The 115,343-nt window shown below is 62.2% G+C and carries 103 protein-coding genes (2 of these 103 cut by a window edge); 63 read left to right on the forward strand and 40 right to left on the reverse strand.

What is annotated here, in order from left to right; genetic code table 11:
* From modA to AQS8620_RS03290, 8 genes are all read left to right on the forward strand, one after another.
* Positions 1–64: the final stretch of a molybdate ABC transporter substrate-binding protein gene (gene modA, locus AQS8620_RS03255; RefSeq protein WP_085835424.1), read on the forward strand. It extends 704 nt beyond the left edge of the window; only the last 64 of its 768 coding nucleotides appear in the window; the start codon falls outside the window, past its left edge; its stop codon occupies positions 62–64.
* 2 nt (positions 65–66) lie between these two features.
* Positions 67–759, forward strand: coding sequence for a molybdate ABC transporter permease subunit (modB, locus tag AQS8620_RS03260; RefSeq protein WP_085835623.1), 693 nt, complete (start codon positions 67–69; stop codon positions 757–759).
* Positions 756–1,880: a molybdenum ABC transporter ATP-binding protein gene (gene modC, locus AQS8620_RS03265; RefSeq protein ID WP_085835624.1), complete on the forward strand. Its 1,125-nt coding sequence runs from the start codon at positions 756–758 to the stop codon at positions 1,878–1,880. Before modB ends, modC begins: the two co-directional genes overlap by 4 nt.
* Complete coding sequence (pxpB, locus tag AQS8620_RS03270) at positions 1,877–2,608, forward strand: 5-oxoprolinase subunit PxpB (protein WP_085835425.1); 732 nt, start codon at positions 1,877–1,879, stop codon at positions 2,606–2,608. The genes modC and pxpB overlap by 4 nt, the downstream gene beginning before the upstream one ends.
* The gene (locus AQS8620_RS03275) at positions 2,605–3,645 is read left to right on the forward strand and encodes a 5-oxoprolinase subunit C family protein (RefSeq protein ID WP_085835426.1); all 1,041 of its coding nucleotides are present in this window, start codon (positions 2,605–2,607) and stop codon (positions 3,643–3,645) included. The genes pxpB and AQS8620_RS03275 overlap by 4 nt, the downstream gene beginning before the upstream one ends.
* A gap of 112 nt (positions 3,646–3,757) precedes the next feature.
* On the forward strand, positions 3,758–6,226 hold the full coding sequence (locus AQS8620_RS03280; protein WP_085835427.1) for a beta-glucosidase: 2,469 nt from the start codon (positions 3,758–3,760) through the stop codon (positions 6,224–6,226).
* Positions 6,227–6,324: 98 nt separating this feature from the next.
* Entirely contained in the window at positions 6,325–7,074 is a 750-nt protein-coding gene (locus tag AQS8620_RS03285; protein ID WP_234990362.1) for a FadR/GntR family transcriptional regulator, read from the forward strand.
* A gap of 58 nt (positions 7,075–7,132) precedes the next feature.
* Positions 7,133–7,465 (forward strand): cupin domain-containing protein, encoded by a 333-nt coding sequence (locus AQS8620_RS03290; RefSeq protein ID WP_085835429.1) that lies wholly within the window; start codon positions 7,133–7,135, stop codon positions 7,463–7,465.
* A gap of 41 nt (positions 7,466–7,506) precedes the next feature.
* Here AQS8620_RS03290 and AQS8620_RS03295 read toward each other — a convergent pair whose 3' ends face one another.
* Positions 7,507–8,427: an AraC family transcriptional regulator gene (locus tag AQS8620_RS03295; RefSeq protein WP_085835625.1), complete on the reverse strand. Its 921-nt coding sequence runs from the start codon at positions 8,425–8,427 to the stop codon at positions 7,507–7,509.
* 235 nt (positions 8,428–8,662) lie between these two features.
* Between AQS8620_RS03295 and AQS8620_RS03300 the strand changes: the two genes are divergently transcribed.
* The 6 genes from AQS8620_RS03300 (at position 8,663) to AQS8620_RS03325 (ending at position 15,565) form a co-directional block, all read left to right on the forward strand.
* The gene (locus tag AQS8620_RS03300) at positions 8,663–9,541 is read left to right on the forward strand and encodes a carbohydrate ABC transporter permease (RefSeq protein ID WP_200809586.1); all 879 of its coding nucleotides are present in this window, start codon (positions 8,663–8,665) and stop codon (positions 9,539–9,541) included.
* 3 nt (positions 9,542–9,544) lie between these two features.
* A complete protein-coding gene (locus AQS8620_RS03305; RefSeq protein ID WP_085835431.1) occupies positions 9,545–10,441 on the forward strand; it encodes a carbohydrate ABC transporter permease in 897 nt (298 codons plus the stop codon).
* Position 10,442: 1 nt separating this feature from the next.
* Complete coding sequence (locus AQS8620_RS03310; RefSeq protein ID WP_085835432.1) at positions 10,443–11,552, forward strand: ABC transporter ATP-binding protein; 1,110 nt, start codon at positions 10,443–10,445, stop codon at positions 11,550–11,552.
* A gap of 27 nt (positions 11,553–11,579) precedes the next feature.
* Entirely contained in the window at positions 11,580–12,851 is a 1,272-nt protein-coding gene (locus tag AQS8620_RS03315) for an ABC transporter substrate-binding protein (protein WP_085835433.1), read from the forward strand.
* Between the two features lie 87 nt (positions 12,852–12,938).
* Entirely contained in the window at positions 12,939–14,510 is a 1,572-nt protein-coding gene (pglA, locus tag AQS8620_RS03320; RefSeq protein ID WP_085835434.1) for a polygalacturonase PglA, read from the forward strand.
* Entirely contained in the window at positions 14,507–15,565 is a 1,059-nt protein-coding gene (locus tag AQS8620_RS03325) for a glycoside hydrolase family 88/105 protein (protein ID WP_085835435.1), read from the forward strand. Before pglA ends, AQS8620_RS03325 begins: the two co-directional genes overlap by 4 nt.
* Here AQS8620_RS03325 and AQS8620_RS03330 read toward each other — a convergent pair.
* From AQS8620_RS03330 to AQS8620_RS03385, 12 genes are all read right to left on the reverse strand, one after another.
* On the reverse strand, positions 15,562–16,944 hold the full coding sequence (locus AQS8620_RS03330; RefSeq protein WP_085835436.1) for a pectinesterase family protein: 1,383 nt from the start codon (positions 16,942–16,944) through the stop codon (positions 15,562–15,564). The two genes, AQS8620_RS03325 and AQS8620_RS03330, sit on opposite strands and share 4 nt — an antisense overlap.
* Before the next feature lie 15 nt (positions 16,945–16,959).
* Entirely contained in the window at positions 16,960–17,595 is a 636-nt protein-coding gene (locus AQS8620_RS03335) for an SGNH/GDSL hydrolase family protein (RefSeq protein ID WP_085835437.1), read from the reverse strand.
* 14 nt (positions 17,596–17,609) lie between these two features.
* The gene (locus tag AQS8620_RS03340) at positions 17,610–18,476 is read right to left on the reverse strand and encodes an amidohydrolase family protein (RefSeq protein WP_085835438.1); all 867 of its coding nucleotides are present in this window, start codon (positions 18,474–18,476) and stop codon (positions 17,610–17,612) included.
* Entirely contained in the window at positions 18,473–19,612 is a 1,140-nt protein-coding gene (locus AQS8620_RS03345; RefSeq protein WP_085835439.1) for a mandelate racemase/muconate lactonizing enzyme family protein, read from the reverse strand. Before AQS8620_RS03345 ends, AQS8620_RS03340 begins: the two co-directional genes overlap by 4 nt.
* Before the next feature lie 11 nt (positions 19,613–19,623).
* On the reverse strand, positions 19,624–20,526 hold the full coding sequence (kdgD, locus tag AQS8620_RS03350; protein WP_085835440.1) for a 5-dehydro-4-deoxyglucarate dehydratase: 903 nt from the start codon (positions 20,524–20,526) through the stop codon (positions 19,624–19,626).
* Positions 20,527–20,635: 109 nt separating this feature from the next.
* Complete coding sequence (locus AQS8620_RS03355) at positions 20,636–22,150, reverse strand: aldehyde dehydrogenase (NADP(+)) (protein WP_085835441.1); 1,515 nt, start codon at positions 22,148–22,150, stop codon at positions 20,636–20,638.
* 41 nt (positions 22,151–22,191) lie between these two features.
* Positions 22,192–22,980, reverse strand: coding sequence for an NAD-dependent epimerase/dehydratase family protein (locus AQS8620_RS03360; protein WP_085835442.1), 789 nt, complete (start codon positions 22,978–22,980; stop codon positions 22,192–22,194).
* Positions 22,981–22,985: 5 nt separating this feature from the next.
* Entirely contained in the window at positions 22,986–24,263 is a 1,278-nt protein-coding gene (locus AQS8620_RS03365; protein WP_085835443.1) for a TRAP transporter large permease, read from the reverse strand.
* Position 24,264: 1 nt separating this feature from the next.
* Entirely contained in the window at positions 24,265–24,831 is a 567-nt protein-coding gene (locus AQS8620_RS03370) for a TRAP transporter small permease (protein WP_234990363.1), read from the reverse strand.
* A gap of 13 nt (positions 24,832–24,844) precedes the next feature.
* Positions 24,845–25,834: a TRAP transporter substrate-binding protein gene (locus AQS8620_RS03375; RefSeq protein WP_085835445.1), complete on the reverse strand. Its 990-nt coding sequence runs from the start codon at positions 25,832–25,834 to the stop codon at positions 24,845–24,847.
* A 215-nt stretch (positions 25,835–26,049) separates the two neighbouring features.
* Positions 26,050–27,291 carry a peptidase T gene (pepT, locus tag AQS8620_RS03380; protein ID WP_085835446.1) on the reverse strand — a complete coding sequence of 414 codons (1,242 nt, stop codon included), beginning with the start codon at positions 27,289–27,291 and terminating at the stop codon, positions 26,050–26,052.
* A 47-nt stretch (positions 27,292–27,338) separates the two neighbouring features.
* Positions 27,339–28,139 (reverse strand): IclR family transcriptional regulator domain-containing protein, encoded by an 801-nt coding sequence (locus AQS8620_RS03385; protein ID WP_085835447.1) that lies wholly within the window; start codon positions 28,137–28,139, stop codon positions 27,339–27,341.
* A 210-nt stretch (positions 28,140–28,349) separates the two neighbouring features.
* On the opposite strand from AQS8620_RS03385, the gene kduI reads away from it, so the two are divergent.
* From kduI to AQS8620_RS03400, 3 genes are read left to right on the forward strand one after another with little or no spacing between them, the layout of a single operon-like run.
* Positions 28,350–29,174: a 5-dehydro-4-deoxy-D-glucuronate isomerase gene (kduI, locus tag AQS8620_RS03390; protein WP_085835626.1), complete on the forward strand. Its 825-nt coding sequence runs from the start codon at positions 28,350–28,352 to the stop codon at positions 29,172–29,174.
* On the forward strand, positions 29,175–29,918 hold the full coding sequence (gene kduD, locus AQS8620_RS03395) for a 2-dehydro-3-deoxy-D-gluconate 5-dehydrogenase KduD (protein WP_085835448.1): 744 nt from the start codon (positions 29,175–29,177) through the stop codon (positions 29,916–29,918).
* An 11-nt stretch (positions 29,919–29,929) separates the two neighbouring features.
* The gene (locus tag AQS8620_RS03400; RefSeq protein WP_085835449.1) at positions 29,930–30,826 is read left to right on the forward strand and encodes a sugar kinase; all 897 of its coding nucleotides are present in this window, start codon (positions 29,930–29,932) and stop codon (positions 30,824–30,826) included.
* A gap of 6 nt (positions 30,827–30,832) precedes the next feature.
* Here AQS8620_RS03400 and AQS8620_RS03405 read toward each other — a convergent pair whose 3' ends face one another.
* The 8 genes from AQS8620_RS03405 to AQS8620_RS03440 all read right to left on the reverse strand — a co-directional run bounded on the left by AQS8620_RS03405 (position 30,833) and on the right by AQS8620_RS03440 (position 39,098).
* Positions 30,833–31,978 carry an alpha-hydroxy acid oxidase gene (locus tag AQS8620_RS03405; protein WP_085835450.1) on the reverse strand — a complete coding sequence of 382 codons (1,146 nt, stop codon included), beginning with the start codon at positions 31,976–31,978 and terminating at the stop codon, positions 30,833–30,835.
* On the reverse strand, positions 31,969–33,348 hold the full coding sequence (locus AQS8620_RS03410) for an FGGY-family carbohydrate kinase (protein ID WP_085835451.1): 1,380 nt from the start codon (positions 33,346–33,348) through the stop codon (positions 31,969–31,971). The genes AQS8620_RS03405 and AQS8620_RS03410 overlap by 10 nt, the downstream gene beginning before the upstream one ends.
* Positions 33,345–33,659, reverse strand: a complete 315-nt coding sequence (gene rhaM, locus AQS8620_RS03415; RefSeq protein WP_085835452.1) for an L-rhamnose mutarotase — start codon at positions 33,657–33,659, stop codon at positions 33,345–33,347. The genes AQS8620_RS03410 and rhaM overlap by 4 nt, the downstream gene beginning before the upstream one ends.
* Positions 33,659–34,654 carry an ABC transporter permease gene (locus AQS8620_RS03420; protein WP_143267401.1) on the reverse strand — a complete coding sequence of 332 codons (996 nt, stop codon included), beginning with the start codon at positions 34,652–34,654 and terminating at the stop codon, positions 33,659–33,661. Before AQS8620_RS03420 ends, rhaM begins: the two co-directional genes overlap by 1 nt.
* Complete coding sequence (locus tag AQS8620_RS03425; RefSeq protein WP_085835454.1) at positions 34,651–35,628, reverse strand: ABC transporter permease; 978 nt, start codon at positions 35,626–35,628, stop codon at positions 34,651–34,653. The genes AQS8620_RS03420 and AQS8620_RS03425 overlap by 4 nt, the downstream gene beginning before the upstream one ends.
* Positions 35,625–37,154, reverse strand: coding sequence for a sugar ABC transporter ATP-binding protein (locus tag AQS8620_RS03430; RefSeq protein ID WP_085835627.1), 1,530 nt, complete (start codon positions 37,152–37,154; stop codon positions 35,625–35,627). The genes AQS8620_RS03425 and AQS8620_RS03430 overlap by 4 nt, the downstream gene beginning before the upstream one ends.
* Before the next feature lie 96 nt (positions 37,155–37,250).
* On the reverse strand, positions 37,251–38,240 hold the full coding sequence (gene rhaS, locus AQS8620_RS03435; RefSeq protein ID WP_085835455.1) for a rhamnose ABC transporter substrate-binding protein: 990 nt from the start codon (positions 38,238–38,240) through the stop codon (positions 37,251–37,253).
* 54 nt (positions 38,241–38,294) lie between these two features.
* Positions 38,295–39,098: a DeoR/GlpR family DNA-binding transcription regulator gene (locus AQS8620_RS03440; RefSeq protein WP_085835456.1), complete on the reverse strand. Its 804-nt coding sequence runs from the start codon at positions 39,096–39,098 to the stop codon at positions 38,295–38,297.
* A 188-nt stretch (positions 39,099–39,286) separates the two neighbouring features.
* Between AQS8620_RS03440 and AQS8620_RS03445 the strand changes: the two genes are divergently transcribed.
* Together AQS8620_RS03445 and rhaI are read left to right on the forward strand one after the other, a co-directional pair.
* Positions 39,287–41,383, forward strand: a complete 2,097-nt coding sequence (locus AQS8620_RS03445) for a bifunctional rhamnulose-1-phosphate aldolase/short-chain dehydrogenase (protein ID WP_085835457.1) — start codon at positions 39,287–39,289, stop codon at positions 41,381–41,383.
* Positions 41,384–41,393: 10 nt separating this feature from the next.
* Positions 41,394–42,668: an L-rhamnose catabolism isomerase gene (gene rhaI, locus AQS8620_RS03450; protein WP_085835628.1), complete on the forward strand. Its 1,275-nt coding sequence runs from the start codon at positions 41,394–41,396 to the stop codon at positions 42,666–42,668.
* Between the two features lie 61 nt (positions 42,669–42,729).
* On the opposite strand, the gene AQS8620_RS03455 is transcribed toward rhaI, so the two are convergent.
* The 7 genes from AQS8620_RS03455 to AQS8620_RS03485 all read right to left on the reverse strand — a co-directional run bounded on the left by AQS8620_RS03455 (position 42,730) and on the right by AQS8620_RS03485 (position 49,436).
* A complete protein-coding gene (locus AQS8620_RS03455) occupies positions 42,730–43,740 on the reverse strand; it encodes a YeiH family protein (protein ID WP_085835458.1) in 1,011 nt (336 codons plus the stop codon).
* A 96-nt stretch (positions 43,741–43,836) separates the two neighbouring features.
* Positions 43,837–44,904, reverse strand: coding sequence for a TRAP transporter substrate-binding protein (locus tag AQS8620_RS03460; protein ID WP_085835459.1), 1,068 nt, complete (start codon positions 44,902–44,904; stop codon positions 43,837–43,839).
* Positions 44,905–44,944: 40 nt separating this feature from the next.
* Complete coding sequence (locus tag AQS8620_RS03465; RefSeq protein WP_085835629.1) at positions 44,945–46,234, reverse strand: TRAP transporter large permease; 1,290 nt, start codon at positions 46,232–46,234, stop codon at positions 44,945–44,947.
* Positions 46,234–46,824: a TRAP transporter small permease gene (locus tag AQS8620_RS03470; protein ID WP_085835460.1), complete on the reverse strand. Its 591-nt coding sequence runs from the start codon at positions 46,822–46,824 to the stop codon at positions 46,234–46,236. The genes AQS8620_RS03465 and AQS8620_RS03470 overlap by 1 nt, the downstream gene beginning before the upstream one ends.
* 58 nt (positions 46,825–46,882) lie before the next feature.
* On the reverse strand, positions 46,883–47,392 hold the full coding sequence (locus tag AQS8620_RS03475) for a flavin reductase family protein (RefSeq protein WP_085835461.1): 510 nt from the start codon (positions 47,390–47,392) through the stop codon (positions 46,883–46,885).
* The gene (locus AQS8620_RS03480) at positions 47,392–48,282 is read right to left on the reverse strand and encodes an aldo/keto reductase (RefSeq protein WP_085835462.1); all 891 of its coding nucleotides are present in this window, start codon (positions 48,280–48,282) and stop codon (positions 47,392–47,394) included. The genes AQS8620_RS03475 and AQS8620_RS03480 overlap by 1 nt, the downstream gene beginning before the upstream one ends.
* Positions 48,282–49,436: an LLM class flavin-dependent oxidoreductase gene (locus tag AQS8620_RS03485; RefSeq protein ID WP_085835463.1), complete on the reverse strand. Its 1,155-nt coding sequence runs from the start codon at positions 49,434–49,436 to the stop codon at positions 48,282–48,284. Before AQS8620_RS03485 ends, AQS8620_RS03480 begins: the two co-directional genes overlap by 1 nt.
* Positions 49,437–49,560: 124 nt before the next feature.
* Between AQS8620_RS03485 and AQS8620_RS03490 the strand changes: the two genes are divergently transcribed.
* Positions 49,561–50,271, forward strand: a complete 711-nt coding sequence (locus AQS8620_RS03490; protein WP_085835464.1) for a GntR family transcriptional regulator — start codon at positions 49,561–49,563, stop codon at positions 50,269–50,271.
* Positions 50,272–50,283: 12 nt separating this feature from the next.
* Positions 50,284–51,402, forward strand: coding sequence for a Gfo/Idh/MocA family protein (locus tag AQS8620_RS03495; protein WP_085835465.1), 1,119 nt, complete (start codon positions 50,284–50,286; stop codon positions 51,400–51,402).
* A gap of 47 nt (positions 51,403–51,449) precedes the next feature.
* On the opposite strand, the gene AQS8620_RS03500 is transcribed toward AQS8620_RS03495, so the two are convergent.
* Complete coding sequence (locus AQS8620_RS03500; protein ID WP_085835466.1) at positions 51,450–53,783, reverse strand: Tex family protein; 2,334 nt, start codon at positions 53,781–53,783, stop codon at positions 51,450–51,452.
* A gap of 275 nt (positions 53,784–54,058) precedes the next feature.
* On the opposite strand from AQS8620_RS03500, the gene mbhE reads away from it, so the two are divergent.
* The 12 genes from mbhE to AQS8620_RS03560 all read left to right on the forward strand — a co-directional run bounded on the left by mbhE (position 54,059) and on the right by AQS8620_RS03560 (position 64,435).
* Positions 54,059–56,308 carry a hydrogen gas-evolving membrane-bound hydrogenase subunit E gene (mbhE, locus tag AQS8620_RS03505; RefSeq protein ID WP_085835630.1) on the forward strand — a complete coding sequence of 750 codons (2,250 nt, stop codon included), beginning with the start codon at positions 54,059–54,061 and terminating at the stop codon, positions 56,306–56,308.
* Positions 56,305–56,706 carry a Na+/H+ antiporter subunit B gene (locus AQS8620_RS03510; protein ID WP_085835467.1) on the forward strand — a complete coding sequence of 134 codons (402 nt, stop codon included), beginning with the start codon at positions 56,305–56,307 and terminating at the stop codon, positions 56,704–56,706. The genes mbhE and AQS8620_RS03510 overlap by 4 nt, the downstream gene beginning before the upstream one ends.
* Positions 56,706–57,080, forward strand: a complete 375-nt coding sequence (locus AQS8620_RS03515; protein WP_085835468.1) for a Na+/H+ antiporter subunit C — start codon at positions 56,706–56,708, stop codon at positions 57,078–57,080. The genes AQS8620_RS03510 and AQS8620_RS03515 overlap by 1 nt, the downstream gene beginning before the upstream one ends.
* Complete coding sequence (locus AQS8620_RS03520; protein ID WP_085835469.1) at positions 57,077–58,579, forward strand: Na+/H+ antiporter subunit D; 1,503 nt, start codon at positions 57,077–57,079, stop codon at positions 58,577–58,579. The genes AQS8620_RS03515 and AQS8620_RS03520 overlap by 4 nt, the downstream gene beginning before the upstream one ends.
* Positions 58,576–59,052, forward strand: coding sequence for a Na+/H+ antiporter subunit E (locus tag AQS8620_RS03525; RefSeq protein WP_085835470.1), 477 nt, complete (start codon positions 58,576–58,578; stop codon positions 59,050–59,052). The genes AQS8620_RS03520 and AQS8620_RS03525 overlap by 4 nt, the downstream gene beginning before the upstream one ends.
* Positions 59,049–59,366: an MrpF/PhaF family protein gene (locus tag AQS8620_RS03530; RefSeq protein ID WP_085835471.1), complete on the forward strand. Its 318-nt coding sequence runs from the start codon at positions 59,049–59,051 to the stop codon at positions 59,364–59,366. Before AQS8620_RS03525 ends, AQS8620_RS03530 begins: the two co-directional genes overlap by 4 nt.
* Positions 59,363–59,761 carry a monovalent cation/H(+) antiporter subunit G gene (gene mnhG / locus AQS8620_RS03535; RefSeq protein ID WP_085835472.1) on the forward strand — a complete coding sequence of 133 codons (399 nt, stop codon included), beginning with the start codon at positions 59,363–59,365 and terminating at the stop codon, positions 59,759–59,761. Before AQS8620_RS03530 ends, mnhG begins: the two co-directional genes overlap by 4 nt.
* Positions 59,762–59,857: 96 nt before the next feature.
* Positions 59,858–60,493, forward strand: a complete 636-nt coding sequence (locus AQS8620_RS03540) for a paraquat-inducible protein A (RefSeq protein WP_085835473.1) — start codon at positions 59,858–59,860, stop codon at positions 60,491–60,493.
* Positions 60,490–61,152 carry a paraquat-inducible protein A gene (locus tag AQS8620_RS03545; protein ID WP_085835631.1) on the forward strand — a complete coding sequence of 221 codons (663 nt, stop codon included), beginning with the start codon at positions 60,490–60,492 and terminating at the stop codon, positions 61,150–61,152. The genes AQS8620_RS03540 and AQS8620_RS03545 overlap by 4 nt, the downstream gene beginning before the upstream one ends.
* Positions 61,149–63,248, forward strand: a complete 2,100-nt coding sequence (locus AQS8620_RS03550) for a PqiB family protein (RefSeq protein WP_159453190.1) — start codon at positions 61,149–61,151, stop codon at positions 63,246–63,248. The genes AQS8620_RS03545 and AQS8620_RS03550 overlap by 4 nt, the downstream gene beginning before the upstream one ends.
* 3 nt (positions 63,249–63,251) lie before the next feature.
* On the forward strand, positions 63,252–63,818 hold the full coding sequence (locus tag AQS8620_RS03555) for a PqiC family protein (protein WP_085835475.1): 567 nt from the start codon (positions 63,252–63,254) through the stop codon (positions 63,816–63,818).
* Between the two features lie 224 nt (positions 63,819–64,042).
* Positions 64,043–64,435 carry a response regulator gene (locus AQS8620_RS03560; protein ID WP_143267402.1) on the forward strand — a complete coding sequence of 131 codons (393 nt, stop codon included), beginning with the start codon at positions 64,043–64,045 and terminating at the stop codon, positions 64,433–64,435.
* Positions 64,436–64,508: 73 nt separating this feature from the next.
* Here the strand turns inward: AQS8620_RS03560 and AQS8620_RS03565 are convergent, their stop codons facing one another.
* Positions 64,509–65,516 carry a TIGR03842 family LLM class F420-dependent oxidoreductase gene (locus tag AQS8620_RS03565; protein ID WP_085835476.1) on the reverse strand — a complete coding sequence of 336 codons (1,008 nt, stop codon included), beginning with the start codon at positions 65,514–65,516 and terminating at the stop codon, positions 64,509–64,511.
* Between the two features lie 317 nt (positions 65,517–65,833).
* Between AQS8620_RS03565 and cofD the strand changes: the two genes are divergently transcribed.
* From cofD to cofE, 5 genes are read left to right on the forward strand one after another with little or no spacing between them, the layout of a single operon-like run.
* Positions 65,834–66,796 carry a 2-phospho-L-lactate transferase gene (gene cofD / locus AQS8620_RS03570; protein ID WP_085835477.1) on the forward strand — a complete coding sequence of 321 codons (963 nt, stop codon included), beginning with the start codon at positions 65,834–65,836 and terminating at the stop codon, positions 66,794–66,796.
* The gene (gene cofC, locus AQS8620_RS03575) at positions 66,793–67,443 is read left to right on the forward strand and encodes a 2-phospho-L-lactate guanylyltransferase (RefSeq protein WP_085835478.1); all 651 of its coding nucleotides are present in this window, start codon (positions 66,793–66,795) and stop codon (positions 67,441–67,443) included. Before cofD ends, cofC begins: the two co-directional genes overlap by 4 nt.
* A complete protein-coding gene (gene cofH, locus AQS8620_RS03580; RefSeq protein WP_085835479.1) occupies positions 67,440–69,770 on the forward strand; it encodes a 5-amino-6-(D-ribitylamino)uracil--L-tyrosine 4-hydroxyphenyl transferase CofH in 2,331 nt (776 codons plus the stop codon). Before cofC ends, cofH begins: the two co-directional genes overlap by 4 nt.
* 11 nt (positions 69,771–69,781) lie before the next feature.
* On the forward strand, positions 69,782–70,786 hold the full coding sequence (fgd, locus tag AQS8620_RS03585) for a glucose-6-phosphate dehydrogenase (coenzyme-F420) (protein WP_085835480.1): 1,005 nt from the start codon (positions 69,782–69,784) through the stop codon (positions 70,784–70,786).
* A complete protein-coding gene (gene cofE / locus AQS8620_RS03590) occupies positions 70,783–71,535 on the forward strand; it encodes a coenzyme F420-0:L-glutamate ligase (protein ID WP_085835481.1) in 753 nt (250 codons plus the stop codon). The genes fgd and cofE overlap by 4 nt, the downstream gene beginning before the upstream one ends.
* Here the strand turns inward: cofE and AQS8620_RS03595 are convergent.
* Positions 71,532–72,284 carry an ABC transporter permease gene (locus AQS8620_RS03595; RefSeq protein ID WP_085835482.1) on the reverse strand — a complete coding sequence of 251 codons (753 nt, stop codon included), beginning with the start codon at positions 72,282–72,284 and terminating at the stop codon, positions 71,532–71,534. The two genes, cofE and AQS8620_RS03595, sit on opposite strands and share 4 nt — an antisense overlap.
* 154 nt (positions 72,285–72,438) lie before the next feature.
* On the opposite strand from AQS8620_RS03595, the gene AQS8620_RS03600 reads away from it, so the two are divergent.
* Positions 72,439–74,442, forward strand: coding sequence for a 4Fe-4S binding protein (locus AQS8620_RS03600; RefSeq protein ID WP_370737874.1), 2,004 nt, complete (start codon positions 72,439–72,441; stop codon positions 74,440–74,442).
* Positions 74,439–75,308 carry an FAD:protein FMN transferase gene (locus tag AQS8620_RS03605; protein ID WP_085835484.1) on the forward strand — a complete coding sequence of 290 codons (870 nt, stop codon included), beginning with the start codon at positions 74,439–74,441 and terminating at the stop codon, positions 75,306–75,308. Before AQS8620_RS03600 ends, AQS8620_RS03605 begins: the two co-directional genes overlap by 4 nt.
* Here the strand turns inward: AQS8620_RS03605 and AQS8620_RS03610 are convergent.
* Together AQS8620_RS03610 and pedF are read right to left on the reverse strand one after the other, a co-directional pair.
* Positions 75,305–76,201, reverse strand: coding sequence for a substrate-binding periplasmic protein (locus tag AQS8620_RS03610; RefSeq protein WP_085835485.1), 897 nt, complete (start codon positions 76,199–76,201; stop codon positions 75,305–75,307). The genes AQS8620_RS03605 and AQS8620_RS03610 overlap by 4 nt on opposite strands.
* 5 nt (positions 76,202–76,206) lie before the next feature.
* Positions 76,207–76,881: a cytochrome c-550 PedF gene (gene pedF, locus AQS8620_RS03615; RefSeq protein WP_085835486.1), complete on the reverse strand. Its 675-nt coding sequence runs from the start codon at positions 76,879–76,881 to the stop codon at positions 76,207–76,209.
* 169 nt (positions 76,882–77,050) lie between these two features.
* Here pedF and AQS8620_RS03620 point away from each other — a divergent pair, with 169 nt between their 5' ends.
* The 4 genes from AQS8620_RS03620 to AQS8620_RS03635 are packed head-to-tail and all read left to right on the forward strand — an operon-like array spanning position 77,051 to position 80,683.
* Complete coding sequence (locus AQS8620_RS03620; protein WP_085835487.1) at positions 77,051–78,220, forward strand: lanthanide ABC transporter ABC transporter substrate-binding protein PedA1; 1,170 nt, start codon at positions 77,051–77,053, stop codon at positions 78,218–78,220.
* A 3-nt stretch (positions 78,221–78,223) separates the two neighbouring features.
* Positions 78,224–79,180 (forward strand): YVTN family beta-propeller repeat protein, encoded by a 957-nt coding sequence (locus tag AQS8620_RS03625; protein ID WP_085835488.1) that lies wholly within the window; start codon positions 78,224–78,226, stop codon positions 79,178–79,180.
* A gap of 1 nt (position 79,181) precedes the next feature.
* Complete coding sequence (locus tag AQS8620_RS03630) at positions 79,182–79,895, forward strand: lanthanide ABC transporter ATP-binding protein PedB/LutE (RefSeq protein ID WP_085835489.1); 714 nt, start codon at positions 79,182–79,184, stop codon at positions 79,893–79,895.
* The gene (locus AQS8620_RS03635; RefSeq protein ID WP_085835490.1) at positions 79,892–80,683 is read left to right on the forward strand and encodes a lanthanide ABC transporter permease protein PedC; all 792 of its coding nucleotides are present in this window, start codon (positions 79,892–79,894) and stop codon (positions 80,681–80,683) included. Before AQS8620_RS03630 ends, AQS8620_RS03635 begins: the two co-directional genes overlap by 4 nt.
* On the opposite strand, the gene AQS8620_RS03640 is transcribed toward AQS8620_RS03635, so the two are convergent.
* Both AQS8620_RS03640 and AQS8620_RS03645 read right to left on the reverse strand, forming a co-directional pair.
* Positions 80,680–81,291, reverse strand: coding sequence for an ABC transporter ATP-binding protein (locus tag AQS8620_RS03640; protein ID WP_085835491.1), 612 nt, complete (start codon positions 81,289–81,291; stop codon positions 80,680–80,682). The genes AQS8620_RS03635 and AQS8620_RS03640 overlap by 4 nt on opposite strands.
* 24 nt (positions 81,292–81,315) lie before the next feature.
* Positions 81,316–82,296 (reverse strand): ABC transporter substrate-binding protein, encoded by a 981-nt coding sequence (locus tag AQS8620_RS03645; protein ID WP_085835492.1) that lies wholly within the window; start codon positions 82,294–82,296, stop codon positions 81,316–81,318.
* Positions 82,297–82,544: 248 nt separating this feature from the next.
* Between AQS8620_RS03645 and AQS8620_RS03650 the strand changes: the two genes are divergently transcribed.
* The 4 genes from AQS8620_RS03650 (at position 82,545) to AQS8620_RS03665 (ending at position 88,599) form a co-directional block, all read left to right on the forward strand.
* Positions 82,545–84,272: a PQQ-dependent methanol/ethanol family dehydrogenase gene (locus AQS8620_RS03650; RefSeq protein ID WP_143267415.1), complete on the forward strand. Its 1,728-nt coding sequence runs from the start codon at positions 82,545–82,547 to the stop codon at positions 84,270–84,272.
* Positions 84,273–84,434: 162 nt separating this feature from the next.
* A complete protein-coding gene (locus AQS8620_RS03655; RefSeq protein ID WP_085835633.1) occupies positions 84,435–85,133 on the forward strand; it encodes a LuxR C-terminal-related transcriptional regulator in 699 nt (232 codons plus the stop codon).
* 41 nt (positions 85,134–85,174) lie between these two features.
* A complete protein-coding gene (locus AQS8620_RS03660; RefSeq protein ID WP_085835494.1) occupies positions 85,175–86,377 on the forward strand; it encodes an FIST N-terminal domain-containing protein in 1,203 nt (400 codons plus the stop codon).
* Between the two features lie 17 nt (positions 86,378–86,394).
* Complete coding sequence (locus AQS8620_RS03665; protein WP_085835634.1) at positions 86,395–88,599, forward strand: hybrid sensor histidine kinase/response regulator; 2,205 nt, start codon at positions 86,395–86,397, stop codon at positions 88,597–88,599.
* Between the two features lie 77 nt (positions 88,600–88,676).
* Here AQS8620_RS03665 and AQS8620_RS03670 read toward each other — a convergent pair whose 3' ends face one another.
* Together AQS8620_RS03670 and AQS8620_RS03675 are read right to left on the reverse strand one after the other, a co-directional pair.
* Positions 88,677–89,777 (reverse strand): ParB/RepB/Spo0J family partition protein, encoded by a 1,101-nt coding sequence (locus AQS8620_RS03670; RefSeq protein WP_085835495.1) that lies wholly within the window; start codon positions 89,775–89,777, stop codon positions 88,677–88,679.
* Entirely contained in the window at positions 89,774–91,078 is a 1,305-nt protein-coding gene (locus tag AQS8620_RS03675; RefSeq protein ID WP_085835496.1) for an AAA family ATPase, read from the reverse strand. Before AQS8620_RS03675 ends, AQS8620_RS03670 begins: the two co-directional genes overlap by 4 nt.
* 709 nt (positions 91,079–91,787) lie before the next feature.
* Here AQS8620_RS03675 and AQS8620_RS03680 point away from each other — a divergent pair.
* The 11 genes from AQS8620_RS03680 to iolB all read left to right on the forward strand — a co-directional run bounded on the left by AQS8620_RS03680 (position 91,788) and on the right by iolB (position 106,324).
* Positions 91,788–92,483 carry a hypothetical protein gene (locus tag AQS8620_RS03680; RefSeq protein WP_085835635.1) on the forward strand — a complete coding sequence of 232 codons (696 nt, stop codon included), beginning with the start codon at positions 91,788–91,790 and terminating at the stop codon, positions 92,481–92,483.
* Positions 92,484–92,624: 141 nt separating this feature from the next.
* Positions 92,625–93,704 carry an AbrB family transcriptional regulator gene (locus tag AQS8620_RS03685; RefSeq protein ID WP_159453191.1) on the forward strand — a complete coding sequence of 360 codons (1,080 nt, stop codon included), beginning with the start codon at positions 92,625–92,627 and terminating at the stop codon, positions 93,702–93,704.
* Between the two features lie 120 nt (positions 93,705–93,824).
* Positions 93,825–95,663 carry a dihydroxy-acid dehydratase gene (ilvD, locus tag AQS8620_RS03690; RefSeq protein ID WP_085835498.1) on the forward strand — a complete coding sequence of 613 codons (1,839 nt, stop codon included), beginning with the start codon at positions 93,825–93,827 and terminating at the stop codon, positions 95,661–95,663.
* A gap of 268 nt (positions 95,664–95,931) precedes the next feature.
* Positions 95,932–97,611 carry an OpgD/OpgG family glucan biosynthesis protein gene (locus AQS8620_RS03695; RefSeq protein ID WP_085835499.1) on the forward strand — a complete coding sequence of 560 codons (1,680 nt, stop codon included), beginning with the start codon at positions 95,932–95,934 and terminating at the stop codon, positions 97,609–97,611.
* Positions 97,593–97,805: a hypothetical protein gene (locus AQS8620_RS03700; protein WP_085835500.1), complete on the forward strand. Its 213-nt coding sequence runs from the start codon at positions 97,593–97,595 to the stop codon at positions 97,803–97,805. The genes AQS8620_RS03695 and AQS8620_RS03700 overlap by 19 nt, the downstream gene beginning before the upstream one ends.
* A 3-nt stretch (positions 97,806–97,808) precedes the next feature.
* A complete protein-coding gene (gene mdoH, locus AQS8620_RS03705; RefSeq protein ID WP_085835501.1) occupies positions 97,809–99,614 on the forward strand; it encodes a glucans biosynthesis glucosyltransferase MdoH in 1,806 nt (601 codons plus the stop codon).
* Between the two features lies 1 nt (position 99,615).
* Positions 99,616–100,746 carry an OpgC family protein gene (locus AQS8620_RS03710; RefSeq protein WP_085835502.1) on the forward strand — a complete coding sequence of 377 codons (1,131 nt, stop codon included), beginning with the start codon at positions 99,616–99,618 and terminating at the stop codon, positions 100,744–100,746.
* A 53-nt stretch (positions 100,747–100,799) separates the two neighbouring features.
* On the forward strand, positions 100,800–101,594 hold the full coding sequence (locus AQS8620_RS03715; RefSeq protein WP_085835503.1) for a MurR/RpiR family transcriptional regulator: 795 nt from the start codon (positions 100,800–100,802) through the stop codon (positions 101,592–101,594).
* Between the two features lie 134 nt (positions 101,595–101,728).
* Positions 101,729–103,651 (forward strand): bifunctional 5-dehydro-2-deoxygluconokinase/5-dehydro-2-deoxyphosphogluconate aldolase, encoded by a 1,923-nt coding sequence (locus AQS8620_RS03720; RefSeq protein WP_085835504.1) that lies wholly within the window; start codon positions 101,729–101,731, stop codon positions 103,649–103,651.
* The gene (gene iolD, locus AQS8620_RS03725; RefSeq protein ID WP_085835505.1) at positions 103,648–105,486 is read left to right on the forward strand and encodes a 3D-(3,5/4)-trihydroxycyclohexane-1,2-dione acylhydrolase (decyclizing); all 1,839 of its coding nucleotides are present in this window, start codon (positions 103,648–103,650) and stop codon (positions 105,484–105,486) included. Before AQS8620_RS03720 ends, iolD begins: the two co-directional genes overlap by 4 nt.
* A 10-nt stretch (positions 105,487–105,496) precedes the next feature.
* A complete protein-coding gene (gene iolB, locus AQS8620_RS03730; RefSeq protein WP_085835506.1) occupies positions 105,497–106,324 on the forward strand; it encodes a 5-deoxy-glucuronate isomerase in 828 nt (275 codons plus the stop codon).
* 136 nt (positions 106,325–106,460) lie between these two features.
* Here iolB and tal read toward each other — a convergent pair whose 3' ends face one another.
* Positions 106,461–107,393, reverse strand: coding sequence for a transaldolase (gene tal / locus AQS8620_RS03735; RefSeq protein WP_085835636.1), 933 nt, complete (start codon positions 107,391–107,393; stop codon positions 106,461–106,463).
* A gap of 320 nt (positions 107,394–107,713) precedes the next feature.
* Between tal and AQS8620_RS03740 the strand changes: the two genes are divergently transcribed.
* Positions 107,714–110,134, forward strand: a complete 2,421-nt coding sequence (locus AQS8620_RS03740) for a putative bifunctional diguanylate cyclase/phosphodiesterase (protein WP_159453192.1) — start codon at positions 107,714–107,716, stop codon at positions 110,132–110,134.
* Here the strand turns inward: AQS8620_RS03740 and AQS8620_RS03745 are convergent.
* Complete coding sequence (locus AQS8620_RS03745; protein WP_234990364.1) at positions 110,121–111,581, reverse strand: sensor histidine kinase; 1,461 nt, start codon at positions 111,579–111,581, stop codon at positions 110,121–110,123. The genes AQS8620_RS03740 and AQS8620_RS03745 overlap by 14 nt on opposite strands.
* 1 nt (position 111,582) lies before the next feature.
* Positions 111,583–112,323, reverse strand: a complete 741-nt coding sequence (locus AQS8620_RS03750; protein ID WP_085835509.1) for a response regulator transcription factor — start codon at positions 112,321–112,323, stop codon at positions 111,583–111,585.
* A gap of 212 nt (positions 112,324–112,535) precedes the next feature.
* Between AQS8620_RS03750 and AQS8620_RS03755 the strand changes: the two genes are divergently transcribed.
* From AQS8620_RS03755 to AQS8620_RS03765, 3 genes are all read left to right on the forward strand, one after another.
* The gene (locus AQS8620_RS03755; RefSeq protein WP_085835510.1) at positions 112,536–113,780 is read left to right on the forward strand and encodes an ABC transporter substrate-binding protein; all 1,245 of its coding nucleotides are present in this window, start codon (positions 112,536–112,538) and stop codon (positions 113,778–113,780) included.
* Positions 113,781–113,885: 105 nt separating this feature from the next.
* Positions 113,886–114,758, forward strand: coding sequence for a carbohydrate ABC transporter permease (locus AQS8620_RS03760; RefSeq protein WP_085835511.1), 873 nt, complete (start codon positions 113,886–113,888; stop codon positions 114,756–114,758).
* A protein-coding gene (locus tag AQS8620_RS03765) for a carbohydrate ABC transporter permease (protein WP_085835512.1) crosses the window boundary here: on the forward strand, positions 114,751–115,343 show its 5' portion. 316 nt of this gene lie beyond the right edge of the window; the window shows 593 of its 909 coding nt (coding positions 1–593); it begins with the start codon at positions 114,751–114,753; the stop codon falls past the right edge of the window. The genes AQS8620_RS03760 and AQS8620_RS03765 overlap by 8 nt, the downstream gene beginning before the upstream one ends.

Below are 115,343 nucleotides of genomic sequence, written 5' to 3' on the forward strand. Positions count from 1 at the left end.
CACTGACACCGCAGGCCGGATATTCACCGAGGCGGGGTTCACCCCCCTGCGCGGCGCGCCGTGACGGTGTTTGGTCTGGGTCCGCAGGATTGGCAGGCGGTCGCGCTGTCGCTCAAGGTGTCCAGCCTTGCAACGCTGCTGACATTGCCGCTGGCCCTCGCCACCGCCTACCTGCTGGCGCGGGTCGATTTTATCGGCAAAACGCTGGTGAACACCCTTGTCCACCTGCCGCTGATCCTGCCACCGGTGGTCACGGGCTACCTTTTGTTGCTGGTGTTTGGCACGCAGGCACCGCTGGGCAAAGCCTTTGCCGGGATCGGCATCACCTTTGCCTTTCGCTGGACGGGCGCAGCTTTGGCGGCGGGGATCATGGCCTTTCCGCTGATGGTGCGTGCGATCCGCCTGTCCATCGAGGCGGTGGACCCCAAACTCGAACGTGCCGCCCTCACCCTGGGGGCCGCGCCGTGGCAGGTTTTTGCGCGCATCACCCTGCCGCTGGTCACGCCCGGCGTGCTCACGGCCGCCGTCATCGGCTTTGCCAAAGCCTTTGGCGAATTCGGTGCCACGATCACCTTTGTCTCCAACATCGCCGGCGAGACACGCACCTTGCCAACCGCGATCTACACGGCGCTGCAAATCCCCGGTGGCGAGGCGGCCGTCCTGCGGCTGGTTGCCATCGCCATTGCCATCGCCGTCGCCGCGCTTGTCCTGTCGGAATGGGCGGCGCGTGCGGTGGCCAGACGGGTCAGCGGCGCATGAGCCTGTCCATCCGCCTGCGTCAGGTCCGCGCCGCCTTTACCCTTGATGTCGGCTTCGAGGCGCCTGCGGGGGTCACGGCGCTGTTCGGTCCCTCGGGGGCCGGGAAAACCAGTGTTATCGAGGCAATCGCCGGCCTGTCGCGCCCCGATCTCGCGCAGATTTCGCTGAACGGCCGTGTGCTTGACGACAGTCCGGCGGGCCTGCGCATCGCCCCGCACAAACGCCGCATCGGCTATGTGTTTCAGGACGCGCGGCTGTTTCCCCATCTGAGCGTGCGCGCCAACCTGTGCTTTGGGCATCACCGCAGACGCAGCGCAGGACAGTTTGATGACATCACCGCGCTTTTGGGTCTGGAAACCCTGCTCGAGCGCCGCCCGCGCGACCTGTCAGGCGGAGAAAAATCCCGCGTGGCAATCGGTCGCGCGCTTCTCTCGGGGCCTGATATTTTGCTTTTGGATGAACCGCTTGCGGCCCTTGATGCGGCGCGAAAAGCCGAAGTGTTGCCCTATCTCGATGCCCTCGCAACCTACGGGCTTCCGATGCTTTACGTCAGCCATGCACTGGAAGAAGTCCTGCGACTGGCACAGACGCTGGTGATGCTGGACAACGGTCAGGTCACCGCCTGCGGCCCCGTCGAAGAGGTGCTGAGCGACCCGGATCTGGCGCAGCATCTGGCGCGCGATGACGTGGGCGCGGTGATCCGCGCGACCCTCACCGGCGATGCGCCGGACGGGCTGTCGCAACTCACCTGCGGCGCGGGCCCGCTGTTCCTGCCGCGCCTGCCCCATCCGGTGGGAACCCCGCTTCGGCTGCGCATTCGGGCGCGCGACGTGATGATCGCGCGCACCCCTCCCCAAGGGCTATCGGCGCTCAACATCCTGCCCGCGACCCTTCGCCGGATCGACACAGCCGCCGCCCGCGAGGGGGGCGCGTCCTCCCACACGGCGCTCGTGACGCTGGATCTGGGTGGCACGCCGCTGTTGGCGCGCCTCACCCGCCGCTCGGTGCGGCTTCTCGGCCTCGAACTGGGAATGGACGTCTTTGCGGTGGTGAAATCCGTCGCCCTGGCGCGCGAGGAATTGCAGCTCGGCGCGCCCCCAAAGCCCAGGGCCACCCCATGACCTATCCGCGCCTGCGCCCGCTCGGGGACACCGCGCTTAGCGTGGAATTTGGCGAGCGGATCGACGCCGCTCTCAACGCCCGCGCCCGTGCTTTGTCCTACGATTTGGCCCAGAACCCGATCACCGGCGTGGTGGATGTTGTCCCCACCTATCGCGCGGTTCTGGTGTCCTACGACCCGCATGTCATCCGTGGCGCGACCTTGGAAACGGCGCTGAACGAGCGCCTGCGCGCGCCCCTCGGCGCGCCCGAAAACGCTCCCCAATCAGGCGCTTTGTGGCATGTTCCGGTGGTCTACGGCGCGGAGACCGGCTGCGACCTTGCCCCGCTGGCGCGCGACAAGGGCCTGAGCGAACAGGCGCTGATCGCCTTGCATTGCAGCGTCGAATACCGTGTCTACATGATCGGCTTTGCCCCCGGGTTTGCCTATCTGGGCGGCTTGCCCGAGCAGCTTCATGCGCCGCGCCTTGCCACCCCGCGCCAATGGGTTCCCGCCGGCGCAATCGGGATTGGCGGCCAGCAGGCCAGCATCAATTCCGTCGCGGGTCCCTCGGGCTGGCGCTACATCGGCCAGACACCGTGGCGCAGTTTTGATCCCGATCGCGCCCGCCCCTTTCTGTTTGCCGCAGGCGATCGCATCCGCTTTATCCCCGTGAGCGCGCGCGAGGGCCAGGACATTGCCGCGCGCGCCGCCATGCCCGACGCCCCCCTGCCCGAGCCCCAGCCATGAGTGCACAAGCCCGCCTGAGCGTCCTCTCTGCCGGTCCGCTGGTAAGCGTGCAGGATCTGGGCCGCGCGGGGCTTCGCCAGTTCGGCGTGTCCTGCGCGGGTGCCGTCGATGCGCCTGCGGCCCGGCTGGCCAATGCGCTTTGCGCCAATGCACCCGCTGCGGCGCTGCTGGAATTTGCGGGGCTGGGCGGCAGCTTTGCGACCTCACGCGATCTGCGCTTTGCCGTCACGGGCGGGGCCTGCGACATTCGCATCGGCGCGCGACAGCTGCCCGCCTATGAGTCCCATGTTTTGCGCGCGGGCGAGACGCTGCGCATCGGGGCGATGTCGGACGCGGTTTGGGGCTATCTCGCGCTGGCGGGCGGCATTGACGTGCCTTGCGTGCTGGGGGCGCGCGCCACCCATTTGCGCACCGGGCTGGGCGGCGTGGCGGGGCGGTGCCTGCGCGCGGGCGACCAGCTTGTGCTTGGCCCCGCGTCCGAGGATTCCCCCTGTCTCGCGCCCGGGGCGCAGACCGCCCCGGACAGCGGCCCGATCCGCCTTGTGCTTGGCCCCCAGGACCGGCAATTTGCCCCCGAGGCGCTGGAACGTCTGAGGGAGGCGGTATTTATCGTCACACCCCAGCGCGACCGGATGGCAATGGTGCTGGATGGCCCGCCCCTCGTGGCGCCGGCCGGACACGATATCGTGTCCGACGGGACTGTGGCAGGTGTCCTTCAAGTGCCCGCCTCCGGCAAGCCCATCGTTTTGCTTGCCGAAAGCCAGACAACCGGCGGCTATCCCAAAATCGCCACTGTGATCAGTGCCGATTTGCCGCGCCTTGCACAAATGGCCGTTGGCGCACAGGTGCGGTTCCAGATCATCGACCGCGACAGCGCCGAAGACATCGCCATCGCGGCGCGCGCAAGAGAACACCGTCTTTTCGCGACGCTGCGCCCCAAAATCCGCCGCGATCTCAGCAGCGCTTTCTTGCTGTCCCAAGAGCTTGTGGGGGGGATTTTCGACCCCGATGCTGTCCTCTCGCCCCCCGACAGCTGACCCGATTGCATCCTCAGCCGACTGTGCACCCGCGCACCTTGCGGCGCTTGACCCTGCCCCGCGGCGCGTTTCATGTTAGCGGAAACATTTGAGACATCCATCCGAGGTTCCCATGACGACACCCACCGCTGCGCGCTGCGACACGCTTGTTGACCAGCTCACTCTTGCAGAACAGGTCAGCCTGCTTGCCGGTCAAGACATCTGGTCCATCAACCCCATCGAGCGCCTCTCGATCGGCCGGTTGCGCGTCACCGATGGTCCCAACGGAGCGCGCGGCGCGGGCAATTTGACCGGCGGCGTCAAATCGGCGGCCTTTCCGGTGGGCATCGCCCTTGGCGCGACATGGAACCCTGATCTGCTGAAACGGATCGGCGGCGCGCTTGCCGAGGAGGTCAAAGACAAAAGCGCCCATGTGCTGTTGGCCCCGACGGTCAACCTGCAACGCGGCCCGCTGAACGGGCGCAATTTCGAATGCTATTCCGAGGACCCGCAGCTGACGGGCGCTTTGGCCGTTGCCTATGTCCAAGGTCTGCAAGCGGCCGGTATTTCCGCGACGATCAAACATTTCGTCGGCAATGAAAGCGAAATTCAACGCACGACCGTCTCTTCGGATGTGGATGAGCGCAGCTTGCGCGAACTTTACCTCGTGCCCTTCGAGCGGGCTGTCAAAGAGGCGGGCGTCTGGGGCATCATGACCAGCTACAACCGGCTGAACGGCACCTTCACCTCTGATCATGACTGGCTTTTGCAAACGGTGCTGCGCCAGCAATGGGGCTATTCGGGGCTTGTGATGTCCGATTGGTACGGCTCGCACAACGGCGATAAAACACTGCGCGCGGGACTGGATCTGGAAATGCCGGGGCCGACACGCTTTCGCGGTGCGGATGTTGTGGCAGCGGTCGAGCGGGGCGATCTTCCCGCCGAACTGGTGCGCCGCGCCGCGCTGAACGTGCTGCGCCTGATGGAGCGCACGGGCGCGATGGACGGCGATGGCACCTTGAACGAGCAGGCGGTCGAGCGCGAGACCACGCGCGCCCTGATCCGTGAAGCCGGTGCCGATGGCATGGTTTTGTTGAAAAACGAGGCGGTGCTGCCCTTGGCGCCGGGGACAAAAGTTGCGCTGATCGGCCCCAATGCGGCCACGGCGCGCTGCATGGGCGGTGGCTCGGCGCAACTCAACGCCCATCGCCTGGTGTCACCGCTCGAGGGGCTCACCCAAGCGCTCGGAGCGCAGGCGATCACCCATGCCACGGGCTGTACCAACCACCGGTTCGAACCCACGCTTACGGGCGAGTTTACCGTCGATTGGTATGACAACCTTGACCTGTCGGGCGATCCGGCCCATCGCGACACCATCGAGGCGACGGAGCAATTCCTGCTCGGCAAACCGGGCGGCGGCAAGGTCGATCCGATGCGCTTTTCCCTGCGCCTGCGCGGCACCTTCACGCCCGAAGAAAGCGGCACCCACCGGATTGGCCTGCATGTCGCTGGGCGCGCCAAGCTACGCCTGGACGGCGCGCCGGTGATCGACGCCTGGGACAGCTGGGAACGCGGCACGACTTTCTTTGAGGAAGGCTGCGATCCTGTTACGAGCGAAGTTATTCTGGAAAAAGGGAAATCTTACGAGATCGAGATGGATTTCCATACGTGTGATTACCACAACCTGCTTGTCTTCGGGTATGGAATCGGCATTGGCAAGGTGATGGGACAGGCCGAAATCGACGCGGCGGCCGATCTTGCGGCGCAGGCCGATGTCGCGGTGCTTTGCGTCGGGCGTTCGGCAGAATGGGACACGGAAGGCTGGGATTTGCCCTCGATGTCCCTGCCCGGATTGCAGGATGATCTTATCCGCGCTGTTGCCGCCAAAGCCAAACGCACGGTGGTGCTCTTGCAAACCGGCGGGCCGGTGGAAATGCCGTGGATCGACGCGGTCGATGGGGTGGTTCAGGCATGGTACGGCGGACAAGAGGCGGGCCATGCGATTGCCGATGTTCTGAGCGGCGCGGCCGAGCCGCGCGGACGGCTGGCGCAAAGTTTTCCGCGCCGTCTGGCGGATGCGCCCACCATGGGCGCAGGCGCGCTTGCCTACCCCGGTGTCGAGGGGCACATCCGCTACGATGAACAGCTCGAGATCGGCTATCGCCATCATCAACGCCATGATATTGAACCCCTTTTCTCCTTTGGTCATGGGCTTGGCTACACGGAGTTCCGCCTTGGGGAGGCGCGCATCAGCGCAGATCGTTTCGAGGAAACCGGCGATTTGAGCGTCACGGTGACGCTTAGCAACATCGGGAAAGCCGCCGGCACGACCGTTGTCCAGCTCTATGTTGCGCCCCAAGATGCCCCCGTCAGCCGCCCCAAAAGCGAGTTGAAAGCCTTTGCGAAAGTCAGCCTAGATGCGGGCGCGGCGCAGGAAGTCACCCTGTCCCTGAGCGCGCGCGATTTCGCGTGGTTCAGCGTTGAGGATCAGGCGTGGCAAATCAGTCAGGGCGCCTATGACCTTTGCCTCGGGCAGTCGTCTGACAGGATCGAAACGCGGATCACCGTCACACGCGACACCGCCTTGGTCGCGGCGGTATAGCGCGCAAAGCGCGCCGCGATGGACAAAGGCGCGCCAAACATGTCATATATCTCGTGCACCCAGCGATGTGCACGAGAGACAGCAAGGCAGGCAAACGCGTGAGCGCGACGACATCGAACAAATCGACCCCGCATAAAACCGCCGGCAAGACGCTGGTCGTGACCGTCCGCGATGCGCTGCGCGCGCAGATCGAAAGCGGCACCTACCAACCGGGAAACCGTTTGCCCAGCGAAGCGCAGTTGACCCGCGAATTCGACGTCAGCCGCACGGTGGTGCGCGAAGCCATTGCCGCCCTGCGCGCCGACCGCCTCGTCGAGCCCCGCCAAGGGGCAGGCATTTTCGTGCTGGACCCGCCTCAAAGTCATGATTTACCGTTTCAAAACATAGACTTCGTGCGCATTTCCTCCATGATCGAGCTGCTCGAACTGCGCACGGCCGTCGAGGTCGAAGCCGCCGCCCTTGCCGCGACGCGCCGCTCGCCCTCGCAGGAAGAAAACATCATCGACTGCTACCGCGATTTGGGGAATTTGGCCAAAGCGGGCGCGCCGACATCGCAGGCGGATTTCGCCCTGCATCTCGCGATTGCCGATGCGACCAACAACCCGCGGTTTCGCGAATTCCTGTCGATGATCGGTCCAAGTGTGATTCCGCGCCGCGCCCTGAACGAGGGCACCAACGAGCGCGCGTCCCAGACCTATCTCAAAGTGATCGACGCCGAGCACGAGCAGATCGTTGCCGCCATTTTGGAAGGAAACGAAGCGGCGGCCCGCGACGCCATGCGCCATCATTTGAAGGGCAGCCAGTCGCGCTACCGCGCGCTTCTGCGCGGTTCCAATACGCCCGGTTGACTTCGCAAAATTTGTCAGACAACATGAGCGCGACATTTTTTAGCACAGGACCCTTCCAATGACCACCGAGCCCCGCGCGCCGCTACGCAGCTTTCCCACCACGTCTCCCGACACGGGCGTGTTGCGCCAGGTGCTGTCGGAGTCGCCGGAATTGATGATGGTCTCTTTTTGCTTTGAAACAGGCGCAAAAGGCGCCCTACACCAGCATCCGCACGTGCAGTCGACCTATGTGCACAGCGGGCGTTTCCGGTTTTTCCTTGAGGGCGCGGCCTTTGACGTCAGCGCGGGCGACAGCTTTGTGATTCCGTCGAACGCGGAACATGGCTGTGAATGTCTGGAGGCGGGCCAGTTGATTGACAGCTTCGCGCCGCGCCGCGACGATTTTCTGTAAATTTACCCGATTTGGGTGATTTTCAGGGCGCTGACCGTAGGTCACCTTTTTCCCGCGTCCGACTGCGCCAATGCAGCGCGTTGCGCGTCTTCGTCCAGCGCCATCAAACGCCCGTCACGCGATCGCTTGACCTTTTGCATATGTTTGCGCGGGCTACAGCCGATCACCCGCTTGAAGGCGCGCGAAAAATAATAGGGATCGGAAAACCCGACATCGCTGGCGGTGACGGAAACGGACTTTCCGGTTTCCAACAGATGCATGGCGCGCTCCATGCGGCAAAATTCCTGATATTGGCGCGGCGTGCGGCCAATGCGGTCCCGAAAGGCGCGCAAAAAATAATCGCGATTATACGGAGCCTCGTGCAGGACCTGCTCTGAAAGCCCGTCTACCAAGGGCGAGGTGGAAATCTTCGACGCGGCTTTCATCACCGCAAAGTCGATCGCAGCACCGCCTTCTAGTTGATATCCCGTATCTTTTTTCCAGCCATCAAAGGCATCTTCGAGAAAAGCAAGCAACACCACCATGAACATGTGGTGCTGCTGCAAGGTCACGGAATGCGGCGGCGCGCTTTGACGGTAGTGCCAGATCAGGGGTTTCAATTCGTCCCAACGACTGAGTTTCACTTTGCGCTTGAGGTTCATTTGCGCAATCAGATCGTGTTTTCCGTAGATATCGAGGGTGAAATGCTGGGCCAGCCCGAGATAGCTCGAGGTCTGCGTCCACCCTTCAAAGCGCTGCCCGCGCGGCGCGAGGAAGGCTTCCCCCGGTTCCAGAGAAAACCGCTCGCCCCCGACGAGATACTCCCCCCGCCCCTCCAGCGCGATCATCAGATCTTCCACCGGATTGGCCTTATCAACCCGCCAGGTTGGCGAGTGCTGCATGCGAATGGTGGAACGGGTCAGGGTCAGTGACAACGCTCCGGGCGGAATACGGGCCAAAACACCACCTTCTATTTCGTCCATCTTTTTCCCCGTCCTTGTCCCTTCATTCACAGCCTGCACTGTGATCATAATTCATCATACAACTGCAAATGCAGGGTGGGTTCAAGCGTGAGGAGGACGCTTGTGCCAAGGCAATATGCGATACTTGCGCTGCAAGCATTGCGTCAGGGGAGGACAGAGTGACCGATTTCAACAGCACCCGCGTATCGGACCGCCCATCGGGCAGGCCGCGCAGCCCCGAGCGAGAGGCATGATGATGCGGCAACGACTGCTCGGGCTGGCCTATCTCAGCCCTTATATTATCGGCCTGCTCGTCTTTACGATGATCCCCTTTGGCGTCTCGTTTTACCTGAGCTTTACCGATTACAACCTGATGAGTTCGCCCAAATGGTCGGGCCTGTCCAATTACATCGAGCTGTTCACCAGCGACCGGACCTTTCGCAAATCGCTGACGGTGACGCTGCTGTATGTGTTCATCACCGTACCGCTCAAGCTCGCCTTTGCGCTGTTCATTGCCTACATCCTGAACTACCGCCTGCGGTTCATCAACTTTTTCCGCACCGCGTTTTACGTGCCTTCCATCCTGGGCGGCTCCATCGCGATTGCGGTGCTTTGGCGCTATATTTTCGCAGGCGAGGGCCTTGTGAATATGATGCTGACAGGGCTCGGGTTCGAGGCCGTCAACTGGTTCGGCGACCCCCAAAACGCGCTGTTCACCATCACCTTGTTGCGCTGCTGGCAATTCGGATCGGCCATGGTGATCTTTCTCGCAGCCCTTCAATCGGTCGATAAATCGCTCTACGAGGCGGCCGCAATCGATGGCGCAAGCAAGGCGCACAGCTTTATCTTCATCACCATTCCGCTGATCACACCGGTGATTTTCTTCAACCTTATCATGCAGATGGTGCAAGCGTTCCAGGAATTCAACGGACCCTACATCATCACGCAGGGCGGCCCGCTGAAGTCCACCTACCTGCTGCCTCTCTATATCTACGACGAAGCCTTCAAGCGGTTCGACATGGGCTATGCCTCTGCGATCGCGTGGGTGCTGTTCGTCATCATCATGGCGTTGACCCTCCTGGCCTTCTGGTCCTCGAAAAAATGGGTCTATTACGCCGGCGACAAGCGGAATTGAGCGATGACACAGACACAAACAACCGCCCTGAGCGCCGCGCATCTTGCCCAAAGGCGACAACGACGCGCCGCACGAATTTCCATGGTTCTGCGCTACATCATCCTGTTTTCGGTGGGGCTTTTGATGCTCTACCCGCTGATCTGGCTGGTGGGCGCATCCTTCAAAACCAACAGCGAGATTTTCGCCAATCCCGGGTTCATCCCCAAAGATCCGACCGCCGAGGGCTATATCAAAGGCTGGGAAACCTCGACGGCCTATACATTCGGGCGGTTTTTCTGGAATTCCTTCCTGATCATCCTACCCAAAACCATCGGCACGGCGATTTCCTGCACGATGGTGGCCTACGGGTTCGCGCGCTTTGAATTTCCGTTCAAGAAACTTCTGTTCGGTTCCGTCATCGCCATCCTGTTGCTGCCAAATGTGGTGACGCGCATCCCGCAATACCTGTTGTTTCGCGACCTTGGCTGGCTCGACAGTTTTCTGCCGCTCTGGGTGCCTTCGGCGCTGGCGGGCGATGCGTTCTTTGTCTTCATGCTGGTGCAATTCCTGCGCGCCATCCCGGGCGATATGGAAGAAGCAGCGCGTGTTGATGGCGCAAACAGTTGGCAAACCTTGATTTTTATCGTCGTTCCGATGCTTGGACCTGCGTTGATTTCCGTCTGCCTGTTCCAGTTCATGTGGACCATGAACGATTTCCTCGGCCCGCTGATCTATATTTCGTCGGTGGATAAATACCCCGTCAGCCTTGCGCTGAAACTATCGATCGACACCACCGAAGCCTTCGAGTGGAACCGCATTCTCGCCATGTCTGTCCTGACAATTCTACCCGCGCTGATCGTGTTCTTCTTCTCGCAAAAATACTTCATCGAAGGGATCTCCACAGGGGGGGTCAAAGGATAAAATGGCACATCTGTCTCTGAACAATCTGGAAAAAACCTACGGTGGCGGCTTCAAGGCCGTCCATGGGATCAACCTTGAGGTCAAGGATGGCGAGTTCATGGTCCTCGTCGGCCCCTCCGGCTGCGCCAAATCCACCACGCTGCGCATGATTGCGGGACTTGAGGATGTCACGGGCGGTGAAATCCGGATCGGGGATCGCATCGTCAATGCCCTGCAACCGGGCAAGCGCGACATCGCGATGGTGTTTCAAAACTACGCGCTTTACCCGCATATGAAAGTGCGCTCGAACCTGTCCTTCGGTCTGCGCCTGCAACGCAAATCCAAGGCGGAAATTGCCAAGGCTACCGCAGATGTCGCGCGTATCCTTGAAATCGAGCCGCTTTTGGACCGCCTGCCCAAACAGCTTTCGGGTGGTCAGGCCCAGCGAGTGGCCTTGGGGCGCGCGCTGATCAAAAAGCCCGAAGTGTTCCTGTTTGATGAGCCTCTGTCGAACCTGGACGCCAAATTGCGTGCCTCGATGCGGGTGCGCATCACCGATCTGCACAAGCGTCTCAAGGCCGAAGGCATGTCCTCGACCGTGGTCTATGTGACCCACGACCAAACCGAAGCGATGACGATGGGTGACCGCATCTGCGTCATGCAATCGGGTCACATCATGCAGGTCGCGACCCCCAAGGAACTCTACAACAAACCCGCCAACCTGTTTGTCGCAACCTTCATCGGCAGTCCCGAGATGAACATCATCGAGGGCGCGGTGCAGGGCAATGAATTCCACACCAAAGGGCAGTCCATCGCGCTTGATGCGGCGCTGCTGGCACGGCTGGGCGCGCGCCCGCGGCAGGCCGCTTTGGGCATCCGCCCCCAGCATCTGCGGCTGGTGCCCGAAGGCACCGGCCTAAAGGCCACAATCCGCTCGGTCGAGTTCATGGGCCATGAGGTCTATGTCCACGCCCTTCTGGATGGCACGCAAATCACGGTGGTGGTGAGTGCTGCCGAATTCGAGGCGCTCGGGGAGGGCGCATCGGTGGTCCATCTGCGTCCCGACGCGGAATGGGTCCATATCTTCGACCGCGAGAGCGGGCAGAATGTGTCCCTGCTTGCGCAGGGCTGAACCGGAACACGGAGGAGCGTTCCCGACATGAAAAACCTGATAAAATCCACGCTGGCCTTTGCGCTGGCCACTTCGGCCCTCACAGGGGCCGCCACCGCCGCCGATCTGCGCATGTCGTGGTGGGGCGGAGACAGCCGCCACATCGCCACCCAGGAGGCGCTGAAACTGTGCGGCGAAAAATACGGCCACACGGTTGCCCCCGAATTCACCGGATTCAGCGGCTATCTGGAAAAGCTGACCACCCAGATGGCGGGCGGCACAGAGCCTGACATCATGCAGGTCAACTGGCCATGGCTTCCGCTGTTTTCGCAGGACGGCGAAGGGTTTTACGACCTCAACAGCCTCTCCGAAACCATCGACCTCAGCCAGTGGTCCGCCGAGGAACTGGCCGCGACCGACATCAAGGGCAAGTTGAACGGGCTGTCGATTTCGACCACCGGACGTGTGTTCTTTTTCAACACCACCACGATGGAAGACGCCGGACTGCCCCTGCCCACGACGTGGGAAGAGTTTTTTGCCACCGCCGCCGCGCTGCGTGAAAAAATGGGGGAGGACCACTATCTTTACAACGCGGGGCTGGACGGCGCGCGCCTTTTGGCGACGCTCTACATGACGCAGAAAACCGGACAGGATCTGGTTGATCCCGACACCAACCGCGTTGCCTGGTCGGTCGAGGATCTGACCAAAGCCATCGATTTTTACGGCGAAATGGTCGAGAAAAAGGCGATGAATTCCATCGAACAGGAAGCCGCAGCGGGCAACCAGTATCTTTACGAGAAACGCGATTGGGCCAGTGGCAAGATCGTCGGCTCCTATGAGTGGGACACGACGTTCTTCAAATTTTCCGATCCGCTTGACGAGGGCGAAGTGTTGACGGCGACCAAACCGATCAAATTCGCGGATGCGGTCAGTGACGGAATTTATCGCAAGGCCTCGATGCTGTTCGCGATTTCCAAAAACACCAAAAACCCCCAAGCCGCCGCGCAGATCATCAACTGTATGCTCAACGAACCCGAAGGCATCGATGCGCTCAAAGACACGCGCGGCCTGCCCGCCTCGCAGACGGCCTTTGACCGCCTGACCGACGCGGGCATGATCGCGCCGGAGATTCTGGAAGCCAACGCCATCGTCATGGCCGCCAGTGGCCCGACCCTGTCGCCCTTCAACGAGCACCCCGAAGTCATGTCGATCTTTTCCGACACGCTCGAGGAATACGCCTATGGCATGATCCAAAGCGACGAGGCCGCCGAGGTCATCATCGACGGTGTGAACAAGGTGCTCAAAGGCTTCGACAGCTAGGCGCATCGCAGGGCGCGGCCAGGACGGCGCGCCCTGCCCTTTCAATTCAGGCTCTCACGGCGCCAAACCAGACACGATAGGTCCACTATGTTTGCGATCACCCTTGCCGCGCGCTCTGCGCGAACGGTTGCCCTTTGCCTTGCGCAAACCGGCGCGCGCTCTGCCTTGCGCCAGTCGGTGCAATGGCGTCTGCGCGGCGCGGATGGCACGCAGCGCAGCGGGGAGACCAAGCGCGCCGTTCTGGCGCTGCATGATCTCACGCCCGACACGGCCTATGTGTTCGAAGCGGCGGCTGCGGCGCCCTGTGCGTTTTCCTGCGCGTTTTCGACCCTGCCCTGCGCAGGTCTGGTCGATGTGGCAGCTTTCGGGGCCACGCCGGATCTGCCCGACACGGCCGATGCGGCGCAGACCAACCGCGCCGCGTTCCAGGCGGCGCTTGCGGCGGTGCCCAAGGGCGGAACGCTGCGCGTGCCGGCCGGGCGATGGGTCTGCGCCCCGCTCGCGCTCAAATCCGACATGGTGCTGCACCTGGACAGGGGCGCGGTTCTGTTTGCCCCCTCGGATCGACAGGATTGGCCGATCCTGCCGGCACGCGATGCTGCGGGCCGGATGCTCGGGTCGTGGGAGGGTTTGCCAGAGGCCTGTTTTGCGGCCCCCCTGCATGCCATTGGCGCGTGCAACGTGACGATCAGTGGCCAAGGGACGCTCGATGGCGGCGGGGATCGCGGCGATTGGTGGCACTGGCCCAAGGAAACCCGCGACGGCGCGCGCCGCCCGCGCGGCCTGCACCTTATTGACTGTCAAAACACCCAGCTCATCGGCTTTACCATTCGCAACGCGCCCAGCTGGACGATCCACCCCCAGGGCTGCACCGGTCTGACCGCTGCCGCGCTGCGCATCATGGCCCCCCATGACAGCCCCAATACCGACGGCTTCGACCCCGAGATGTGCGAAAACGTCGATATCGTCGGCGTGCATTTTTCGGTGGGCGACGATTGCATCGCGATCAAAGCGGGCAAGCGTGGCCCCAAGGGCGAGGCCGATCACCTGCGCCCGACCCGCCATGTGCGTGTGCGCCATTGCCTGATGGAACGCGGTCACGGCGGCGTTGTCATCGGCTCGGAAATGTCGGGCGGCGTAAGCGATGTGACGGTGGAAGACTGCGACATGATCGGCACGGATCGCGGTTTGCGGATGAAATCGCGCCGTGGTCGCGGTGGAACGGTCGCGCGCATCGCGATGCGCCGTGTGGTGATGGACGGGGTACTCACCGCCTTTTCGGCAAATGCACACTACTTTTGCGACGTGGATGGCCATGCCGATTGGGTGCAATCGCGCCAGCCCGCGCCGACCAACGCGGGCACGCCCCACTTGCACGACATCACCATCGAGGACGTGGAACTGCGCAATCTGTCCCACGCGGTTGCGGCCTTTCTGGGCCTGCCCGAAGCCCCCATCGGCCCCATCCGCCTGACCCGCGTCACCGTCACCTCCTTTGATTTTGATGCGCAGGCCGCCGACCCGATCATGGCCGACCACCTGCGCCCGCTGCGCCATGCCGGCGTGCTGGGCGAACACGCCGATGTGCACAGCGACACCCAGATCGTCGAGCACAACACCCTCACCGACCCCGCGCATAGATTTACGGAGCCCAAATGATCCCGCTCGCCTATTTTGACGCTTTTGCGACCCGCTATCAGCCCTACAAAGACGGCAATTGGTGCTACGAGGATGGCTGCATCTATCGCGGTTTGGTGACGCTGCACCGCGCAACGGGAGAAGCGCGGTGGCTGGCGCATCTGGTGCGGCTCACCGACCGCCAAATCGCCAAGGATGGCACGCTTGCAGGCTACCGGATCGACGAATTCAACATCGACCATATCCTTGCGGGGCGCTGCCTGTTCCATCTGGCCGAGCAAACGGGGGAGGCGCGCTATCTCGCGGCGGCGGGTCATCTGGCGGCGCAGCTAAAACAGCATCCGCGCACGCAGGCGGGCAATTATTGGCACAAAAACCGCTACCCCGAACAGGTCTGGCTGGATGGTCTTTACATGGGCCTGCCCTTCCAGATCGAATACGGGCAAATGCTGGACGATGCGACCCTCATCGAGGATGCGCTCGCGCAACTTTCAACGGCTCTTGAGGTGACGCGCGGCCCGCATGGTCTCTATGTCCATGCCTATGACGCGGCCCGCGCGCAGCCTTGGGCCGATACGGTCACGGGGCAATCGGGCGCGGTTTGGGCGCGCGCCTTGGGCTGGCTTGCCATGGCGCTGGTCGATATCGCAGCCCTTGCGCCAAAGCGCGCGCCGCGCCGCCAAACCCAAGCGCTTCTGGCGGCAATCCTGCGCGAACAGAGCCCCTCAACCCTGTGGCCGCAGGTGCTAGATGCTCCGCAGTTGCGCGGGAATTACGACGAAAGCTCAGCCTCGGCGATGTTTGCCTATGCCCTGCTGCGCGCCGAGCGTCTGGGCCTTGGACCCTATGGGCCGGCGGGCCGGCGTGCCCTGACCACCCTCATCCAGGACCGGCTTGTCATGCAGGACGGGGAGGTCGCATTTACAAAAATCGTCCATGTTGCGGGGCTTGGCGGCTATGAAAACCGCTATCGGGACGGGTCCGCGGCCTATTACCTGACCGAGCCGCTCGTCAGCGACGATGCCAAAGGCGTCGGCCCCTTGATGATGGCCTGCGCGGAGGCCCTGCGCGCCTAGACATCGCGGTTGCCAAATTCACCCACAAAGGGGATCTGCGCGGCACGGCTGTCGCGCAGCACGCCCAGATCCACTCCTTGATCTTGCGCCCAATGCGCCAGATTGGCGATGAAATCACGCGCCGTGTAGTGGACGGGCCGAAACCGTGGCGCCCAATCGGCAGGGTCGTAGCGCCCATCGGGCATATGCCGCCCGCCATTCCAAGCAAACCACGGTGCCTCGGGCGCAATATGCGCGCCGATCCGGGAATTGAGGATCGCCACTTTGCCCACCGAAAACAGCGTCTGGGCGCTGATCGTGCCCTTTGGCGCAGTGAACTGCGACACAGGGCCAAAATCGCAGCGATAGCCCTCTATTTTGCTGTCGCCATAGGGCGTGCAGCGGGCGCCCTCGAACCATTGCCTGCCCAAGCTGAACACCGACTTCAATGCATTTTCACTGCCGTCATGGGTGAATTTACATGAATCGAACACAAACCCGTAGGGCGTCAAAAGATGGGTCGAGGGTGCCGTGACGAACGCCATTTCAGTGCGCGCGCCCTTGCTGCAGATCTCGCAACGGTCGAAAAATGCGGTCCCGCCGCCAAAGATGAAATCTATGTCGCCCTCGATATAGCAGTCGCGCCAGTAGCTGCGCACGCTGCGCACCGGCAGGTCGGTTTTCAAATACAGCGTGTCCTGATCGCCCAAAAGGCGCAGCCGCTCAAAGCGCACCTTGTCAGCGCCCGCAACGATCACGGCAACAGCCTGATGTTGTCCGCGCGCAAATTGCCCGCGTGCATTCACCGCAGGCGGCGTTGCGCTCTCATTTGCGCTGATCCTGTCCTCGTTATAGCTGTTTTCAACCGTCAGGTTATGCGCCACAAACCCGTCCCCATAGACACGCATCACGGCGGCATTGATCGTACCCAGACTGTCGCGCGCGGCGATCTCGGCAAAAATCCTGCGAACGCTGTCGGGAGATCGGGCAAATTGTCCCGCAAACCGGGCGCTGTAGGCCGCACCGCTCATCCCCGCGTCGATATTGGCCCGCACAACCGTCTGATGCGGCGTTGCGCCCAAACCATAGAGGGCTATCGGACGGGCGGTGGCGGGCACATAGACCAGCTCGTCATAATGACCCGCCGCAATCGCGATCCGCACAGGTCCCGTCCCCGAAGAATCCTGTCTGACAGCCTCATCCACCGCGGCCTGAATCGTGCGAAACTGTCCCTGCGCGGGATCCACCCGCAAATCAAACGCCAGCGCGCCCTGATCAATCGGCGCAAGGTCGGGTCGCCAGGGATCGATCCGCTCGGCCCCCGCGGGTCCGGCGTATTTCAACACCTCGGCCATCGTGAACGCGGCGGCTTGCGTGGCGCTAAACACGGGACGGGTCATGGCGAACCTCTCTGATCAAGCGCGCGCCAAAAGAGTGCGAACCGGCGCGACCAAAGCCGCGCCGATCGCGCTGGTGTTGGCCTGATCCAGATGCACACCATCAATTTCCGATGCTTCAGCAACGCGCGACGCATCGAAAAAGGCCACGCCCATCTCTACGCTAAGTTTTTCATACAGATGTGATAACTTTCGCGATTCCGCAATGCGTTGTGCCGAATCCAAAGGCCGGTTTCGGGCCATGCGGCACAGGGGTGGTGCGACGATCAACATTTGGGGGATTGCCGTTGCGGGCTTGTAGGGAAGTGTCGCGACAAGCTGCACCAGACGCCGCATGCCCGCCTGCGCACCAAGGGCAACCCCGCCGTGAACGGGCTTGAGATCATTGGTGCCGAGCATCACGATCACCAAATCCAGCGGCATATTCGCCATCAAGGCCACCGGCAGTGTCTTGACCGCGTTGCGGCAACAGGGCGCGGCATGATCGTCAAAACAGGTGGTGCGCCCGCCCAGACCATCCTGTATGACATGTGCCTGCGCGCCAAGCCCTGCCTGCAAGACATTGGGCCAGCGTTGCGCGACAGGATGGCGCAACCCCGTTGCCGGATCCGCCCCCCAGGTCAAACTGTCCCCATAGACCAAAATCTGTTTCATGCGTCCCTGCCCTGCTACGCCTGTAAAGCGGAAAATCCGTAGAGCGCCTGAGGGGTCTCGACCAACGCCAAATGTCGCGCCGTCGCGTCAGGTAACCACCCCAAGGCCGTGTCCATCAAAGCCGCATCGCAGGGATATTCCTCTGTCAACCGCGCGGCATTATGCGGCCAGTTCGTGCCCCAAACAATTCGCTCGGGCGCAAAGGCGCCGATCTCGCGCGCCACGGCGGCGATATCGGCAAAATCAGGCGCTGCGCTGCGCGAACTTTCGTAACAACCGGCAAATTTGAACCACATTTTCCCGCCATCCAGCAGGCGTTTGAGCACAGCGATATGCTCGGGTGTGGCGCCGTCGAAAATTTTACCGTGGTGATCCAGAACCCAATTTGATTTCAATGCCTTAAGTCGGTTTTCAAGCACGGGAAGATGCGATCCGTCGCATTGCACGGCCATCATCCAACCCGCCGCATGTGCCTTGGCATCAACTGCTTCCAACGCCTCCAGACCCACGGCACCTCCGGGCAAATCCATGATACGCGCGCCCGTCACGCCAGCCGCGCTCAAGCGCTCGATTTCTGCCTCGGTGGTGTCCGGCGTGATCACCGCGACACCCCGCGCGATATCCCCCATCTCAGCCAGACAGGCGATCAGATTGCTGTTGTCGGCCTGATGCGCATTGCCTTGTGTGATCACAACCCGATCCAGACCCAGCCAGCGCATCACCTCGCGGTACATCGCCGCATCAGGAAGCGGGTCCGGCGGCAAACCTGGCCCACCGGAGACAGCGCCAAACCCCGGCAAATACATGTGCATTTGAGTATCGATCGCCCCGCGGGGCACCTCGGTCTGCGGGGCAACGCCGCTGAGTTTGCGCGAAATCATGTGCCGCTCCTCGGGGCAAATTCGACCAGAGCATCGCGGTCGATTTCGATCCCCAAACCCGGCGCATCGGGGATTTGGACGACACCGTTCTCATGCTCGATGGGATGTTTCACAACTGCCTGGCGAAACGGATTATGGGTGCGGTCGAATTCCAGAATCGGGGCGATGGGTGTGTTGCGCACGGGGTTTGGCACCATGGCGGACATGAACTGCAAGGCCGCCGCGATCTGCACCGCTGTGCCCCAGACATGCGGCACAACCCGAACCCCGTGCAAACTTGCCAAATCAGCCACTCTTTTGATTTCGCTAAATCCGCCCACACCGCAAATATCGGGCTGCACAATGTCAACGGCGCGGGTTTCAATCGGCTCGCGAAAGCCCCAGCGCGTGTGCCAGGTTTCGCCACCCGCCACCGCAATCGGCTGGCGCGCACGCACATCACGATAGGCCGCCAGCTGTTCGGGAACGACGGGTTCCTCGAACCAGTCAATCCCGCATTCAGCAGCTGCCTGACCCAACCGGATGGCTTCGATCGCATCGTATCCGTGATTTGCGTCTATCATCAAACGCATATCCGGCCCGATGGCATCGCGAACAGCACGAATGACTTGCAAATCCTGTGCGACGTCAAAGCCGATCTTGATCTTGGCGGCGTGAAATCCTGCCGCCGCATGCCCGGCCATTTCCTCGGCGTTGTCTTCGACGCGGTCCACGCCGTCGCGTTTGAAAGACCCCGTGGCGTAGGCCTGCACCGACTCGCGAAAGCGGCCGCCAAGCAAAGTCGCGATCGACACACCAAAGTGTTTTCCTTTGATATCCCAAAGGGCGATATCAATGCCCGACAAGGCCGTGATCGTGATCCCGCGCTGCCCTTGATCGCGTAGCGCATTATACAGGGTCGCCCATATTTTCTCGGTTTCCAACGGGTTCATCCCGATCAACCAGGCGCTGTAGGTTTGCACCATCGCCGCATTCGCGCCCGCCGGCCCAAGGCATTCGCCCCAGCCAACCGTCCCGTCGTCGCATACGATTTCGACCAGCACATGGACGCGACGGTCAAACCGCATGGACGCGCTTTCGAAAGCGACCTCCAAGCGATGTTCAAGCAGATGGGTTTTGACCTGCGCGATCCGCATCTTGACGCTCCTTAGCTGTTCGCCTCGATCAGACGTGCAAGAATATCTTCTTCCTCTTTGGTCAGATCATCAAGCGGCGCGCGAACCGGACCCGCATCAAAGCCAGCAAGGCGCACGCCCGCCTTGATTGCCGCCACGGCATAGCCTTTGCGACGACCACGCAAGGCCATGAAAGGATAGAAGAAATCGCGCAGGATTTGTTCACATGTCGCAGTATCGCCCGCGCGCAGCGCCTCGTAAAACCTATTGGCCAAAGCTGGCACAAAGTTGAACACGGCGGAGGAATAGGTGGTAAATCCCGCGCCCAGATAGGCCTCGGCAAAGAGTTCAGCCGTTGGCATCCCGCCAAGATAGGTCAAACGGTCGCCCATCGTCGCGGTAACTTGTCTGACGAGTCCGATGTCTCCGGTTCCGTCTTTGAAGCCAACGAGGTTGGGGCATTCGTCACACAGTCGCGCGAGGGTATCGGGCTGCAACACGGCGTTGTCACGGTTGTAGACCATCACGCCAAAGCCAACCGACTGGCACACTGTTTTGACGTGATTGTACAGACCCTCTTGCGGAGCGTCGATTAAGTAGTGAGGCAGCAACAAGATGCCGTCTCCACCGACTTTTTCGACATTTTTCGCAATGGAAACAGCCATTTCCGTGCCATATCCGCAGCCAGAAACAATCGCCGTATTGCCTGCGCTTTCCTTGGCCGCCTGAACAATCGCAGGAATTTCGTCGGGCGCGAGCGAAAAGAATTCCCCCGTTCCCCCGGCCGCAAAGAGCACAGGCGCGTCAAAGCCGGCAAGCCAGTCAACGTGCTTTTGATAGGGATCGCGCGCAAATTTATTGTCGGCGTCGAAAGGGGTAACCGGGAAAGACAGGAGGCCGGAACCCAGGGCGGATTTAAGCTTTTGCGGATCCATTGAACGAGTCCTTTGTAAGTTCATCTTATGACTTAGCGATGCTATCGCATTAAGTCAATAATTTGTATGACAAGTTGGGGCATTTTCACCCGCGCACTGGCAACGCCCTTTACGCAAGATCGTCAGGCAGCAAGGCATCGGGAAGGTTCTGATAACTCACAGGGCGCAGGAATCGCCGGATCGACATTGTCCCGACCGAGGTTGCGCCAAAGTTGGTGGACGCGGGATAGGGACCGCCATGCACCATCGCGTCGCAGACCTCGACACCTGTCGGAAACCCGTTCGCCAACACGCGCCCCGCCTTGCGCTCCAAGACCGGCATCAGGCTGCGCCCCAGGGCTGCGTCCCCTGCATCCAGGTGAAGTGTCGCCGTCAACTGGCCCGCAAAGCTCAAGGCCACCTCCCGCATTTCGCGCGCGTCCGAGACGGTCACGATCAACCCCAAAGGACCGAAAACTTCCTCGCTCAACGCGTGGTTCGCGATCCAGTCCGCAGCCTTGACGCGGTACAAAAACGGTTTGGCTTCGCGCGGCCCACAGGTTGAGGTCAACAGGCCCTGAACGCCTGCGCCGCCCCCGATGCGTGCCGCCCCGTCGCGGTAGGCCGCGGCGATGCCATCGGTCAACATGACCTGCGCCGCGGATTGCGACAGCGCCGAGACGGCAGATTGGGCAAAGGCTTCGGCGTGGGGGCCATCAGTGATCACCGCGATCCCGGGATTGGTGCAGAATTGCCCCGCCCCCATCGTCAGGGACCCCGCCCAGGCCTGCCCCAATGCCTCGCCACGCGCGGCGGCCGCCTCAGGGAGGACGAACATCGGGTTTACGGAACCCAGTTCACCAAAAAATGGAATAGGATTAGGGCGTTGCGCGCATAAATCGAACAAGGCACGCCCGCCGCCAAGCGATCCTGTAAAGCCGACCGCATTGATCAGAGGATGCTGCACAAGGCTGGTTCCGACATCGCGTTTGCCCCCCTGAATGAGGGAAAACACGCCTTTGGGCAACTGGCAGGTTTCAAGCGCCGCAAGGATCGCTTCGGCGACGATTTCACCCGTCCCGGGATGCGCGGAATGGCCTTTGACAACCACCGGACAGCCTGCAGCCAGCGCGGCGGCCGTATCGCCCCCGGCGGTGGAAAATGCCAGCGGAAAATTCGACGCACCAAAGACGGCCACCGGCCCGATCGGGCGCTGCATCAGGCGAATATCGGGGCGGGGCAAGGGCGCGCGCTCCGGCAATGCCGGATCAAAGCGGCGATCAAGATAGTCGCCCTTCAGGAGGTGCTCGGCAAAGAGGCGCAGCTGGCCAGTGGTGCGCCCCCGCTCGCCTTGCAGGCGCGCTTGTGGAAGGCCGGTTTCGCGCGTGCCGATCTCGGTGATGGCCTCGGCGCGGGCCTCGATTTCATCGGCAATCGCCGTCAAAAACGCCGCGCGCTTGGCCCGCGTCGTGGCGCCATAGGTCCAGAAGGCTTCCTCTGCCGCCTGCACGGCAGCATCGACCAACGCGGGCGTTCCAACCGAAAACCGGTCTGCCGGTCCGCTGGCGGGTTCGTTTTCAAACTGCTGCTCGGTGGCAACCCAGTCCCCTGCGATCAGGTGCTTTCCGTGGGGCGTAAAACGCATCGGTTTTCCTTTCAATCTGTCTGACAGGTGAGGAGTCCTGCTCAGCTCTCTATGTCTTCGATCAAGTTTCCGCCTTGCCATTTTTCCATGGCCGCCGTCGCGGGCGGGCGCGCCACGTCGCGCTCGATCTGCGCGCGGTAGGCTTCTGCGTTATCTTTGGCCTGCCAGCCCAAATGCCCGACATGGCTGTTGTCCCACCACGCGGCGTCGTTGTTGGACACGCCCCAAATCACCGGACAGCCCAAGCTGGGCGCGCAAAACACCGCGCGCACAAGGGCGACAAAATCGTCATAGCTAAACCAGGTTGCCAACATGCGGTGGTTGGTCGGCACGGGCATACAGGACCCGATCCGCACCAGCGCGCTCTCTTGCCCATGCTTGGAATGGTAAAACGAGGCCACCGCTTCGCCGAACACTTTGGAAACCCCGTACAGCGTGTCGGGTTTCACCGGATCTTCGGGCGCAAGGTGCTGCCCCTGGGGGTAGTAGCCAATGGTGTGGTTCGAGGAGGCAAACAGAATGCGCGGCATGCCGTGCTTGCGGGCCGCCTCATAGAGGTTGTAAACGCCGCGCAAATTGCCCGCTTCGATCAAATCATAGGGCGCCTCGCCGGAAATGCCGCCCAGATGAACGATCCCGTCACAACCCTCGACAAGCGCCTCCACCGCGGCGGCGTCTGCAAGGTCACACCGCACAAGTTCTTCGCCCGCCCGCGCCGCGCCAAGATCGTTCAGATCCGACAGCCGCAAAATCTCGGCCTCCTCGCAGAGCCGCTCGCGCAGCATGGTGCCAAGCACCCCGGCGGCACCGGTGATCAACAATCGTTTCATAACGCTCACTCCATCAAACCGGGCAAGAACATCGAGAAGGCAGGCACATAGGTGACCAGCATCAGCGCAGCCAAGATGGCCAGATAGAAGGGCCAGATCGTGCGCACCGCCTGGTCGATCCGGATGCCTCCGACAACGCAGCCCACGAACAGGCAGGCCCCCACCGGCGGTGTGCACAGGCCCAACCCGAGGTTCATCATCAACACAACGCCGAATTGGATCGGGTCCATGCCGATGCCCACGACCACGGGCAAAAAGATCGGGGTGCAGATCAGGATCAGCGCCGCCATGTCCATGATCATGCCCAAGGCCAGCAGGATCAGGTTGAGCATCAACAGGATCACCAGCGGGTTGTCGGACATGCCCGTCACAGCAGTGGCCAGCAAATCCGGCACGCGGTACAGCGTCAAAAGATATGAAAACGACGAGGCGGTCGCGACCAGCAGCATCACCAGAGACGTCGTGCGCACCGCTGATGTCACGGCGGTTTTGAAGCCCGCCCATGTCAATTCACGATAAACAAACACGGTCACCAGAACGGCCCAGATTGCGCCGAATGCACCCGATTCCGTCACTGTCATCACGCCCGACAAGACGCCGCCCACAATGATCACCGCCGTCATCAGCCCCGGCAAGGCCACGACGGTCGCGACCCCGAGGTATTTCCAGCCCGGAAAGGTTTCCGCCGGATAGCCGCGTTTGACGGCGATCCAATAGGCGACGATGCCCAGACACAGGCACATCAAAACCCCCGGAATGATGCCCGCGATGAACAGTTTGGACACCGAAATCCCCCCCGCGGCCACCGCGTAAAGGATCATGTTGTGCGAGGGCGGGATCACAACGCCGGCAACCGAGGAAGTCACCGTGACGTTGACCGCGTAATCCGCATCATAGCCCTTTTCCTTCATCACCGGCATCAAGATCGACCCCAGCGCCGAGGTATCGGCCACGGCCGATCCGGAGATGCCGCCAAACAGCATCGAGGAGGCCACGTTCACCACGCCCAATCCGCCGCGCACCGAGCCAACCGCCGAGGAGGCCAGCCGCACAAGCCGTGCGGCAATGCCGCCCTGCATCATCAGCTCGCCGGCGAAAATGAAAAACGGGATCGCCAGAAGCGAAAAGATCGAGATGCCCGAGAGCACGCGTTGAAAGCCGATGAACAGCGGCAACCCCTCGTAGAGAAAGCCCGCCACCGTCGCGAGGCCAAGCGCAAAAGCCACCGGCATGCCGCAGATCAGGCCAAGCGCAAACATGCCGAAAAGTAGGGAAAGGCCCATATCAATTCTGCCCGCCTTTAGTGAGTTCATACAAGTGGAACAGCGAAAATAGCACCGTACAGGCGCCGCAAATTGCCATGGGCACCGCGCGGTAGCCTTCGGAAATGCCGATCATCGGCACCACCCGCGGCCAGGTCGATGCCGCAAGCACGCCGCCCTGCCACGCCAGAAAGAGGCCAAACACCAACACCCCGATCGCGCAAACCCAGCGCAGGGGGGTGCGGATCAGCGGCGGCAGGCTTTCGCGGATGAAGTCGACCGATAGATGCGAGCGCGTCCAGACACCCGCAGCACCGCCCAAAAACGTGATCCAGACCACCAGCAACAAAGCCACTTGTTCCACCCATGTCGGTGTGTCGTTCAAAACGTAGCGCCCAAACACGAGCCAGCCGAAAATCACAATTAGTCCGACAAGTCCGATGCCCGCAATCGCCACGCAAAGACGCGCAATCCGGTCGAAGAGCTGAAAGATCATCGCTTCCAGACCACCCAAAGACGTTCCATCGCGCATCGCGCGCCCTCCCCAAAACAATCGCCAGATGGACCCCGACACAGAGGTCGGGGTCACAGCGGTTCCTGACTTATTCGACCGCCTGGATGTCGCGGATCAGCTGTTCAAGATCGGGGTTCTCCGAAATAAAACGGGCGTAGATCGGTTCCATCGCGGATTGGAACGCGGCCGGATCGGACACTTCGTTGATCTCGACGCCTGCGGCTTCGACTTCGGCGCGGCTCGCCTCGGACCGCTCGGCCCACAGGTCGCGCTGGATGGTAGCCGCATTCATCGCCGCCTCTTTGACAATCGCCTTGTCGGTATCGTCGAGGTCGTCCCACACAGTGGTCGAAACGCAGATACATTCGGGGATGATCAGGTGGTTCGTCACCGAGTAGTATTTTGCGACTTCGAAATGGTTCGAGCTGTCAAAGGAGGGGTAATTGTTTTCCGCACCATCGATGACACCTGTCTTGAGCGATTGGTAGACCTCGCCGTAGGCCATGGGGGTTGCGTTCCCGCCCAGCTCGTCAACCATTTGAACATAAAGGTCATTGTTCATAACGCGGAACTTGAGACCCTCCATGTCCGCGGGCGTTACGATGGGGCGTTTGGTGTTGTAGAAGCTGCGCGAGCCGCCATCGAACCACGACAGGGCGACAAGGCCCTGCTCGGCCAGAGCGTCGGAAAACTGTTGCCCGATCTCCCCGTCCATCGCGGTATGCATCTGGTCTTCATCGCGAAAGATAAAGGGCAAGGACAGCACGTTGGTCGCCGGTACGATTTCACCCATCGGCCCCATGTTGAAGTTGCCGACAGCCAGCGCGCCCGAGCGCACCTGTTCGATGGCATCGGGCTGGGCGCCCAGAATCCCGTTGGCATAAACGCTCGGCTCGACGCGGCCCTCGGTCTTTGCGCTCACCTCTTCGGCAAAGGCGTTCAGCGCGACGACGTTGGGGTAGTCATCGGGGTGAATAGCCCAGGTGCGCCATTCTTTGGCAAAGGCGGGGCTTGCCACAAGCGCGGCGAGAGCCAGCGCGGGGACGAAGCGGCGAACAGCTTTGGTCATCGGTGTCATCGGTAAATTCCTCCCTGGAATATCTATGTGCCGAGTCGGCGCCTCGCGCTCTGGCCTCGACGCAAATAGGTATGACAACTTTGTATGATGGGTGCAAGCCTTCCGTCAGAAATTGTCGTATCCACCCGTCGCGCCCCGGTTTGGGCGCATGAAAAAGGCCGGATGCTGACAACATCCGGCCCCCGACTCTTCCGCCGCCCGCAAAGCGCGCTCAATCAGCGCACGGCCGCCCCGACAAGGCGCGCGCAGACCCGCACGGCGGCGGCAATATCTTGGACGCAAACCCATTCAAGGGGCCCGTGAATGTCCTGCATTCCCGTGAAAACATTTGGACAAGGCACCCCCATTTCCGTCAAACGCGACCCGTCGGTGCCGCCGCGAATGGCCTTGGACAGCGGCGTGATGCCCTCGGCCTCACAGGCCGCGCGCGCCAGATCGACAGGCGTCATATCCTGTTCCAGCCAATAGCGCATATTGCGATATTGCGGGGTGATATCGCAGGTGATTTTGGCGCGCGGCTCGCCCGCCGCAAGGGCCGCGCAGGTGGCGCGCAGCATATCGCCAATCTCTTGCAGCCCCGCCAGTTCGAAATCGCGCAGAATGATCGAAACCTCCGCCTCCGCGGCCGTGCCCTGCATTTCGACCACATGCCAGAACCCTTCGCGATGCTGCGTGACCTCGGGCACCCGCGTGCCTTGCGGCAGGATGGAAATCAGCTTTGCGGCAAGATGCAGCGCATTCACCAGCTTGCCATTCGCCGTGCCCGGATGGGTAGACACCCCTTCGATCCGCACAACCGCACCGTCAGCAGAGAAGCTTTCGTATTCGATTTCCCCAAGCGCCCCCCCGTCGAGCGTATAGGCAAAATCCACGCCCAGATCGGCGGGCAGGCGCGGATCGACGCCGCGCCCGATTTCTTCGTCCGGTGTAAAGGCGACGCGGATTTCGGGATGCGCGCTGGCGCTGGTGATCAGATGTTCGATCAAGGTCATGATGATCGCGACGCCCGCTTTATCATCTGCGCCCAAAAGCGTCGTCCCCGATGCTGTGATGATATCGCCCCCGATTTTCTGGGCAAGATAAGGCGATGTCTCAGGGGATAATTTGAGATCGGGGTTATCGGCAAAAGAAATCACCCCGCCGGCGTAGGCGCGGTGCACCACGGGTTTCACACCGCTGGCATGAAAGGCGGGTGCCGTGTCCATATGGGCAACAAAGCCGATCACCGGCCCCGATGCCGTTGCCGGAACGCGCGCCAGAACCACGCCGTAATCGGTGATCCGCACGTCCTGTGCGCCGATCTTGATCAGTTCCGCCTGCAACATCGCCGCCAGATCCAACTGGATTGCCGTCGAAGGCTGCGACGTCGAGCGCGCGTCGCTTTGCGTGTCCACCGCCGCGTAGCGCAGCAGGCGGGTTTCGGTTTTGGCGGCAAAATGTTGGGAAAGGTCGCTCATGTCAGCACTCCGTTTTGCGCCGACAGGATCGTGCCCGCGCGCCCGTGTCAAGCCTGCGGCGCGCGCACCGCATAGCCCAAATCGGCGGATGCCGCGCGGGTCACCTCGCGCAGCAGCGCGCTGTACTCGCCGTGACGCGCCTCATCAAAGCGCAGCATCAAAAACGACATCGACACCGCCGCCACAGGACGGCCGATGTGATCAAACAAAGGTGCCGCCATACAGCGCACGCCCGCTTCATTTTCCTCGATCTCCTCGGCATAGCCGCGCGCGCGCGCAAGGTCCAATTCGGCGCGAAACGTCCGCGGGTCGGTGATCGTCCCTGCGGCATGGGGTGCAAAATCCATCAAGGCCATGCGCGCCGCGATTTCTTCCGGGGCGCGCCACGCCAGCAACGCCTTGCCAAGCGCGGTACAATGAAGCGGATTGCGCATCCCCAGGGTGCATTTCAACGACAGGCTGAAACTGCTTTTATGCTGGTGGATATAGACAACCCGTTGCTCGTGCTCATCCATCACGCCAAGGTTGATCGCCTCGCCGGTCGCGCGCGCAAGCGTTGCCATCGCCCGATCCGCTGCATGCATGAGGCTGCCGTCATCGTTCAACGCCTTGACCGCGACGCCCAGCAGTTTCGTCGATAAGGCATAGTGTTCCGTGTCACGATTCTGGCGCACATAGCCCAAATCCACCATCGTTTGCAAAACCCGATGGGTGGTGCTTTTCGAGGTTAAAGCGCGTTGCGCAATTACCGCAAGGCTTGCTTCGCCCTCCTGCGCCAATGTTTCCAGCACGGCAAACACTTTCAAAACGGAGGCGACATTGTCGGTTTTGGAGGAGGCTTCAGGCATCTGACCATTCTATATTTTATGAAATCAGATACTGAATTTTTTATTCCGACCTGTCAAGCCGACCTAAAGCCATGATTTTGTAGTATATAAATTGTTTCAAGAAATCTATTGCGTCCCCGACGCTCGTATGATGAATTCAAAAATGAAATTTGGTTTCGTTTTTTTGAAACGATAAACCGCAAATTTGGACATCTTGGAACAGGACGCCTTATGCTTACCGTTGAAACCCGTCACGCCATTCACCCCGCGCATGCCAAGACGATGGACACCGCCGCGTTGCGCGACAATTTCCTTGCGCAGTCCCTGTTTGTGCAGGGTGAAATCAAGTTGATCTACACCCATTACGACCGGTTCGTGATGGGCGGCGCGGTGCCTGCGGGCAAGGCCCTGACCCTGGACGTGGTTGCAGAAACCAAAACCGCCACTTTCCTTGAGCGGCGCGAAATGGGCATCGTCAACATTGGCGGGACCGGCACGGTTGCGGCAGATGGTGAAACCTATACCCTCAACAGCGGCGATGTGTTGTATCTGGGCATGGGCACGGGCGCTGTCACCTTTGACGGCGCAGGGCGGTTCTACATCACCTCCGCTCCGGCACATGCGAAATTCCCCAACAAACTCGTGACCTTGGCCGATTGTGTCGAAGTCAAAATGGGGGATGTCGAGAATTCCAACAAACGCACGATCAAGCAGTTCATCCACCCCAATGTCATGGAAAGCTGCCAGTTGATCTTGGGCTATACCTCCCTTGAAGAGGGCTCGGTCTGGAACACGATTCCAAGCCATATCCACGATCGCCGCATGGAAGCCTACCTCTATTGGGGCATGGATGACGCCAGCCGCGTTCTGCATCTGATGGGCGAACCGAGCGAAACCCGCCACCTGATGATCAGCAACGAAGAGGGCGCAATTTCTCCGCCGTGGTCGATCCACTCGGGCGCAGGTATCGGCAAATATACCTTCATCTGGGCGATGGCGGGCGACAATATCGACTATACCGACATGGATTTCATCCAGCCCAAGGACCTGCTGTAAATGTCTGATCTCTTTTCCCTTGAGGGGCACAAAGCCCTTGTGACAGGTGCAAATACCGGCATCGGTCAGGCCATTGCCGTGGCCCTTGCCGCACAGGGCGCAACCGTGACCTGCGCAGGGCGGCGCGCCTGTGACGAGACGGTGGATATGATCACCCGAAACGGGGGCAGCGCCACGACGCTGCTCCTTGATTTTGCGGACCCGATGGCCGCGCGGGACAGCTTTGCGGGGGCGGGCTATACATTGCTGGTCAACAACGCCGGCATCATCCGGCGCGAGGACAGCACCGATTACTCCGAGGCCGATTGGGACGCCGTCATCGACGTGAACCAGAAGGCGCTGTTTTTCACCTGTCAGGCCTTTGGGCGCGAATTGATCGCACAAGGAAAATCCGGCGCCATCGTCAATATCGCCTCGCTATTGTCCTTTCAGGGCGGCATCCGCGTGCCCGCCTACACGGCCTCCAAACATGCGGTGGCGGGGATTACCAAAATCCTTGCCAATGAATGGGCCCCCCATGGGATCACGGTCAACGCGATTGCCCCGGGATACATTGCCACGAATAACACCGATGCGCTGCGCGCCGATCCCGAGCGTGCGAAAGCCATTCTGGATCGAATCCCCGCCGGTCGCTGGGGCGCGGCCGAGGATATCGGCGGAACCGCCGCCTACCTCTGTTCGCGGGCGGCAAAATATGTCACGGGTGCGGTTCTGAACGTAGACGGCGGCTGGATGGCCCGCTGAAAGGACCGAATATGACCCTAGACCTCATCTGTCTTGGCGAAGCCATGGGCGAAATTGGCTTTGCGCCAGACGGCAGCCACACCATTGGCGTTGGCGGCGACACATTCAACACGGCCGTTTATCTGGCGCGCGCGGGCATGCGCGCCGGCTTTGGCTCCATGGTGGGCAGCGATCCGTTCGGCATGCGCATCCGCGAAATGCTGCACGAAAACGCGGTCGACGACCGGTTTTTGCTGACCAGCACCCGCGCGACAACCGGTCTCTATTCGATTTCCAACGACGCGAGTGGCGAGCGGTTTTTTCACTACTGGCGGGCCCAGGCTGCGGCGCGCAGCTTTTGGGACGAGGCCACGCCCGAGGCGCTCGACGCCATCGCGCAGACCCCGATGATCTACCTGTCGGGCATCAGCCTCTACACCTTCGACGACAGCCGCGATGCGCTGTTTTCGCTGTTGGAACGCGCGCGGGCGCAGGGCGCGCGGATTGCTTTTGACGGCAATTATCGCCCCCGTTTGTGGGCGGGGCGCGAAGATCACGCCCGCGACATGTTCGCGCGCGCGCTGTCGCTCAGCCATATGGCCTTTCCCACCTTTGACGACGAACAGCTGATGTGGGGCGATTCCTCGACCGCCGACTGCTTGGCGCGGATGCAGGGCTACGGCGTCGAAACCGTGGTGCTTAAAAGCGGGGCGGAGGGGTGCGTGATCCGCCAGAACGGTCTCGACACCCATGTTCCCATCCCCGCGCCGGTTGTGCCCGTCGATACCACCGCCGCGGGCGACAGCTTTAACGCCGGCTATTTGGCCGCGCATCTGCAAGGCGCGCGCGCACAGGACGCCGCGATCGCCGGTCACAAGCTTGCGGGGCGGGTGATCGCCCACCGCGGGGCGATCCTGCCGCGCGACTAGGCTCTTTTAGCGAAAGCGCAGCATCTCGGGGGTGAGCTGATCCAATCGGGTCACCCCCATCAACCGCATCGCGCGGGTGATTTCGGCCTGCATCAGACCCAAAGCCCGCTCGACTCCGGGCTGACCTGCCGCGGCCAGCGGAAAGAGGTAATACCGCCCCAGACCCACCGCTTTCGCACCCAGGGCCATCGCTTTGAGGACATGGGTGCCGCGCGTCACGCCGCTGTCCAGGATCACATCCATCCGGTCTCCGACGGCTTGAACGATCTCGTCAAGCTGGTCGAAACTCGAGCGCGAGCCGTCAAGCTGGCGCCCCCCGTGGTTGGAAATCACGATCCCCGTACAGCCGATATCGGCAGCGCGGCGTGCATCCGCAGCGCTCATAATTCCCTTGAGACAGAATTCACCGCCCCATTCGGCCACCATTTGCGCCACATCGTCCCAGTTCATCGACGGGTCGAGCATCTCGGTGAAATAGCGCCCGATGGTCAAGGTATCGCCCTTCATATCAATGTGGGCGTCGAGTTGGGGCAGCGAGAATTTCTCGTGCGTGACGTAGTTTATCCCCCAGGCAGGCTTCATCGCAAAAGCCGCCGCCCCGCCCAGGGTCAGCTTGAAGGGGATGGAAAATCCCGTGCGCAGATCGCGTTCGCGGTTGCCCCCCGTGATACTATCGACGGTCAGCATCATCACCTTGATGCCGCTTTCCTTGGCCTTTGCCATCATGGCGCGGTTCAAACCGCGATCCTTGTGGAAATAGAACTGGTACATCTGCGGATTGGCGTGTTTTCGGGCCAATTCTTCCATGGACACGGTGCCCAGCGAGGAGACGCCAAACATCGTGTCGTATTTTTCCGCCGCCGCCGCCACGGCCCGCTCGCCCTGATGGTGAAACAGCCGTTGCAACGCCGTGGGCGAACAATAGACCGGCATCCCGATTTTCTGCCCCATGACGGTCACGGACATATCCACCTCCTGCACGCCGCGCAGCACGTTGGGGATCAGATCGCAGGTCTCAAAGGCCGAGGTGTTGCGCCGATAGGTGGTCTCGTCATCCGCCGCCCCGTCGATGTAGTTGAAGATCGGCGCGGGCAAGCGGCGCTGCGCCAGCCTGCGGAAGTCTTTGAAATTATGACAATCTGTCAGGCGCATGTCGCCTCTCCTTGCACAGTGTCGCGCCAGCTTTGGGCATAGGCTTGCAAGCGCGCGACATCTTCGGGCTTTATTTTCCGGCTCGCGGGGGGCTGCGCGTGTTCGGCAAACAACAGCGCGCTGCCCACGCTGGTGCCGGTCGCGGATTGCGCCACTTCGACCCCTTCGCGGCGCAGGGCCGCCAGCATCGCCAGATAATCGGCGTTGCGCGCAAACGGCCCCTCGACGATCACCGGGCCTTGCGCGCCGATCAGCGTCAGACATGTGTCGCTCATCAACGCCAGATACCACGACAGCGCCACCATCCGCGCGCCAGGGCTTTGCGGGGGCCGGGTCCAGCCGCCCGTTTTGCCTTTGAACGGGCCGGAATTGGGCTCTACGGCGGGCAAAAGCATCACCTTTTGCGCCAGAACCGCCGCGCGGTCCGCTTGGCTAACCTCCGTCGCCGCGCCGTCACGGATCAGTTCGAATTCGCGCCCGCCCATGAAGCGCGCCGAGGGCACAGGATCGCCAAGCGCATTCACATTGACCAAAGTATCCCGCGCCGGATCAAGGCGCTGCGCCGCGCCGTTCACGGCCATCGCAATCACCCAGGTCCCTGTGGAAACGACCGAGAAACCTCCCTGTCGCCCCAGAACATGCGGATACAGCGAGGCATTGCTGTCGTGGATGCCACAGACCACCGGCGTTGTTTGCGCAAGACCCGTTCGCGCGGCAATATCGACACTAACATGGCCCAAAACATCGCTGGAGCGATGCGGCGCGCCAAGTTTTTCCCTCAGGCCAAGCCGCTCAACCAGCGGCGAGAACGCCCGCTCGAAGGGGTTCCAGAGATCGGTGTGACACCCAAGAGAGGTCACATCCGTGCCAAACTGCCCCGTCAGGCGATAGACCCAATATTGCGGATAGGTCAGCACATGGGCGACGCGGTCCGACAATTGCGGATCCTCGGAGAACTGCCAGAAAATCTGCGCGCCAAGGTTCAATCCCATGCCCAGACGCGGCGATCCGGTCAGCGCGAAATCGGGGCGAATGGCGTCATAGGCGGCGGCGCAAGAGTCCGGCCCTTCATGTTCGTAGTCCAGCATCGGCGCCGCGAGGCCACCTTGGGCGTCCAGCAGCACCGCCGCCGCGCCATGCGTGGTCACCGAAATTGCATCGACGCCGTAGCTGGCCTGAAATCTGGTGAGGTTCTCGACAAAGAAATCCCAATGCCCGTCAAGATCGAAATGGGGATAGGGCGGCCCCGCCAAGACGGTGTTGGGGCGGGTGACCACGGCGATTTCGCCCAGCGTCTCGCCATCGACCAACACCAGCTTGGCGTTGGTTTTCCCGACATCAATCACCGCGATATGACGCGGGGCGCTCATGGCAGGTGGAACACGGGCGTCAAATCGACCTGCGCGGGTCGGTTGTCGGCATGTGTTTCCATGATATCGGCCATATGCGCCCACCATTTTTGCATCACCGGATGATCCGGCAGACTGTCCATGCTGTGATCGTCGCGCCGCCACAAAACCCCGAACAGCGCGCGGGTTTGCGGGTCATAATGGATCGAATAATCCTCGACCCCTGCCTCTTTGAGCAAGCTCACCAATTCTGGCCAGATCTCGTCATGGCGCTTGCGATATTCGTCCAGTTTGCCCGCATGCAGGGTCATTCGGAAAGCATATTTTTCCATCACGCCCTCCGCAGCTTTGCCCAGAGGCGCGGTAGGGCGATGACCCCGATCAACAACAGGCCGATAAAGATCGACATCACGATGCCCGGAACATTCAGCAGGCCAAGGCCAAAGGTCACAAGCCCCATGACAAAGGCCGCGATCACCACGCCGGGGATGGATCCCGAACCGCCCAGAATGTTCACGCCGCCCAGCACGACCATGGTCACCACTTCCAGTTCCATGCCCGTGCCGATAGAGGGGCGCGTCGACCCAAGGCGCGAGGTCAGGCAGATTGCCGCCAGTCCCGACATCAATCCGGTGAGCAAAAAGAGGATCATTTTGACGCGCCCGACGCGGATGCCCGAAAACAGCGCCGCAGTGGCATTGTTGCCCACGGCATAGACCGCGCGGCCAAAGTTGGTTTTGTGCAGCACCACGCCGTAGACCACCGCCAACAGGGCGAAAATCACGAATTCGACCGAGATCACCCAAAACACATAGCCCTGACCGAACCACGCGAAATCAGCCGGGTAGCCGCGAAACGCGCCGTCGCCAAGGATGATGTAGCTGATGCCGCGAAACAGGCTCATTGTGCCGATGGTGACCACGATGGACGGCAAGCCGAACCGCGTGACCAGCACGCCGTTGAACGCCCCGCACAGCAGACCCGTGCCAAGCCCGACCAGCACCAGAACCGGCGTCCCTGCGCCCAGTTGCAGCGCAACGCCCATCGCGGTAGAGGCCAGCGCGATGATCGACGCAACCGACAGGTCGATTTCCCCCGCGACGATCAGCAGGGCCATGGCAAAGGCAATCATCGCCTTTTCGGTAAAGTTGAACGTGGCGTCAGACAGGCTCCAGGCGTTCAGAAAATAGGGCGACGCAAAGCTGTTGAGGATGAAAATCCCGATCGCCACGACCAGCAGCAGGCTTTCCCAGCTTTTGAGGGCCCGCGCCAGCGGCGTGGTCAGTTGATCGGGAATGGAACGGGGACGATGGTCGGCCATGCTCATTGGGTTACCTCCGCAGATTTGAGGATGACGCGGCCTTTTGTGCGATCCGCGCGGGCATTGAACAGGACGGCGATGATGATCGCGGCGCCCGAAATTGCGAGTTGCCAGAAGGGAGAAATATCAACCACAGGCAAGGCGTTCTTGATGATGCCAAGAAAGAGCGCGCCCAAGATAGCGCCGCCAACAGTCCCTATTCCGCCTGCAATCGAGATGCCGCCAATCACGCAGGCCGCGACAACGTCCAACTCGAACCCGCCGGCGATATCAACATAGGCGACCGCGTAGCGGGCGATCCACAGATACCCGCACAGCCCCGCCAGCATCCCCGAGATCACAAAGGCGATGAATTGCGACCGCCCCACGTTGATCCCCGTGTAGACGGCGGCATGGGGATTGCCCCCCACGGCATAGAGGGCGCGCCCCATCGGGGTGCGGGTCATCACCACCAGCATCACCAGCGCCACCAGAATGGCAATCCAGCTGAGCACCGGCAGGCCGAGGATCACATGGCGCGCAAATCCGGTGAAAGAGGCGCTCATTTCATGGGAATTGACCCATTGCCCGTCCGACAACAAAAAGATCACGCCGCGAAAAATGGTCATCGTGCCCAGCGTCACCACGATGGGGGGGATGTCGAGCTTCCAGACCAGAAGGCCGTTGATCGCCCCCAAAGCCGCGCCCAACGCCAGGGCCACGACAAGGATCACCCCAATCGGCAGGCCCGGCATGGCGACGTTCAGCATGGCACAGACCATGCCCGTCAGCGCCAGATTGGCCGCAACCGAGAGGTCGATGCAACGGGTGAGGATCACCACCATCTGCCCAAGCGCCAGAATGATCAACGGCGAGGTATCATTGAACACCGCCGCCAGATTGGCCGGACGGATGAAGGCGCCGTAGCGGGTAGCGACAAGCGCCAAAAGGGCCACAATCGCCCCCGTCAGGATCGCTTCGCGCGATTTGAGAAAGCTCATGCTGCCTCTCCTTTTGATCCGATGCCCGCTGCGTGGCGCACCAGGGTTTCAGGGGTCAGGTCATCGCCCGCCAATTCGGCCACCATGCGCCCCTCGCGCATCACGATCACCCGATCGGACATGCCCAGAATTTCGGGGATTTCCGAGCTGACCATGATCACCGACAGGCCCTGCCCCGCCAGTTCGGACATGAAATCATGCACGGCGGCTTTCGAGCCGATGTCGATGCCTTTCGTCGGCTCGTCGAGGATGATGACCTTGGGCTGGGTGGCCAGCCATTTGGCAATGACGACTTTTTGCTGGTTGCCGCCCGACAGGCTGCCGACAGGCGTGTCAAGGGACGCCGCCCGCAGGTCCAGACGTTGCGTATACTCGCGCGCCAGCGCGAATTCCTCGGCCAGCCGGATAAATCCGTTTTTCGACGTCTTGCCCAAAGAGGGCAGCGTGACGTTCTGAAAAATCGGCATGGTGGTGATCGCGCCCTGCTTGCCGCGATCTTCGGGCACATAGACAATGCCCGCGTCAATCGCATCGGCAGGCGAGCGGATCACGCGAATATCGCCAGCGACCCGCGCCACGCCTTTTGACGGCTTGGTGATGCCGATCAGGCTTTGCATGAACTCCGAGCGCCCCGCGCCCACCAGCCCGTAAAACCCGAGGATCTCCCCGCGTTTGAGACTGAAATTGATGTCCTCGAATTCGGTGGGGTGGGAATAGCCCACCACTTTGAGCACCTCATCGCCAATCCGCGCGGCGCGTTTGGGAAAAATCTGGTCGACCGCGCGGCCCACCATCATTTGCACCAGTTGCGCCTCGTCGATCTCGGCCATTTTGCCCGCCGCCACGAATTGCCCGTCGCGAAACACGGTGTAGCGGTCGGCAATGCGGAAAATCTCGTCGAATTTGTGGCTGATGAACAGGATCGCCTTGCCCTGCGCCTTGAGTTGATCGACCAGCTCGTAGAGCTCTTCGATCTCTTTCTGGCTCAGCGCGGCGGTGGGTTCATCCATGATCACCACACGCGCCTCGATCGACAGGGCGCGGCTGATGGCAACAAGGTGTTTGGAGGCGATGCCAAGGTCGCGCAGCCGCACATCGACATCCATGGATGCGCCGATCCCGTCAAGAATGGCACGCGCCTCGCGCTTCATGCGTGCGGTGTCGATCAGCCCGAATTTACCCTTGGGCGCATGGCCCAAAAAGATATTTTCCGCGACCGACAACTCGTCGAACAACACCGTTTCCTGATGGATCGCCGTGACCCCCGCATCCGCCGCCGCCTGGGCGGTGGGAAAGCGCACGGGCGCGCCGTCAAGGCGGATATCGCCCCCGTCGGGCTGGTAGATCCCCGTCAGAATTTTGACGATGGTCGATTTGCCCGCGCCGTTTTCCCCGATCAGCGCCGTCACTTCGCCCGGATAAAGCGCAAGCTGCACCCCGTCGAGCGCCCGCACGCCTGGAAATTCTTTGACGATTTGATCAAGTGCCAGCACGGGCGTTTCACCCGATGCCGGACTGTTGGTCATGGCTTGCATGATCCCGCCCCCCGCTGGTCGAAAAAAGGGGACGGCGCGCGGGATGGCCCCCCAATGCGCGCCGTCCTTCAAAACACCCCTGAAAAATCAGAAGATGTCTTTGAAATCGTCGATGTTCGAGCTGTCATAGACAAAGGGATCGGCCATCGCGCCGGAGGTCGTGTCATCCAGCGTCACCTCCCCCATGCGGCCCATCGAAATGGTCGCACCCGGCTCGGCCGTCGCATCGCCTTTGGCCAGATGATAGGCAATCATCGTCGCCGAATAGCCCAGATCAATCGGGTTCCAGATCGCGAAAGACTGCGACGCACCCGATTCAACTGCGCCCGCCATTTCCGAGGGCAGGCCCAGACCGGTGACATTCACCTGACCGACTTTGCCTGCATCCACGACGGCTTGCGCGGCGGCGACGATGCCCACCGAGGTCGGCGCGATGATCGCATCGAGATCGGGGTAGGATTGCATCAGGCCGGTCGCCTCGCGGTAGGATTTATCCGCCAGATCGTCGCCATAGACGGTCGCGACCACCTCGATTCCCGGGTAGTTGCCCATCACCTTGTTCATTTCTTCGATCCAGATGTTCTGGTTCGTCGAGGTGGTGGTTGCCGACAGCACCGCCACTTCACCGCCCTCGGGCAAATGATCCGCGGCAAGTTTGATAATCATGTTGCCGATCAGAGGGTTGGACGAGGGGTTGAGGTGCATCATGCGGCCCTCTTCGGCCACGCCGCTGTCCCACGAAATGACTTTGATGCCGCGCTGCATGGCCTTTTTCAGCGTGGGCACAAGCGCATCGGTGTCATTGGCCGACACGGCAATCGCGTCAACATTCTGCGCGATGAGCGAGTTGATCACCTCGATCTGACCCTCTGCCGTGGTGTCGGTCGGGCCGGTGTAGATGATTTCCACATCCCCCAGCTCTGCCGCCGCTTCTTCTGCGCCTTTGGCAGCCGCTTCGAAAAAGCCGATGCCGAGTGCTTTCACAACAACGGCGATCCGCATGTCATCCGCAGAGGCTGCGCCCGCAAACAGGCCGCTCGCCACCGCAACGGTGGTCAAAAGTTTCGTCAGTTTCATGGTATCCTCCCTAAGGTCCATTTCCCGTTTCCAACCGGCCCGCCGCGTGTCGCGTCAGGTGCCGGTTCCCTCCCTCATCGTGGCGCTCGGGGTGGCCACAACAAGTTTCACATCGCCGGCCTCAAGCATGGCCGCCGCCCGATCGCTGATCCCGTCATCGGTGATCAACACGTCGATCCGCTCCAGCGCGCAGAGCACAAGGCTCGATCGCTGGTCAAATTTCGTGGAATCGGCCAGCACGACCAATTCATCCGCCTGCCCGATCAGCTTTTGTTCCGCCTGGATCAGCAGCGGGTCGGCCTCCATCAGCCCCAGCGGGCCGATGCCCTGCGCGCCCATGAACATGCGCCGCGCGTAGAAATTGCGCGTCACGTCGTTCTCGAACGGCGACAGGACGATATTCTGCTCGCGGTAGATCACGCCCCCCGACAGCAGGATGGTGTTTTTGGAATTCTTCAGCAGATGCTCGGCAATCGCGAAAGAGTTGGTAAAGACCTGACAGCGGCGCGAGGCCAGCGGATGCACCATCTGAAACGTGGTCGTCCCGCCATTGATGATGATCGGCTCGCCCTCGGCGCACATTTCCACCGCAGCGCGCGCGATTGCTTGCTTTTGCGCGATTCTGAGCGTTTCGTTCACCGCAAAGGGGCGCCCCGCAAGGCCGGGAAACTGGTTTGGATTGAGGGCTTCGGCCCCGCCACGAATGCGCTTGAGCTTCTTTGCGACGTGCAAAGCCGCAATATCGCGCCGAATTGTCGCCTCTGAGGCCCCCGTCAGCGCGCAGAGATCCACCACCGTCACAACGGGGCGATCCTGTACCGCAGACAGAATGATCCTATGGCGTTCTTTTTCGTGCATTCGTTCCTCCAATGCTCACAAATCTGCGCGGATGATCAATCATTGTCAATCATAAATTGTCATTTCAATCATTATGCAGGTGCAGCATGATTGTTTATGATTGTTTGTGATTGACAATCTGTCACACCACGGGCAGGGTCCGGTTGAAATTCATCGATACTTACTGGACGATCGGGAGGAGATTACCAATGACAACCGCATCCTTGCGGCTGAAATCCCTGTGGGATGATGCCAAAGCTGCCACGATGAGCGAATCCGAAAAGCTTTTGTACCGCTCGAACCTGCTTGGCTCGGACAAGCGCGTGACCAACTACGGCGGCGGCAATACCTCCGCGAAGGTCATGGAAACCGACCCGCTGACGGGGGGCGAGGTCGAAGTGCTTTGGGTCAAAGGCTCGGGCGGCGATGTCGGTTCGATCAAAATGGACGGTTTTGCGACCCTCTACATGGACAAGCTGCGCGCGCTCAAAGGCAAGTATCGCGGCCTTGAGCATGAGGACGAAATGGTTGGCTTCCTGCCCCATTGCACGTGGAACTTGAACGCCCGCGCCGCCTCCATCGACACGCCGCTGCACGCCTATGTGCCCAAGAAGCACGTCGATCACATGCACCCCGATGCGATCATCGCCATCGCGGCCTCCAAAAATTCCAAGGAACTCACCCAACAGATTTTTGGCGATACCATCGGCTGGCTTCCGTGGAAAAAACCGGGCTACGAATTGGGCCTCTGGCTGGAGGATTTCTGCCTCAAAAACCCCGATGCCAAGGGCGTTGTCCTTGAATCCCATGGTCTTTTCACGTGGGATGATGATGCGAAAACCTGCTATGAATTGACGCTCGACATCATCAACACCGCCATCGAGTTCTTTGCCAAGGAAACCGAGGGCAAGCCCGCATTCGGTGGTCCCGTGCACGACTCCCTCGACGCGGAGGCGCGCCGCGCTGTGGCCGCGCGCCTCATGCCGGCGATTCGCGGCATGGTGTCGGGCGTGCAGCATATGGTCGGCAATTTCGACGATTCCGATGCGGTGCTGGAATTCGTGAACTCGGCCAACCTGCGCCCCCTCGCCGCTCTGGGCACCTCCTGCCCCGACCACTTCCTGCGCACCAAGATCTGCCCGCTGGTGGTTGATTTCGTGCCCGCCGAAAACAACATCGACGCCGTGCTTGCGGGTCTGCCCCAACAGGTCGCCGACTACCGCGAGGGCTACAAAGCCTATTACGAGCGCTGCAAACACGCCGATTCCCCCGCGCTGCGCGATCCCAACGCCGTGGTCTATCTGATCCCGGGTGTCGGCATGATCACCTTCGCCAAAGACCGTGCGACGGCGCGCATCTCGGGCGAGTTTTATGTCAATGCGATCAACGTGATGCGCGGCGCCTCGGCGGTGTCGCAATATTGCGGCCTGCCCGAACAGGAAGCCTTTGACATCGAATACTGGCTTCTGGAAGAGGCCAAGCTGCAACGCATGCCCGCGCCCAAATCCATGGCCGGTCGTGTGGCGCTGATCACCGGCGGGGCGGGGGGCATCGGGGCCGCAACGGCCGCGCGCTACCTGTCCGAAGGGGCCTGCGTGATGCTCGCCGACATCAACATGGACGCATTGCAAGAGGTGCGCGACGGCTTTGCCAAACAGTTCGGCCGCGACGTGGTGCGCGCGGTGGAAATGAACGTGACCGACGAGGCGGCTGTGGCGCGCGCCTACGCCGACATCGCGGTGGAATTTGGCGGCGTCGACATTCTGGTGTCCAATGCGGGCATCGCCTCCAGCGCGTCGATCGAGGAAACATCGCTGGCGCTGTGGAACAAGAACATGGACATTCTGTCCACGGGCTATTTCCTGGTCTCGCGCGAAGCCTTCAAGGTGCTGCGCACCCAAGGCATCGGCGGCGCCGTGGTCTTCGTGGCATCGAAAAACGGCCTTGCCGCCTCGCCCAATGCTTCCGCATATTGCACGGCGAAAGCGGCCGAAATCCACCTTGCGCGCTGTCTTGCGCTGGAGGGGGCCGAAGCGGGCATTCGCGTGAACGTGGTCAACCCCGATGCGGTGCTCAAGGGCTCGAAAATCTGGGAAGGCGAGTGGCTCGAACAGCGCGCGGGCACCTATGGCACCGACAAGGAAGGCTTAGAGGAAATGTATCGCAACCGCTCCATGCTCAAGCGCTCTGTCCTGCCCGAGGACATCGCAGAGGCCGCCTATTTCCTTGCTTGCGACCGTTCTGCCAAATCGACCGGCAATATCATCAACGTGGACGCAGGCAACGTCCAGGCCTTCACACGCTAAGGTGTCCAAAATGATCAAAACAGACACTATTTCGGCGCAAAACGCCAAGTACGAAGCGAATCTGAGGGCGGATTACGCCGCCCTTGGCGACAAGCTGGCGCGCGCGGGCATCGACATCGACGCCGTCAAAGAGCGCGCGAAATCCTTTGGCGTTGCCGTGCCCTCCTGGGGGACGGGCACCGGCGGCACCCGCTTTGCCCGCTTCCCGGGCGAGGGCGAGCCGCGCCATATTTTCGACAAGCTCGACGATTGCGGCGTGATCCACAGCCTCACCCAAGCCACCCCCAGCGTGTCGCTGCATATTCCCTGGGACAAGGCCGATCTGGGCGACATGTTGGCCAAGGCCGAGGAGCATGGCCTCAAATTCGACGCGATGAATTCGAACACCTTTCAGGACCAGCCCGATCAGGCGCAGTCCTACAAGTTCGGCTCTCTGTCGCACAATGAGGCCGCGACCCGTCAACAGGCCATCGAGCACAACCTTGAGTGCATCGAAATCGGCGACAAGCTGGGGTCAAAAGCCCTGACCGTCTGGATCGGGGACGGCTCGAACTTTCCCGGTCAGACCCACATGGGCCGCCAGTTCGAGCGCTACATGGGATCGATGAAGGAAATCTACAAAGGCCTGCCCGACGATTGGCGGATCTTTTCCGAGCACAAGATCTACGAGCCTGCGTTCTATTCCACGGTCGTTCAGGATTGGGGCACCAGCTACCTGATCGCCAGCGAGTTGGGCGACAAGGCGCAGTGCCTCGTTGATCTGGGGCACCACGCACCCAATGTGAACATCGAAATGATCGTGAGCCGCCTGATCCGTCAGGGCAAACTGGGTGGTTTCCACTTCAACGACAGCAAATACGGCGACGATGATCTGGATTCCGGCACCATCGACCCCTACCGCCTGTTTCTTGTGTGGAACGAATTGGTGGATGCCGAGGGCACAGAGGGGTTGAACCTCAGCCATATGATCGACCAGTCGCATAATGTGACCGATCCGATCGAAAGCCTGATGATCTCGGCGATGGAAATCCAGCGCGCCTTCGTTCAGGCAAGCCTTGTGGATCGCAAAGCACTCGCCGGATATCAGGACGCCAATGATGCGCTGATGGCTTCGGCCACCTTGCGTGCAGGCTTTCGCACCGATGTCGAGGCAATCGTCGCCATGGCGCGGCTTGAAACCGGCGGGGCGATTGATCCGATCATGACCTACCGCGCCTCAGGCTATCGCGCGCAGGTCAGCGCCGTGCGTCCGAAAGTCTCCGGTGCCGGCGGCGGGATTGTCTGAATCCTGCTGGATCAGAGACTGAATTTGCGACAGGGCGGGGGACATTCTCCGCCCTTTTGCGTTACACCAGCGCGATCCCCGCAAGGATAAACAGCGCCAGAAAGACGGTCTGCACCGCCAGCATCGCAATCGCCGTGCCGCCGACATCGGCCAGTTTGGCAAGCGAGGTTTTCATCCCCACTGCCGCGACAGCCGTGACCAGAGCCGCGCGCGACAGGCTTGAGGCCGGATCAAGCAGAGCCTGCGGCACGATATGGGCCGAATTCAACAGCGCAAGGATCAAGAACGCCACCACAAAGGCGGGCATCAAGGGCGGGCGTTTGCCCGTTGCCGGCGCATGTCGGCGCAGGATCAGCGCGCCGATCAACACGGTGGGCGCAAGCAGGGTGACGCGGATCAGTTTGACCACCGTCGCCAGATCGCCGGTCTCGTCCGACACCGAATAGCCCGCCCCCACAACCTGGGCCACGTCGTGGATCGTGCCGCCCAAAAACAACCCCGTATCGCGCATCCCAAGGCCGAGTGGTGACGCAAGGATGGGGTAGAGGATCATTGCAACGGTCGAAAACACCGTCACCGAAATGACCGTAAAGGCCAGATCGCGCTCGGAATTTTCCCGCTCCGGCAAGATGGACGCAATCGCCATCGCCGCCGAGGCCCCGCAGATCGCCACCGAGCCACCGGTCAGGAACCCGAAGGCGCGGTCCTTGCCAAACAGCCCCGCAATCGCGACCGAGGCAAGGATCGTCACCGCAACCCCCGCGATGATCACCCCGACAAACACAGGCCCGATGTCGCGCACCATTTCCACGCTGACCCGCAGCCCCAAAAGCGCCACGCCGACCCGAAGCAGCGTGCGCGCCGCGAAAGCGATGCCCTGCGCCGTGCGCTCGTTTTCCGACAGGAACTGGAACGCAATGCCCAAAAGGATTGCCATCAACATGACCGGCACCCCGTAGTGATCGGACATGAATTGCGCGGCCATCGCCACCATGATCGACAGCGCCAATCCGGGTGCAATTTGGCGGCCCGCCTGCACAAGATGCGGGCGCGAGAGGGCAGATAGAAACATGAGGAACGCTTTCGTCTGGGCGGGCGGAGGGGACGCGCCGGTGGGCACGCAGGGCAAGACAAGCCTGCCCCGCGCGATGTATCGACACAAGGTCGCTTAGTTCAAGTCGGCAGCGCGCGCCGCATCCACGTCGCTCTGGGCTTTGCTCACGGCGCTTTCCATCGCGGCGAAGATTTCATCGCCGCGCGTCACATTGGCTTTGAACCACGCGTAGACCGGCGCAGCCGCATCCGCAAAGGCCTGCTTTTCGTCCGGCGTGGGCACGTAAAGATCGCCGCCACCGGCCACGAATTCCTCATAGGCGGGGATGGATTTGCGCTTGGGCGAGGCAAAAGTGGCCTGTTGCAACGCATAGAACCCGTCCACCACGACGCGGCGCATGTCTTCGGGCAGGGCGAGGAATGTCTCGTTCGACATCCACCACAGCGCGCCCATATAGGCATGGCCGTCAAGCGTCAGATACTGCAAACCGGCATCGGGGAATTTCATGCCCATGATGTCGGTGATGCCGTTTTTCGTGCCCTCGACCACACCGGTTTGCAGCGAGGTAAACAGTTCGGGCCAGGGGATCGGCGTGGGCGAAGCGCCCATCGCGCGCACCAGCTCTTGCGGCAGATCGGCCACAACGGTGCGCATTTTCAACCCCTCCAGATCGTCCGGCGTCGCCACACGGTGTTTGGTATTGGCAAAGTTGCGCCAGCCGCCGGTGTTGCCGATGGTCATCAAGCGGATCGTGTCGCCCGAATCTTCAAGCGCCATCTGGCGCATGGTGCGGGTGAAATCCCCCGACAGCACGGCTTCCGCAATCCGGTCGTCGCTCATGAGATAGGGCAGATCGAGCACCTGCACGTAAGGAAACAGCCCCGCCGCGCCGCCGGAGGTGGAAATATACACGTCGATGGCGCCATCCGCGACGCCTTGCAAACATTCCGCACCGTTGGAACACAGCTGCGTGCCGATGAACAATTCAACGCCGATCGCCCCGTTCGAAGCGCTTTCGACGTAGTTTTTGAACACGACAAGCCCGTCGTAATCCTCATCATTCTCGTTGGAATTCGCGGTCGCGCGGATCGTGTATTCCTGCGCTTGCGCCGCCGTGCCCGCCATCAGCGCGCTTGCGGCCAAAAGGGCCGTGAAGGTTGATTTTACAGTGGTTTTCAGCATGGTTTCCTCCCTGAAACGATGTTGGGTCTTTGGTAAAGCTCTAATTGGCAAATCCGGTCAAACGCGGAAGTGTCATGGAAATCGCGGGGAAATAGGTGATGAGGAAAATCACCACCACTTCCACCGCCAAGAAGGGCAAAATGGCGCGCGCGATGGTCGTGACCTTTTCACCCGAGACCGCAGAGGCGACAAATAACACCAGCCCCATGGGCGGGGTGGCCAAGCCGACGGTCAGGTTCACGCACATGATGATCGCAAAATGGATGCTATCGACGCCCATGCCCGTAAACACCGGCCCCAGGATCGGACCCAAAATGATAATCGCAGGGCCTGCGTCCAGGAACATGCCCACCGCGAACAACAACAGGTTGATCAGCAGCAACAACAACAGCGGGTTCGAGGTCAGCCCAAGGATGAAATCGGCCATGAATTCCGGCGCGTGACTGAGCGAAACCACGGTTTTGAACGACATCGCCGCGCCCACGAGCAACAGCACCACCGCCGAGGTGATCCCGGCCCGCCCCAGCACATCGGGCAGTTCGGACAGTGTCATGGTTTTAAGCACGAACAGGCTGACGATCAGGGAATAGGCCACGGCGACCGCCGCCGCTTCGGTCGGGGTGAAAACCCCCGCCAGAATCCCCCCCAGAATGATGATCGGCGTGAGCAGCGGGAAAAACGCTTTCAGGCTGGCCTGCCCCCGCTCGCCCCAGGTGTATTTGCGCGAGGCAACGGGAAAATCGTATTTATCGGCCAGAACCTTGATCATCAGCATCAGGCCAAGCCCGACCAGAATCCCCGGCACAAGCCCCGCCAGAAACAGCGCGGCAACACTTTCGCCCATGACATAGGCGTAGATGATCATGATGCCCGACGGCGGAATGATCGGGCCGATCACGGAACTTGCCGCCGTGATCGCCGCAGCAAATTTGCGGGTGTAGCCCTGCTTTTCCATTGCCGGAATCAGCATCGATCCCAGCGCCGAGGTGTCGGCCACCGCCGAGCCCGACAACCCCGCAAACAGCATCGAGGACAGCACATTCACATGCGCCAACCCGCCGCGCAAATGCCCCATGAGCGCTTGGGAAAACGCGACCAGCCGCAGGGTGATCCCGCCGCGGTTCATCACCTCTCCCGCGAGCATGAAAAACGGGATCGCCATCAGCGGGAAACTGTCCATCCCGTTGTAAAGATTGCGATACAGCAGGGTGATGTCGCGCTCCTGGCCGTTCAGCCACAGCAGAATTCCGGGGGCCGCAAGCAGCCCGAAGAACACCGGCAAGCCCAGCATCAGGAACAGCAGGAAAAGCGGCAGAAACCAGATCAGCATCATTCGGCTCCCTTCACATCGCCCGACGGGATCAGCGGCAAGGCGACCTGCCCGTCCAGCAACCGCGCAAGGCTGCGCAGGATCAATTCGATATTTACCGAAATCAGCAGGACCAGACCCACAACAAGCGAGGCCATCATCCACGAGCGCGGCACGCGCAGCCATGCATCGAAACCAAGCGAGGTCGGCACATAAAGCGATGCCGAGGCAAAGCGCCCGCCAAGGCCCGTGACCTCTTTCCAGCCGATCTGCACCGCGATGACCATCACCGCCAGCGACAGGGCAAGCAGCACCAGTGCCAGCATCTGCGCCGGGCGCGCGGGCAACATCAACGGCACCGTGTCGATGGCCACGAACCCCCCGCGACGAAAGGCCGTGGGCGCCATGAGGCCCGTCATCCACAACATGCAGAACCGCGCCGCTTCATCGGGCCACGGCAGGGCATTGTTCAACACGTAGCGAAAGAACACCTGCAAAAGGATCGCGATCACCATCGCGGCAACCGCCACCATGCCAATCGCGCGCGCCCCCCTCAGGACGCAGTCGTTCAGCCAAGACAGCGGCACGATAAGTGCCAGTAATGCCTTCATTTTTTCTCTCCCTCTGCGACATCATGGGGGCCTCCTCGCCCGCATGATCCGCGTCCCTTCAGTGTTCGATACGTCCAACCTTACCGTTAAAAAACGCCAGCGGTGCACCGGATCGCAAGCTGGCACGCACCACCGCGCCCACCACAATCGCATGGTCCCCCCCTGCGTGGACCGCATGGCGCGCGCAATCGAAGCGCGCGAGGCAATGGTGCAGGATCGGCACGCCCTCGGCGTTTTCGCCCATCGGCGCATCGGCCACCGCAGGCCCGTGTCTGGCAATCGCAAAGGCCAGATCGGCCTGATCCGCGCCCATGATGTGGATGGCGAAATGCGCGGCTTGCACGAAGGCTTCAAAGCGGCGCGAAGCCCGCGCAGGCGACCACAGCACCAGCGCCGGATCGAGCGAAACCGAGGCGAAACTATTGGCCGTCATTGCGACCACGCCCGCCGGCCCGCGCGCGGTCACGACCGTGACGCCGGTTGCAAATTGTCCGAAAGCGTCGCGCAGCAGCCGCGTGTTGGTGGCATCGGGCACAAATACCGTTTCGTCGATATGCGCGAGGCCCATCAGGCGACCTCGCGGCCCAGAGCAGCCTCATAAAGGCGAAACCAGTCCTGACGATCGAGGGTGACCTTCAGCGCGTCGGAAATTGTCGGAATGCGCGACAGGGAATTGGTGCCCAGCACCGGCAGGATCTTGGCGGGATGGCGCAGCAACCACGCCACAGCCACCGCCGCGCGGTCCACGCCCTGCGCGCCAGCCAGTTCATCAAGGATCGCCGTGATCGCCGTGTCCTGCGTCATCAAACTTCCGCCGCCCAGCGGCGACCACGCCATCACCGGATTGCCAAGGCGCTGGTGACACGCCAGATCGCCGTTGGTGAACGGGTCGATGGCCGCCAATGACAGCTCGATCTGGTTGGTCACCAGCCTGGATGTCATCGCCGATTGCAGCAGCGCGACATCATAGGGGCGAAAGTTCGACACGCCCACGGCGCGCACCTTGCCGCTTGTTACCAAAGCGTCGAGAGCGGCGCCGGTTTCGGCGTGGTCCATCAGCGGATCAGGCCGGTGGATCAGTAACAGGTCGATATAATCCGTTCCCAGATCCGACAACGAGGCCGCCACCGAGGCCTCGATATGGGCGCGGCTGGTGTCGTAGTGTTTGACCCGCGCGCCCGCATGCCGCCCCGCATCGACGACGATGCCGCATTTGGTAACAATTTCGAGCCTTTGGCGCAGCTTGGGGTCCGCTTTCAACGCCTGCCCGAAGATCGCTTCGGCCGTGTAGCCGCCATAAATATCGGCCTGATCCATCGTCGTGATCCCCTGCGCAAGGCAGGCGTCGATCTTGGCGCGCACATGCGCAACGGAGGTGTCGGCATCATCGCCAATCCGCCACATGCCATAGACAAGACGGGAGAAATCGAGGTCGGGGGTGAGGTTGATACGCTCCATCAGCGGCGTTCTCCTGCGCCCAAGGGGGTTGCGGGCATCCGCGCCGGCACCCGCCCGTAGGCGTGATTTAGTTGCGTGGTTTTGAGATGGGGCAAGACGCGTTTGCCAAAATGCCCGGCCTCGTCGATATGCGGATAGCCCGACAGTATGAAGGCGCGGATCCCCATGTTTTTATAGGTCTCCAGCTTGCTCAGCACCTGATCGCTCGACCCCACCAACGCCGCGCCACAGCCCGAACGGGCGCGCCCGATTCCCGTCCACAGATGGGGTTCGATATAGCCGTCCAGATCCGCCAATTCGCGGTTCCTGGCCTGATGGCTGACCCCGAGGGACCCTGAATCCAGCGCGCGTTCGCGAATGGCGCGCCCGTAATCGTCATCAAGTTTGGACGCAATATAGCGTGCGTAGTCTTTTGCCTCTGCCTCGGTATCGCGCACGATCATATGGACGCGCAGCCCGTAATCGAGGGTGCGTTTGTGACGTGTCGCGGCGGCATGAGCAGCCTTCATCCGCCCTTCGAGCTCTTCGATCTTTTCCGGCCACATCAAATAAACATCGCAATGCTCGCCGCACAGATCGAGCGCGTCGGGCGAATAGCCCCCAAAGTACAGCAGCGGCCCGCCCGTCTGATAGGGTTTGGCCGGATCGGTGGTGAGACCCGCAAAATCATAGACCGCGCCGTGGTGATTGATCTCGTCCCGGGTCCACGCCTGCTTGAGGATTTCAACCACCTCGCGCGACCGCTGGTAGCGATAGGGGCTGTCTTCCTTTTGGCCGGGAAAATCCGAGGAAATGATGTTCACCGTCAGACGACCTTGCAACATGTGATCGAGCGTTGCGATGGTGCGCGCCAGCATGATGGGCTGCATTTCCCCGCAGCGCACGGCGGCAAGCAGGTTGATCTTGTCAGTGATCGGCGCACAACCCGCCACAAAAGACAGCGTGTCCTGCCCCACCTGATAGCTGGAGGGGCACAGGATATTGCCAAATCCTTGGGCTTCGGCCGTTTTCACGATGTCGCTGCAATGCGCCCAGCTTGAGCGCAGATCCCCATCCGGCACGCCCAGAAACTGGTAGTCATCCGAACAGAGTGCCGAAAACCAGGCGACTTCGACGGCGTCCAGATCGGCGGATGTCACGGGGACAACTGTCATGGCTTCCCTCCCAAGAACCAAGGTCAATTTCCTCTTGCTTAACGGGCGCCTTGATGCAAATCAATGGTGCATCAATTATTTCTGCGACAGGCTGACGCAGCTTTCTGCCAGCGAGAGACCCGTGATGACCCAAAGCGCCAACCGCCCCGATGCCCTCCCGATCTATCTGCAGATCAGCGAATTGCTGATCCGCGATATCGCGGCCGGGCGACTGGTAGACGGCCAGAAACTGCCCCCCGAACGCGACTTTGCCAAAGCTCATGGCACCACCGTGCGCACCCTGCGCAAAGCCTTGAACGAATTAGAGAAAAAGGGGCTTTTGGAGCGGATTCAGGGTTCTGGAAACTATGTGCGCGCGGGCGGTCAGGTCGAAAGCGTCTATTCGATGTTTCGCCTTGAACTGGTCTCGGGCGGCGGCCTGCCAACCGCGGATATCCTCTCGGTCGAGAGCTGCGAAAAGCCCGCCGGCCTGCCCCCCTTCGGCACGACGACGCAGGCCACCCGCATCCGTCGCCTGCGCTATCTCAGCGGCACGGTGATCGCGGTCGAGGAAATCTGGCTCGATGCAGGTGCCGGGACCCTCAAACGCGATTCGATGCAGGACTCGCTCTATCGCACCTACAAACAACAGCTCGGATTGTGGATCACCCGCGCCGAGGATCGCGTCGGGCTCGGGCGCGTTCCCGACTGGTCCCCACAAGCCTTTCCCCTGGTCATTGGCCAGACCACCGCTTTCATCGAGCGGCTCTCCTGGGGGCAAGCCCCCGAGCCGGTCGAATTTTCCCGCACCTGGTACGACACGGACAAGGCGCTTTACGTCCAGCGCCTGATTTAGGGAGGAACCTACATGTCCAAACCCACCACCTATGGCATCATCGGCTGCGGCATGATGGGTCAGGAACACCTACGCAACATTGTCCTGCTCGACAACACGACCGTGGGCGCGATTTTCGAACCCGACGCTGAAATGCGCGCCCGGGCGCGCCAGTTTGCGCCGGATGCGCAATTCGTGGACAGTATCGCCGAGCTTCTGGCGATCGAGACGCTGGATTGTTTGATGATCGCCAGCCCCAACTTTCGCCACATCGAACAGCTTGAGGAGATCGCCAACACCCTTGGCGCGGCCCGCGCCCTGCCCGTGCTGGTGGAAAAGCCGCTCTTCACCGACCCCGATCACGTTGCGCGGCTCGCGGCCTTCGAAGCAACCTACCCCGCCCCCGTCTGGGTGGCGATGGAATACCGCTACATGCCCCCCGTCGCGACCCTGCTGCGCGACGCGCAAGCGGCCACGGGCGGCATCACGATGTTCACCATCCGCGAACACCGCTTTCCCTTTCTCGAAAAAGTCGGGGACTGGAACCGGTTCAACCGGTATTCGGGCGGAACCTTTGTGGAAAAATGCTGTCATTTCTTTGACCTGATGCGTCTGGTGACAGGGTCCGATCCGATCCGCGTCATGGCCTCGGGCGGGATCGCCACCAACCATCTGGACGAACGCTATAACGGCGAGGCTCCTGATATTCTTGACCACGGCTATGTCATCGTCGAATTTGCCAACGGGATGCGCGCCATGCTGGAACTGTGCATGTTCGCCGAGGGTGCCCGCTATCAAGAGGAAATCAGCGCCACCGGCCCGCAGGGCAAGATCGAGGCACTGGTTCCGGGGCCGGGGCGTTTTTGGCCCGCGCATCTGGGCGCGCCGCCCGTCGCGCAGGTCATCGTGTCGCCGCGTGATCCCAAGGGGCCGCAGGTGCGCGACATCCCCGTCGATCCGCGCCTGCTGGAGGCGGGCGATCACAACGGCTCTACCTTTTACCAGCATCAAGGGTTTCTGGAACTGGTGCGCGGACAGCGCGCCGCGCCGGAGGTGTCGTTGGCGGATGGACGCTGGGCGGTGCTGACGGGCATGGCCGCGCAACGCGCGATCACCGAGCATCGCGTGGTTGAACTCGCCGAACTGATGTAGCGACCCAAGGGAGGCCATGCGCCCCCCTCGTGTCACCGGATCGGGCGCTATTTCTTGCGCATCGCATCCAAAAGCGCCGCGCCGAAACCGCCCGTTTCAGCCTGTTTTTTCGGACCCGCCGACATGGCGCGCGGTGCCGGTTTCGTGCCCTGCTTTGCGCCCGGGCGATCTGCGCGCTCGTTGCGCTGGTCTCTGGCCGATGCGCCGCCATCCTTGCGCATGGTCAACCCGATGCGTTTGCGCGGCACGTCCACTTCGGTCACGGTTACGCGCACCACATCGCCGGCTTTGACCACCTCATGGGGGTCTTTGACGAATTTGTCGGCCAGTTGACTGACATGGACCAAACCGTCCTGATGCACGCCGATATCCACAAACGCCCCGAAAGCGGCCACGTTGGTGACGGTGCCCTCCAGAACCATGCCGCTGGTGAGGTCTTTGATGTCATCCACCCCTTCGGCGAAGGTGGCGGTTTTGAACGTCGGACGCGGGTCGCGGGCGGGCTTTTCCAATTCGGCCAGAATGTCGCGCACGGTCGGCAGGCCGAATATCTCGCTGACGAACTGTTCGGCCTTCACCCCGCGCAGCGCCGCCGTATCCCCCATCAGGCTGCGCAAGTCGCGCCCGCAGGCTTTGACGATCTCGCGCGCCACGCCGTAGGCTTCGGGGTGGACACAGGACGCATCAAGCGGCTCTTTTCCGCCCGAAATCCGCAAGAATCCCGCGCATTGCTCAAAGGCTTTGGGGCCCAGCCGCGCAACCTTCAGCAACTCCTTGCGGGTGGTAAACGCCCCGTTTGCATCGCGATGCGCCACGATGCTTTCGGCAAGAACCGGCCCCAAACCCGACACATGCGCCAGCAGCGGCGCAGAGGCCGTGTTCAGGTCGACCCCCACCGCGTTCACCGCATCCTCGACCACCGCTTCCAGTGATTTGCCCAGTTTGTGCTGGTCCACATCGTGCTGGTATTGCCCCACGCCGATGGATTTGGGTTCGATTTTCACCAGTTCGGCCAGCGGGTCTTGCAAGCGGCGTGCAATCGACACGGCCCCGCGCAGCGACACATCCAGATCGGGGAATTCCTTTGCCGCCAGCTCGGAGGCGGAATAGACCGACGCCCCCGCTTCGGAGACGATGACCTTGGTCGGCGGCGTCACCCCTTTGGGCAACAGTTTGAGCGTGTCGGCCACCAGCTTTTCCGTCTCGCGGCTGGCGGTGCCGTTGCCAATGGCAATCAGGCTGACGTTATGTTTGGCCACCAGCGCCAAGATCGCCGATTGCGCGCCGCGCAGGTCCATCTTGGGCTGGAAGGGATAGAGCGTGTCCGTCGCCACGACCTTGCCGGTTGCATCGATCACCGCCGCTTTCACGCCCGTCCGGATGCCGGGATCAAGGCCAAGCGTGGCCTTCGCGCCCGCCGGGGCGGCCAAAAGCAAGTCCTTGAGATTGCGCGCAAAAACATTGATCGCTTCTTCCTGGGCGCGGGCGCGCAAATCGCCCATCAAATCCAGCATCATCGACAGAGACAGCTTGATGCGCCAGGTCCAGCCCGCCAGTTTGCGCAGCCATGCATCGCCCGCGCCATTGCCGCGGATATCCAGCCGCGCGCCGATCATGTCCACCGCGCGCGCGGCGCCGGTTTCGGGATCGGGCGCAATATCAAGCACCACGACATTCTCGTTGGCCGCGCGCAACATCGCCAGCGCGCGGTGCGACGGGACATCTTTCCACATCTCGCGGTGGTCGAAATAATCGCTGAACTTGGCCCCTGCCGCCTCCTGCCCCTTGATCACCTTGGCGCTCAGATAGGCTTCACGCTGCATGAAGGCGCGCAGATCGCCGATCAGCCCGGCATCCTCGACCAGACCCTCGACGATGATATCGCGCGCGCCATCAAGCGCGGCTTTCACGTCGCTCACCGTCTCGTTCAAATAGCCCTGCGCCAGCGCGTCAGGGTCGGCGGACCGGTCGGCCAGAATGGCTGCGGCCAGCCGCTCCAACCCGTTCTCGCGCGCAATCATCGCTTTGGTGCGGCGCTTGGGTTTATAGGGCAGATAGATGTCTTCCAGTTCGGATTTCGTCGCCGCCTGGGCAATGGCCGCGGCCAGCGCATCGGTCATCTTGTCCTGCTCGCTTACCGATTTGAAAATCGCCGCGCGCCGCTGCTCCATCTCGCGCAGATAGGTCAGACGCTCGGCCAGGAGCCGCAACTGCGTGTCGTCCAAGCCCCCCGTCGCCTCTTTGCGATAGCGCGCCACGAAGGGCACGGTAGACCCCTCGTCCAGCAATTTCACTGCCGCTTCAACCTGTTGCGGGCGCGCCGTGATTTCGGAGGCGATGGTTTGGAAAATACGACCTGCGGTGTCCCGTTCGGTGTTCATGGGGCGTCCTTTTTGCTCTGCGAGGGTCCGTTCTACGCCGTGGCGCGCCCCGCGCCAAGGGGCCGCGCACAGCAATGCGCGCCCTGCGCGAAACCCCGCGCCACAGCGCCACAGCGCCCGCCACAAGCGGGGGCGACAAAGTGGCGCATCCTGTGCAAACCCATATTTTCAATAAAATTTCCCCGACCGGTCACTTTCTTGCGCCTTGCGGGATTTACCTTTGGCAAAGCGACCCCATCTATGGACGAACGCCACATGAAAGTCCGCTCAATCCTATGGCCACACCCGACGCCAAACCCGCGCCCTCTGGTCTGATTCCGGTCGCTCTTGCGATCCTGTTGTTCGTCTGGTTCGCGCAGTTTGCGCCGCGTATCGCCAGTGGCGAGGTGATCCGCGCGGGCTTTGACTGGGCCCCGAGCCTTGGGGTGTCGCTTACCTTCACGCTCGACGGGCTATCGCTGATCATGGCGCTGCTGATTACCGGCATCGGCGCGCTCATCCATCTGTATGCGCGCGACTACATGGCAGGGCATCCCCAATTCAACCGCTTTGCCCTCTACCTCACGGCCTTCATGCTGGCGATGCTTGGCGTCGTGACCGCCGATAACCTCATGGCGCTCTTTGTGTTCTGGGAACTCACGACCGTGACGTCCTACCTGTTGATCGGCTTTGACCACGACAGTGCAAATTCCCGCCGCTCGGCCCTTCAGGGCATGCTTGTGACCGGCGCGGGGGGGCTGTGTTTGCTGGCGGCCTTCATTTTGATTGGCGAGGTCGCAGGCACCTACGCCATCTCGCAAATCCCCGATGGGGCGCTGAAAAACAGTCTCTTTTACACGCCGATCACGATCCTCGTGCTGCTGGGCGCATTCACGAAAAGCGCGCAGTTTCCCTTTCATTTCTGGCTGCCCAACGCGATGGCCGCGCCCACGCCGGTCTCGGCCTATCTGCATTCGGCCACGATGGTCAAAGCGGGGGTGTACCTGATGGCGCGCCTGCACGGCGACCTCGGGGGGAGCGGGCTGTGGATCTGGACCCTCACCCTGGCCGGTGGATTTACGGCCGTTTTCGCCTCTGTGCTGGCGCTGCGCCAGACCGATCTGAAAACCGCGCTCGCATATACGACCCTGATGGCGCTTGGCACGATCACGCTGTTGCTGGCGGCACCGGTGCCCTATGCGCTGACCGGCGCGATCGCCTTTCTGGTGGTGCATTCTCTCTATAAGGCAGCCCTGTTTCTTGTCGCAGGCCTCGTGGATCACGGCACGGGCACCCGCGATGTGACCCTCTTGTCGGGGCTGGGCCGCAAGATGCCCTTCACGGCGCTTGGCGCAACGCTGGCGGCGCTATCCATGGCCGGATTGCCGCCGATGATCGGCTGGATCGGCAAGGAAGTGATCTATGCGGGCGGGTTGAAAACCCCCATGCCGCTGCTGGTGATCGGCGCCGCCCTCGCCGCCAACGCCCTGATGGTCGCCGTTGCCTATCTTTTCGCCATCCGCCCCTTCTGGGTCGGCAAAACCCGCGCGCCCCACGCCCCGCACGAAGGCCGCTGGACGATGTGGATCGCGCCGGTTGTGATGGGGCTGACGGGGCTTGGCCTCGGCATCTATCCCCATGCGCTGCAACAGCTCGTCGATCCGGCCGTCGTCGCGATTTATGGCGGCGAGGCCAAAGCGGCCGGGTTGCACATCTGGGCGGGTCTGGGGATGCCGTTCTACCTGAGCCTTGCGACCTTCACGCTGGGCGCGCTGATCATCCTCGCCGCCAAGCCGCTCTCGGGGCTGATTGCGGCCCTGTCGCGCCGCCTGCCGGTCTTTGATGCCGGATGGGACAGCTTTCTGCGCGGCCTCAAAGCCTTTGCCGCGTGGCAGACGGGCGTGATCCAGCCGGGCAAGATCAGTCTCTATTTCGCCGCAACCTTCAGCGTGATGGTCGTGGCCATCGGCCTGCCTCTGGTGCTGATGCTCGACTTCGGGCCGCTGATACGCCTGCCCGACCTCAATCCGGTCCTGATGCTGATTTCGATCCTGATCGTTGCGGGCACGGGGCTTGTGTTGCGCACCCGCGAGCGCATCACGGCGATTGCCGGACTGGGCACGGTGGGGATCGGGATTTCGCTGATTTTCATCCTGTTTTCCGCGCCTGATGTGGCCATCACGCAGCTTTTGGTCGAAACATTGGTCGTGGTGCTCTTTGCGGTTGCCGCGCTGCGTCTGCCGCAGGTGCGCGACATGACCCCTGCGCTGCCGCGCGTCGTGGCGCTGCCCATTGCGCTGGGGATGGGGGCGGTGGTCAGCCTTGTGACCCTGGCCGTCACCGCCACGCCCTTCGATGCCCATCTCACCGACTGGTTCGCCGCCCATGCCTATCCCGACGGCCACGGGCTGAACATTGTCAACGTGATCCTCGTGGACTTTCGCGCGCTCGATACGATGGGCGAAATCACCGTCGTCATGGTTGCCGCCGCCTCGGCCTATGCGCTGCTCAAAGGGCTGCGCCGCACCAAAGGGAGCCCCGAATGAATTCGCTTCTTCTTTCCGTCGCCTCGCGGTTCTTCGTCACGCTTTTGCTGATGTTTTCCGTCTTCATGCTGCTGCGCGGGCATAATCTTCCGGGGGGTGGTTTCATCGGCGGGCTGATCGGCGCGGCGGGATTTATCGTCTATGCCATCGCGAACGGATCCCAAGCCGCGCGGCGCACCCTGCGCATCGACCCGCGGGTGATTGCCTCCTCGGGGGTTGGCATTGCATTGCTGGCGGGCCTGTCGGCAGCGCTGTTTGGCAAAGCGTTTTTCACCGGAACATGGCTGATCGCGGGGTCGATCAAACTCTCGACGGTGATCATTTTCGACATCGGCGTCTATTTCGCGGTTTTCGGCGCGATCCTGACGCTGGTCTTTGCGCTGGAGGAGGCCGTCTGATGGAAGTTGTGCTTGCCCTGCTGGCCGGTCTGATGGTGGCCGCGGCCGTGTACCTCATGCTGTGGGGGGACATGATGCGCTTTCTCTTCGGGCTGATGCTGATGTCCAACGCGGTAAATCTGGTGATCTTTGCCTCCGGTCGGCTCACGCCCGGCCAGCCGCCGCTGCTGGGTGCGGGGGGCAAACTGCCCGAAACCGCAATGGCCAATGCCCTGCCCCAGGCGCTGATCCTCACCGCGCTGGTGATCGGTTTTGGTCTCTTTGCCTTTGCCCTCGTGCTCGCCCTGCGCGCACACCACAGCTTTGGCCATCTGGAAATGAACGACATGCGCGCCGCAGAGCCTGTCGCCAAATCGGCGGACCCCCAAGAATGAGCTGGATCGTTTCCCTACCGCTGATCATCCCCTTTGCCACGGCGGTGTTGTCCTTTCTGTGGCGCCGCTCGCATCTCGGCGGGCTGGTCTCTGTCACCGGTGCCGCCGCGCAGCTGGTCGCCGCCGGTGTGCTGATGGCCAGCACCTGGCAAAACGGCTATACCGTGGGGCAGATGGGCGGCTGGGACGCCCCCTTTGGCATCACGCTGGTGGCCGATCTTCTGTCGGCGGTGATGGTGGTGATCACGGCCATCACAGGGCTTGCCGTGGCGGTCTATGCGCTCAGTGAAATCGACGCGCGGCGCGAGGAACTGGGCTATCACGCGCTGTTCCATGTCCTGCTGACGGGCGTCACCGGCGCGTTTCTGACCGGCGATTTGTTCAACCTCTACGTCTGGTTCGAGGTGATGCTGATCGCCTCCTTCGGCCTGCTGGTTCTGGGCGGGACCAAGGCCGAAATCGACGGCGGCGTGAAATATGTCGCTCTGAACCTCGTGTCGACCATGCTGTTCTTGATGGCCACCGGCCTGCTCTACGGGCTGACGGGATCGCTCAACATGGCCGATCTGGCGCAAAGCGTGCGCGCCTCCGACAATCAGGGGCTGGTGACGGTCATCGCCATGATGTTCATGGTGGCGTTCGGGGTCAAAGCGGCACTGTTCCCGCTGTTTTTCTGGCTGCCCGCAAGCTACCACACGCCCGCCTTCTCGGTGTCTGCCGTCTTTGCCGGGCTGTTGACCAAGGTCGGCGTCTACGCGCTGATCCGCGCCTTCACGCTGATTTTCGTCTCCGATGTGGCGCTGACCCACCAGATTTTGCTCTGGGCGGCCGTGCTGACCATGATCACCGGCGTTCTGGGCGCAGCCTCGCAAAACGATTTTCGCAAGATCCTGTCATTCCACATCGTCAGCCAGATTGGCTACATGGTGCTTGGCCTTGCGCTGTTCACGCCGCTGGCACTGACGGGAGCGGTGTTTTACCTCGTGCACCACATCATCGTCAAAGCGAACCTGTTTCTGGTGTCGGGCGTTGCCCATAAACTGGCCAAAGGCACGGATCTGTCGCGCATCGGCGGGCTGTATAAAACCGCACCTCTGCTCGCCTTTCTCTTTTTGATCCCGGCCTTTTCACTGGCGGGCTTTCCGCCGCTGTCGGGGTTCTGGGCCAAATATGTCGTGGTCAAAGCCAGCTTCGAGGCGGGGGCCTTTGTCGCGGGAGCGGCGGCGCTGGTCGTCGGGGCGTTGACGATTTTCTCCATGACGAAAATCTGGGCGGAGGCCTTCTGGAAAGACCATCCGGACGGGCAGGAACCGCGCCTGCGCGACATTGCGCTGCGCGAGCGGCTTCTGGCGCTTGCCCCGATTGCCGGTCTCGCGGCGCTGACGGTGGTCATCGGCCTGTTTCCGGCCCCCTTTCTGGATCTGGCAAGCCGCGCCAGCGCGCAATTGCTGGACCCGCAGGCCTATATCGATGCGGTGATGCCGGGGGGGCCGTCATGAAACTGTTTTTGTTGAACCTGTTGCTCACGATCATGTGGGCGGGGCTGTCGGGCAGCTTCGCGCCTCTCACGCTGCTCACCGGTTTTGTCGTCAGCTTTGCGGGAATCTGGCTTGCCAACCGCTCCAGCGAGGGCATCAGCTACGCCACCCGCGTGCTGCGCATGATCCGCCTGATGGTCTATTTCTTTGTCGAACTGGCGCTGTCGTCGGTCAAAGTGGCGGTGGATGTGCTGCGCATCAAGCCGCGCCACAAGCCGGGGATCGTGGAAATGCCGCTGGATGTGACCAGCGACATCGAAATCCTGCTGGTTGCGAACCTTATTTCGCTCACGCCGGGGTCGCTGACGCTGGATGTGACACCGGACCGGCGGGCTCTGGTCGTCCATTCGATGTTTGCCCACGACCCGCAAGCCCTTGTGGCGGATTTGAAATCCGGCATGGAACGCATGGTCAAGGAGGTCTTTGAAGAATGACACCCGAAGTTTTCCTGTTCGAATGCGCCGTTGCGGGGATCGGGATGATCACCCTTGCGGTCGCCATCGCCTTTTTCCGCCTCGCCAAGGGGCCGAGTTTCGCGGATCGCGTCATTGCATTGGACATGATGACGGTCGCCATTGTCGCTTTTGCCGCCGTCTATGCCGTGCTGACGGGCGATAGCGCCTTTATCGACGTGGTGATCGTGCTGGCGCTCGTCGGGTTTTTGTCCGTCGTCGCGCTGGCGCGCTTTGCCGAACGGCGCCAGATCCAGATATCGCAGGATGCAAACCCGCAAGAGGAACACTCATGAGCCAGTATATTGCCGGATGCCTGATCCTGCTGGGCGGGTTCTTTTCGGTCTCGGCGGCCATCGGCCTGCTGCGCCTGCCCGATGCGCTGACGCGGATGCATGCCTCGACCAAGGTCGGGACCTTGGCCTCGCTTTGCATGTTGCTGGCCTGCGCCTTTGCCTTTGGCGATCTTGACGTTTTCGCGCGCTGCGTGATCGCGGTGTTCTTTCTGTTGGTCACCGCCCCCGTTGCGGCCCATATGATCGGGCGCGCGGCCCTTGGCATCGACGGTCTGGCCCATCTGGAAAAGGACCACCAACTGCCGCAGGCCAGCGCAACAGACACCCCCCAGCCCCTACCCCATGAGGGCGATGCGCGCGCCCTGCCCAAAGAGGCCACCCCCCCGCGCGGGTGATGTTACGGCATGGATAGCCACAGGGGCGAACTGCCCCTATACTACGCAACAACCGCACGTTGAGTGCCGCCGCTCCTCAGGACATTCGACCGTTTCATGACCCAAACGCCCCTACAGCCCATCGGGCAGGATGATCTGATTGCCTGTCCCAGCTGTGACGCGCTGTATCATGTGCGCGTGCCGCAGGTCGGGGAACGTGCGACCTGTGCGCGCTGCGAAACCGTCCTGATCGCGCCCAAATCCAATGCGATGCTGCGCATCGTCGCCCTGTCGATCACCAATCTGATCCTCGTGGTTTCGGCTCTGTTCCTGCCGTTTTTATCCATCAGCCGCGCGGGGTTCTACAACGCGACCTCGATCATGGATGCCATTCTGGCCTTTGCACAAGGGCCGATGTTCTTGCTGTCCATCGCCGTTGGCGCGCTGATCGTGGTGGTGCCCATGGCGCGGATGCTGTTGACGCTTTACGTGGTCGCACCGCTGGAATTCGGCGCAGCCCCCCTGCCGCGCGCCGCCCAGGCCTTTCGCCTCTTTGAAAGCCTCAAACCGTGGTCGATGGCGGAAATTTTCGTTCTTGGCTGTGGCATCGCCCTGGTCAAGGTCGCGGATCTGGCCACGGTCGATTTTGGCGCGGCCTTCTGGATGATGGGGGTTTTGGTAGTGGTGGTCCTGTTGCAAGACAACCTGATGGACCGTTGGTCGATCTGGCGCGCGCTGGAAAAACGCGCATGACCCAGGCCGCGATCCCCACCGCCCGTGACAAGGGTCTGATTGCCTGCGAACGCTGCGGGTTGCTCTGGCCGATGAGCGGCGAACACAGCCCCTGCGGGCGCTGCGGGCACAAGCTGTCGTCGCGCAACACCGGCTCGATCCAGCGGGTCTGGGCGTGGTGGCTGGCGGGTCTGATGTGCTACATTCCGGCCAATCTCTATCCGATGCTGGTCACCGACATGCTGACCTCGCATTCCGCCTCGACCATCGTGCAAGGCGCCATCGAAATCGCCCATCACGGCGATCTGCCGATTGCGCTGGTGATCCTGATCGCCTCCGTCGCCATTCCCTTTGCCAAATTTGCCGCCGTTGCCTATCTGGCGCTGTCGATCCGCCCGCTGGGACGGTTTCGCGCCCGCGCCTCGGCGCATCGGCGTCACCAGCTTTACGAACTGGTCGAATATATCGGTCGCTGGTCGATGATCGACGTTTTCGTCGTTGCCATCCTGTCGGCGCTGGTCCAGCTCAATGCGGCGGCGTCCATCCACCCCGGCCCTGCGGCCGTCACCTTTGCCCTGTCGGTGATTTTCACCATGCTCTCCGCGCAGGCCTTTGACTCGCGTATGATCTGGGATGTCAGCCCCGATGCCGCCCCGACCCTGAAAGAAGAAACACCGTGAACGACCTGCCCGATGTCCCGATCGAAACCACGCGCAAAAGCCTTGCCGACCGTGCCTCCATCGTCTGGATCGTGCCCCTCGGCGCGCTGGTCATTGCCCTTGCGATTGCCTGGCAACATCTCTCCGAGCGCGGCCCGCTGGTGGAAATCAGCTTTATCAACGGGTCGGGCATTTCCGCCGGTGAAACCGAAGTGCGCTACCGCGACATCGCCGTGGGGATGGTCGAGGATGTCACCCTCTCCGATGACCTTACCAAAGTTATCGCCCATGTGCGCTTCGACAAGGATGTCGCGGATTACATCGACGATGACGCCGCCTTCTGGGTGGTGCGCCCGGAGGTCACGACGCGCGGCATTTCCGGCCTCGGCACCGTGCTGAGCGGCGTCTACATCGAGGGCCAGTGGAACGATGACCCCCAAGGCACCGTGTCGATGATCGAGGGTCTGGCACAGGCACCCTTGCTTGCGCCGGGCAAACAGGGGCTGGTCGTCACCCTCAATGCCGAGGGGCAGAATTCGATTTCCGGCAATACCCCCATCCTCTATCGCGGCATCGAGGTGGGCATCACCGGCAGCCCCCGTTTGGGGCGCGATGGCCAGACGGTTGCGGTCGATGCGGCGATTTTCGCGCCCTACGACGGGCTTGTCACCTCGACGACGCGGTTCTGGAACACCTCGGGATTCTCCCTCAACATCAGCACCTCCGGGGCCTCCGTGGATTTCGAAAGCCTCGCCTCGCTGCTGTCGGGGGGGATCACCTTTGACACGATCGCCTCGGGCGGCGCGGTGGTTGCCAAAGGGTCGAACTTTGACCTCTACGACGACGAGGAAACCGCCCGCTCCAGCCTGTTTACCAAAAGCGAAGGCCCGAGTCTGGAGCTGACGGTGATTTTCGAGAACAACGTCGCCGGTCTGCGCACCGATGCCGCCGTCGAACTGGACGGTCTGCGCATCGGCACAGTCACCAACCTGTCCGGCCTCGTTGATCCCGAGCGGTTCGGCGACTCGCGCGTGCGTTTGATTGCCACCCTGTCGATCCAGCCCGAACGCCTCGGCTTGGGCGACGACAGCGCGCTCAAACCGATGGCCTACCTCCAACAGGTCGCGTCCGAAGGCATGCGCGCGCGTCTGGCCAATACCTCGCTGCTGACCAGCGGCTTGAAAATCGAACTGGTGCGCCTGCCCGATGCCGCCCCCGCCAAGATCGACATGACGGGCGACCCCTACCCGATCTTTCCCACCGCTCCGGCGGAGCTGACGGATGTGGCCGCAACGGCAGAGGGCGTGTTCAACCGCGTGAACAACCTGCCCATCGAGGAACTGCTGACCTCGGCCATCGACTTTATGAACGGGGCGACGACCCTTGTGACCAATGCCTCGCTGCAACAGACCCCCAATGAGGTCTACGGGTTGATCGGAGACATTCGCGGCTTGGTCACCTCCGAGTCGGTTCAGGGCGTGCCGGCGCAGGTGTCGGCCGTGCTTGACGATCTGCAAAGCGCGACCTCCCACCTCGACGAGACCCTCACCGCGATCAACCAGGCCGAACTGGCGACACGCCTTGGTCAGGTCTTGGGCACCATCGAACTTGCGGTGACCTCGGCCAACCAGTCCATCGACGGCGTTCCCCAAATTCTGGAACGTGTCGACACCCTTCTGGCCAACCTCGAATCCGTTCCGGTGGACCAGCTGGCGCAGGATCTTTCGGGGCTTGTCACCGCCACCGAGGCGCTGATCGACCAGCCGACGACCCGCCAGCTCCCTCAGGAAATCAACGGGGCGCTGTCGGAATTGTCGGCGATCATGGCCGAACTGCGCACCGGCGGCACCGTGCAGAATGCCAATGACGCGCTGGCCTCGGCCAGTGACGCCGCCGATGCCGTGGCCAAAGCGGCCAACGACCTGCCGCGCATCGTTGCGCGTCTGGATGGATTGCTTGTCGAAGCCTCCGGCACCCTTGGCGCCTATGGCGCGAACTCTACGTTGAACCGCGAGGCGCGTGAGGCGCTCAGTGATCTGTCGGCTGCGGCGGATGCGATCACACAATTTGCCAAACAGCTGCAACGCCAGCCCAACTCGCTTATTCTGGGACGTTAACCGATGAAACACCCGTCTTTCCTGACGCTCATTCTGCCCGCCGTCTTGCTGCTTGCCGCCTGCGGGGGCCCCGATCTGCGGGTGCCCGTGCCAAGCGCCAATTCCGCCCTGCGCGATCCCTCGTCGATCCCCTCGGTCGAGCTTCTGACCGTCAGCCTGCCCTCCTACGCCAGCTCTGAACAGATTTCGACAGAACAGGCCGACGGTTTCATTTCCGACAAGGACGCGCCGCTGTGGTCCGATGATCCGGCCCGCGCCGTGACCTTGCAACTGACGCGCAATCTCACCGAAATCACGGGGGCAACCGTTGCACCCGAGCCGTGGCCCTTTGATGCCTATCCTGCAGCGCGCATCGACGTGCGGGTGGAAAACATGCTGGCGACAAACGCCGGTCTGTTCCAGTTGTCGGGGCAATACTACGTCTCCGATACCGAAGGCCGTGGCCGCAACTCTGCGCGTTTCTTCGAGATTTCTGAACCGCTGACGGGCAGTGACCTTGGGGCGCTGGCTGCAGCGCGCGCGCGCGCCGTGGTGCGGCTGGCCGAAGATATCGCCACGCGCGGGATGTAACGGCGGGCCATCAGGGCGCGATCTGTGTCTTGCGCGCCCCAATCGCGCGGCTCTCTGCGGCCCCTGCGCCGATGCATTATGTATTTAGACATGATTTTGGGTTAAATGAGACTCATCAAGCGAAAGGGGAACTTTCCTCTATGGCTGCGGGTTGTCTTCGCACGAGATCCCTCGGGCAGACCACGCAGAGCCCTTCAGACGCTTAGACACAGGATAATGGCGCAATGACGCAGACCGATATGACTGAGACAACCGACGTGCACCGCGACATTTTAATAGTCGAGGATGAAGCAATCGTCGCGCTTGATCTTAAGTTTATCGTCGAGGACATGGGCTTGGGCACGATTGGCCCCTGCCCAACCGTGCGTCAGGGACTACGCGAAGCCAATGCCAACTGCCCCGACATCGCCATTCTGGACGTGAACCTGCTGGACGGCGAAGTATACGCCTTGGCCGATGTGCTGCGCGACCAGCATGTGCCGCTGATTTTCCATTCGGCCCACGCCGATCCGGTCGAATTGGCAAAACGCTATCCCGGCGCTGCGTTTTGCCCCAAGCCCACAACACCCTACCAGATCGAAGATTGCGTCAAAGCGGCCCTGTCGCGCCTGCAATAGGGTCAAAATAAAAAAACGGGCAGCCCCCAAGGGCCACCCGCATCCATGCTCAGAGCACGCCGTTCAGCGAAAATTACCGGAACGCCGGAATCACATGCGCCGCGTAATCGGCGATGGTTTTTTCCTCATCCCCGCTATCGAGATAGACGTTGAACTGCGTCACACCCGCGGTTTCGAGCGCGCGGATTTTTTCGATATGCTGGTCGGGCGTGCCCAGAACCGCAAAAGCATCCACGATGTCGTCGGTGATAAAATCAAGGTAAGGGTTGTCGCTTTGCCCATGCTTTGAATAGTCATAGCCGCGCCGCTTTTCGATGTAGGAGGTCAGAGCCTCGGGCACCAGATCACTGTCGGACCCGTATTTTTCAACGATATCCGCGACATGGTTGCCCACCATCGCCGGAAACCATTTCGTCAGCTCGCGCCCGCGTTCGATGTCGCCCGTATGGGCCGGCGCGGCGGCCATCACGCGGAATGTCGACATGTCGCGCCCCGCGGTGACACCTGCGGCCTTGGCCTGATCGCCCAACCATTGGCAAATGCCCGGATCGGCGATCTGCAAAATCAACCCGTCGCCCACCTGCCCCGCCGTCGCGAGCGCCTTGGGGCCATAGGCCGCGATCCACATCGGCATGTCCCAGCCGCCATCTTCGATCCACGGAAATTGCACCGGTTCGGGGCATTCGCCATACTGCGCTTCCTTGCCCGCCACGAGCTTGCGCAACACATCCGTAAATTCAGCGAGCCGCGCCAGGGTTGCGGGTTTTTTGCCCATCACACGCACGGCAGAATCGCCGCGCCCGATCCCGACGTCAAAACGCCCGCCCGATTGCTTGGCGAGCGAGGCAAACAGCGAGGCCGCAACCGACCAGTCGCGCGAATTGGGGTTGGTCACGCAGGGGCCAAAGCGCATCGTTTCCGTGTGTTCCATGCACATTGCCATCGCGACATAGCTGTCGCGCCACAAAATATGGCTGTCGTAGAACCAGCAATAGGTAAAGCCCGCGTTTTCAGCTTGCCGCACCAGGGCCTTTGCCCGTTCAGGTTCAACGAACCCCTTGAAACAGATACCAAATTCCATGTAATGTCCTTCTTGCATTTGGGACTGACGGCCTGACCGGCTTGTGCGGCACCGCCCTTCCCCCGCATGTTCGGCGCGACATGTCACAGGCGTCAATCCGCTTTTGACCAGATGGTCGAAAAATTTCCGCAGGCCCCGCGACAATCTGCAATCTGCCTGTTTTTCACCACTTCCCCCCGCAGGTTTGCCTGATTTTCCACCGAAGCTACCGTCAATTCTTGATTGTTTGGTCAAAAATCATTCCCACAGCGCACAACCTGTGGCACCCATAGAGTCAAAGGCCGCGAAAAGGCCCCTCACGACAGGACGAGCAACCCGTGTCACGTAAGAAAATTGTCGCGCTGTCGGGCGGTGTGGGCGGCGCGAAACTCTCCGCCGGACTGGCAGCCCTCCTGCCCGCCTCAGACCTGACCATCATCGTCAACACCGGCGATGACGCCGAGCATTTCGGCCTCTCTGTCGCGCCCGACATCGACACACAGCTCTACACCCTCTCGGGGCGCGCCGACCTTGCGCGGGGCTGGGGGCAAAAGGACGAGACGTGGAATGCCATGGGCATGCTGCGCGAGATGGGCGAAGAGGTGTGGTTCAACATCGGTGATCACGATCTGGGGCTGAACCTGCTCCGCACCATGCGCCTCAAACGCGGCGACCGCCTGACCGATATCACCGCCGATTTCGCACGCGCATTGGGGCTGGGCATGGCGCTTCTCCCGATGAGCGACACGCCGGTTTCAACCCTTATTCGCTGTGACGCGCGCGACTACGAGTTTCACGAATGGTTCGTGCAGGCGCAGGGCAAGCCGACCGTGCGCGACCTTGTGTTTCGCGGTGCCGAGACGGCCCCCATGAGCCCCGAAGTCAGCGCCGCATTGCGCGATCCCGACCTCGCGGCGATCCTCATCGCCCCCTCCAACCCCTATCTGTCGATCGCGCCGATCCTTGCCGTTCAGGGCTTGCGGGCGGCGCTGATCGCGGCGCGCGCGCCCGTCATCGGTATCAGCCCCGTTGTCGGCGGGCAGGCGATCAAAGGCCCGACCGCCGCGATGCTGAGCGGATTTGGCCTCCCCGTGACCGCCGCCGCCGTCGCCGCGCTGCACGCCGATATTTTCGACGGATACATCCTCGACCAGCGCGACCACCTTGACCAAACCGCCTTCCAAGCGCTCGATATTCACGCGATCCAAGCGGACACGATGATGGTGGATCACCCCGCCAAAGAGGCCCTCGCGCGTGTCGCTCTCGATTTTGCCGCCCAACTTTCCAAGGTGTCCGCATGACCCCGCATGTTCTCATCCCCGTGAAACGCTTCAGCGAGGCCAAAACCCGCCTGTCCGCGGTGCTTGGTCATACAGAGCGGCGCCATCTGGCGGCGGCTTTGCTGCATGACACGCTTGCGACCTTGGCCCGCGTGTCGATGCTTGAGAGTGTCGGCGTTGTCACTGACGACCCGCAGGCGATTGAAATTGCGCATATTTTCGGGGCCGAGGTGCATCCCGACGCCACCCGCGACCTCAACCCCGCGCTGGAGGCCGCCCGCAGCCGCATCTTTGCGCGCGGCATTGAACGCGTGGCGGTTTTGCACGCCGATCTGCCCCTGTTGAGCGCCAGCGATGTGGTCGCCCTGATCTGCGCGCGCGCGCCTGCCATCGCGCCGGCACGCGACGGGATCGGCACGAATGCGATGGTGACCTCGCTGCGCGCGCCTTTGGCGTTCCATTTCGGCCCCCACAGCAAACGCGCCCATCAGCGCGCCGCGCAACGCCACGACCTGACGCTGCAGACCCTGGATCATCTGGGCCTCGCCCATGACCTCGATAGCCCGCAAGACATTCCCGCCGTCCTCGCTCAAGCCGCCAACAGCCGCAGCGCAACCCTGCTGCGCAAGGCGCTTGCCACGCGCGCCCAGCTTCCGGTTGCCTCATGACCGCGCCGCTGGACCTTGAACAGGATCTCGGCACCCTCATGGCGCAGGCCCGCGCGCGGCGCGATGAGGCCTACCCCCATCTGGTGACCTATTCGCCCAAGGTGTTCATTCCGCTCACGAAACTCTGCCGCGATGTCTGCCATTACTGCACCTTCGCCAAGCCCCCGCGCGCAGGACAACCGATTTACCTCTCGCCCGAAGAGGTCCTCGAAATTGCGCGCGCGGGGGCGGCGCAGGGGTGTCGCGAGGCGCTGTTCACACTGGGCGAAAAGCCCGAATTGCGCTATCGCGCCGCGCGTGAGGCCCTTGCCGCCCTCGGGTTTGAGAGCACCGTGGACTATCTCGCCCATGTCGCCAAACTGGTGCGCGACGAGACCGGCCTCTTGCCCCACCTCAATCCCGGAACCCTGACCCAAGACGCGTTCGACAGGCTCAAAGAGGTCTCCGCCTCGATGGGCATGATGCTGGAAACCACCTCCAATCGGCTGATGCAGCGCGGCCATCCCCATTTCGGCTCGCCCGACAAGGCCCCCGATCTGCGCCTTGCCACGCTTGAGGCCGCAGGGCGCGCCCGCGTCCCCTTCACCACCGGCCTGCTCGTGGGCATCGGGGAAACCCGCGCCGAGCGGATCGAGGCCTTGCTGGCCATCAAAGCCAGCCACGCGCGTCACGGCCACATCCAGGAAGTCATCATCCAGAACTTCATGCCCAAGGCCGACACCAAAATGCGCGCCCATCCGCCCGCGGATCCCCATGAACACCTCTGGACCATTGCCGTTGCGCGCCTGATCCTGCCGCCCGAAATTTCGCTCCAGGCCCCGCCCAATCTGGCCGCCGGCACGGGGGCCGAACTGATCGCGGCGGGGATCAACGACTGGGGCGGCGTGTCGCCCGTCACCATCGACCACGTCAACCCCGAAGCGCCGTGGCCCGAAATCGACAGCCTCGCGGCCCTGACGGCGCGCTGTGGCAAAACCCTTGCGCCGCGCCTCACCGTCTATCCGCCGTTCCAGACGCCGCGCTGGCTTGCCCCCGAAATCCGCACCCGGGTGCTGCGCGCCTCGGATGCTTCGGGACTATGTTTCGAGGGCGACTGGATGCCGGGCCAACACGGGGCCATGCCGCGCATTCGCCGCAGCGGTGCGCTCGATCCCGCGATTGCGGATATCCTGTCGCGCGACCCGCAGACGCTTGACGAGGCCGCGTTAGAGACGCTTTTTAGCGCGCGCGACGCGTCGTTTCATGCCGTCTGCGCCCATGCCGACCGCCTGCGCGCGCAGGTCAACGGCGCGCAGTCGCATTTCGTCGTCACCCGCAATATCAACTATACCAACGTCTGTACCTATGGCTGCACCTTTTGCGCCTTTTCCAAGGGCAAGCGTTCGGATGCGCTTGCCGGGCGCGCCTATGATCTGGCCTTGCCGGAATTCAAACGCCGCGTCGCCGAAGCCTGGGCACGCGGCGGCACCGAGGTCTGTTTGCAAGGCGGCATCCACCCCGATTACACGGGCGCGACCTATCTTGCCCTCGTGAAAGCCGCCAAGGAGGCCGCGCCCGACATCCATGTCCACGCCTTTTCCCCGCTGGAAATCACCCAGGGCGCGCGCACCCTGGGCCTGAGCCTGAGCGACTACCTCAAACAGCTCAAAAGTGCTGGATTAGGCTCGCTTCCGGGCACTGCGGCGGAAATTCTGGACGACGAGATCCGCGACCAGATCGCCCCTGACAAGATCACCACCGCCCAATGGTTTGCCGTGATGGAAGCCGCACATGGGCTTGGTATCCGCTCCACCGCGACCATCATGTACGGCCATATCGAACGGCCCGTGCACTGGGCGCGCCACCTGATCCGCCTGCGCGACCACCAGCGCCGCTTTGGCGGGTTCACCGAATTCGTGCCCCTGCCCTTTGTCGCGCTCGAAGCGCCGATGTATCTGCGCGGGCAGTCCCGCCGGGGGCCGACCTATCGCGAAGCGGTTTTGATGCACGCCGTCGCACGTATCGCCCTGCAGGGCGCGATCGACCATATCCAGACCAGCTGGGTGAAAATGGGTCCCGAAGGCGCGCGCGACTGCCTTGGGGCGGGGGCCGACGACATGGGCGGCACCTTGATGAACGAAAGCATCACCCGCGCCGCCGGTGCGGTGCACGGGCAGGAATTTGCCCCCCACCAGATGATCGACCTCATCCACAGCCTCGGGCGCACGCCGGTGCAACGCTCGACGCTCTATGGCCCTGTGCCCCCCGACCGCCAGGCCCGCGCGCGACAAGCCGCACCGCTTGACGAGATGATCAACACGCCGCTGCGGCGCAAAGCAACTGCCTGAAGGAACCCGCCATGCTGCGTATCGGTTACAAAGCCTCCGCTGAACAATTCACCCCCCGCGCGCTGCTCGATTTCGGGGTTCTGGCCGAAGAAACCGGCTTTGACTCGGTGTTTATTTCCGACCATTTCCAACCCTGGCGCCACACCGGTGGCCATGCGCCCCATGCGCTGGTCTGGATGGGCGCGCTTGGTGCGATGACCTCGCGCATCATCATGGGCACCTCGGTTTTGACCCCGACGTTCCGCCACCATCCCAGCATGGTCGCCCAGAGTTTCGGCACGTTAGGGTCGCTTTACGCAGGACGTGTGGTTTTGGGCATCGGCACGGGCGAGGGGCTGAACGAAGTCCCCGCCCTGGGCTGTGACTGGCCCGACCGCAAGGAACGCTTTGCCCGCCTGCGCGAAGCGGTGCGCCTGATCCGCGCGCTCTGGACGCAGGACCGTGTGACTTTCGAGGGTGATTTCTACCGCACCGAAAGTGCGACGATCTACGACCGCCCCGAGACTCCCGTACCGATTTATGTCGCCGGTGCCGGGCCGATGATCACGAAATATGCCGGACGCTTTGGCGAGGGGTTCATCACCACCTCGGGCAAGGCGCGCGAACTCTACTCCGATATCCTGATGCCAAATCTGCGCGAAGGTCTGGCCGACAAGGGGCGCGAGATGGCCGATATCGACCGGATGATCGAAATCAAACTCAGCTTTGACAGCGATCTGGCCCGCGCAAAGGAGGACACGCGGTTCTGGGGCGCGCTGGCCCTGACGTCCGAGCAAAAGGCAGAGGTGGAGGACCCGCTCGAGATGGAAAAACTCGCCGACAGCCTCACCTCCGATCAGACCGCGAGCCGCTGGATCGTCACCGCCGATCCCGACGAGGTCGTCGAAAAACTGCGCCCCTATGCCGCCCTCGGCTTTAACCACTTCGTCTTTCACGCCCCGGGGCCGGATCAGGCGCGCTTCTTGCGTCAGTTCAGCACGCAGGTCATGCCCAAAATCCGCGCGGCCTTTGGATGAGCCTCACCCTCACCGCCCTGAAAGATGTCCCGCTGGTCCGCGAGGGCGACGACCTTTGTGCGCTGGTTTTGGCGGGATTAGAGACGAATCGGCTGGCGCTTGCCGAGGGCGATACGCTGGTTCTGGCGCAAAAGATCGTGTCAAAGTCCGAAGGTCGCTTTCGCAGGCTCAGCGACATCACCCCCACGCCACAGGCCATCGCCCTTGCCACCGAAACCGACAAAGACCCGCGTCTGGTGCAGGCCATTCTGGACGAAAGCACGGAGGTGGTGCGCAAGCGGCGCGGGGTTTTGGTGGTGCGCCATCGCCTTGGGCTGACCATGGCACAAGCGGGCATCGACCAGTCCAACGTCGAGGGCGCAGACGACCGGCTGCTGCTTCTGCCCCGAGACCCCGACGCCTCGGCCACCCGCCTGCGCGAGTCGATTCTGGCACAAACCGGCAAGGCGGTTGGCATCGTGATCGCCGATAGCTTCGGGCGGCCCTTTCGCAATGGCACCACCGGCATCGCGATCGGCGCGGCGGGCATCCAGAGCTTTATCGACCGGCGCGGCGACACGGACCTCTTCGGGCGCGTGTTGAAAGTCTCGACCATTGCCCATGCGGACGAAATCGCCGCTGCGGCCTCTCTGTTGATGGGTCAGGCGGATGAGGGCCTGCCAATCGTGCATCTGCGCGGACCCGTCCTGAGGGGCGACAGCCCCGCCGCCGATCTGATCCGCCCCGCCGCCGAGGACCTGTTTCTTTAGCCCGCCACGCGCCGCCAGCGCAGCGCGTGGCGTTCCCACGGCACAAACACCAACCGCTCGACAGCCAGCATCACTGCGACAAAACTTAGCGCATAGGCCATGACATGGGCGGTCTGGAACAGCTGGAAATGCAGATGGATGGCAAAGCCGACACCCGACGAGCGGCCCAGAAACTCGACCACCAGCACGATTTTCCAAATCACGGCGATGCCCGTGCGCGCGGCACTCAAAGCGAAGGGCGCAAGTTGGGGCAGGGTCACGTGGCGCAGCCGCGCCCAGAGCGACAGCCGGTAAACCCGCGCCAGATCATCAAAATCCGCCTCCCGCGCCCGCACCCCTTCGCGCATGGTGACAAGCACCATCGCCGTTTTGTTCAACGTCACGGCCGTGATCGCAGCGACTTCGTTCAGCCCGATCCACAGATAGCACAACACGATCACCACCAGCGCGGGCATGTTCAAAAACACCACCACCCAAGGGCCGGTGATCCGGTCCAGCCATGCCACCCGCCCCAACGCAATTCCAAGCGCGGTTCCAAGCCCCATCGCCAGCACAAAAGCGACACTAACCCGTGCCAAAGTTGCCCAAAGATGACGCCACAGCCGGTCCGATCGCGCTTCCTCGATCAACACGGCGAGCACCTCGTTTGGCGCGGGCAACACATCGGCGTCCCCCTTGAGCGCCGCAAGGCCGGCCCAAAAGGCCAGCAGCGCGCAGAGCGACAAAACAGGGATGATCAGTGCGCGCATGGGGGCCTCCGCAAAGTACTGTAGGGCGCGCGGGTCGCGGGGGGCAGGCGACTTTGGTCGAATGGGCGCGGCGCGGCGCGGGTTCTAGCGTCAGGGCATGTGGATCCTTCGCTGCCTCCCTTTGCTCTTCTTGCTCTGCTTCGCGCACGCGGCGGTGGCGCTGGAGCGCGCGCAGATCGCCGCCCACATCGACCCGCCGATGCAACTGGGCGATCCGCTGGGCGACGACGGGGTCTATGCGCTGCTCAATTCCGGCGGCACGCAGGTCGGATACGTGTTTGAAACCGCCCCGCGCGCGCCCTTGCCCGGTTTTTCCGGTCAGCCGATCAACATGCTGGTGACGCTCGATACAGAGGGGCGCTTTCTGGATGTCGAGCTGCTTCACCACAACGAACCGATCTTTGTCAGCGGTCTGGGCGAAGCGCCGTTTCGCGCCTTTCTGGAACAATATCGCGGTCATTCCATCGCGCAATCCCTTGTGGTGGGAACGCCCTACGGCGCGGGGGGCACAGGATCGGACCTCACCTATCTTGATGGCGTGACCAAGGCCACCGCCTCGGTGCGCATCGCCCATGAAAGCATCCTCGCCGCCGCGCTTGGCGTTGCGCGCGAAAAGATGCAAGGCATCGCGACCCGCCCGCCCCTGCGCCCCGATCCGGACGTGACTGCGTCTCTAACATGGCCCGATCTGGTCGAAACGGGGATCGCGCGCCACCTTGTGGTGCGCAATGGCGAGGTCGCCAATGCCTTTGCCGGAACGCTTTGGGCCGATGACGATCCCGACGGGGCCGCTGCGCCCGATGCGCCCTTCATCGATCTGTGGTTGATTGATATCGGCCCACCCGCCATCGCCCGCGCGGTTCTGGACGCTGACGGATTTGCCGAGCTGCAGCGTTTTTTGCAAACCGCGCCGGAGTCAGAGCCGCTGCTGCTGATCGAAACCGCGCGCCACGGTCTGGTCTCGCAGGATTTTATCCGCAACACCGCGCCCGACCGGCTGTCGGCAGAGCAGGACGGATTGCCCCTTGCCCTGCGCGACGCGGACCTCTCATTCGGATTTTCCGACAGCGTGCCCGAGGCGCTCAAAGACGGTATCGCGATGATCCTGCGCACGGACCGACGCCTCGGGTTCGACCCGACGCGCGACTGGACCCTTCAGGTGCAGGCCCTGCGCAGCCACGGGATGTTCCAGCCCGAGACCGGCAGCCGCCATTTCCCTCTGACCTATGCTGCCCCGCCGCAATTCTACCGCAGCAGCGAAACCGCGCCGCGCCGCCCCGTGTGGCAACAGGCTCTGATCCAGCGCAAAACCGACCTTTTCGTGCTGATACCCTTTCTCGCCCTTGTGCTTGTGGTGAACGGCCCCGCGTTGCGGCCAAGCGCGTCGCGGCGCTGGTTCACCCCGCTGCGCCTTGCCATTCTGGCCACGACCATCGGCTTTGTCGGCTGGTGGGGCCAGGGGCAACTGTCCATCGTCACCGTGATGGCGGTCTTGCGCGCTGCCCTTGGCGCAGGATCTCTCTCGGTGCTGCTGTACGATCCGTTTTCGCTGGCGATCTGGGGCGTGACGCTGATCGGCTTCGTGCTTTGGGGGCGCGGGTTGTTCTGCGGCTGGCTCTGCCCCTTTGGCGCGATGCAAGAATTCACCGCGCATCTCGGGCGTCGCCTGCGTCTTCCCCAGCTCGAGCCATCCGCGCTCTGGGACCACCGCCTGAAACGGGGGAAATACCTTGCGCTCGCCGCTGTTCTGGGGGTCACGGTCCTCGCGCCGGCACAGTCGGAAAACATCGCCGAAATCGAACCCTTCAAAACCGCCGTGACCACATATTTCATCCGGGATTGGGTCTATGTCGCCTATGCGGTTTTCTGGCTGACGCTGTCGATGGTGACCTTCAAAGGCTTTTGCCGCTACGTCTGCCCCTTGGGCGCTGTCATGGCAATCGCCGGCCGCTTGCGCCTGCGCAACTGGATTGCGCGCCGCATCGAATGCGGTTCGCCCTGCCAGCTTTGCCGCGTCAAATGCCGCTACGGGGCGATCGAGAAATCCGGCGCGATCGACTATACGGAATGCTTTTCCTGCATGGACTGCGTGGGGATTTTCGACGATCCGCACCGCTGCGTGCCGCAAATCCTCGCCACGAAACGGAGCACCCCATGATCACGCGACGGCGTTTTTTCACCCTCTCGGCCTGTGCCCTGGCCTGTCGCGCGACGGCCGCCCCGATGGTCTGGGAAGGGCGCGTGCTGGGGGCCGATGCGCGCCTTGATCTGCGCGGGCCAAAGGAGCTCACGCAGGGCGTTCTGGATCACCTTAGGGTGGTTTTGCACGACATCGAGAATGCGGTGTCGCTCTATCAGGCGTCGGCGCTGGTGCAGTTGAACCACACCGGACAGCTGCAACAGGCTCCGCAGATCTTATGCGACCTCCTGAGGCTGTCGCGCAGAATCCACGCCGCCACCAACGGCGCGTTCGACCCCACGGTGCAGCGCCTCTGGCAGGCGCTTGCCAGAGGCGATGACCCGCGACACGCTGCCGCGACCATCGGTCTGGACCGCGTGACGCAGGATGCGCGCAGCATCACGCTGGACCGGGGTCAGGCATTGACCTTCAACGGGGTCGCCCAGGGCTTTGCCGCGGATCGCGTGCGCGCGCTGTTGCAGGATGCGGGCTTTGAAACGGGCCTTGTGAATATGGGGGAATTTGCGGCGCTGGGGGGGCCGTTTCGCCTTGGGATGGAAGGCCCCCAAGGTCAAATCGGCACGCTCACCCTGTCCAACAGCGCCTGCGCCACCTCGACGCCATCAGCGCTGTTTCTGGCACAACAGAGCCACATTCTGGGACCGCAGGGCCAAAGCCCGCGCTGGTCCTCGGTGACGGTCGAAGCAAAATCCGCCGCTTTGGCCGATGCCTGTTCCACCGCCTTTTGCCTCATGCGCGAACCCGACATCGACGCGGCCCGCAAGGCGCTGGACCTCACGCGCGTGTTTCTGGTGGCGCCAAACGGCGACCTGCGCCGCCTCTAGCGTTCGGGCGTCAGATGGCTCACCCCCGCCGCCGCGAAGATCGCCGCGATCCGGCCATCGGCAAGCGCCGTTTCAATCGCATAATCCACCGCATAGCCCAAATCGCGGTGCTGCTGGCTGACGGCGACCCCGACCGTCCACTGCCCGCGCGCCAACCCCACCAGTGGCGGTTGATGCACGGCCATCTCCGGTGTCAGCGCCGCTTCGATCTGCGCCAGCGGTGCCATCACGGCCCCCACCTCGCCAGCCGCCAGCGCCGCCATCGCCGCCGCCGTATCGCGGTAGCGGTGAATGCCCGCCGCCATCGTGCCATTGCCGATCGAGGACAGGTAGAAATCCGACAGGCTGTCATTTTCCACCCCCACCGGATCAAAGCGGAAATAGGCCGGAACAGGGCCTTTGTCGGGATAGGTCGCGCGATCATAGCCGATGGCGAGTGCCTCTGCGCCATATTGGCCGGTGAACACGGCCTGCTCGACGCGGCAGGTAAATGCGCTGTCATAGGGCACATGCAGCATCACATCCGACACATGCCCGTCAACAATCGCGCCTTTCCAGATGTAGTTGCGCAGATCAGCGTCAAGCGTTTCACTCGCCGCCACCAGCCGAAAGCGCGGTTCGACGCCCAGTTCCGCCGCAATAAGACGGGCGATGTCCACATCGATACCCTGCGGTTCGCCCGCGACCAGCGACGACCACGGCGCGAAATCCTCATAGAGGGCAAATTCGATCCAGCCCTCCTCTTCGATTGTCTCGAAGGAGCGGCCAATGTTCTGGGCAAAGGTGTTTTGGGGCTTTTCCTGCGCCACGAAGTCCTCGCAGCGCGCCAGTGCCGGACCCGCGACAAGCGCGAGTCCGGCTGCAAGCAGGATGCCGGTTCGGGAGAAGGGCATCCCGCCTACTCTGCTGCCGAGAGGCCAACCGTCAAAAGGTCGGCCGAGGCTTTCCAACTCGCCGGGTCTTCGCTAAGCGCATGGCTGGCTTCGAAGGCGATGGAATCGGCCACCGGCGCGCCCGAGGCGGTCGGAATCTCAAGCGCGATCTGGGCCAACTCTTCCTTGAGCGCGGGCGCATCCACATCCGCGCCCTCAAGCAAACTGTCGCGGATTTCGGTCAAACGCGGCGCAAAGGGCTCGATCGCGCCATCGTCGGGACGGGTCTCGATGTAGGTGCGAATTGCCCATGCGGCTTTCTGGCCCAGAACTTCGCCAAAGGCGGGCATCTTGGTGGTGCCGTCCTGGGTGTAGCCGAACTGGAACCGCTCGACATACCATTCATCGCCGTATTCCTCGGCCTCCAGATAGCGCAGATCGGGGGCAAGCCCGCCCGACACGGCGCCCAAGCCATGGCACCGCGCGCAGTTCTGCGTGTAACCGGACGCGCCGATCTCGACAGCTTTTTCCCAGGTCTCATCGCCCACCGCCGCCGCGCGATAGGGGTTTTCGATCAACCATTCCTCGCCCACCTCGGGCAAAGCATCGGTATTGACCGCCTGCGGGGTCACGTCGCCATGCGCCAAGGCCATGGTCGCACTCGTGATGCCCACAATGGCGAGTGTGAATGTGCGTTTCATCGGTCTCTCCCTTGGGTTCCTCTTTGACTTTGTGTAGCGCGCAACGCGTCAGCCCCCCTATGCGACCTTGGTCCCTCTCGCGCGTCAAAGGCCGCAAAACCGCCCCCGACCATGGTCGTATTCCCCCAAAGGCGCGCGCAGCCCTAGCCTGAGATCGGGAGGACGACGGATGCGCGCATGGATCACAGGAGCATTGTTTTGCACCGCAGTTCTGGCAGGGGCAGGGGCGGCGCAGGCCGAGGTCCGCGTGCATGTCACCTATCTGCGCCACGAAGCCCCGCCGCGCGTGGTTTTGTCGAATCTCGACCCTGTTCCCGCTGATCTCGGTCTTGCGGGGGCCCAACTTGGCCGCCTTGAGAATGCGACGACGGGCCGGTTTCTAAACCAGAGTTTTACGCTCGATATCCTCTCTATTCCTGCGCAAGAGGACATTCTCGTGCCTGCGCGCATCGCTTTGGCGCGCGGGGATATCCTGCTTTTGGACATGGCGGCCAGCGATCAAACCGCCATCGCCGATCTCGACCCGACCACCTTGATGTTCAACGTCAGCGACAGCGGCGATGCGCTGCGCGGCGCGCAGTGTCGCGCCAATATCCTGCACAGCGCGCTCTCTGCACGCATGGAATCCGACGCCCTGATGCAGGTGTTGTTGTCCAAGCGCTGGACACGGCTTGCGCTGATGGCCGGGCCGCGCCCCGATGATCACAGCCTTGCCCAACTCTACCGCGACAGCGCGCGCAAATTCGGGTTGAAGATCGTGGATGAGGTCGCATGGACCTTTGACACCGATCTGCGCCGCGCCGCGAACACCGAGGTCGCCCTGTTGACCCAGGGGCTGAAAGCCCATGATGTGTTACTCGTCGCGGACGCGGCGGATGATTTCGCGCGCTACATTCCCTTCAACACATGGGACCCGCGCCCCGTCGCAGGCCGCGCGGGTCTGAGCGCGCAGGGCTGGTCACCCGCGATGGAACAATGGGGCGCAGCGCAGCTGCAAGCGCGCTTCGAGGATCTGGCGGGGCGCGATATGGCCCCGCGCGATTACGCCGCCTATGCCGCCATGCGCAGCATCGGCGAGGCCGTGGCGCGGATCCAAACCAGCGATCAGGGGCGGATCAGAGACTATATTCTTTCGCCCGACTTCGAACTTGCCGCCTTTCAGGGCCGCCCCCTGTCCTACCGCCCCTGGGACGGTCAGATGCGCCAGCCCGTGCCCGTCGCGACGACACGCGCGCTGGTCGCCTCCGCGCCCCTCGACGGCTTCGAGCATGCCCGCAACCCGCTCGACAGTCTCGGCGTGGATGCCCCCGAAACCCTTTGCACCGCGTTCAAGGATTAACTCATGTGGCGTTTGTCTGCTCTTTTGCTCATTTCCCTGCCCCTGTCCCTTCAGGCCGGTGAAATCTGGATCACCAATGAAAAGGATGACACGATTTCCGTCATCGACACCGACACGTTGGAGGTCACGCGCACCATCGCCACCGGCGAGCGCCCGCGCGGCATCACCTTTTCCAAAGATTTTACCCGCGCCTATGTCTGCGCCTCCGACAGCGATGCGGTACAGGTGATCGACGTGCAAAGCGGCGACATTCTGAATGATCTTCCCTCCGGCGAAGACCCCGAACAATTCGTGCTTCACCCCGATGACCGTCACCTGTGGATCGCCAACGAAGACGATGCAATCGCCACCGTCGTGGATGTCCAAACCCATAAGGTCGTCGCCCAGATCAATGTCGGGATCGAACCCGAAGGCATGGCCGTCTCCCCCGATGGCAAGACGGTTGTCAGCACCTCGGAAACCACCTCCATGGCGCATTGGATCGACACCGAGAGCCATGAAATCTACGCCAACTCGCTTGTCGATGCCCGCCCGCGCCACGCCGTGTTTACCAGCGATGGCGCGCAGCTTTGGGTCAGTTCGGAAATCGGCGGCACCGTCAGCGTGTTTGACACCGCCGATCAAAGCCTCATCACCAAAATCCGTTTTGAAATCACCGGCGTCCATCCCGATTTGATCCAGCCCGTCGGATTTGAATTCACCGCCGATGGCACCCGCGCCTTCGTCGCACTTGGACCGGCAAATCACATCGCCGTTGTCGATACGGCGACATTCGAGGTCACCGACTATCTCTTGGTCGGGCGGCGGGTCTGGCACATGGCATTCTCGCCCGATCACAGCAAACTCTTCACCACGAATGGCGTCAGCGGCGATGTCACCGTGATCGATGTTGCCACGCTGACGCCGATCAAATCCATCAAAACCGGACGCTACCCCTGGGGTGCGGCGATGCGGCCCTGACATGTCCTTGCAGATCCGCGATCTGACGCAAAACTGGGGCCAAAAGCGCGCGCTGGACGGGGTGGGCTTTACCCTTGAAGCAGGCGAATTCTGCGCCCTCCTCGGGCCGAACGGCGCGGGAAAGTCAACGCTCTTTGGCCTGCTGACACGGCTTTTTACGCCAAAACAGGGTCACATCTCGATCGCAGGACACGACCTGAGCCGCGCCCCCGACAAGGCGCTTGCCTCCTTGGGGGTGGTGTTTCAACAGCCGACCCTCGACCTTGATCTGACGGTCTGGCGCAACCTGCTGTATTTTGCAGGGCTGCACGGGATCAAGGGGGCGGCTGCCAGAACGGCGGCGCGCAGGGCGCTCGAGCAGCTCGGCATGGGCGAACGCGCCGATGAAAAGGCGCGTGATCTGAATGGCGGGCATCGCCGGCGCCTTGAAATCGCGCGCGCCCTGCTGCATCGCCCCCGCGTGTTGCTGCTTGACGAACCCACCGTCGGGCTCGACGCGGCCACGCGCCACGCGCTGGTCAGCCACGTCCACGCTTTGGCGCGCGAAAGGGGCATCACCGTGCTCTGGGCGACGCATCTAACGGATGAGGTAGCGGCGGAGGATCGGCTGATTGTGCTGCATCAGGGTCGCATTTTGCGCGATGGTCCCGCTGGCATGACGGGGGCGCAATTGTCTGACGCCTTCTTGGCGCTCACCCGAAAGGCGGTGCCATGACCCATGCCCTCTGCGCCCTCGTTGCCATCTGCCACCGCGAATTTTTGCGCTTTTTGGGCCAGAAAGGGCGGCTGGTTTCGGCGCTGGTGCGTCCGCTCGTCTGGCTTTTGGTCTTTGCCGCCGGATTTCGCGCCGCACTGGGCCTGTCGATCACCCCGCCCTATCAAACCTACATCCCCTATGAGACCTACATCGTTCCGGGTCTGGTAGGGATGGTCGTCCTGTTCAACGGGATGCAAACCTCGCTTAGTCTGGTCGCGGATCGCGAAGTGGGCACGATGCGGCTGTTGCTGAGCGCGCCCCTGCCGCGCTGGTGGCTGTTGCTGTGCAAACTGACCGCAGGTGCGCTGATCGGCACCCTCCAGGCCTATGCGTTTTTGATGATCGCCGCGCTGTTTGGCATCGGCTTTGCCCCGCTGGCCTATCTTGCCGCACTGCCCGCGATACTCGCCGCCGCGCTGATGCTCGGCGCTTTGGGGCTGGCGCTGTCCTCGACGATCCACCAGATGGAAAACTTCGCGGGGGTGATGAATTTCGTCATCTTCCCGATGTTCTTTCTCTCAACCGCGCTTTACCCGCTGTGGAAAATGGCCGAAAGCGCGCAAATCCTGCACGCACTCTGCGCGGCGAACCCGTTTTCCCACGCGATAGAGACGATTCGCTTCGCGCTGTACCTGCAAGCGAACGCAGGCGCAGGCGCGGTGGTCCTTGTCAGCTTTGTGGTGTTTTTCGCACTTGCCCTTTGGGGCTACGATCCGGCGCGCGGCCTGATCCGGCGCAAAAGCTAAACCAGCCGCGCAGGCCGTCCGGCAAGGCGTAAAATGCGGGTGGCAAGGCGGCTCGCCTCTGCCTCGACATGGGTGACGATCAGCGTCGCGATGGGGCGCGCGCGGTGCAGCCCCTCGAAAAGGGCCATCATCTCGTCGGCCATGTCGGAATCGAGGGACACGAACGGCTCGTCCAGCAGCAGCACATCGGGCGTGGCCGCAAAGGCCCGCGCCAGCGACAAGCGCCGCTGTTGACCCAGCGACAACTGGCCCGGAAAGCGATCCGCACAGGCGCCCAGCCCGACACGTTCGAGCCAGCCCTGCGCGGTTGGCGCGTCGATTTTGGCAAGAAGGCGCAGATTGTCGCGCGCCACGCGCCAGGGCAATAAAACGGGTTCCTGAAACACCATGCCGATGCGGGGCGCACAGGCGACACGCCCGTCAAAATCCGTCTCTAATCCGGCGATAACGCGCAGGATCGTGCTTTTGCCGATGCCCGAGGGACCGCAAAGCGCAACGCATTCCCCCTGCCCCAGTTCAAAGCGGATCGCCCCCAACACGGCGCTGCCCCCCACGCGGGCCGCCGAAATGTCAAAAGACAGGGCACGCGTCGCGCCCTGTCTGGTCATTTCGCTTAGGGGCGTTCCCACGCGTCAGCCCGCCGGCTGGTAGAAAACGCCCTCGGGCAACGTCGTTGCCCCCCCCGTCAGATCCGCGCCGCCAAGGCGGGTCATCAGGTCCAGCATTTTGCCCGCTGCCGCTTCGGAAATCGGCCCGTCAGCCGGAATCCCCGCGATCCAACCGGCTTTGAGCGCCTCGAATTGCGCGTCGGTGTCTGCATTCATCTGGGCGCGCAGCCGCTCCCATGCGGCACTATCGTTGCGCAAAAGCTCTTTGGCTTGCCGCGACGCAGCGGCCATGCCGGCGACGATTTCAGGATGATCGCGCAGCACCTCGCCGCGCACCACATAGCCCAAAAGCGGCGTTTCAGGGTCCAGCCCCAGCGCCAAGGCCGCCTGCGACACCGACATCAACAGGCGCATCCCCGACGCTTCCATCTTGGCACCGAAATGCCAGAAATTGATCGCCCCGTCCAATTCGCCGCCGGTCGCCGCTTTGAAAATCAGCGGCGGCGCGCCAAACACCTGTTCGGTCTGCCCCGCCAGATCAAAACCCGATTGCTGATCGGCAAATGCGCGCAGGATCAGCCAGCTTTTGTCCAGCGGACCGCCCGCGATCCCGATCTTGCCGCCCGCAAGGTCACCGAGCGACTGCGCGGGACTGTCGGCGGGCACATAGATGCCGCCCACGGCCTTGGAATAGGGCAAAAACACCAGATCCTGCCCCTGCGCCCGCTGGCGCGCGACCCAGAGCCAGTCGGAGACGATCATATCGACCTCCCCCGCTTGCAAGGCCACATCCGAGGCGGCTTTGCCGGCAACATCCATCACCTCCAGCGCAAAGCCGTTGGCGGTGTCAAAACCGTTGTGGCGGATGGTATCGACTTCCCAAGCGACCGTGCCCGACATCTGCAAGGCCGCGCGCAATTTAGGCATATCGCCTGCCACAGTGTCTGCGGTGGCGCTAAAGGAAACGGACGCCAGCAGCGCCGCAAACCCGAGTGTGATTTTCATGTTGTCCTCCCTGACTGCCCTCACGATAGGCCCGCCTTGCCCGCCCCAGAAATACGACCAAAGGCGCAAAATGCGTGTCAACGGCCTCGGGGTCGTACGACCAATCGCCAATTTGAGCCCGCCCGCCCCGGGGTGAACATAAGGCACCCCCGCGCGGCGCGCTGGCGGGTGATCAGGGAGGACACCAGATGACTAAATTCGCAACCACATGGGCAAGCACGGCGCTGGCCGCTGTCTTGTCGCTTAGCATGACCGCCAGTGTCAGCGCGGGCGTGACCGAGGAAGACCTCGCCAACGACCAAATGACCCCCAACGACATTCTGACCAACGGCATGGGGCGCGATCTGCAGCGCTATTCGCCGCTCGACACGCTCAACAAGGACAATATTTCCGGCCTCGTGCCCGCATGGGCCTTCAGCTTTGGCGGGGAAAAGCAGCGCGGGCAGGAAACCCAGCCGCTCGTCTATGACGGGGTGATGTATGTCACCGGCTCCTATTCGCGCCTTTATGCCATTGACCTGAAAACCGGCAAGGAACTGTGGCAATATGATGCCCGCCTGCCCGAAGGCATCCTGCCCTGCTGTGACGTGATCAACCGCGGCGGCGCGATTTATGGCGACAATATCTATTTCGGCACGCTGGACGCGCGGATCGTCGCGCTTGACCTGAAAACCGGCGATGTCGTGTGGAACAAGAAAATCGCCGACTACAAAGAGGGTTACAGCTACACCGCCGCCCCGCTTATCGTGAACGGTCTGGTGGTCACCGGCAATTCGGGTGGTGAATTCGGTGTGGTGGGCGAAGTGCAGGCGCGCGATGCCGAAACCGGCGATCTGGTCTGGACCCGCCCCGTGATCGAGGGCCACATGGGCACGCTCAACGGTGAAGAAAGCACGATGACGGGCGAACTCAACGCCACCTGGCCCGGCGACATGTGGAAAACCGGCGGCGGCGCGACCTGGCTTGGCGGCTCCTACGATGCCGACACCGATACGCTGGTCTTCGGGGCGGGCAACCCCTCGCCGTGGAACTCGCACCTGCGCGGGGCCGGCACCCCGACCGAAGGCAACACAGGCGACAACCTTTACGCCGCCTCCCGCCTTGGCATTGATCCCGCGAGCGGCGAAATCAAGTGGCACTACCAGACCACCCCGCGCGAAGGCTGGGATTTCGACGGTGTGAACGAGGTGATTCCCTTTGTCGACAAGGACGGCAACAAACGCTTTGCCACCGCCGATCGCAACGGCTTCTTTTACGTGTTGAACCGCGAAGACGGTGCTTTCGTGCAGGCGACACCCTTCGTGCAAAACATCACCTGGGCCAGCGGGATCGGTGAAGATGGCCGCCCGATCTACATCGAAGAAGCCCGTCCGGGCGACCCCGCTGCCGCCGCAGACGGCGACAAGGGCGAAATGATCTTTTCCGTGCCCTCGTTCCTGGGCGGCAAAAACTGGATGCCGATGGCCTATAGCCAGAAATCGGAACTGTTCTACGTGCCCTCGAACGAATGGGGCATGGACATCTGGAACGAGCCGATTTCCTATAAAAAGGGCGCGGCCTACCTTGGCGCGGGCTTCACGATCAAGCCGATTTTCGAGGATTACATCGGCTCGCTCAAGGCCATCGACCCCAACACGGGCGAGATCAAATGGGACTACCACAACGAGGCCCCGCTCTGGGGCGGCGTGATGACCACCGCGGGCGGTCTGGTGTTCTTTGGCACGCCCGAGGGGGAATTCAAGGCGCTCGATGATGAAACCGGCGAAGAACTGTGGTCCTTCCAAACCGGTTCGGGCATCGTCGGCCAGCCCGTCACCTTTGAAATGGACGGCGAGCAATATGTGACGGTCGCCTCGGGCTGGGGCGGCGCCGTGCCTCTCTGGGGCGGGGAAGTCGCCAAAAAGGTGAACTACCTCAACCAGGGCGGCACCGTCTGGACCTTCAAACTGCCCAAACAGCTTGCCGCGCTGAAATAAGCCTGTTTCAGGCTGGATGAGAGACACATTGCGCCTGCCCTTCGGGGTGGGCGTTCTGCTATGGGCGCCCCTTTTGCCGCGCGCCGCGCATTCGACCTTTCGGTAATGGCGTGTTTGCGAACTGGTGGTATTCTGGACCCGTACACAGTGAAAGGGCGCATCATGAACCAGACCAGTGGCATCCGCGTCGAGGGCGGCCTGAAATCGGCGCTGATCGTCGATGATCATCCCCTGTTTTGCGATGCTCTTTCGATGACCCTCAGCGCGGCGGTCGGCTTTGACACGGTCGAAACCGTGGGGCGTCTGGATGAGGCCATGGACCATCTGGACGGGGCCCCTGCCCCCGATGTCATCATCCTTGACCTCAACCTGCCCGATGTGAACGGGCTGGACGGTCTGGTGCGCCTGCGCAACATGGTCCCGACCACGCCGATCGTCGTGGTCTCCTCCATGTCCGAACCCATGCTGATCCGCTCGGTGATCCGTGTCGGCGCTGCCGGATATGTGCCCAAACATTCCTCGCGCGAGGTGTTTCGCGAGGCCTTCGACCACATCGCCAAGGGCGCGGTGTTTGCCCCCGAAGGCGCACTTCCCGAGGGCGATCTGCGCAATCTGCCCCCCTCGCAGTCGGAAGAGGCGCTGATCCGGCTGAGCCATCTCACCCGCCAGCAGGCCAAAATCCTGCAACTGATCTGCGCGGGAAAAATGAACAAGCAAATCGCCTATGAATTGACGATTGCCGAAACCACCGTCAAAGCCCATGTCACCGCGATCATGCGCAAGCTGGGCGTCCAATCGCGCACCCAGGCCGTGTTGATGGCGATGGAAGCGAATTTCGACAATCTCTTGCCAGATACATGAAACCATCGCACCATCACCGGTCTCTGGGGAGGAGAGCGTCGATGGACACATCACAGGATTCGGGGCCGGACACGGCCCCCGCCGTTGCGCGGTTTACCACGCCCTTGCCGCCACGCGACCTTGTGCCGACCGTGCGCGTGCCCGCCGACGCCCCCGATGCGGCGCTGCAAATCGCGCGCGGACTGGGCGCTGGCCCCTTCTCTCTCGTCACCCTGTTCATCTCGCCGCAGGCCGATTCCCAATCCCTGAAACGCCAGCTTAGAGACGCATTTCCCGTCACGCGCATCATGGGCTGCACCACAGCGGGTGAAATTTCCGACCTCGGCTATGACGAGGGAAGCATCGTCGCCGTCGCCTTTCCGGTCGAACATTTTGGCGTTGAAACCATCCTCATTCCCGACCTCAACACCTGCACGTCCCGCGATCTGGTCTCCAACCTCATCCGCACCCGCCAAACGCTGGCGCGCCGCTATCCGCGCTGGGGGCAGGAATTCGCCTTCCTGCTGGTGGATGGCCTCTCGGTGAAAGAGGACGAACTGACCGCGGCACTGGCCTCCGGCATCGGCCCCGTGCCGCTGTTTGGCGGCTCGGCGGGCGATGGGGTGCGCTTTCGCGAGACCTTCGTGCTGACGGGCGATCAACGCCTGCAAAATGCCGCCGTTCTGGCCTTTGTGCGCACGGATTGCCGTGTGAAAGTGTTCAATTTTGATCACCTGATCCCCACCGATCAACGCATGGTCGTGACCGCCGCCGATCCCCAAAACCGTATCGTGCGCGAAATCAATGCAGAACCTGCCGCGCGCGAATACGCCCGCCTTCTGGGCAAAGACCCCGAACAACTGTCGCGCTTTACCTTTGCCGCCCATCCCGTTGTCGTGCGCATGGGGGGGCGCCACCACGTGCGCGCCATCCAGAAGGTCGCTGAAAACGGCGATCTGGTGTTCTTTTCGGCCATCGACGAAGGGCTCGTCCTGACGCTTGCCCAACCCAGCGACATGGTGGCCCATCTGGAGGGGGCTTTTGCGGGCCTCTCGCGCGACTTCGGGCCCCCTGCCCGCATTCTTGCCTGCGATTGCATCCTGCGGCGACTGGAGGCAGAGGAAAAACAAGCCAGCGGCGCGCTGTCGGACATCCTCAAACGCTACAACGCGCGCGGCTTTTCGACCTATGGCGAACAGCTTGGGTCGATGCATGTCAACCAGACCATGACCGGCGTTGCCATCTATCCGCCCAGCGACACGTGAGGCCCGCGATGACACGCCTGTCCGATGCCCTGATCAACCCCGCCGACAGTCCCGAACGCCGCACCGAAAAGCTGTTGTCGATCGTCGATGTCCTGATGCGCCAGGCCGAGCAAACCAACGACGACCGCGGCGCGGCCTATGCCCAGTTCCAACGCGCCGCGTTGCTTGAGGAACAGGTGCGCGAACGGACCATGGATCTGGAGCGCGCGCTCGATCTGCTCAATGAATCAAACGCCCGCCTGTCGGAAGCCAACCGGCAAACGGAATCGGCCAGACGTAATCTAGCAGGCGCGATAGAGACTGTTCAGGACGGGTTTGCTCTGTTTGACTCCTCCGATGTTCTTGTTATGTTCAACTCGCGTTTCGCTACCTTCATGCCCGATATTCGCGCCGAGCTGACCCAGGGCATCACCTTTGAACACTATGTCGAACTGGTCAGCCGCTCGCGCTATCTTGCGCTGACCTCCGGCGAAACCGCCGATCTCTGGGCCGACCGGCGCAAATCGCGCCACCACGAACGCCACGTCATTTTCAACGTCCATCTGATCAACGACCGCTGGATTCAGGTCAGCGAGCATAACACCTCGGACGGCGGGACGGTGATCCTGCAAACCGACGTGACCGACATCATCCTCAACGAACGCGAAGAACGCGGCCGGATGCTCGACGATCAGGCCAAGATGATCGGCGCCACGCTTGAACACATCAGTCAGGGTGTCTGCATTTTCGATGGCAACCTGCGCCTTGCGGGGTGGAACAAGCGACTGGGTCACATGCTGGGCATTCCCATGACCCGCTTGCGCATCGGGGCCTCGGCAGAGACCCTATTGGCCCGGTTCGGCTCTGATCTGCCCTTCGGGGACAGGATGACCGCAAGCCGTCTGCTGGCGTGGGTCGCCCTTGAAACGCCCCGCCCTGCCCTGTCTTTCGAACTGAAACGCGGCAACCAGGCGATCCTCGACGTGCTGGCCGAGGAAATGCCCGACCGCGGGTTTGTGATGAGTTTTACCGACATCACCCGCGAGCGCGATGCGCTGACGGCGATCACCCGCGCCAATGAAACGCTGGAGGCGCGCGTGGTGGAACGCACGCTCGACCTTGAGGACGCGCTATCGCAGGCCGAACGCGCCAATGCCGCGCGCTCGCGCTTCGTGGCAGCCGCGTCTCACGACCTGTTGCAACCCTTGTCAGCGGCGAAGCTCTTTGTCGCCTCTGCGGGCGACGGGGTCACTGATCCCGCGACGCAGGCTGTCCTTGGCAAAGCGCAAAATGCGCTCCTGAGCGTGGAATCCATCTTGGGCGCTTTGCTCGACATTTCGCGGCTTGAATCGGGCCGCGCTGCGGTGGACATCGCGCCTGTCCCCTTGGGGCCATTGCTCGCGCAGCTCACCGATGAATTCCTGCCAAGCGCGCAGGCCAAGGGCATCGCTTTGACGGTCGTCCCCTGCAAAGCCGTCGTCGAAAGCGACCCCACCTATCTGCGCCGCATCCTGCAAAACCTGATCGGCAATGCCATTCGCTACACCAAAACCGGCCGTGTTCTGGTTGGCCCGCGCAAGACGGCCAGCGGCATCCGGCTGGAAGTGCGCGATACGGGGCCCGGCATTCCCGTTGAGGAACAACAGGCGATCTTTCGCGAATTCCATCGGGTTGGCGGTTCTGCCTCGGCTTCCGTCGGAATGGGGCTTGGGTTGGCAATCGTGGACCGCGCCTGCGCGCAGCTTGGCCACCCGCTCGATCTGTGGTCGCACCCCGGCAAAGGCACCTGTTTTTCCGTCGAACTTCCCCGCTCGCAGTTACGCGCGGCAAATAGCTTTGTGCCGCGCGCTGTCCCCGCGGGGACGGGCGAAAGCCTCAATTCCGACTCCATCGTGTTGCTCGTGGAAAACGACGAGGAATTGCGACGGGCGATGTGCCTCTTGTTGGAGGGGCGCGGTGTGTCGGTGATCGAAGCGGCCTCGGGCGAAGAGGCCTTGGCGCTGCTGGGCGAACTGGGCATCACGCCCGACATCTTGATGGTGGATCAGCAACTGGGTGAGGGCATGGATGGCATCGACACGATCCTCGAACTGCGCGCAGGTTGCGGCCCGCAGCCCGCGCGTCTTGTGACGGCAAACCGCACGCAGGCCGTCAGAACCAAGGCCGAGCGGGCAGGGATCAAGATCCTGTTCAAGCCGATTGACCCGCAGGAAATCGACAGGTTTCTCGCGACCCCCGAGTGAACGTCCCCGCGGGGACAGGCAACAAAAAAGACCCTATTGCGGCCAATAGGGTCTTCTTAATTGGCATAAACTCGCGATTACTGATCCAGCGCGGCGAAGAAGGCCGCAACGGCCGCTTCCAGTTTTTGCGGATCGCTGGAGGCAAAATTGACCTCGGCGCGGATTTCAATACGCCCCTCCGTCGCAGCGCAGCGCGCCACCCCCAGCGGGGTCGCACAGCGAAACGTGGTTTTGGCCGAACGCTCGGAAGGGGTAGGGCCCGGCGCAGGTTTAACGGCTGTCTCCGGCTCGGGCTGCGCTTTGAGTTTCAGGAAATCGCGCAGCACTGCCAACTCGGCCTCCGGCGTCGTCGGCATGCGCGCGGTCAGGGCGTTTCGCAACTGGGCCTGTGCGCCCACCGTGTCCGCCAAAAGCTTTTCAAGGTCCAGCCCCAAGGCCCGCGGAATGACTTCGGGAAACTTCAAATGTGACCCTATCCGCTGGAGTAGAGACGCAAAATGGCGGATGTAGCTGCGTTTCTGCCGCGCCGCGGAGCCATAGAGAGCGGCCACTGCCTCTTCGATCGTTTGCGCTTGCGTACCGTCATCGGCGACATAGGCGCGCGCCAGTTCGGCCATTTCGGCAAAGGAAATATCGCGCCGCACAAGGTTCTCATCGACCATGCGCCGATACAGCCCCTCAAGGGCCTCGCCCTTTGCCACCAGACCGGCGGGGATTTTGGCAAAGGCCTCATCGCCGGTTTCCTCGAACAAGGCGCGATAGGCGCTGAGACGGCGATAGCCCTGAACCAGTTCAAAGCCCGCCTCGGTTTGTTCGACGCGGATCGGGTTGGACAGGCCGATCTCGCGGATCGAGGTTTTCAACTCCTCCAGATCAGGGTCGCGCGTCACAGCGCGGTCGCGGGTGAGTTTGGTCGTCAAAATCTGGTCCAGCGGAATCAGATCGACGATCAATCCTTGCCGTTTCAGCCGCACATGTTCATGGGCCAGCTGGTCATTTTCGGCGCGGATCGCGGCTTCGGCGGCCTGGCGCGCGCGCAGCGCATCGGCGTTTTCGCTGATCGCGCTCGCCATCGGGCCGCGCCGCGTTTCCTCGCTTGGCGGGGCAGGGGGCGTCGCGTCGGAGGCGGGGGTGTCGGCTTCGGGAAAGTCGATGTCAAAGATGCGGCGTTTGCTCATTGGTCAGCCTCCAGTTTATCCCACGCGGCAATCAGATTGCCCCTGAATTCCTCATAGGCCTGATCGAAACTGGTGCGCGCGCGCCGCCAGGTTTCGCGGGTCATTTCGCGGTAGTCGATTTCATAGATCGACGACAGGAAGCGACCGGATTGCTCGACCGCGCGGGTCATTTCGATCGGGTTGGCGGCCAATCTATCGCCGAACACCTTGCTGAAAGCTGACTGCATCGCGCGGTGCAATTCGTTGTTCGCCTCGAAGCGGGTCAGCAGGAAGCGCACATCGAGGAAGGCCTTGGGCAATTGCAATGTCCCCGCGGGGACAATGCCGTCAAAATGGGACAGATCCTCAAGCGCCTCGCCAAGCTGACCGATAAAAGAGGTCGTGGAGTCATATTCCCAATAGCCCGGCCCCGAGGGGATATAGAGCACATCGGCGGCAAAGACCGCGTTCATCGACTGATAGCCGATGGCGGGCGGGCAGTCGAAGATGATCATGTCATAGGCATCATCAGGGATCGCATCGAGGTAGCGCGACACGGCGGCAAAGAACGACCACTCGGGGTTGAGATGGCGGTACTGCGCGGAGGCAAATTCCACGAAGGCCGCGTTGGCGCAGGAGGGCAGCAGGTCGATGGTGGGCCAGCTTGTCGGCTTGATGAAATCGGAGACGCGCAGGTCGCGCAGGCCCATGCCGGTCACCGAGGCCGGCAGGCGGCGTTGCGGCAGGGCGGCACCGGTTTCCGCGCCTTGGGTGTTCGCATTCATCCGCTCGGTCTCATGGATGAGATCGCGCGCCATCACCCCCCAAACGGTGTATTCCTCGGCGACATCAGTGATCCCCATCGAATGGCTGAGGGTTGCCTGGGGGTCGAAATCAACGCAGAGCACGCGATACCCGTCAAGGGCGGCGGCATGGGCGAAATGCAGCGCGACCGTGGATTTGCCCGCACCGCCTTTAAAGTTCGCGATGGCGGCGCGGATCGCGCGCTTGCCGGCAGGGCGCGGCGGCATCAGGGAGCGGCGGTTCACCGTCAGGCGGCGGCGCAGCTCGTTGATCTCTTGCAAGCTGTACCACCGCTGACGCCCGTCCTCCTCGACTTGCCCCTGCGGCAAGGAGGGGTCGGCGGCAAGGCGTCCGCGCAGGGTGGATTGGTTCACCTTGAAAATCAGCTCGCCGACTTCCCAGCTTGAGAAGCGGCGCAGGGTCTTTTCCATCTGCGGCGAAAAGGTTTGCTGTCGGATCCAGCCCTGCATCTTGAGGGACTGTTGCTGAAGCCGTGCCAGATCTTCGTGGGTGTACATGCTGCCTCCTGTCCCCGCGGGGACGTAGATTATCGTTGCTTTCTTATTTACGCTGATTTCGTGCAGGACGCAAAAACGAATATTGCATCATTTAGCGTTTTCTGCGATTTTCTTTTTCGAAGACGGTGAAACGGGTGTGTTTTCAACCTGCGTTGCGCGAAAAACGGCCTCCTGCGATTCGCCATCCCGCGCTCACGGACAGGATTGGCTGTTCATTGGGCGGTGCATCGGCCAGTTCCCTGAGCAGGTCAATGGCGGTGTTATCGAACCGGCGCATCGGTGAAAACGGGGACATATTGCCCTGAATTGAGGCCTGAAGATCCCCTATTAGGGGACATTTTCACCGCAATAGGGGACAGGCTGAATGTCCCCCTCTACCAAAAACATACCTTCAAATTCTTTTCAGGTTTGGAGACGGGATTTGGTCAGGACCTGCGCTGGTCGGCTTTCGCTTGACAGAATCGAAGGTTCGGACGCAAATTAAGGAAGTGCTGCAAAGAACGCCGAGTTAACCCGAGATTAACCGGCTCTATGGCAACGCTACAGGCGTGACGGTGGGCAAAGAACGCGGTCACAGCGATGCACAAAGCAATCTGCCATCGCAGGCACATGAAATAACGGACCGAGCCTATCAAGGGCCAGCGCCAAGCGGAGGTCATCTTCCGCATTGAGGCAATATCCGGCGCTGCCGGAAACGATCGAGGGCAAAATGATCGTCAGCAGAACCACATCGAAAGCGGTCGGGCGCAATGCCTCCGTTTTGAAATATGATCTTCTCACGGCCATGGCAGCGCACGCGCTTGCTTTGGGCAAGCACGAGCAGCGGCTTGCCCTGCGGCTTATGGCGCTGATGACGGCGCGCTACAATTGGGCGCGTGACGAGCTGGCGATGGGCCAGCGCGATATCGCGCGGGTTTGGAATGTCGACGAGCGCACGGTCAAACGCGAAATGGCCAAACTGCGGGCGATGGGCTGGCTGGAAGTCAAACGGCAAGGCGCGCGCGGGCGGGTGACGGAATACGGTCTGGGCATTGCGCGCATCATCGAGGACACGCGCGACGCCTGGCCGCGGGTTGGTCCCGATTTCGAGATGCGGATGTCGGGCACGCCCGAAGAGGATGTCAAAGTCGTCCCGCTTCCGGTGCGCGGGAAAGTGGTGGCGCCCGATCTTTCAAGCGGAACGGAATGGGCGCTGGCACAAGGCGTGTTGCACAGCGAGGATGCGGGCCTCTATGCGGCATGGGTGCAGGGGCTGGTGCGCGAAAGCCGCGCAGGCGGGCGACTCACGTTGCGCGCGCCGACCCGTTTCCATGCCTCCTATGTCAGCACACATCTGCAAGCCCGCCTTCTCAAGGCGCTGCGCGGCGTCGATGAGGCCGTGAGCGAAGTTGTGATTTCGGGCTGAAACAAGTCTCTGGAGGCCGGGTTAGGGTCACATGTTTCGTGCAGAGCCGACGGCGGGCCGTTGGATCTGCCGCAGATGGAAGGTGGTAGATATTTCGCGCGCAGGGGGCTAAAGCTGAGGGACACACCCGCGAGGCATGCAATGGTATACAAAGCACCCTTCCCGAAACCGACCCTTGATCCCAATCGTCTGGCGCGTCAGCTTTTGGCCCTCGCGATCGGGGCAATTGGCGGATATCTGTTCTTTTTGATCCATCTGCCGCTGGCATGGATGCTGGGCGCGATGAGCTTTTGCTTGATTGCCTCGCTTTTGCAGGTGCCGGTCCTAAGCCCCAACCGTATTCGCAACCCCATGGCGGGGGTGATCGGGGCGATGCTGGGCACCTCCTTCACGCCGGATTTTTTCAACGGCTTGCTGCATTGGACGGTGCCGCTGTTGTTGCTGATCCCCTACCTCGGCATCGCGACCTTCGCGGGCTATGTCTATCTGCACAAACTGGTGGGCTACGACCAGCCGACCTCGTTTTTTTCCGCGACCCCCGGTGGCTTGGTCGACATGATCATGATGGGCGAGGCGCGCGGCGGTGACGGGCGGATCATCGCCCTGATGCACGGCGCAAGGGTGTTTCTGGTCGTGTTGTTTTTTCCCGTTATTGTTCAGAGTGTTGCGGGCGTTGACCTTGGGGCTGTGACGCGCAACTGGACCTCGATGGCGGGGGTGGGCGCCTGGGATGTCGTGTGGTTTGTCCTCACGGTGCTGGTGGGGCAGGTTGCGGGGCACAAACTCGGGCTGCCGGCCTCCCATCTGATGGGGCCGATGCTGATTTCCGCGACGCTGCATTTGACCCATGTGACGGATTTTACCGTGCCAACGGCCGTCACCTCGGCGGCGCAGCTGGTGCTGGGCACGGCCCTGGGCGCGCGTTTTGCGGGAACATCGACCAAATTCATCCTCAAGGCATTGGGCGTCTCGCTTGGCTCGACGGTGATCCTTTTGACGATGACGGTCGGCTTTGGCCTGTTGATCGCGCAGGTAAGCGACATCGCCATCCCCGAAATCCTGCTCGCCTATTCGCCCGGCGGACTCGCGGAAATGTCGCTTGTGGCCTATGCTGTGGGGGCCTCTGTGCCCTTCGTCTCCGCGATGCACCTTGCGCGGATCTTTTTGGTGATCGCAGGGGCCATGCCCGCCAAGGCGCTGATCACGCGATTTGTGAAGTAGTAAGCCGCGATCCGACCGTGAAAATTGCGCAAATCGGCACGCCTGCGCATTGAAATTCCGTGCCAAAGATGGTTTGCACGCTGCAACCAGCGACAACCGCCCGTCAGAATTGGATATCCGATGCCTTTTTATCGTTCCCGCAGATCCACCCATGGCCGCAACATGGCAGGGGCCCGTGGCCTCTGGCGCGCGACCGGCATGACCGACAGCGATTTCGGCAAGCCGATCATCGCGGTGGTCAACTCCTTCACGCAATTCGTTCCCGGCCACGTCCACCTCAAGGATCTGGGCCAGATGGTCGCGCGCGAGATTGAAAAATCCGGTGGCGTGGCCAAGGAATTCAACACGATTGCCGTGGATGACGGCATCGCCATGGGACACGACGGCATGCTCTATTCGCTGCCCTCGCGCGAAGTCATTGCCGATTCCGTGGAATATATGGTCAACGCGCATTGCGCCGATGCGATGGTGTGTATTTCCAACTGCGATAAAATCACCCCCGGCATGATGATGGCGGCGATGCGTCTGAACATTCCGGTGATCTTCGTGTCCGGCGGACCGATGGAAGCGGGCAAAGTGACCATCGACGATCTGGAGCATTCGCTCGATCTGGTCGATGCGATGGTGGCCGCTGCCGATGACAACTATAGTGACGAAGAGGTCGATGCGATCGAACGTGCCGCTTGCCCGACCTGCGGGTCCTGTTCGGGGATGTTCACCGCCAACTCGATGAACTGTCTGGCCGAGGCATTGGGCCTTGCGCTGCCGGGCAACGGGTCGACGCTGGCGACCCATGCGGATCGCAAACGCCTGTTCCTTGAGGCCGGTTCGAAAATCGTCGACATCACCAAACGCCACTACGAGGGCGAGGAAAAGGGTCTGTTGCCGCGCGACATCGCGACGTTTGAGGCCTTCGAGAATGCCATGTCGCTTGATATTGCGATGGGCGGGTCGACCAACACCGTGTTGCACCTGCTGGCCATTGCCCATGAGGGCGAGGTGCAGTTCAGCATGGATGACATCGACCGTCTGAGCCGCAAAGTGCCGGTGCTGTGCAAAGTCGCCCCCGCCAAGGCCGATGTCCACATGGAAGACGTGCACCGCGCGGGCGGCATTTTCGCCATTCTGGGCGAAATGTATCGCGGCGGCTTTTTGCACGGCGATGTGCCCACGATCCATTCCGACACGATGGCGCAGGCGATTTCCAAATGGGATATCAAAGTGTCCAACGATCCCGAGGTGGACCAGTTCTACCGCGCGGCGCCCGGTGGTGTGCGCACCACGGAAGCGTTTTCGACCTCGAACCGCTACAAGGAAACCGACAGCGACCGCCAGAACGGCGTGATCCGCTCGGCAGAACACGCCTTTTCCAAGGATGGCGGTCTGGCCGTGCTCTTTGGGAATGTGGCCGAAGACGGCTGTATCGTGAAAACCGCCGGCGTCGATGACAGCATCCTGACCTTTACCGGCAAGGCCAAGGTGTTTGAATCCCAGGACGCGTCGGTCAACGCGATCCTGACCAACAAGGTCGAGGAGGGCGATATCGTCGTCATCCGCTACGAGGGTCCGCGCGGCGGTCCGGGGATGCAGGAAATGCTCTATCCGACGAGCTACCTCAAATCCAAAGGTCTGGGCAAGAAATGCGCCCTGCTGACGGACGGGCGCTTTTCGGGGGGCACCTCCGGTCTGTCGATCGGCCATGTCTCCCCCGAAGCGGAAGAGGGCGGTCTGATCGGTCTGGTCGAGACCGGCGACACCATCGAGATCGACATCCCCAACCGCACGATCCACCTCGCCGTGCCCGACAACGAACTGGCGGCGCGGCGCGAAGCCAAGGGCGATCTGCCCTGGGCGCCGGTGGAAAAACGCGAACGGGCGGTGTCGACCGCGCTCAAAGCCTACGCGATGCTGGCCTCCTCTGCGGCCAAGGGTGCTGTGCGGATTTTGCCCAAAACCTGATCGTTTCCAAACCCGCCCTCTGCCCGATTGGCAGGGGGCGCGGGCGGGGCGGTATCGGGGCGCGGTTTTTCGACAAGCGCCTGCAATTTAGGCGGAGTTCCCCTGTCATTCTGCACCCGCATTCGCGAAAAACGGCCCAAACTCAACGTCTTCAGCAGAATCTTGTGGCAGTGCAGCAAAACTCGCCATAATTGGACCAACGTCATGGCACTGTTACACGGGTGAGTCGTGTTGCAGGTGCCGGATGCACGGGAAAATTATAGGTTCGATGCCTGATACTTCAGTTCTTTTGCGGCCCGCTTGTGGCCGTTTCACTCGTCGTTCTGTCCTGACACTTTTGACAGGCTCCACCGCAGCGCTTGCCTTTGCGGGGCGCAGCTTTGCGCAGGAAACTGCCCCAGAGGGCCAAACGCCCGCTGCCGCCGATCCTGTTGTCACGCCGCCCGCCGCGCCCGTGGTCGAGGCCGCGCCCGAGCCACTGCCCTTTGATTTCGACTGGCTGTCGTCGCAGATGCAGGCCAAAGCGGGCCGCGCCTATGTGGCCCCGCCAAAATCGGCGGATGTGATTCCCGATCTGGATTACGACGCCTATCGTCTGATCCAGTTCAACCCCGAGGCCGCGCGCTGGCGCGATGAAAAGGCCCTGTTCCAGGTGCATGCCTTTCATCCCGGTTGGCTGTACCGCGAGACGGTGAATATCAACGAGGTTGTCGACGGCTTTCAAACGCCGATGACCTTCAGCACCGACGATTTCCTGTATTACAACGGCCTCAAGGACCGCGTGCCCGAGCATACCGATTTGCCCGGTGTTGCGGGCTTCCGCTTGAACACGCCGCTCAACCGCGCCGATATGTTCGACGAATTGGTCGCCTTTGTCGGCGCCTCCTATTTTCGGGCTTTGGGGCGGGGCAACAGCTATGGCCTGTCCGCCCGCGGGCTGGCGATCAACACCGGCCTGTCGGGCGAGGAAGAATTCCCGCGCTTTTCCGATTTCTGGCTGGTGCGCCCCGCGCAGGGCCAGACCTCGGTCCAGATTTATGCCGCCCTCGACAGCCCCTCGTGTACGGGGGCCTTCGGCTTTACCATCACGCCGGGCGAAGAAACCGTCATCGATGTCACGTCGCGGCTGTATTTTCGCCGCGATGTCGAACAGCTCGGGGTTGCGGCGCTGACCTCCATGTTCCTGTTTGACGAAAAGAACCGCGGCGATTTCGACGATTACCGCCCGCAGGTTCACGACAGTTCGGCGCTGATGGTGCAGCGCAGCGATGGCGATGTCTTGTGGCGGCCGCTCAACAACCCCCAACGCCTCGGCTCGTCCTATTTGAACGAACCCAATATGAAAGCCTTCGGCCTGATCCAGCGCGACCGCGATTTCGCAGACTATCAGGACGCGGGCGCCCATTATCAGGACCGCCCCTCGGTCTTGATCGAACCCAAGGGCGATTGGGGCACAGGGGCCGTGCGATTGGTGGAAATTCCTTCCGATCTGGAGGGCAACGACAACATCGTGTCCTTCTGGGTGCCCTCGAACAAACCCAAAGCCGGTGAAATGCGGGCCTATGATTACCGCCTGCGCTGGGGCGCTTTGGGCACGGATCGTGACGGGGATCGTGCCTGGATCGTCAACACGTTGGCAGGGCAGGGGGGCACCTCTGGCGTGTCCGATGTCGATCCCAAATTGCGCAAGTTCGTCATCGATTTTGACGGGGGGCTGATGGCGGGCCTCTCGAGCGCGGCGGCTGAGGATCTGGAGCCGGTGGTGACTCTCTCGGGCGGAAAAATTCAGCACATTGCCCTTTCAAAAGTCGATGGCACCACCATGTGGCGTCTGGTGATTGATGTTGACGGACAAAATGAACGTCTTGTGGAACTTGTGGCCCATGTCGCAGGTTTTGGTCGCAAGTTAACAGAGACCTGGATTTATCAATGGATGCGCAGCTCATGACGCCCAATTCCACGACACATTCCAACGAGGCGCTTGAGGGTATCGCCCGCCAGAACGACGTTCTGGCACGGGGCGCATTGCCCGAGGCCCCGATGGTTATGCAACGGCAAGTTCTTGAAGGCGCATCGTTTTCGGTGCTCGGCCTGTTGGGGGCGCTGGTTCCTGTTAAGGGCCGGATCGCGCGGGGCCGCTAATCCATGACCCGCAGTGGCGCGTCGGTGGGCGCATTTTCCGCACGCGCCTTTGCCTTGCTGGTCAGCATCGGCCTTGGGGCCGGGGCGGCGGCGTTGTTTTTGCAGTTCGGTGCGGCGGATGGCTATCAGCTTGTGGATGGTCTGCGCGCGGCGCTGGTGTTTATCACCACTTTCTGGCTTGCGTGGGGCGCGATGCAATCGGTCGAGGGGCTGATCTCTGCCAAGGCCCCGCCTGCGCCGCTCGATACGCCGATCACCACCCGCACGGCCATTTTGATGCCCGTCTACAACGAAGACCCCACCGCCGTTTTCGCGCGCGTGGCGGCGATGGATGACGCGCTCGAGCGCCACGGGTTGCGCGCGCATTTCGACTTCGCGATTCTGTCGGACACGCAGGATGCAACGGTCGCTGCCGCAGAGGAACGCTGGTTCGTGCGGCTGTGGGACGATCGCAAGCAGGACGCGCGGGTGGAAAACGGGCAGGAGCCCCGGTTTTTCTACCGCCGTCGCGCGCGCAACACCGGGCGCAAAGCGGGCAACATTCAGGACTTCTTCGAGCGCTCCGGCGCGCGCTACGATTTCGCGCTGATTTTGGATGCCGACAGTTTGATGGACGGGGCGACGATTGCCGAAATGGTGCGCCGGATGCAGGCAGAGCCGCGCCTTGGCCTGCTGCAAACCCTGCCGCGCATCGTGAACGCACGCTCGCGCTTCGGGCGGGCGATGCAATTTGCCGCCGGATTCTACTCGCCGGTGTTTGCCCAGGGCCAAGCGGCGATGCAGGGCGCAACGGGGCCGTTCTGGGGGCACAACGCCCTCGTGCGTGTGCCGGCTTTTGTCGAGGCCTGCGCATTGCCCGAATTGTCCGGCCCGCCCCCCTTTGGCGGTCACATCCTCAGTCACGACTACGTCGAAGCCGCCCTGCTTGCACGCGCAGGCTGGGGGGTGCGGGTGGATCCTGACCTGACGGGGTCTTTCGAGGAAGGCCCTGAAAACATGATCGATTTCGCCAAACGCGATCGCCGCTGGTGTCAGGGCAACCTGCAGCACATCCGCCTTCTGCCCGCACCGGGCCTCAAGGCGTGGTCGCGGTTCGTGTTCTTTCAGGGCATCCTGAGTTACATCGCCCCGCTGTTTTGGGTGATGTTTCTGGCCTCGAACCTCTATGCGACAGCGACCGCGCCCGAACCGGATTTCTTTCCCGAACCGTTCCAGCTGTTTCCCGTTTTCCCCTCCGATCAAACGTCCAAAGCCGTGGGCGTTGCGGTGGGGGTGTTCGGGCTTTTGGTCTTTCCCAAAGTTCTGATCCTGATCGATGCGGCCCTGCGCGGGCGCGTGGCCGGATTTGGCGGGACATGGAATGCGCTGCGCGGCATGTCGGTGGAACTTGTGACCTCTTCGATCAACGCGCCGATCATGCTGATGTGGCAAACGCGCGCCGTTTTACAGGTGCTCTCGGGGCGCGATGGCGGCTGGCCTGCGCAGGTGCGCGGCGACGGATCGCTGACCTTTGCCGACAGTCTTGCGGCGAGTTGGTGGATCGTGCTCTGGGGGATCGCGGTGATTTTCCTTACCCAGACCTTCGGACCCGATTTGCTGCTTTGGGTGCTGCCCATCGGCATTCCGCTGGTGATCGCGCCGCTCGTGGTCTGGCTGTCCTCGCAGCGCTCGACCCCGCCGGTGTTCTTGACCCCCGAAGAACGCCATTTGCCGCAGGTGATCCAGGATCACGAGCGTATTCTGAGCGACTGGACACAGGGCGCCGCCGCGCAGGCCTGCGCCCCGACCAGCGCGCAATTGATTGCATGACATGACCAAGACCCCGCTTGTTTCCCGCCGCGATCCGCGGCTTGATTTCTTTCGCGGCCTCGCGCTGGTGATGATTTTCATCAACCATGTGCCGGGCAACCCGCTGGAAGTGCTGACCAACCGCAACTTCGGATTTTCGGATGCGGCCGAAGGCTTTGTGTTCATGTCGGGCATGGCGGCGGGGCTGGCCTATCCGGGGGCCTTTGCAACCCTGCCTTTGTGGCGCGCCGTGGCGAAATGCTGGGGGCGGGCATGGACGCTGTATTCGGTGCATCTGGTGATCACGGCGATCTGCCTTGCGATCATGTTGGCGGCGGCGCTGTGGTTTGATGCGCCGAAAATGTGGACGATCAACAACGTCGGCCCCTGGATGCGCGCGCCGGTGCAATCGACAATCGGCATCGCGACCTTGGGCCACCAGTTCGGCTATCTCAACATCCTGCCGATGTATGCCGCCCTGTTGATCCTTGCGCCGCTGATGATCCTCATCGCGCGCAAATCCTTGCCGGTGATGCTGGGCCTGTCCTTTGTGCTTTGGGTCTGTGCGGGGGAATTTCGGCTGAATTTACCGGCCTATCCCAATCCCGGCGGGTGGTTTTTCAATCCCTTCGCGTGGCAGTTTCTCTTCGCCATCGGCCTTGCCAGCGGCATGTGCCTCAAGGAGGGGCGGCGTCTTGTGCCCCTGCGGGCCTGGGCCGTCTGGGGCGCGCTTGCGTTGCTTGTGTTTTGCGCTTTGTGGGTGCAGGTCGGGGCGATTGCGACCCTCGGGCGGGGCGGCTTGCGCTGGCTTGGTGACCTCGGTGCGCCGTTCTATCTGGTGAATTTCGACAAGACCTTCCTCGCGGCACCGCGGCTTTTGCATATCCTTTTGCTGGTTTACTTCCTGTCGAGCCAGCCGTGGGTGACACGGCTGTCGGCCAGCAGATGGGTCGCGCCCGTCAGTCTGATGGGGCGGTTCGGATTGCCGGTTTTTGCCCTTGGCACGGTGCTGTCGATTCTGGGGCAGTCGTGGAAAGCGGCACTGGTCAACGACACTTGGGTGTTTGATACCAGCTATGTTTTCGCGGGGTTGATTGTGCAAATGGGATTTGCGCGGATAAAATGGCAGCTTTCTCAACCTGTTAGCCGCTGACTTGCGCTGGGGGCGCAATTGCGCCTAGCGTTGCGGCAAAACAGGGGGACCCGATGACGACACCGGACAGCATTGCCGCGCTTCACGCGCGCATCCATGATCTTGGCCCGGATTTGCCCGAGCGGATGCTGCAATGCGCCAATTACATGCTTGCGGCGGGGGACCGTCTGGCGGTGACCACAACGGCCGAATTTGCCGCCGCCGCCAATGTGCAGCCTTCCGCTGTCATCCGCTTTTGCAAGATGCTGGGGTTTTCGGGCTATTCCGAGGTGCAGCGCCTGTATCGCGCGGGGTTCGAACCCCAGCGGCCCGCCTATTCCGAACGTCTGGGCGCGCTCAAAGAGGGCGGTGGATCGATCCACACCGAATTGACCCATGCAGCGATCCAGTCGCTCGAGGGCGCGCTGGATGCGCTTGATCCTGCGCAGCTCGAACGGGCGGTCGGGGTGCTGGCCAAGGCGCGGGTGATTCACGTCATGGGCATGCGCCGGGCTTTTGCGGTGGCCGCCCATATGACCTATTTGTTCGAGAAACTCGGGGTGCCGGTGGTGTTGCACGACCGCGTTGCCGCGCTTGACGCGGGGGGGGCGATTGTGGCGGGCGATGCGTTGATCGCCATCAGTTTCGCCCCCTTCTCCAACGAGACGCTGGACGGCGCGCAGGCGGCGCTGGATCGCGCGATTCCGGTTGTTTTGTTCACCGATACGCGGCTGACCCCCTTGGGGGCAAAGGCCGAAGCGGTGCTCTGCGTGCCCGAACAGGAAGTGCGCCAGTTTCGCGGTCTCAGCGCCGCGCTGACACTGGCCATGACGCTGGCGTTAAGCGTCGGCGCCGCGCGCGTGGACTAAGGTGCTGACTTTGCGTAGAATAAAAAAATTGCCAAATTAATTTTTGGAATATACATTCTACCTCAAGGGATGGAGCCCCGGATCGGTCCCCGTGGGGACAGGGCAGGGCGGCACGTGAGAGAGGTACGCGCGACATGGAAAAGACACTGGATTTGATTACCATCGGGCGCTCGTCCGTAGACCTTTACGGCGCGCAAATCGGCGGCCGTCTCGAGGATATGGGCTCCTTTGAGAAATACATCGGTGGCAGCCCGACCAACATTGCCGCGGGGACCGCGCGTTTGGGTCTGAAGTCCGCGCTGATCACCCGTGTGGGCGACGAACACATGGGGCGTTTCATTCGCGAGCAACTGGTCAAAGAGGGCGTCGATGTGCGCGGTGTCAAAACCGACGAAGAGCGCCTGACAGCGCTGGTGTTGCTCGGGATTCGGGACGAGGACCAGTTTCCGCTGATTTTTTACCGCGAAAACTGTGCCGATATGGCGCTGAGCACGGATGACATCGACGAGGATTTCATCGCCTCGGCGCGCTGCGTGACCGCCACGGGCACCCATTTGTCCAATCCGCAGGTCGAAGCGGCGACGCTCAAGGCGCTGGAACTGGCGCGCAAACACGGCGCGCGCACCGCGCTCGACATTGATTATCGCCCCAATCTTTGGGGCGTGGCGGGCCATGGGGACGGCGAAAGCCGCTTTGTCGAAAGCGCCGCCGTGACGGCCAAGTTGCAAACCAGCCTGCACTTTTTCGATCTCATCGTCGGCACCGAGGAAGAATTCCACATCGCTGGTGGCACGACCGACACGATCGCCGCGCTCAAAGCGGTGCGCGCGGTGTCCAAGGCCACGCTGGTGTGCAAACGCGGTGCCGATGGTGCGGTCGTTTTCGCGGGCGACATTCCCGACAGCTTGGATGACGGGCAGCGCGGCGACGGCTTTCCCATCGAAGTGTTCAATGTTCTGGGCGCGGGCGACGGGTTTATGTCGGGTCTGCTCAAGGGCTGGCTGACCGGTGAGGATTGGCCAACCGCGCTGACCTTTGCCAATGCCTGCGGGGCGTTTGCCGTGTCGCGCCATGGCTGCACCCCCGCCTACCCAAGCCTTGAGGAGCTCGACTTTTTCCTCAAGCGCGGCGTGGTGGAACCCGCCCTGCGCAAGGATGCGGCACTGGAGCAAATCCACTGGTCCACGAACCGCAAGGGCGATTGGACGACGATGCGCGTTTTCGCCTTTGACCACCGGATGCAACTTGAAGACCTCGAGGGCGCAACCCCTGAGCGCATCGACATGTTCAAGACGCTCTGTCTCAAATCCGCGCATCAGGTCGCGGACGGGCGCAAGGGCTATGGTATTTTGTGTGACGGGCGCGTGGGGCGCACGGCGCTGTATCAGGCGGCGGGGTCCGGGTTGTGGATCGGGCGACCGGTGGAATTCCCGGGCTCGCGTCCGCTGACCTTTGAGGGCGAGATCGGTCTGGATTGTGGCGGTTTGAACGAATGGCCGCGCGAGCATGTGGTCAAGGTGCTGTGTTTCTATCACCCCGACGACAGCGCCGAAATGCGCGCCGAACAAGAGGCCAGCGTCAAACGCCTCTTTGAGGCCACGCGGCGCAACCGGTTGGAATTCCTGCTCGAAGTGATCCCCTCCAAGGCGGGTCCGGTGAATGACGACACCACCGCGCAGATCATCAACCGCTTTTACGAGATCGGCGTTTACCCCGATTGGTGGAAGCTGGAGCCGCTCAAAACCTCTGCCGCCTGGGACAAGGTCGTCGCGGCGATCGAGGCCCATGACCGTCACACCCGTGGCATCGTGGTGCTTGGCCTTGCGGCGGCGCAGGCGGAACTGGAAGCCTCGTTCAAAGTGGCGGCCAAATACCCGCTGGTGCGCGGCTTTGCGGTCGGGCGCACGATCTTTGGCGAAGCGGCACAGGGCTGGCTTGCGGGCGAGATTGCAGATGACGCCGCAATCGGCATGATGGCCGAAAACTACACCGCGCTTTGCGCGATCTGGGACGCGGCGCGCGCACAGGCGCAGGTCCGCGAGGGAGAACCCGCATGAACACGATCCGTCTGACCGCCGCACAGGCCATGGTCAAATATTTGAGCGTGCAGAAAAACGAGGAGGGCGAGGCCCTGATCCCCGGCATCTGGGCGATCTTTGGTCACGGCAACGTCGCCGGCATCGGCGAGGCGCTGGCCAATGCCGACCTCGACGGCAGTTTTGCGACCTATCGCGGTCACAACGAACAGGGCATGGGCAATGCGGCCGTTGCCTTTGCCAAAGCGTGCAACCGTAAACAGGCGATGGCGGTGACCTCCTCCATCGGGCCGGGGGCGACGAATATGGTCACCTCCTGTGCGCTGGCGCATGTGAACCGCCTGCCGGTTCTGTTCATTCCGGGCGATGTCTTTGCCAACCGCGAACCCGATCCCGTGTTGCAACAGATCGAGGATTTCGACGATGGCACGGTTTCTGCGAACGATTGTTTCCGCCCCGTGTCGCGCTATTTCGACCGCATTTCGCGCCCCGAACATCTGCTGACGGCCTTGCCGCGCGCGATGCGCGTCTTGAGCGATCCCGTGGATTGCGGGCCGGTGACGCTGGCGTTTTGTCAGGACACGCAGGCCGAAGCCTATGATTACCCTGAACATTTCTTTGAGCCGCAGGTCTGGACCCGGCGTCGCGTCCACCCCGATCCGCGCGAAGTGATGCGCGCCGCCGAGATCCTCAAAACCGCCAAAGATCCGCTGATCATCTGCGGCGGGGGCGTGTTGTATGCCGGCGCGTCCAAAGAGCTCGCGGATTTCGCCGCCAAACACCGCATTCCCATAGCCGAATCCCAAGCGGGGCGTTCGGCGGTGAGCTGGCGTCACGAGATGAACTTTGGCTCCATCGGCGTCACGGGGGGCACCGCCGCCAACACGGTTGCGGCCAAGGCCGATGTCGTGCTGGGCGTTGGCACGCGGTTTCAGGATTTCACCACCGGCTCCTGGGGCGTGTTTGGCAACGCGGATCGCAAGATGATTTCGCTCAACGTGACCCCTTTTGACAGCACCAAAAAAGGCGCTGTTCCGCTGGTATCGGATGCGGCTGTGGGGCTTTTGGCCCTCTCCGAGGCGCTTGGCGATTGGAAAGCGCCCGAGCCGGATGCCAAGCTGCGCAGCGATTGGTACGAGACCATCGAGGCGGTGACGGCGGCGCCCACAGATGGCGCTTTGCCGCGCGATCAGCATGTGATCGGCGCCGTGCAGCGCAGCCTGGACGACAGCGGGATCGTGCTTTGTGCGGCGGGCGGTTTGCCCGGCGAGTTGCACCGTTTGTGGCGCGCGGCCGAACCCAATGGCTATCACCTTGAGTATGGCTATTCCTGCATGGGCTACGAGGTTGCGGGCGGTCTTGGGGCGCGCATGGCGCATCCCGAGCGCGATGTGGTCGTCATGGTGGGCGATGGGTCCTACATGATGCTCAACGCCGAATTGCAGACCTCGGTCATGCATGGTCTCAAGATCATCATCGTGCTGCTCGACAACCGTGGCTACGCCTGCATCAACCGTTTGCAAATGGAATGCGGCGGGCGGATGTTTAACAACCTGCACGCCTCGGTGCCCAATAAAGTCAGCGAGGACTGGATCGATTTCGTCGGTCACGCGGCCTCGATGGGGGCGATTTCCGAAAAAGTTGCAGGCATCGCCGAGCTGGAAGAGGCCATGGGGCGCGCACGTCAGTCCGAGCGCAGCCATGTCATCGTAATCGATACCGAAAGCATCAAGGACAGCGGTGTGGGCGGCCACTGGTGGGACGTCGCCGTCCCCGAGGTCAGCCCACGCAAGGAAGTCAACGACGCCCGTGACGGGTATGTGGCGCAGGTCAACCGCCGCTATACCCTGAACTGAGGAGGACACGATGAGCGAACTGTTACGAAAAGCCAGCGGCACCGCGGGCAAGGTCCACGATATCACCGTGCAAAACGCCAAAGGGCCGTTGTCGCCCGATTGGGGCTATGTCGGCTTTGGCCTGTATAAATTGAAGGCCGGTGAAACCGTGTCCGAGGCGACGGGGGATCGCGAAGTGATCCTTGTGCTCGTCGAGGGCAAGGCGCGTGTGTCGGGCGCGGGGCAAGAGTTCGGCGAGCTTGGCGAACGCATGGATGTGTTCGAAAAGCTGCCGCCCTTTTGCGTCTACATCCCCAATGACGCGGCTTGGGAAGCCACCGCGACCACCGATCTGACGCTGGCCGTTTGCACCGCGCCGGGCAAGGGCGGGCATAAGGCGCAGGTTCTGCCCCAAAGCCCGATGGCCGTGCGCGGCAAGGGCACCAACGAGCGCCATATTTTGAACATCGCGATGGAGGCCGACGACGTGGCCGACAGCCTGTTGGTGACAGAGGTCTTTACGCCCACGGGCCACTGGTCGTCCTATCCGCCGCACCGTCATGACGAGGATGACTATCCCAACATGACCTATCTCGAGGAAACCTATTACCACCGCCTCAACCCCGCGCAGGGCTATGGCATCCAACGGGTGTTCACCGAGGACGGCAGTCTGGACGAAACCATTCCCGTGTCCAACGGCGATGTGGTTTTGGTCCCCAAAGGCCACCACCCCTGCGGCGTGCCCTATGGCTACGAGATGTATTATCTTAACGTGATGGCCGGACCGCGGCGCAACTGGCGGTTCAAAAACCATCCCGATCACGACTGGATCTACCAGCGCGATCTGCCCAAAGACTGAATTCCCGCACCTGCAAGCTCCCATTTGAGGGGACGGGACGTGCCGTGATTCAGGGCCAAACAGTCACGGCACATAGGAAAGCCGCGCGGAGAACTCCCCCGCGCGGCTTTTTGTCTCTAATGGCCGGATCAGAGCCTTATTTCAACGCATCCGCGATCATGCCCAGCAGCTTGTCGTGGTCCTTGTTGAAGTTGCGAATGCCCTCGGCCACTTTTTCGGTCGCCATCGGGTCTTCGTTCATCATCCAGCGGAAGGTCGCCTCGTCCATGTCGATTTTGGCAACACCCGTGGCCTTGTCTGCCGAGAGTTTCACCGGCAAATCGCCCGTATCCGCGTCGAGTTTGTTGAGCAGGTCGGGGGAAATGGTCAGGCGGTCGCAGCCGGCCAGGGCTTCGATCTGGTCGGTGTTGCGGAACGAAGCGCCCATGACGATCGTCTTGATGCCGTTGGATTTGTAGTAGTCGTAAATCGCACGCACCGATTTCACGCCGGGGTCTTCGTCGGGCAGGTAGCTGTCCACGCCCTCGGCCTTTTTGTACCAATCGGTAATGCGGCCCACGAAGGGGGAGATCAGCGTGGCATTGGCGTCTGCGCAGGCCACGGCCTGGGCCATGGAAAACAGCAGCGTCAGGTTGCAGGTGATGCCCTCTTTTTCCAGCACTTCGGCGGCTTTGATCCCTTCCCAGGTGGACGCGAGTTTGATCAGGATGCGCTCTTTGCCGATGCCGCGATCCGCGTACATCTTGATGATTTTATGCGCCTTGGCGATGGAGGCCTCGGTGTCGAAGGACAGGCGGGCATCGACTTCGGTCGACACATAGCCCGGCACGATACCGGCCAGTTCGGCACCCACATCGATGGTCAGCTCGTCAGCGATGTCATTGGGCGTGCCGCCTTTGGCAACGGCCGCATCAAAGGCCGATTTGAAATAAGGGCTCGACAGCGCTTTGAGCACAATCGAGGGGTTGGTGGTGCAATCTTGCGGCTTGATCGCTTTGACAGCGTCCACATCGCCGGTGTCGGCGACAACAACCGTCAGGTCGCGCAGCTGGTCGAGTTTGCTGGTCATGTTCGGGTCCTCCAATTCGGTTCGTTTTGCGCCGCACGCGCGGCACATCGGGCCAATTGCGCAAAGGTGTAAGCGGGGTGTTAGCGCATGACAAGGGGCAGTGCATCTGCGGTGTGGGGCGCCGCTGATACAAATGCGTGCCGCTTTTCGCGATGTTGACCTAGGGTCGCTGTCCAAATGTGTGCAGACTGTCCATAAAGACAACACCATTTGTGAGAAAAACTCGTTTAGGATACAACCATAGCGGGACCAGCGGACGATTCCCCGAGGCTCCCATAGGTACATGAGTAATGAGAATACGCGACAAAGTGATACAGCGTTTGGGCAGAGCATCGGACGCGCTGACCCTTTACATGTGCAGCTTTGCGCAGGGGGGCGTGTCGCACGACGGCTCTGACGATACCAGCGTGGTCGAGCATCAAATGGGCCGCGTGCGCGCCGCGCAGGTGCGCGCGGTTTTCGGGATCGCCCCTTTGGTGATGCTCTCGACGGCGGTCAACATCGGCACCTTCGTGGCCACGCGGATGATCGTGGGCGACGTGACCGCGCTTGACGGGGTTTGGGCGGCGGTCGGGCTTTGGGTTTCGGGGGTGTTTCTGGTGCGGATGATGCGCAAGCGCCGCCAGGCGTTTCGCAGCGTGTCGAGCGCGCGCGGCACGGGCGTCATCGTGCTGCATTCGGCCTGTGTCGCCCTGATCTGGACCTATCCCCTTCTGGCAGTGGTGCAATCGCAAAGCCCCGGAGAGGTGATGTTCACCGGCATTCTGATCACCGGCCTGATGTCGGCGGGGGCCATTGCGCTCTATCCCGTGCCGCTGGCGGCGGTGACATTCGTGTTCATCATCGCGCTGGTGGCGCTGCCCTTTGTCTTTTTGTCCTTTGGCGCGCTCACCGTGCCTGCCTTGATCATTTGCGTGGTGTTTCTGGTGCTGGTGGCAACCGCCATCCGGCGTCATTCGCAGCATTTCCTGTCCGAACTTGTCGGCAAATTGCAGGCCGAGCACCAGCGCGACATGATCAACCTTCTGATCGGCACCTACCACAGCGAGGACGGGGCGCATTGCCTGTGGCAGGCCGATGCCAATCTGGATCTGGGACAGGCGAGCGCCCTTGCGGCGCGCACCCTGGGCATGTCGCATTATCGTGGTGGCAGCCGTTTGAGCGATCTGATGCGCGGGGCACATCTGCATGCCTACCGCGCGGCGGACACCGCGCTGGTGCAGGCGCTTGGCGATCCGCAAGGCGCATGGCCTGCGCAATTCTCGCTGCTGGTGGAAACAGACGGCGATCTGACGGGGCGGCGGGTGTTCGAACTGGCGGCGCGCAAGGCAACGCTGGCCGATGACACGCCCCTCAGTTTCAACGGCTACATCCGCGACCGCACAGCCGAAGTTGTCGCGGACGAGGTTGTCGAACGCCTCGCCTCGCGCGATGCGCTGACGGGGTTGTTGAACTACGTTGCCTTCAAACGCCAGGCCCGCGAAAAGATGGCATCCGGCCCGCTGCTGTTGGTCTTTGTCGATGCCGACAACCTGAAAATGGTGAATGACACCTTTGGCCATGCGGCGGGCGATGCGGCGATCCGCACGCTGGGCATCCGGTTGCGGCGCAGTTTCGGCGGTCAGGCGCTGGTCTGTCGCAAGGGGGGCAACGAATTCCTGCTGCTCGTGGATGTCGTTGATCTGGCGCAGGATCTGCTACAAGCCGAAGATCTGCAGAGCGCGCTCAACAGCCCCTTTGCCTATGCGGGTCACCAGATTCCCCTCGCGGCGACGCTGGGGGCGGTGCATGAGGCAAGCGGGTCGCTGCCCATCGAGGAAATGGTGCTGCGCGCCGATCGCGCACAAGCCCAGGCGCGCACGCGCGGGCGCGGCGAATTTCAACTTTATGACGCCGAAGTGGGCGAGCGGGTGCGCCGCGAACGGGTTCTGGCGCGCGACATTCACGCCGCGCTCGACCCGTCGGTGGCGTCCAGTCCTGTCGCGGGGGAGCTGTCGCTTGCCTTTCAACCGATCGTGCGGGCGGGCGACGGATCGGCGGCGGGCGCGGAGGCGCTTTTGCGCTGGACCCATCCAACGCTCGGCGCGATCAGCCCCGAGAAAATCGTGGGCGCGGCCTCAAGCGAGGGGCTGGGGGCGGCGCTGACGGATTATGTCATCGCGCAGGCCTGTGCCGAGGCCGCCGCCTGGCCCGCGCCGGTTTTCCTGTCGGTGAATGTGCGCCCGTGGGACATGAGCGATCCCGATTTCGCCAACCGTGTGTTGAGCGCCTGTAGCCGGGCGGGCCTGTCGGCGGCGCGGCTGTGGCTGGAGATCACCGAGGAGGAAATGATGGAGGAGACCCCCTATGTCATGCGCAATATCCAGAGTTTGCGCGCCAAAGGGGTGCGGCTGGCCATCGACGATTTCGGCGCGGGCTATTCCGCGATGGGGCATTTCGACCGCTACCCCTGCGATGTGGTGAAAATCGATCGCGCCGTGGTGCAGGGTTGTCACGAGCGGGCGGTCAGCCGGATCGTGCTGGATGCCGTGCAAGCGATGGCGCAGGCCTCGGATGTGCAGGTGGTTGCCGAAGGCGTTGAAATTGCCGCTGAATTTGACTGCGCGAGCGCGCGGGGCGTGGATTACTTTCAGGGCTATTTCTATCACCGGCCAATGACGGCGGCAGAGTTTTCGGCCCTTTTGGCGCGGCAGGCCGCACCATGGGTGGCCCCCGTGAGCGGGCGCGCTACTGGCGGGTGAGGCGCAAACAGGCGCGCAGCCCGTGGGGCGCGGGGTCAAAGGACAGGCTGCCGCCGTGTTGTTCGGCGATGGTTGCCACGATCGTCAGGCCCAAACCGTAGCCGTCGATGCGCGCCGCATTCTCGCCGCGCCGAAACGGTCCCGTCAGCCCCTCCATCTGGGCAAGGTGGTCGTGGCCGCCTTCGTCCTCGATCCAGATGGCGGCGGCCTGACTATCGGCCGTCAGCCAGACTTTCGCGCGCCGCCCGTATTTGAGCGCGTTGTCGATGAGGTTTTGCAAGGCCCGTTGCAGGGCAACGGGGCGGGCGGTGACGACGACCTGCCCCTCATCGAGCGAAAAGCGCGCAGGCGTGCTGCGGGAGGTGAAGATCGAATGGGTCGTTTGCATCTGCGCGGGCGCATGGATCAACTCGACGGGATGGCCCATGTCTTCGTAGTCGGCCACCACCGCTTCGACGAGTGCGCGCAGCGACAGGCGGCGGGGGGCTTCGCTGCTGAGTTCGGCGTTGGTCAGGGTCAGCACGCTTTCGATCATCCCCGTCATGCGGTCGATATCGGCCTCGAGCCGGGTGCGCAGGTCGCCGTCCTCGATCAGCGCCGCGCGCAGGCGCAGGCGCGTGGCGGGGGTGCCAAGGTCGTGCGACACGCCCGAAAGCACCAGCGCGCGATGCGCCAGCTGGTCGCGCTCGCTGGCAAGGTAGGTGTTCACGGCGGCCACGGTGTCGCGCAATTCGCGCGGCCCGCTCGAGTCATAAAGCGTCGGGCCGCCGATGCGCCGCCGGGTGCCCAGAGCGGCGGCAAAGCTGCGAAAACTCTGGGCGGTTTGCCCGACCGAGGCCAGCAGCGCGGTGATCGCGAGCAGGCCAAGCGCAAGGCTAAACAGGCGCAGGTCGCGCGGCGCGGCGGCGCAGCTCCAGATGTCGGGGGCGGTGATGCGCAGCCAGCTTTGCCCGTCGCGCCCCGCATAGAGCACCGGTGCCGAACAATAGGTCGCCATCAGCCGCGTGACATCGCCAAGCGCTGTCGCGGGCGAGGAATTGGACGGGGTGATATCGGCCACGCGGTAGGGCAGGTCGCCCGACACGATGGCCAGCGTCAGATTCGCGCTGGCCTGCGCTTCGATGCCCGTCGAGCTGAGGGGCAGCAGCGTGACATAGGCGGGTTTGGGACTGTCGGGGAGGCGGGCGAAATCGCCGCTGGCGGCAAGCGCGGCCGCGTCGGGCGACAGCGGCACGGCAGTGGTGCCGTTGGGCAGGGGCGCGCCGCGGGCGAGCGATTCATAGAGGCCAACGCCGGTGACATAGGCCTGCGTCAGATGTTCGCGCCAGGCATGGCGTGACGACATCCACATGGCGCTGGCCGCAAGCCCCGCGGCAAAGGCCGCCAGCACCCAGAGCGTGCCAAGGGTGCGCAATGTCGGGCCGTTTCGCGCGGGGTCCTGCGCCACGTCACCCGGCCTCGTGAACATCGACGGCAAACACATAGCCCACACCGCGCTCGGTGCGCAGAAGCTGGGGGTCTTTGGGGTTGGTTTCGATTTTCGAGCGCAAGCGCCCCACCAGCACATCCAGCGCCCGGCCCGAGGCAGGAGAGGCGGCGTCCGACCCGCCTTCGCCGGTCACATCCAGCGCATCGGTGATTTCGTCGCGCGTGAGCGGGATGCGCGGATTGGCAAGCAGCACTTTCAACAGCGCGGCCTCGCGGCGCGACAGGGGGACCATCACCCCCTGGGGGGAGTGGACTTCGCCGCTGCGCCCGTCGTAATGCCAGCCTTCGAAGCGATAGGACGCGGTCGAGCGGCGATAGGCCAGCGACGCCGCGCGCCGGTTGCGCCGCAGGACCGCGCGCACCCGCGCAAGCAGCAGATCGGGGTTGAAGGGCTTGGCGATGTAGTCGTCCGCGCCCGAGGCATAGCCCGCCATGCGGTTGTGATCGGCCGAAAGGGCAGAGACCAGAATGATGGGCATTTCGTGGGCTTCGCGCAGCTCGGTGCAGATCGCCACGCCGCTTTCGTCGCCCAGCATTACGTCGAGCAAAATCAGGTCGATGCGCCCCGCGTCCAGATGGGTCAGGATTTCGCTGCGCGTTGCCGCCGAGGCCACGTAGAATCCCGACCGACGCAGGAATGTGGTCAACATTTCGCGCATTTCGGTGTCGTCATCGACGACCATCAAGCGTGCAATACTCATGTGTCTGTGTCTCCCCGCCCCTCTTTTCAGCCGCAATGCCGCCGCTGACAAGCTCCGCGTAACAAGCTGTAACAAAAGCGCGTGGATTCTGTGAAGCCTGCGTGTTCTCGGGGTTGAGGCGCTGCGCGCGCTTGGCAATGATAGGGCCGTGCCGCCCCCCAGAGGAGGGGCCCTGCGATTCAGGGACGTGGCACCAATGGGAGGATACCTACATGAAATTTACATCCGTTTTTGCGGCCTCGACGGCTGCGTTGATGATCGCAACCCCCGTTCTGGCCGAGCCCAAAGCCGAGGTGCTGCACTGGTGGACATCGGGCGGCGAAGCGAAATCCGTGGCTGTGTTGCAGCAGGAATTCGCGGATCGTGGCGGTGAGTGGACCGACATGCCCGTCGCAGGCGGCGGTGGCGATGCGGCCATGACCGCGCTGCGCGCCCGTGTTCTGGCCGGCAACGCACCGACCGCCGTTCAGCTGAAAGGCCCCGCGATCCAGGAATGGTACGAAGAGGGCGTTCTGGCCGATATTTCCGATGTTGCCGAAGAACAGAAATGGGCTGACGTTCTGCCCGCCGCCATTGCCGAGCACATGAAATGCGAAGGCCACTGGTGTGCGGCCCCTGTGAACGTGCACCGCGTGGACTGGATCTGGGCGAACAAGGAAATCCTGGACGCCAACGGCATCGAGATGCCCACCACCTGGGACGAATTCAACGCCGCGGCTGAAAAACTGCAGGCCGCTGGCATCACACCGCTGGCGCATGGCGGTCAGGCCTGGCAGGACGCGACCGTGTTCGAAACCGTTGTTCTGGGCCTTGGCGGCGCGGAATTCTACAAGGCGGCGCTGGTCGATCTGGACAATGACGCCCTGACGTCGGACACGATGAAAGCGGTGTTTGACGAAATGCGCGTCCTGCGCGGCTATGTCGATGACAACTTTTCGGGCCGTGACTGGAACCTTGCCACCGCGATGGTGATGAACGGCGAAGCGGCCTTCCAGATCATGGGTGACTGGGCGAAGGGCGAATTCCTTGCAGCGGGCAAAGTGCCGGGCGAGGATTTCCTCTGCGGCGCAACGCCGGGCAAAGGGTTCCTCTACAACGTCGACAGCTTTGCGATGTTCGAAGTGGACGGCGACGACAACAAGGAAGGTCAGGCGATCCTGTCCGAGCTGATCGTTGGCCCGTCGTTCCAGGAGACCTTCAACCTCAACAAAGGCTCGATCCCCGTGCGCACCGATGTGTCGCTCGAAAAATTCGACATGTGCGCGGTGAAATCCTCCGAGGATATGATCGCGGCAGAAGAGGCCGGTTCGCTCCTGCCCTCCTACGCGCACGGCATGGCCCTGCGCGGTGCGCAATCGGGCGCGATCACCGATGTTGTGACGGCGCATTTCAACTCGGACATGTCCTCTGACGAGGCCGTCCAAATGTTGTCGGACGCTGTCGCCAACTCCATGTAAGATCAAGATCCCCCGTGTCGCCCGAACGTGTCCTGCGTTCGGGCGATGCATTTGCGGGGCGCTGATCTGACTTTTTACATCCCTCAAGTTTCGGGAGAAACCCCAATGACCCAATGGCTTGAGCGCCATGTCCCCAAGGTTGTGCTGGCGCCGACCTTTGCGGCGATCCTGCTTTTCGTCTACGGCTTTATCGGCTGGACGGCGTGGGTGTCGTTTACGCGCTCCAAACTCATGCCGCGATACGAAATCGAAGGCGTGATCCAGTACACCAAACTTTTCGCCTCGCCCCGCTGGGACACGGCGATGAACAACCTGTTCATTTTCGGCACGCTGTTTATCGTGATCTCGATGATCCTGGGGCTGGCGCTGGCGATCCTGCTGGACCAGAAAATCCGCACCGAAGGCTTTTTGCGCACCGTTTACCTCTACCCGATGGCGCTTTCGATGATCGTCACGGGGACCGCGTGGAAATGGATTTTGAACCCCGGTCTGGGGTTGCAGGCCACCGTGCAGGGCTGGGGGTTTGAAAACTTCCAATTCGACTGGCTGGTGAATCCCGACTACGCGATTTACACCGTTGTGATGGCGGGGGTCTGGCAATCCTCGGGCTTTGTGATGGCGCTGTTCCTGGCGGGTCTGCGTTCGGTCGATGGCGAGATCATCAAGGCCGCGCAGGTCGATGGCATCCCCACGCCGCGCATCTATTCCGCGATCATCATCCCCTCGATGGCGCCGATTTTCCTGTCCGCCTTCATCGTGCTGTCGCACCTTGCGATCAAAAGCTTCGACCTTGTGATTGCGCTCACCGGCGGCGGTCCGGGCTATGCCACCGATCTACCGGCGACCTACATGTATGCCATGGCGTTTTCGCGCGGTGACATCGGTCAGGCGGCCAGTTCCGCGATGATCATGATGATGGTCGTGTTTGCCATCGTCGTTCCCTATCTCTATTCCGAATTGCGAGCGAAACATGACTGACGCGACGCTCATTTCCCCCCGTGCGGGGACCCGCACCACGGGCCAGAAAGTAACGCGCCTCGCGCTGCGCTACGGTCTCTATGCGCTCTTGTTCCTCTTTGCGCTCTACTACCTCCTGCCGCTTTTTGTGATGGTCTCTACCTCACTGAAATCGCTCGATGAAATTCGCACGGGTTCGCTTGTGGCCCTGCCGCGCGAAGTCACCTTCGAGGCGTGGAAAACCGCGTGGTCGGGCGCCTGTACGGGCATCCAGTGCGAGGGGCTCAAACCCTATCTGTGGAACTCCCTGCTGATCGCGATCCCCGGCGTGGCGATTTCGACCATCATCGGCGCGCTCAACGGCTATGTCTTTGCGCAGTGGCGGTTTCGCGGGGCCAACCTGATGTTTGCGCTGATCCTGTTTGGCTGCTTCATCCCCTTTCAGGTGGTGCTGTTGCCCATGGCGCGCATGCTGGGCCTCATGGGGCTGGCAGGGTCAATCCCGGGTTTGATCTTCGTCCATGTGGTCTATGGCCTTGGCTTTACCACGCTGTTTTTCCGCAACTATTACGTCACCATCCCGATGGAACTGGTGCGGGCGGCCAA

Source organism: Aquimixticola soesokkakensis (assembly GCF_900172375.1).
Lineage (GTDB): Bacteria > Pseudomonadota > Alphaproteobacteria > Rhodobacterales > Rhodobacteraceae > Aquimixticola > Aquimixticola soesokkakensis.

Coding starts and splice junctions, on each gene's coding strand:
- modC (WP_085835624.1), top strand. CDS start 756: ATGAGCCTGTCCATCCGCCTGCGTCAGGTCCGCGCCGCCTTTACCCTT.
- pxpB (WP_085835425.1), top strand. CDS start 1,877: ATGACCTATCCGCGCCTGCGCCCGCTCGGGGACACCGCGCTTAGCGTG.
- AQS8620_RS03275 (WP_085835426.1), top strand. CDS start 2,605: ATGAGTGCACAAGCCCGCCTGAGCGTCCTCTCTGCCGGTCCGCTGGTA.
- AQS8620_RS03280 (WP_085835427.1), top strand. CDS start 3,758: ATGACGACACCCACCGCTGCGCGCTGCGACACGCTTGTTGACCAGCTC.
- AQS8620_RS03290 (WP_085835429.1), top strand. CDS start 7,133: ATGACCACCGAGCCCCGCGCGCCGCTACGCAGCTTTCCCACCACGTCT.
- AQS8620_RS03295 (WP_085835625.1), bottom strand. CDS start 8,427: ATGGACGAAATAGAAGGTGGTGTTTTGGCCCGTATTCCGCCCGGAGCG.
- AQS8620_RS03300 (WP_200809586.1), top strand. CDS start 8,663: ATGCGGCAACGACTGCTCGGGCTGGCCTATCTCAGCCCTTATATTATC.
- AQS8620_RS03305 (WP_085835431.1), top strand. CDS start 9,545: ATGACACAGACACAAACAACCGCCCTGAGCGCCGCGCATCTTGCCCAA.
- AQS8620_RS03310 (WP_085835432.1), top strand. CDS start 10,443: ATGGCACATCTGTCTCTGAACAATCTGGAAAAAACCTACGGTGGCGGC.
- AQS8620_RS03315 (WP_085835433.1), top strand. CDS start 11,580: ATGAAAAACCTGATAAAATCCACGCTGGCCTTTGCGCTGGCCACTTCG.
- pglA (WP_085835434.1), top strand. CDS start 12,939: ATGTTTGCGATCACCCTTGCCGCGCGCTCTGCGCGAACGGTTGCCCTT.
- AQS8620_RS03325 (WP_085835435.1), top strand. CDS start 14,507: ATGATCCCGCTCGCCTATTTTGACGCTTTTGCGACCCGCTATCAGCCC.
- AQS8620_RS03330 (WP_085835436.1), bottom strand. CDS start 16,944: ATGACCCGTCCCGTGTTTAGCGCCACGCAAGCCGCCGCGTTCACGATG.
- AQS8620_RS03335 (WP_085835437.1), bottom strand. CDS start 17,595: ATGAAACAGATTTTGGTCTATGGGGACAGTTTGACCTGGGGGGCGGAT.
- AQS8620_RS03340 (WP_085835438.1), bottom strand. CDS start 18,476: ATGATTTCGCGCAAACTCAGCGGCGTTGCCCCGCAGACCGAGGTGCCC.
- AQS8620_RS03345 (WP_085835439.1), bottom strand. CDS start 19,612: ATGCGGATCGCGCAGGTCAAAACCCATCTGCTTGAACATCGCTTGGAG.
- kdgD (WP_085835440.1), bottom strand. CDS start 20,526: ATGGATCCGCAAAAGCTTAAATCCGCCCTGGGTTCCGGCCTCCTGTCT.
- AQS8620_RS03355 (WP_085835441.1), bottom strand. CDS start 22,150: ATGCGTTTTACGCCCCACGGAAAGCACCTGATCGCAGGGGACTGGGTT.
- AQS8620_RS03360 (WP_085835442.1), bottom strand. CDS start 22,980: ATGAAACGATTGTTGATCACCGGTGCCGCCGGGGTGCTTGGCACCATG.
- AQS8620_RS03365 (WP_085835443.1), bottom strand. CDS start 24,263: ATGGGCCTTTCCCTACTTTTCGGCATGTTTGCGCTTGGCCTGATCTGC.
- AQS8620_RS03375 (WP_085835445.1), bottom strand. CDS start 25,834: ATGACACCGATGACCAAAGCTGTTCGCCGCTTCGTCCCCGCGCTGGCT.
- pepT (WP_085835446.1), bottom strand. CDS start 27,291: ATGAGCGACCTTTCCCAACATTTTGCCGCCAAAACCGAAACCCGCCTG.
- AQS8620_RS03385 (WP_085835447.1), bottom strand. CDS start 28,139: ATGCCTGAAGCCTCCTCCAAAACCGACAATGTCGCCTCCGTTTTGAAA.
- kduI (WP_085835626.1), top strand. CDS start 28,350: ATGCTTACCGTTGAAACCCGTCACGCCATTCACCCCGCGCATGCCAAG.
- kduD (WP_085835448.1), top strand. CDS start 29,175: ATGTCTGATCTCTTTTCCCTTGAGGGGCACAAAGCCCTTGTGACAGGT.
- AQS8620_RS03400 (WP_085835449.1), top strand. CDS start 29,930: ATGACCCTAGACCTCATCTGTCTTGGCGAAGCCATGGGCGAAATTGGC.
- AQS8620_RS03405 (WP_085835450.1), bottom strand. CDS start 31,978: ATGCGCCTGACAGATTGTCATAATTTCAAAGACTTCCGCAGGCTGGCG.
- AQS8620_RS03410 (WP_085835451.1), bottom strand. CDS start 33,348: ATGAGCGCCCCGCGTCATATCGCGGTGATTGATGTCGGGAAAACCAAC.
- rhaM (WP_085835452.1), bottom strand. CDS start 33,659: ATGGAAAAATATGCTTTCCGAATGACCCTGCATGCGGGCAAACTGGAC.
- AQS8620_RS03420 (WP_143267401.1), bottom strand. CDS start 34,654: ATGAGCATGGCCGACCATCGTCCCCGTTCCATTCCCGATCAACTGACC.
- AQS8620_RS03425 (WP_085835454.1), bottom strand. CDS start 35,628: ATGAGCTTTCTCAAATCGCGCGAAGCGATCCTGACGGGGGCGATTGTG.
- AQS8620_RS03430 (WP_085835627.1), bottom strand. CDS start 37,154: ATGACCAACAGTCCGGCATCGGGTGAAACGCCCGTGCTGGCACTTGAT.
- rhaS (WP_085835455.1), bottom strand. CDS start 38,240: ATGAAACTGACGAAACTTTTGACCACCGTTGCGGTGGCGAGCGGCCTG.
- AQS8620_RS03440 (WP_085835456.1), bottom strand. CDS start 39,098: ATGCACGAAAAAGAACGCCATAGGATCATTCTGTCTGCGGTACAGGAT.
- AQS8620_RS03445 (WP_085835457.1), top strand. CDS start 39,287: ATGACAACCGCATCCTTGCGGCTGAAATCCCTGTGGGATGATGCCAAA.
- rhaI (WP_085835628.1), top strand. CDS start 41,394: ATGATCAAAACAGACACTATTTCGGCGCAAAACGCCAAGTACGAAGCG.
- AQS8620_RS03455 (WP_085835458.1), bottom strand. CDS start 43,740: ATGTTTCTATCTGCCCTCTCGCGCCCGCATCTTGTGCAGGCGGGCCGC.
- AQS8620_RS03460 (WP_085835459.1), bottom strand. CDS start 44,904: ATGCTGAAAACCACTGTAAAATCAACCTTCACGGCCCTTTTGGCCGCA.
- AQS8620_RS03465 (WP_085835629.1), bottom strand. CDS start 46,234: ATGCTGATCTGGTTTCTGCCGCTTTTCCTGCTGTTCCTGATGCTGGGC.
- AQS8620_RS03470 (WP_085835460.1), bottom strand. CDS start 46,824: ATGAAGGCATTACTGGCACTTATCGTGCCGCTGTCTTGGCTGAACGAC.
- AQS8620_RS03475 (WP_085835461.1), bottom strand. CDS start 47,392: ATGGGCCTCGCGCATATCGACGAAACGGTATTTGTGCCCGATGCCACC.
- AQS8620_RS03480 (WP_085835462.1), bottom strand. CDS start 48,282: ATGGAGCGTATCAACCTCACCCCCGACCTCGATTTCTCCCGTCTTGTC.
- AQS8620_RS03485 (WP_085835463.1), bottom strand. CDS start 49,436: ATGACAGTTGTCCCCGTGACATCCGCCGATCTGGACGCCGTCGAAGTC.
- AQS8620_RS03490 (WP_085835464.1), top strand. CDS start 49,561: ATGACCCAAAGCGCCAACCGCCCCGATGCCCTCCCGATCTATCTGCAG.
- AQS8620_RS03495 (WP_085835465.1), top strand. CDS start 50,284: ATGTCCAAACCCACCACCTATGGCATCATCGGCTGCGGCATGATGGGT.
- AQS8620_RS03500 (WP_085835466.1), bottom strand. CDS start 53,783: ATGAACACCGAACGGGACACCGCAGGTCGTATTTTCCAAACCATCGCC.
- mbhE (WP_085835630.1), top strand. CDS start 54,059: ATGGCCACACCCGACGCCAAACCCGCGCCCTCTGGTCTGATTCCGGTC.
- AQS8620_RS03510 (WP_085835467.1), top strand. CDS start 56,305: ATGAATTCGCTTCTTCTTTCCGTCGCCTCGCGGTTCTTCGTCACGCTT.
- AQS8620_RS03515 (WP_085835468.1), top strand. CDS start 56,706: ATGGAAGTTGTGCTTGCCCTGCTGGCCGGTCTGATGGTGGCCGCGGCC.
- AQS8620_RS03520 (WP_085835469.1), top strand. CDS start 57,077: ATGAGCTGGATCGTTTCCCTACCGCTGATCATCCCCTTTGCCACGGCG.
- AQS8620_RS03525 (WP_085835470.1), top strand. CDS start 58,576: ATGAAACTGTTTTTGTTGAACCTGTTGCTCACGATCATGTGGGCGGGG.
- AQS8620_RS03530 (WP_085835471.1), top strand. CDS start 59,049: ATGACACCCGAAGTTTTCCTGTTCGAATGCGCCGTTGCGGGGATCGGG.
- mnhG (WP_085835472.1), top strand. CDS start 59,363: ATGAGCCAGTATATTGCCGGATGCCTGATCCTGCTGGGCGGGTTCTTT.
- AQS8620_RS03540 (WP_085835473.1), top strand. CDS start 59,858: ATGACCCAAACGCCCCTACAGCCCATCGGGCAGGATGATCTGATTGCC.
- AQS8620_RS03545 (WP_085835631.1), top strand. CDS start 60,490: ATGACCCAGGCCGCGATCCCCACCGCCCGTGACAAGGGTCTGATTGCC.
- AQS8620_RS03555 (WP_085835475.1), top strand. CDS start 63,252: ATGAAACACCCGTCTTTCCTGACGCTCATTCTGCCCGCCGTCTTGCTG.
- AQS8620_RS03560 (WP_143267402.1), top strand. CDS start 64,043: ATGACGCAGACCGATATGACTGAGACAACCGACGTGCACCGCGACATT.
- AQS8620_RS03565 (WP_085835476.1), bottom strand. CDS start 65,516: ATGGAATTTGGTATCTGTTTCAAGGGGTTCGTTGAACCTGAACGGGCA.
- cofC (WP_085835478.1), top strand. CDS start 66,793: ATGACCCCGCATGTTCTCATCCCCGTGAAACGCTTCAGCGAGGCCAAA.
- cofH (WP_085835479.1), top strand. CDS start 67,440: ATGACCGCGCCGCTGGACCTTGAACAGGATCTCGGCACCCTCATGGCG.
- fgd (WP_085835480.1), top strand. CDS start 69,782: ATGCTGCGTATCGGTTACAAAGCCTCCGCTGAACAATTCACCCCCCGC.
- cofE (WP_085835481.1), top strand. CDS start 70,783: ATGAGCCTCACCCTCACCGCCCTGAAAGATGTCCCGCTGGTCCGCGAG.
- AQS8620_RS03595 (WP_085835482.1), bottom strand. CDS start 72,284: ATGCGCGCACTGATCATCCCTGTTTTGTCGCTCTGCGCGCTGCTGGCC.
- AQS8620_RS03605 (WP_085835484.1), top strand. CDS start 74,439: ATGATCACGCGACGGCGTTTTTTCACCCTCTCGGCCTGTGCCCTGGCC.
- AQS8620_RS03610 (WP_085835485.1), bottom strand. CDS start 76,201: ATGCCCTTCTCCCGAACCGGCATCCTGCTTGCAGCCGGACTCGCGCTT.
- pedF (WP_085835486.1), bottom strand. CDS start 76,881: ATGAAACGCACATTCACACTCGCCATTGTGGGCATCACGAGTGCGACC.
- AQS8620_RS03620 (WP_085835487.1), top strand. CDS start 77,051: ATGCGCGCATGGATCACAGGAGCATTGTTTTGCACCGCAGTTCTGGCA.
- AQS8620_RS03625 (WP_085835488.1), top strand. CDS start 78,224: ATGTGGCGTTTGTCTGCTCTTTTGCTCATTTCCCTGCCCCTGTCCCTT.
- AQS8620_RS03630 (WP_085835489.1), top strand. CDS start 79,182: ATGTCCTTGCAGATCCGCGATCTGACGCAAAACTGGGGCCAAAAGCGC.
- AQS8620_RS03635 (WP_085835490.1), top strand. CDS start 79,892: ATGACCCATGCCCTCTGCGCCCTCGTTGCCATCTGCCACCGCGAATTT.
- AQS8620_RS03640 (WP_085835491.1), bottom strand. CDS start 81,291: ATGACCAGACAGGGCGCGACGCGTGCCCTGTCTTTTGACATTTCGGCG.
- AQS8620_RS03645 (WP_085835492.1), bottom strand. CDS start 82,296: ATGAAAATCACACTCGGGTTTGCGGCGCTGCTGGCGTCCGTTTCCTTT.
- AQS8620_RS03650 (WP_143267415.1), top strand. CDS start 82,545: ATGACCGCCAGTGTCAGCGCGGGCGTGACCGAGGAAGACCTCGCCAAC.
- AQS8620_RS03655 (WP_085835633.1), top strand. CDS start 84,435: ATGAACCAGACCAGTGGCATCCGCGTCGAGGGCGGCCTGAAATCGGCG.
- AQS8620_RS03660 (WP_085835494.1), top strand. CDS start 85,175: ATGGACACATCACAGGATTCGGGGCCGGACACGGCCCCCGCCGTTGCG.
- AQS8620_RS03670 (WP_085835495.1), bottom strand. CDS start 89,777: ATGAGCAAACGCCGCATCTTTGACATCGACTTTCCCGAAGCCGACACC.
- AQS8620_RS03675 (WP_085835496.1), bottom strand. CDS start 91,078: ATGTACACCCACGAAGATCTGGCACGGCTTCAGCAACAGTCCCTCAAG.
- AQS8620_RS03680 (WP_085835635.1), top strand. CDS start 91,788: ATGATCGTCAGCAGAACCACATCGAAAGCGGTCGGGCGCAATGCCTCC.
- AQS8620_RS03685 (WP_159453191.1), top strand. CDS start 92,625: ATGGTATACAAAGCACCCTTCCCGAAACCGACCCTTGATCCCAATCGT.
- ilvD (WP_085835498.1), top strand. CDS start 93,825: ATGCCTTTTTATCGTTCCCGCAGATCCACCCATGGCCGCAACATGGCA.
- AQS8620_RS03695 (WP_085835499.1), top strand. CDS start 95,932: ATGCCTGATACTTCAGTTCTTTTGCGGCCCGCTTGTGGCCGTTTCACT.
- AQS8620_RS03700 (WP_085835500.1), top strand. CDS start 97,593: ATGGATGCGCAGCTCATGACGCCCAATTCCACGACACATTCCAACGAG.
- mdoH (WP_085835501.1), top strand. CDS start 97,809: ATGACCCGCAGTGGCGCGTCGGTGGGCGCATTTTCCGCACGCGCCTTT.
- AQS8620_RS03710 (WP_085835502.1), top strand. CDS start 99,616: ATGACCAAGACCCCGCTTGTTTCCCGCCGCGATCCGCGGCTTGATTTC.
- AQS8620_RS03715 (WP_085835503.1), top strand. CDS start 100,800: ATGACGACACCGGACAGCATTGCCGCGCTTCACGCGCGCATCCATGAT.
- AQS8620_RS03720 (WP_085835504.1), top strand. CDS start 101,729: ATGGAAAAGACACTGGATTTGATTACCATCGGGCGCTCGTCCGTAGAC.
- iolD (WP_085835505.1), top strand. CDS start 103,648: ATGAACACGATCCGTCTGACCGCCGCACAGGCCATGGTCAAATATTTG.
- iolB (WP_085835506.1), top strand. CDS start 105,497: ATGAGCGAACTGTTACGAAAAGCCAGCGGCACCGCGGGCAAGGTCCAC.
- tal (WP_085835636.1), bottom strand. CDS start 107,393: ATGACCAGCAAACTCGACCAGCTGCGCGACCTGACGGTTGTTGTCGCC.
- AQS8620_RS03750 (WP_085835509.1), bottom strand. CDS start 112,323: ATGAGTATTGCACGCTTGATGGTCGTCGATGACGACACCGAAATGCGC.
- AQS8620_RS03755 (WP_085835510.1), top strand. CDS start 112,536: ATGAAATTTACATCCGTTTTTGCGGCCTCGACGGCTGCGTTGATGATC.
- AQS8620_RS03760 (WP_085835511.1), top strand. CDS start 113,886: ATGACCCAATGGCTTGAGCGCCATGTCCCCAAGGTTGTGCTGGCGCCG.